The sequence below is a fragment of the Gordonia sp. KTR9 genome, from assembly GCF_000143885.2.
GTDB lineage: Bacteria > Actinomycetota > Actinomycetes > Mycobacteriales > Mycobacteriaceae > Gordonia.
In genome coordinates this window covers 5,274,502-5,389,844 of record NC_018581.1, presented here as the reverse complement: position 1 = coordinate 5,389,844, position 115,343 = coordinate 5,274,502, and the positions used below count along the sequence as shown (strand labels likewise).

Sequence of the window (115,343 nt, the reverse complement as noted above, 5' to 3'; positions counted from 1 at the left end):
ACACCTCGTCCGGGCCGATCTGGTTGCACGCCCGCGCTTTCAGCGGGTCTCGTCCCGGGGTGTCGCTCATCGCGCCCGAGATCGTGAACGCCCACCCGGCCAGACGCTCGCGCCCGGCCACACACGTGACGTCGGTGGCGAGTGCCTGATCGCGGTGGCCGAGGTCATCGAGGACGTCGGCGACATTCGCGACATCGACGGTGAGGAACCGGGAGCGGATGAGTGCGCGATCGGTGGTTGTGCGGGTGGGCATCAGCTGCAGACTTTCGGTGAGAACGGGTGGAACCGGGGGAACTGCCGTCGGATCACGTGTCCTGGCGCGTACGCATCCGTAGGCGGCGGAACGCGGTGAACAGGACCACGACGGCGAGAACGCCGTAGAGGACCCACGTGATCGCGCTGCCGATCAGTACGCTCGGATCACCGCCGCTCGACATCATCGCGTTGCGCAGGCTGGTCTCGGCGAGGGGGCCGAGGACGACGCCGATCATGACCGGAGCGAGCGGGAACCCGTAGCGGCGCAGTAGATATCCGACGAAGGCGATAGCGATGACCAGGATGAGATCGGTGATCGCGGCCGATGTGGCGTACACGCCGAGGACACAGAACACCGCGATACCCGCGTAGAGGTAGTGCCTGGGGATCAACAGCAACTTCGCCCAGATGGCCGCGAACGGCATGTTGAGGATCAGCAGCATGACCAGTCCGATGAACAGGCTGGCGATGAGCGTCCAGACGAGATCGGCGTTGCGTTCGAAGAGCAGGGGGCCGGGCTGCAGACCGTACTGCTGGAACGCGGCCAGCATGATCGCCGCGGTGGCGGAAGTGGGCAGGCCCATCGCGAGCAAGGCCCCCATCGCGGTGCCCGACGTCGCGTTGCCCGCCGCCTCCGGTCCGGCGACGCCGCGGATGGCGCCCTGTCCGAACTGGGGGTCGGGGCGCTTGCGGTCGAGACGCCGCTCGGTCCCGTAGGCGAGGAACGTGGGCACCTCCGCGCCACCGACCGGGATGACGCCGAAAGGAACACCGAAACCCGTGCCGCGCAACCACGCCGGGAGCGCCTCACGGAACTCGGCGCGCTTGAGGAAGGGCCGCCCGATGACGGCGTCCGTATCCGGGGCACGCGTGCGATGGATGCGAGACGCGACGTAGATGACCTCGCCCAGGGCCAGGGTGCCGACGGTGATCACGATGATGCTGATGCCGTCGAACAACTCGGGTGCGCCCATGGTGAAGCGCTGGGTGCCCGAGATCCCGTCGATCCCGATGACCGCGAGGATCAAGCCGATGAGCAGCCCGGTCAGGCCCTTGATGACGGAGTCGGAGACCACCGACGCGATCGCGATGAAGGCGAAGACGGCGAGTGCGAAGTACTCGGCGGGACCGAACTGGATCGCGAGGTCGGCGAGCTTGGGCGCGAAGAACACGACGATGGTCGTCGCGATCATGCCGCCGATGAAGGCGCCGATGGCGGCCGTGGCCAGCGCCTGCGCGGCCCTCCCGCGCTTGGCCATCCGGTGACCTTCGAATGATGTCGCGATAGCCGTGGACCCCCCGGGCGTGTTCATCAGGATGCCCATGGTCGAGTCGCCGAACAGGCCGCCGAAGTACACGCCGGCGAACATGATGAACGCGGCAGTGGGGTCGAGCGTGAAGGTCACCGGTAGCAACAGCGCGACGGCCATCGCCGAACCGAGACCGGGGAGCACCCCCACCGCGGTGCCGAGCAGCGCGCCGATGAAGACCCAGAGCAGGTTCATCGGGGTGAGCGCCTGGGAGAACCCCTCCAACAGGAGCGAGATGTTGTCCATCAGAACAGTCCTCCCAGGATGCCGGCGGGCAGATTCAGTCCCAGACCCGCCGAGAAGAACGCCTGCACCGCGCAGGAGACGACGAGGGACACCGCGATGTCGAGAACCGGGCGGGTGGAACCCATGGCGTGGGCGACGATCCAGAACAGCAGTGCGGCCGACAGGATCCAACCCAGGGGGATCAGCAGCACGGTGAAGGCGATCAGCCCGCCCAGGACGAGACCCATTGCACGCCAGTCACTCTGCGTGCGCCACTGCCCGGTCGCCGGCGGCACGATGTCGGGATCGGGCTCGTCCGGGTGACGTAGCGTCTGGACGGTCAGGAGACCGGCGATGAGGTAGGCGCAGATCGTCAAGATGATCGGGAAGAATGCCGGTCCGGGAGTTGCTGCGCTGCCTGGGATGTCCATCCCGATGATGCCGGCGGTCAGGTAGACGGCAAGCGCGAGCATCATTCCTGCGACGACCAGGCCGCTTCGTCCGGTGAGCGGTCGGCGTGCGCGGTCCGGCCGGTCGTCGAGCGGCGTGCCGGCGGGCTGGGCCGCCGCGTTGTCAGTCGTCATGATGGGCCGCCTTCACTGCCAGTACCGGGACCTCGGCATCGATGAGGATGCGTTGGGCATTCGAACCGAGCAGAAGCTTCCCGACGCGCGACCGTCGGCGCAGGCCGACGACGATGAGATCGGCGGACAACTCCTCGGAGACGTCGATGAGTTCGGCGGCCGGGTCGGAGTCCTCGCGACGATGGCCGAGCCAACGAATCGCGTTGCCGTCGACCGCGTTTCCGGCACGCGCGAAGTCGGGTTCGGTGATGCCGCCGTCGTCCTCGACAGCAGCGGTGTCCATGTCGAAGACGATGAGTGGAGTGTTCTCGCTGTTCGCGAGGCGCCGGCCGTGCTCGAGCGCAGCTCGACCTTCGGGGGTATGGGCGAAGGCGACAAGGATGGTCATGGGGTCTCCGTGATGTCGTGTGGGGCAGGGGTGATGCGGTCCGGGCCGGGTTCGAGGGTCAGTACCCGAGATCGGCCCAGATGCCGCGGACGAACTCCGATTGCTGGTCGATGACCTGGGTGAATCCGTTGCCGGGCGTGAACGTGTCGGACCAGTTGTTGCGCTGCAGCGCGTCGCGCCACTCCGGTGACTCGACGACCTCGGTGACGATCGCCTCGAGTTCGGTCCGCTCGTCGTCGGTGATCCCCGGCGGTGCGACCACGCCGCGCCAATTGGTGAGGGTGACGTCGAAACCCAACTCCGACAGCGTCGGCAGATCGATGGCCGGAACCGGATCGGGGGCCGAGATCGCCAGCGCGCGTAGATTTCCGGCGGCGATCTGGTCGACGAAGTCCTCGTAGCCGCTGACCGATGCCTTGATCGTCCCCGACATGAGCGAGGTCGCCAGTTCGCCGCCGCCGGAGTACGCGATGTAGTTGACCGCGGCAGGGTCGACGCCGTTTTCGCGAGCCATCTGGCTGATGATCATCTGATCCACGCTGCCCAGCGACCCGCCACCGAAGGTGAATCCCTTCGGGTCCTTCTTCCACGCGGCCATCAGCTCGTCGATGGTCGTGATCGGGGAATCGTCCGGTACGACGACCACGTCGTAGTCATCGGCAAGGCGCGCGATGGGGGTGACGTCACCGAGATCCACGTCGGATCCGTTGATGTTGATCGCGCCCAGCATCGTGATGCCCATGACCATGATCGTGGTGGCGTCGCCCGTCATGCCGGCGAACTGGCTGAGTCCGATGGTGCCCCCGGCGCCGGGGATGTTGACGACCTGCGAGTTGTTGACGATGTTCTGCGCTCGCATCGCCTGCTGCATCTCACGCGCCGCGCCGTCCCAACCTCCGCCGGCGGCGGCGGGCGCGATCAGGGTCAGTTGCGACCGAGCGTCCGCGCCGCCCTCACTCCCGGCCGCGTCGATGACACCGACGGCGATGATCGCCGCAGCCACCAAAGCGCCGAGTGCCTTGACGAACGTGGGCAGACGCCTCGGGGTGGAGGCTGCCGGTGGGGTCTCGGCCGGTTCGTCGGCACGGGGAGGTGGTGAGGTCATGCGTTCCTCGTTTCCATTCGGGGTCGGTCGCCGAGGCCGAGTGCTACCAACATCGTCTTCTCGCTTCTGGATCGGATGTGAGGACAATCACGTCGGTGGTCACATCAGGAGTGTTCGTGTAACCGGCATCACGATCACGCTTAGGCGCATAAGTATCGTTTTGCGCTTTTTGCGCGGTCAGGCGAGTGCTGGTTATAGATTATAACCTATGACCGTGACGCGGGCCACATCGCACAAAACGCTGATGTGGCTGTCAGGCGGTTGCGGAATCCTCGCCGAGCGCATCGATCGCGCGACGGCCCAGGCTGTTGCCGATGTGCTCGCGCATCACCGCATCCGCTCGACCGGCGTCGCCGTCGGCGACGGCCTCCATGATCGCCCGGTGCTCGGCGGTGACCCGCGACCGGTCGGCGGGTGAGTCGCCTCGGTGGGAGAGGCCGATGACGCGGTAGCGGTCCGCCTTGTCCCAGAGTCGTTCGAGGATGTCGATCAGGACGGGATTACCCGACGCGCGATACACGGTGCGGTGAAACTCCCGGTGGCGGACAAGGGCATCGAGATCGGATGCGCTGGCGATGGGCGACAGGCGGTCGAAGGCGTCGCTGATGGCCGCGATGTCGGAGGATGTGCGGGTTCGCGCGGCCAGCGCCGCCGCGAGCGGGTCGAGGTTCTCGCGCACCTGGTACAGGTGACGCGCCTCGTCGGCGGACACCGGGGTCACCCGGGCGTCTCGGTGGGCCTCGAGCTCGACCATGCCCTCGGCGGACAGCCGGCGGATCGCCTCGCGGAGAGGTGTGGTGCTGACACCGATCTCGGCGGCGAGCTTGGCCTGGGGGATCACCGCGCCGGCCGGCAGTACGCCGGTCAGGATTCGTCGCTGGAGTTCTGCGTATGCGTAATCATTCTTGGTGAACATCCCGCCCGGTGTCGTCATGGCGGGCCTCCCGGCAGTGGTCATGGGCGTCGAGATCCGGCGCGAGCGGACTCCGAGATGATAGCATCGGTGGTGCAAGTTATAGGTTATAACCTATGATGGGGGCATGAGCAGAACTGAGTACCACGGGCGATCCGATTTGCCGGTGGTCGACGTCGCGCGACGGGTCGGAGCCGACGTGTACCGGCAGTGGCCCACAGTCATTCGTCTGCTCGCCGAGAACGTGAGTCGCCATGCCGACGCCGAGACGCGGGATCGGGCCCTGGACGACATGACCCGGTGGCTTCGTACCGGCACGAGTGAGGCCGAGATCCCTTATGTACCAGGTCGGTTGTTGATGCACGACACGACCAGCACGCCCGCCCTGGTCGACATCGCCGCCATGCGTGACGCGGTTGCCGCTCGAGGTGGGGACCCGACGGCGTTGAGTCCGCGCCTACCGGTGGAGGTCTCGGTGGACCATTCCCTCGCGGTCGAGTCGTTCGCGCGCCGCGATGCCGCTGTCATCAACCTGGCCCATGACATGCGTCGCAACGCGGAGCGGTACCGCTTTCTGTCGTGGGCGTCGAAGACCATGGACACCGTGCACATCAACCCGCCGGGCACCGGGATCATGCACACGATCAACCTCGAACAGCTCGCCACCGTGGTGACGGTGGAGGCGATCGACGGCGTCGACCACGCGGTACCCGACATGATGCTCGGCACCGACAGCCATACGCCCATGATCAACGGACTCGGTGTATTGGGCTGGGGTATAGGTGGTTTGGAAGCTGAAACGGTGATGTTCGGCATGCCGACCACACTTCGAATCCCGGAGGTGGTCGGAGTGCGCCTCACCGGGACGCTCTCCGCGGGCGTGATGGCCACGGACCTCGCGCTGGTGGTCACCCACCGTCTGCGCGAGATCGGGGTCACGGGCGAGTTCGTCGAGTTCTTCGGACCGGGCGTATCGGGACTGTCGGTGGGTGAGCGGGCCGTGATCGCCAACATGGCCCCGGAATACGGTGCCACCACCGGGTTCTTCCCCGTCGACGCGCGGACCGTCGAATACCTTGCCGACACCGGGCGTTCGACAGAGCACTGTGATCTCGTCGAGTCGGTGACACGTCGTCTCGGCCTGTGGTTCGATCCCGACGCCGCACCGCGCTTCACGCGCACGATCGACATCGACCTGGACGCGGTGGTTCCTTCCGTGGCCGGTCCGCGCCGTCCGCAGGATCTGGTGCCGGTGACCGACCTCCCGGCGACCTTTCGCGCCGAGGGACCACCTCGGTGTGATGACGAGACCGAGATGCCTGCCTTCCCCGTCGCCATCGCGTCGATCACGAGCTGTACCAACACCTCTGACCCACGCCTCCTGATCGCCGCCGGCCTGGTTGCCCGCCGCGCGCGGGAGCGGGGGATGCAGGTGCCGCCGTATGTGAAGACCTCCCTCGCGCCGGGTTCGCCCTCTGCCGCCGGCGTACTGGAGCGAGCCGGTCTGGTCGACGACCTGTCCGCGGTCGGGTTCGATATCGTCGGATTCGGTTGTGCCACTTGTATCGGCAACTCGGGTCCGCTGCCGGCGGAGATCATCGCGGTGGCTGCGGCGCGCACGCGGAAGCCGGTGGCGGTCCTCAGCGGCAATCGCAACTTCCCCGGGCGCGTCCACCCGGACCTCGAACTGGGCCTGCTGATGTCACCGCCGATGGTGATCGTCTTCGCGCTCGCGGGTGATGCGGGCATCGACCCCATGTCCGAACCGATCGGCATCGACGCCGACGGACGGGACGTGATGCTCGCCGACCTGTGGCCCGCCCCGGAGGAGATCAATGCCCTCACGGATGCGGCGCGACGGCCGCGCGATGTCGTCGACGACTTCGCAGCGGCGTCCCGCAATCCGGCGTGGGACGCACTCGATGTGCCGGATGGGCCGCTGTTTCCGTGGGATCCGTCGTCGACGGCGCTGCGACGTCCGCCCTTCGCCGATGACGACTTCGCGCACAGCATGCTGGGCGATTACCACGCCCACCCGCTGCTCGTCCTCGCCGATGACATCACCACCGACCACATCTCGCCGGCCGGGGCCATCCACGTCGACAGTCCGACCGGTCGATACCTCGTGGAGCGGGGTGAGGCCTCGGGCGACCTCAATGTCTACGCGTCTCGGCGCGGCAACTGGGAAGCCATGCTGCGGGGCGGTTTCCAGAACAAGAACGTCCACAACGCACTCGCCCCGCACGCAGGACCCGCGCAGACCGTACATGCACCCACCGGCACGGTCTTGTCCCTCCCGGACGCCGCCCGGCGGTATGCCGACGACGGCGACGCGGTGGTGATCGTGGCCGGTGAACGGTACGGAATGGGCAGCTCGCGCGACTGGGCGGCAAAGCTGGTGCGTCTACTCGGAGTGCGGGCGGTGCTCGCGCGCAGTTTCGAACGTATCCACCGGTCCAACCTGATCGGGGTGGGCGTCCTGCCGTTGCTCATTCCCGCCGATGTCGACGGCGGGCTGCAGGACCTGCGGCCGGGAGACCTGCTGCACATCGTCGGCACCGCCGACGCCGTCGACCGCGGGACGGTGGCGGTCGTGGTCCGGCGGGTCGACGGGACCGAAGTGCGCTTCGACGCTCAGGTCGCCGTAGAGACCGACCTGGACCGCCGACTTCTTCGACGGGGCGGTGTCATCCCCAGCATTCTGGACGAGCAACTCGGGAGATGACGGACTACGAACCGGGGACGCTCGTGGATGCCGCGGTTCGCTCGGAACCACCCAGCTTCGGGCTCGCTTGCGCGCACAGTGCGCGGTGGCAAGCATGAGTCAGCGCCCGCCGGCTGCATCGTCCTCGGCGGTGTCGAATGCCGCCCGAGCACGTTCGATGTCAGGCATATGTGCCTTCGCCCATTCGAGGATCACATCGATCGGTGGACGAAGTGTCTTGCCCAGCGCTGTGATTCGGTACTCGACCGCAACCGGACGCGAGCTCAGCAGTACCCGTTCGACGATGCCGTTCCGCTCGAGCTTGCGCAATGTCGCGGTGAGCGATTTCTGGGTGACCGTTGGGATGGCGCGCCGCAAACCGTTGAAGCGGCAGGGTTGCTCGCAGAGTTCGTTCAAGACCGCCAACGACCATTTGTCGAGCACCTGATCGAGCAGTTCGCGATGTGGTGCGCTGATCGCGAGCTCGACGGACTGTCCACCGGTATCGGTCATGAAACCACGTCTCCTTGAAGTGTCCTGCAGCCACCAAGTATCAAAGATATACCGATTGGACGCCGCTAAGGAGAACACCATGACCGTTGACTACTCGACCCCGCGGGGCATGACCCAGCCGACGCCGTACCACCACGTCGCTGTGGGCACGGGGACGCGTCACGTGCACGTCAGTGGCCAGATCGCTCGAACGGCCGACGGATCGCCCGTGGCACCGGGTGACCTGGCGGGCCAGGTTGCTCAGGCGTTGCGAAACACCGCGACTGGACTTTCAGGGGCAGGAGCCACTTTCGGCGACGTCCTGCGGTTGACGTTCTACGTGACCGACTGGGCGCCCGAGAAGATCGCCGACTTCATGGCCGGTGTCGAGCGCGTCGCCGAGGACATCGGTTTGCCGTCTCCCATGCCACCGGCCTCGTTGATCGGCGTGGACTACCTCTTCGAACCCGATGTCCTCGTCGAAGTAGAGGCCACGGCGATCCTCGACTGACTGCCGCCGGCCCGTTGACCAGGGTGCGGGATGCGTAGAGGAAACCGCTACGCATCCCGCACTCTGCAGCGCGGGGGCCGGACGACCGCGACCGGTTACAGCAATCCCCGCGACTTGAGCAGCAGATAATGATCGGCGAGCTTCGCGGGCAGCTTGTCGGGGGCCGCGTCCACCACGTCGACGCCGAGCCGGCCCACCGCGGTGGCGGTCCGATCGCGCAGGGTGAGCGTGCGTGCCGCGGCCGCGGCGTCGTAGATCTGGGTGGCGTCGTCGCGCTCGGTCAGCATCGCGTCGAGTGCAGGGTCGGCGACGGAGCCGATGATGACCTTGTAGCGCTGCGCGAGTACTGCCAGTGGGGGGAGGAGCGACTCCTCGACGGCTGCGGGTTCGAGGGGTGTGAGCAGCACCAGCAACGCGCGCTGGCGACCGATCTTGGCGACCTCGGCACCGAGCAGCGGCCAATCCGCCTCCAGGAGAGCGGGTTGGAGGTCGGCCATGGCGGTGACGAGACTGTTGAGCAGCATGGTGCGGCCGACGCCGACCACCCGTCGATGGACTCGGCGGTCACCGGCGATGAGATCCACCCGGTCACCGGCGTGCGACGCGAGGGCGGCCAGCAGCAGGGCGGCGTCCATCGCGGCGTCGAGTCGAGGGGTGTCGCCCACGCGCCCGGCTGACGTCCGTGAGGTGTCCAAGACGATGACGATGTGGCGGTCCTTCTCCGGCTGCCAGGTACGGACCACCGTCGAACGGCGCCGGGCGGTGGCCCGCCAGTCGATGCTACGGACGTCGTCACCCTCGACATAGTCACGAAGGGAATCGAATTCGGTGCCCTGACCCCGTACCCGCACCGCGGATCTGCCGTCGAGCTGGCGGAGATGGGCCAGCCGAGAGGGCAGCAACCGTCTCGAGTCGAAGGGTGGGAGTGCGCGAACGCGGCCCGGCAGGGGTACCGACCGTTGGCGTCCGGCGACGCCCAGCGGTCCCAGTCGCCGCACGGCGACCCGGACGGCGAGCCGGTCACCGCGGCGCGTGGGGGCGAGAGTCGTTGTCACCGAACGTGCCTCCGCACGCGGGATCGTCACCCGATGGGTGTTCTCCGACGCACCGGCCGAAGGCTGCCAGCTGTCGCGAAGCACGCCACGGAAGGTCCCCGAGCCGTGGTTCGTGACCGTGATCGAACATGTCGTGCTCTGACCGAGCCGGATCGGGCCGGGCGCCGAACGCGACATGGTGATCGACTTCGTGGACCCCGCCAGCGCGATGTCGAGGCACATGAGCAGGACGCAGAACATCGTCCACAGAACGGGGACCGCGTAATTCGGCCAGATCAGGACGGGCACTGCGCCGAGCAGCACCAGGATCAGGAAGCGGCCGGTGAGGAACATCAGCGGGGGACGGGCACCGAGTTGATGGCGGCGTCGAGCACCGAGCCCACCGACACCCCCTCGAGTTCGGCCTCCGGGCGCAACGACAGGCGGTGCGCCAGCGTCGATTGGGCGAGCGCCTGCACGTCATCGGGGGTCACGAAGTCGCGGCCGTTCAACCACGCCCATGCGCGGCTCGTGCCCAGTAGGGCGGTGGCTCCTCGCGGGCTGACGCCGAGTGCCAGCGACGGTGAGAACCGGGTGGCCCGAGCGATGTCGACGATGTAGGCGGTGACCTGCGGAGCGACCGTCACCCGACGGACCTGCTCGGCGCCGGCCTCAACGTCGGCGGCCGTGGCGACCGGCCGGAGCCCTGCGGCGGACAGGTTGCGCGGATCGAATCCGGATGCGTGCCGCGTGAGCACGGTGATCTCGTCGTCGCGAGGCGGGAGCGGCAACGTGACCTTCAGCAGGAACCGATCGAGCTGCGCTTCGGGCAGAGGGTACGTGCCCTCGTACTCGACGGGGTTCTGGGTCGCGGCGACGAGGAACGGGCTGGGTAGCGGGCGCGGATCACCGTCGACGGTGACCTGACGTTCCTCCATCGCCTCCAGCAGCGATGCCTGCGTCTTCGGCGGGGTGCGGTTGATCTCGTCGGCCAGCAGGAGATTGGTGAACACCGGTCCCTCGCGGAACGTGAACTCAGAGCTGGCGGAATCGAACACGAGCGATCCGGTGACATCGCCGGGCATGAGGTCCGGAGTGAACTGCACACGCTTCGTCTCGACGTCGAGCGCGGCGGCCACCGACCGGACGAGCAGCGTCTTGGCAACGCCGGGAACGCCTTCGAGCAGGATGTGCCCGCGGCAGAGCAGCGCGATCAGGATGCCTGCCACTGCCGGGTCCTGACCGACGACGGCCTTGGCGACCTCACCGCGGACGGCCCCGAGCGCATCGCGTGCGCGGTTCGGCGCCCCGCCGGGCCGGTGGTGGGCGTTCTCCGGTGGCCGGCCGGGAGTTGCTTTCGTGAACGGGTCTGGGGTGAAAGGGTCTGGGGTGAACGGACCGGGGCCAGGGTCGCGGGACGGGTCGACGGTCATGGTGTGTGTCGGACTTCCTTCTCGAGGTTGGTCAGATCGGCGGTGAAGCGCACGAGCTGGGCGGTGGTGGTGGGCAGCGGACCGGCGAGCAGTGAACGGATCTCGCCGAGGTCGCGATGGGTCGCCCCGGCCACGGCGATGACGATCGCCGACACCGTCGGGTCCGCGGTCTCTTGTGGCGCGACGACGGCGTCCCAGTCTGGTTGCGACAGTGCATCGGTGGCCCGTGCCGCGTCGAACGGCAGGCCGAGATACGACGCCAGCGAGCCCAGCGTGTGGATGCGCAACGCCGCAGCGGCCCGTGCGTCGGCTCCGGCGCGGTGATACATCCGGCCCCGCGCACGGGTGGTCTCGACCGCCTTGACGACGGCGGGCAACGGCTCGGTGACCAGCGATCCGAATCGCCTGCCCCGCCAGAGCATCAAGGCGAGAACCGCGAAGACGGTCAACACGATGAGCGGCCCGACCGCCGCCGGGATGTCGGACTCTTCGTCGTCGGATGCCACCTGGTCGGTGAAGAACGGTACGTACCAGAGGATGTCATCGGAACCGGCGAACACGCGTATCGCCACGCCCGCGTTGTCCTGTTGCGCGAGTTGCTCGTTGGTGAGCATCCCGCCGCTGATCACGACGAACTCGGGTCGCTCGGCGGTTCGCGGTACGACGACGAGATCCGACGTCGTGCCGGCGGTGAAACAGGCGGTGGCCGAGGGCGAGGTGGACGAGTAGCCGAAGGGGGTGAAGCCGACGATGTCGGTCTCGTCGATCCCGGGTGTCCGGCATCCGGCGGCGACCGCGGAGGGGCCGTCGCCGTAGGAGGATGTGACCGGGAGGTCGAGCGCGGTCAGGACGGTGTTGTCCGGTGCGATCAGGATCACGCGGTCGGCGTCCTGCACGCGGTCGCGGAACTGCTCGGTGGTACCGGGATTCAACGACGACGTCGAGCTCACCACCACCGTGGTTTCCGCGTCGGGGCGCGGAGCGTCGGTGAACTCGTCGAGTCCGCGCACCAGCCGGAGGTCGGCACCGTGGTCGTCGAGGATCTGCGCGAGCGCCCGCGACCCGCCGGGTTGGGCGTTGTCGGGGTCGTTGCTCACCCCGGGCCCGGGCGTACCCCGCACCCCGGTGAGCGCGGTGACACCGAGGAGGCCGATGCCGGCGACAACGACGACGATCACCACGACGATGACCACCCAGACCCAGGCCGGTGTCCTGTTCTTCGCGGGCGGGGGACGCAGCGGCGGGGCGGCCTGCAGGGTGCCGGTCATCGGGGCACCGCCTGGCGGCGCGGTCGGTTGACATCCGGCTCGGCTGGTCGCGCGGACGAGACCGCGCGCTCGAGTTCGAGAACCTTACGCGCGTATTCGGCGGACGCGTGCCGGTCGCCGTAGGCGATGGCGTCGAAGAGGTCTGTGGCCCTGCGTAATCCGGCATCGTGTGCGGGGAAGCGGGGTCCGAGGTCGAGGGCCACCTCGTGGGCGGTGAGGGACGGCTCGTCGGCCAGCAGTCCGCGCTCGATTCCGCGGCGGGCCACGGCGCGCACGGCGGCAAGCACGCACGCGTCGTACTGTCCCGCCGCGAATGCGGTGTCGGCGTCGGACCGGAACTCGGCCGCTGACCGAGCCGGACCGGTCAGCACCGATTCGGATGGCGCGGCACCGGTGGGCCGGGGGATGCGCGGGTTGCGACGGAGATGACGGATGACCACGACGACGAGTCCGAGGACAAGCGCGATCGCCAGGACGATCACGATGGCGCGCAGCGTGTCGGAGCCGCCGAACCAGCCGAAGACGTTGTCGGCGATCCACTCCCAGAGGCGCTCACCGAAGCGGTCGAACCATGACGGCTCGGGCGGTTGGTAGTCGGGTTCGGAGAGCTCCTGTTCGGCCCACCGGCGTGCCTCGTCATTGGCGGGGTCCAGGGGCGCGGCGAGGATTCCGATCACCGGTCGCCCCGTCCCGGGACAGCCGGTGTCGCTGCCGACTCGGCGGCGCGCGCGTCGTCGTAGAGGACGGCCGGCACGACGGTCAGCACCGGTTGCACGACGATCGACGCGACGACTGAGCCGACCACCGAGACGACGGTCTCGTACGTGTCGGCGTCCGCGTCGTCGAACCATGTGCCGGCGAAGGATCCGAGGAGATCGAACGGATACATCATCGTGGTCATCGCGACCCACGCCAGCACGAGCATGACCGCCAGGACGCCGAAGGCCCGCCAGAATCGCTGCGCGGCCAACGAACCCGAGCGGGCGACCGCCTCTCGCACAGTGAGTCCGTCGAGCACGATCGCCGGTGCGGTGAACACCGCGCGGACCAGCAGCCAGGCCACCGGGACGACAGCGACGAGGGCGAGGAGCAGGCTCCCGGTGAGCAGCACGAATCCGCCGGACGCGGCGCCCAGACCGAAGAGCGCGACGGCGGGTGTGAAAGCCGCTGCGACTGCGAACCCCAGGAGCACGGTCCAGGCCAGGAGCCTGGGGAGGGCACGCCATGCGTACCGCAGCGTGTCGTCGAAGGCGGGCCGAGAGCCGGCACGAACGCGCGCCACGGGGTGTGCGGCGAGACCGGTGAGCGTCCCGGCCACCACGATCCACTGAACGAAGACGACGCAGACGATCGCAGCGAGAGGAGCGATGATCGATGCCCAGTCGCTCGGGTCGTCGACGGCCAGATCTGTGGTGTTCAACCAGAATGTGGCTCCGGCAAGGGGCGGTGCCGCCACCACCCACGTCATCGCGACGAGCCCGAGAAAGATACGGGGTGCAGTGACAACGGTCGAGAAGATGCGCTGCAACAGGGCGCTGGCCGTCGTGGGGTGGTGCGCGGGCATCCATTCCGACCACCCTTGCCGGCCAGTCGGCCACCCGCCGTGCTGCGCCGACCCCCACGCCGGCTGCGGCCCGGGCGCGATCGGGTGTGGCCGTGTCCCGGCCTCGGGGATCGGGCTCCATTCATCGGAGACGTCGGGCGGCCGCCACGGAGACGCGCCGGCAGGCGGCGTCGGTGCGTGCGGCGGCTCGGACATCGAGAAGGTGCACCGGCCTTTCCGCGCAGGGAGAACTGTGCGGCGAACGTATCAAACAACTCCGACGGTGCACCGGAATCATCCACCGGTTGACGGACGCCGTGCTACGGTGCCGAATTAGAACACGTTCTAATTTGTGGAGGATTCATGACCGTGGAACAAGCCGGGCTCGCCGAGAAGATCGAGGCGGCCGTCGACGCCTACATCGAACTGCTCAATTCGGGTACCGCCGAACAGATCGCCGACCTCTACGCGCCCGACGCGACCGTCGAGGACCCCATCGGCGCAGACATCCGCGACACCCGCGAGCAGCTCGTCGAGTTCTACTCGGTGATCACCGGTATGGACGAGCGCACCGCAACGCTCAAATGGAAGAAGATCGCCGGCGACACCGCCGTCTTCGAGTTCACCCTGGTCACCAAGACCGCCGGACTGGCCTTCGAGATCACCCCCGTCGACATCATGGTCTTCGATGCCGACGGCAAGGTGTCGACGATGCGCGCGGTGTGGCAGCAGTCGGATCTGAAGCAGCTCTGACGGAAGCGACGGCGTCGGAGGGCACAGCCGGGCTTCCTCGTCCTCGGCGGTAGCGGTGGCACTGCTGGGGGCCCGGTGGCTGCGAGGCCCGATCGCCGTCGGCCTCGGCTATGAACGCAAGGTGACGATGACGTGAGGCCGGCTGCGACAAGCCCACAGCACCGACGATCCTGAGCCGACAGCACGGTGATCGAAACTCCAGAGCGACGACGAGGCATTCTTTCTGTCTTCAAACTCGACAGCCGTGGAGACTGGTCTGATGACGTTCTCTGGGACTGTGGTGGTTGACCACCATCAGTTCGTCGTGGGGGCGCCCTCCGCTGAAACCTACAAGCCAGCCGTGACTGGCAGCGCGATGGAGATTGGCCCGAACTTCGTCACCATCAAGACCGGCGTCGCCTACGGTCCGGTGTCATTGACGGTGGAAGTGTTAGATGGACAGCCTGACGATATTGATGTCACCTCCAACGACTGGGAGGTGGTCGAGGAAGCCACCATCAGAGTCAGCAAACCCATCCGGGTCATCACGTTGGATGGTGAGCTGGCACCCGATTTTCCCACGCTCCCGATTCTCAAAGGCATCAATACGTTTCGTGTGTCTGCTCGAGGGCGCGATGCCAACTGGGACTTGAAGGTCGACGAACCCACCGAGTCGTACCTCGTGCAGATATGGAGGGCCACCCAGCCCGCTGCGATGCGCCGGCTTCACAAGTCCGATGCGGCATGGAACGACGACATCAACATCCATAAGACACGGAACTGGTGGGACCCCGATCCGGCAGCGGATGCAACCATGCACATCAAGTACGGCTACGAGCAAACGGCGATCTGGGCCAAACAAGAAGCGATCGATTGGGGCGGACGACCACCTACCGACAAGCTCCGTCGGGTGGCTTACGCCAGAGAATTCGCTGGTCACGACAGGATGCTTGTCGATGCAATGACCCGGGCCAGAGAACCAAAATTACGCAGGATCGCGGCATGGGCCGCTCGCCGCGCATACACAATCGCCGGCGTAGCCGATATCGAATGGATACGCGAGGCCCTCGACGCGTTGGACAACAGGACACCACTACCACCTCCCTTCGACGAACCGCACACAACGAACGCGTGGGATGCATTCAACGCCGACAGCAGAATCGAACTGCGGACCACTACCGATACCGGCGAGGTGACACCCCTAGCCAGCACCTATGCGGTTACAGCCATGGTCGAAGCCACCAGCGAGGAACCGCTCACCGCAGTGTTCAGGACACTACGGACCGCGGCCCTCACCGGGGACTCTGACTATGTGGAACTCATCGCCGACCTTCGGCGGGAGTTTTTCCCTAAGCCTGGATCTTTCATGGGCGTGTGGGGTTGTCGGCGTGTGAATACGCGAAAGTGCCTGTCTGCCAGTGGATTATTGAATCACCACAAGACAATGATCCTGGCGCAGAGAGGCACTTCGCACGTGAAGCATAACCGCTACCCACATCTGGTTGTCGATACCGACCGCAGTGAGTCACTGACCAGCACCACCGGCGCGGTCCTGCTACGCAAGACCATGCAGATCGCCGGTCTCGATACCGCCCTGAGCGCGGCATTGATGCCGTGGACAACCTCGCGCACCGTGCACCACCCCGCCAAAGTGCTGCTCGACCTCGCGACCGCGGTCGCCGTGGGCGGTGACTGTGTGTCTGATCTGGCGATCGTGCGCGCCCAACCCGCCCTGTTCGGCACCGTCGCCTCGGACCCGACAGCCTCTCGCCTGATCAACACACTCGCCGAGGACTCCACCGCAGCCGTGGCCGCCATCCGCCAGGCCCGCGCACACTGCCGAGAACGCGTGTGGGCGCGGCGACGGCCCCTGGAGGGACGACCGGTCAGCTTCGACGGCGGGCAGGTCATCATCGATCTCGACGCCACCACCGTGACCGCGCACTCGGACAAAGAACACGCCGAAATCAACTACAAACGCCAGTACGGCCACGCCCCGATGTGCGCACTGCTCGATCACGGCCAGTACGGCACCGGTGAACCACTCATCTGCGACCTCCGCCGCGGCGGCGCCTCACCCCAAGGCGCTGACCTGCACATCACCACGCTGAGCGCCGCGTTGGACCAGCTACCGGCCGGTGAACGCGGCCAGGTACTCGTCCGCACCGACGCCGCGGGATGTTCCAAAGAGTTCCTGGCCCACATCACCGACGCCGGATTGCAGTACTCGATCGGCTACATCGTCTCCGACACCATCAAAACCGCACTGGCCCGACTACCCGAACAGGCCTGGCAACCAGCCATCGACACCCACGGTGAACCTCGACTCGACGCCCACGTCGCCGAGCTGACCAGCACGATTCCCGCCCTGGCCAACGCTGATGCCCCCTCATGGCCGGCAGGGATGCGCGTCATCGTCCGCCGCGAGTACCCCCACTCCGGGGCCCAACTACGGTTGACCGATATCGATGGCCGCCGCTACACCGTGTTCGCCACCAACACCCGCGGCACCGGCTGGACGCTACCGCACCCTCGAACGTACGCCACCGCCAACGCGCCCGCGCCGAGGACCGCATCCGCAACCTCAAAGACACCGGACTGGCCAACCTGCCGTTCCAGGCGTTCACCAAGAACCAGATCTGGCTGGAAATAGTCTGTCTGGCAACAGAACTACTGGTATGGACCCAAACCCTATGTTGGGGCCCTCACGCCACAATCCGCCGATGGGAACCCAAACAACTACGCCTACGCATCCTCGCCGTGGCCGGGCGCATCATCCACTCCGGACGACGCCAACTCCTGCGACTACCGACCAACTGGCCCCACCTGGAGACCATCACCACCGGCTGGACCGCACTACACACCACCTGAGCACCCCAACGACCACGCACTCAGTCTCTGCAGCCCCACACCCGACAAACCCAGGACCCGAAGAACCGGCCACACGCCGGAACCCCCGCACGCCCACACCACAACCCCACCCGCCCCAACCTCACGTGAAAGATCCAGGCTAAGCTAGCGCCCGCCGATCATTACGAACGCTGGATCGGGCACACCGTCGACGACATACCGAGCGGATGACGACAGGTACTGTCATTTAGGCGATGGACTGGGACTGCATTACTGCTCGCCCTGGGAGTATCAGACTAACGGTGTAAGTGGCGTTTTCGGTTAGTTGTCTTCGCTGGCCGGCATGCGGTCGGCGAAGGTGATGGCGAATGCGTTGAGTGCTGGTTTCCACCGCATTGTCCATCGTTTCTGTCCGGTGCCGGTCGGATCGAGCGACCGGGTCACCAGGTACAGGCACTTTAGCGCCGACTGCTCGTTCGGGAAATGCCCACGAGCCCGCACTGCGCGCCGGTAGCGGGCGTTGAGTGACTCGATCGCATTCGTCGAGCAGATCACCTTACGGACCTCGATGTCGTAGTCGAGGAACGGTATGAATTCTTGCCATGCGTTGCGCCACAACCGGATAGCTGCCGGGTACCGGTGCCCCCACTCGGCGTCGAACGCATCCAGCGCCTCGGCCGCGGCTGCAGCGGTGGGGGCGGTGTAGATCGGTTTGATCGCCTTGGCGATAGCATCGCGGTGCTGGCGGCCGGCATAGCGGAATGTGCCCCGGATCAGATGGATGACACACGTCTGCACCACCGTGTCGGGAAAGACCGCCCCGACCGATTGCGGCAGGCCTTTTAGCCCGTCGCAGACGAGGAAGAAGATGTCGGCTACACCCCGGTTCTTCAGCTCGGTAAGCACCGCCAGCCAGTACTTTGCCGACTCACCATCGCCTTCACCTGCCCACATCCCGAGCACGTCACGATGCCCGGCCAGATCCACCCCGATCGCGGCGTAGATCGGCCGGGGCCCTACCTGCCCATCGCGGATTTTGACATGGATGGCGTCGATGAACACCGCGGCGTAGACGCGTTCGAGCGGACGGGCATGCCAGGTGGCCATCTCTTCGAGCACCCGGTCGGTGATCCGGCTGATCGTGTCTTTGGAGACCGCAGCACCGTAGATGTCGGCGAAATGGGCGCTGATTTCACCGGTGGTGAGCCCACGGGCATACAGCGACAACACCACCTCATCCACATCAGTCAAGCGGCGTTGGCGCTTCTTCACGATCTGCGGCTCGAAGGTGCCCGCCCGATCCCGCGGGACATCGATCTCGACCTGCCCACACGCATCAGTCAGCACGGTCTTCGACCGAGACCCGTTGCGCGAGTTGCCACTCCCGCGACCACGCTGGTCGTGCTTGTCGTAACCGAGATGCTCAGACATCTCTTCATCGAGCGCCGTCTCGAGCACCGTTTTGGTCATCGCTTTGAGCAACCCATCCGGACCGGTCAGGCGGACCCCGGCCTCCCGGGCCTGGCGGACCAGCTCGCGGGCTACCTCGAGTTCATCGACGCTGCGGTCCGCAGGCACCTCGACGATCCCGTCATCGTGTTCATCAGATGGCTCCACAGCCACCAGAGTGTCGGTCATGATGCGACCTTCCTGCCCCCGACACACCGAGGGCGGTAAGGCCACTTACACCGTTCTCACGACAGTCCCCTCGCCCTCAACAGAACGACCTTAGTGGTTCAGGCGAATGTCATTGAGTACCTACGAGAGCCGGGCACTGAGGCTACGCAACGTGCTAGTTAAGTGTTGCGTCGACACTGGAAGCGACTGAGGGAAAAGCATTCTGCGTGACATGTCGAGGGGAGGCGGCTCGGTTATGTCCCCGCGTACAGAACGAATAGCTGTGTGAGGGTCGGGGTGGGGTTGAGCACGACTGCATGGGTGCCGAGGTCCAGCGGTTGGCTACCGTGCAGTCGCCGGGTCCGGATGATCCGTGCACTACCGCCGGCGGGGCAGTGCAAACCCAGCTCGACGAGCTCTTCGCTGGTGCCAGGCGAGGGGATTCGCGCGCACGGCAGATGGCCGCGCGCCAGGTCTGTGTGGTAGCCGAAGTAGATTCGGCGAATCACATTGCACGGCAGAATAGTTCGCCACCAGTGACGAAAGTATGCAGAACCCAGGAAGGTCCGCCACCACATGCCTGCCCGCGGCCAGGCGGTTCTCAGTAGAGGTCTTGCTCAAGCTCGGCGGAGCGTTGCGCTCGTCGGATCAACGCCCCGACGAACGCAGCCAGCGTGAACCCGCCGGCTATCCACACGAGCCATGCAGGAGCTGACACAACAACATGTAGGACAAACAGCACGACTGTGACTGCGGCCAGAACAATGGTTGCTCGCGTCCCCAGGCTCCAGCCGGGACGTGCGACGCCTCCCTGAGAATGCGCGGCCGTTTCCTCGCTCGGCGTTTCATTTGTTGCCATTGCTGCTCCCCGAATAGCTGCGCTGTCAACACGATGCTTTGCAGAGCTAACTATATCAATTCAGGCCCAATAGTGGGGATATTTGCGGGCTTTCACAGAAACGGGAACTCCCGGCCCGGGCCCGGCGAGTTGTCCTCGAAACTGTGTCTATCCGTTTCGTTCCGGGTGTGAAAGCATGCGCGGAGGTTGGTGTCGGTTCGGGTGAAGTGGGTGGGCACGCGGTGTTGTGGGATCTGATGATGATCGGTAGTCCGGCGCTGCCCTACTCCTCGGTGATTGTTGGTCTGGTCCTGTTGGCGTGGGTGGTCGGATTGATCGATGTGTTGTGCCGCGACGACACCGGCGTGCGGTTGTTCCCGCGGTGGGGATGGCTGTTGATGGTCATCGCCGTGCCGATCGTCGGGACAGTGGTGTGGCTGATCTTCGGCCGTCCTCGTGCTCGCCGTCGGCGCCGAGCGCCACGTGGCCCGGGTGAGCGTCGAGCGTCGCGGGCAGTGGTGTCGGAGTTTCCGGAGTATGACCGGCCGGGCAGGTATGTGCCGCAGGACCCGGCCGCAGATGCGGAGTTCCTGCGACAGGTCCGCGCACGCGCTGAGGAGCAGCGCCGGCTAGGTGAACTCGAACGCCGACGCCGCCGGCAGGACGGCGACGTCGCCTGACCCCGGCCGCAACACTCGGGCCGACCTCACTCAGATGTCCACTTCGTCTCTGCGCCAACGACTGCGATCGCCTTGAAATGGACTCCGTCCTCGCTGGGGATGTTGCCGCTGGGTCATGATGGCTCGTCGAGGACCAAGGCGACGAACATGTTGTTGGTGATGTCCGACGTGGGGGTGCCGGCTGGTGCGCGCCGGTAGGCGATTATTCCGGCCGGGCCGGGGACAGCTTCGTCGATCTGGCGTATGACGCCGGTGACGAGTCCGCCGATGCCGGGAGGCCGGTTTCTGATCTGGGCCGCGGGATTGTCGAGGTCGACGGCGATCCGGTCCCCGCGGTCAGCAACGGTGGGCCCGAAATACGTCGGTGGTGCGGTGATGTGGAGTGTTCGCCTGGCGATTTCCAGTTCTGCCCGATAGTCGGTGATCTGCTGTGGGGTGGGTTCGGCGAGCACGAGGTCGGTGAGGGTCACGAGGGCGCCGCTCGGTTCGAACGCGCCGGCCGGGGTGATCAGGGGTTCGGGAAACCTCTCGACGCGCTCCGCCGGCCGGACGGTCTCGCCGGCTGGGTCGGCAGTCGTGCCGAGGTAGATCTGGCCGACGCGGGTGCTGGTTGCCGTGGCCTCGACGCCGGGTACGCCGTCGGAGTGCCAGGACAGCCAGATGCCGACGGGTTGGTCGAAGGGGTTGCCGCGGGTCGGTTCCCACCGCGCGATCCCTCCATCGACAGTGATCAGGTCGCGATCGCGGTCCCAGCTGGCCACGCGTACCGGCGACCGATCAGACGTGGTGGGATGGGCGAAGAGTGTGCCCGCGACGGTCTCCCCGACCGCAGGCGGTGTGCGACAGCATCCGTACTCGAACAACGCAATCCGAACCGTCAGCGACGGCGGGGGTGTGATCACCATGTTCACCGGGAGGTAGGCGGTCCGCAGCACGAAGGCGACGGGTCCCGATGCACCTGAGCACGAACTGTACGTCCCATTCCCCAGCGTCGTCCAGCTTCGGACACCTGGCTCGCCGGCGCCGCGCCGACTGCCGCAAAGGCCGTGTCGCTGCGCCGTGCTGATGCACACTGGCATGGTCGGCCGTGCCGGCGTTCTGGCAACCCACGTCGTCGCGCGTGCCGAAGTCCGGAGGTTCCTGTGAGTGCATTGCCGGGTCGATTGGGGCAGGTTCGCCGCGACGGCGAACTCCCGCACCGGGACGACCTACCCCTCGTGTTCGAAGAACTCGACTATCAGATGGCTTGTCAGGTCTACCTCTGGGCGCTGCCGTTGGTGTCGTATGCGCAGTGGCAGAAGGTCCACCGGGAGGTGTTCGGCGCCACGGAATCCGACATCGTCCACTATGTGACCTACCGGGATCGGCTCGGCCTGATCACCGCCAATGCCACCACCCCGTACATCCTGAACTTCTTCGACCTGGGTGAGACCGGTCCGCTGGTGATCGAGCTCCCACCGGGACCGACCGCAGGCGGCCTGTCGGACTTCTGGCAGCGAGAGATCGGGGTCATGGGGGAGATGGGGCCCGATGGTGGGATGGGGGGCAAGCACCTCGTCATCCCTCCGGGCGGGACTGTGCCCGATTCGGCTGACGGTGTCTACGTCCAGCACGCCAGCGGGATGAACATCATGTTCGGTTTTCGCACCCTTGACCCGGACCCAGCGCGAGCCCAGCACCTCGTCGAGCAGGTCCGGATCTACCCGTTCGCCGACCGGGCCGCTCCGCCGGCGACGAGGGTGGTGTCTCCCGAGGGACGGCCCTGGTCGGGGGATCAACCCCGGGGACTCGACTACTGGGTCCGGTTGCACGACATCTATCAACGCGAAGTCGTCGACGAGCGCGACCGGTTCTACATGGCCATGCTCGCCGCGCTGGGCATCGAGAAAGGCAAACCGTTCGAGCCCGACTCCCGGGTGACGTCGATCCTCGAGACCGCTGCTGCCGCCGGGGAACTGATGGCTCAGGCGAATACCTTCGCCAAACGGTTCCCGGGTTCGACGTACTGGCCGGATCGGCACTGGGACCTCGTGCTGGCACTGGACCAGTCGAGCCAGCGTGCCCGATTCCACGATCAGCTCCTCGAGAGGGCCGCGTGGTTCTACGAGGCGGTGAGCTTCTCCGCAGCGATGAAGAGCACGACCCCAGGGCTCGGGCAGGCGTATCTGAGTTGCTACACCGACAGTGACGACCAATGGCTCGACGGCGGACAGGACTACACCCTGCGCGTCCCCGCAGACCCGCCGGCGAAACTGTTCTGGTCGGCAACGGTGTACGACGCCGACACGCGATGTCTCGTCGACAACGAGCAGCAGCGCGGCGACCGCGGATCGCGAGACGCCGATCTCGACTACAACGACGACGGCTCCGTGGACCTCTGTTTCGGGCCGCACGCACCGGCCGGCCGGGAGAGCAACTGGATACAGACCGTCCCCGGTCAGCACTGGTTCTCGTACTTCCGCCTGTACGGTCCGCTGGAGAGCTACTTCGACCGGAGCTGGAAACTGGGTGACATCGTCCGGTCGTCCTAGACCGGTTCGGGCGAAGCCGGTTCGGACGGGTCAGCCCCGGCCCGTGGGCCTCAGCACGATCTCCTCCGGATGGGCGTCGGCCGGGGTGTGGACGGCCTGTACGACCGCACGGGCGACGGTCGCGGGACGCAAGAACTTCGACCCGTCGTACTCGTTTCCTTCGATGGCGACGATGTCGCGCTGCATGTCCGTGTCGATCCGCCCGGGGAAGACGGACGTCACCCGGAGGGCCGGTTCCTCGGCGCGTAAACCGTCGGCGAGAGCGCGGACCCCGAACTTGCTCGCGGCATACGGTGTCCATCCGGCGTTCACCCGGCGTCCCGCACCCGAGTTGATGAAGACCACGTGGCCGCCGGCCGCCCGCAGGGCGGGCAGGAGCAGCCGCGTGAGTTCGGCGACGGCGACGAGGTTCACCTCGAGGATGTGGTGCCATTCCTCGACCGGGGTCTCCGCGACCGGCTCGAGGCTGCTGGCCACCCCGGCGTTGTGGACGAGCACGTCGAGTTCGCTGATGGCCTCCACGGCGGCCTCGACCTCGTCGTATTCGGTGAGGTCGACGGCGAAGGTGCTCGCGCCGTCGAGTTCGGTGGCCAGTCGATCGAGTTCGGTGGAGGGGCGACCGCCCAGCAGGAGGTCGTGGGTCGGTGCGAGCTGGCGGGCGATCTCGGCTCCGAGGCCACGGCTCGCCCCGGTGATCAACGCGGTGGGCACACCCCGACCCTACTGGGGTTCGGTGACCGGGAGCCCCGTCGGGCTCGATGAGCAGAGGCCGACGGGGCGGTGCACAATCGTCGACGTGGCCAGGTACGGATTCACCCCAACGCAGTTGTCGGCACGTGCCGCGTACCTGCTCCGAGGCAATGACCTGGGCACGATGACAAGCGCTGCACCGAAGTTGTATCCGCACATGTGGAGCTGGGATGCGGCGTTCGTGACGGTCGGCCTCGCACCGTTGTCGGTCGAGCGGGCTGTCATCGAGATGGACACCCTGCTGTCGGCGCAGTGGCGCAACGGCATGATCCCGCACATCGTGTTCGCGAACGGTCGCGACGGCTACTTCCCCGGGCCGGGTCGCTGGGAGTGCGCCCGGCTGGCCGAGTGCGCGCCGGATTTCCCCGACACCTCCGGCATCACCCAGCCACCGGTACACGCGATCGCGGTACAGCGGATCCTCGATCACTCCCGGCGCCACGGTCGCACCACGCGTGCCGTCGCCAACGAGTTCATCGACCGGCGCTGGAGTTCCCTCGTCCGATGGCACCGCTGGCTCGCGCACGCACGGGATCCCAACGGGCGCGGCCGGATCACGATCTTCCACGGCTGGGAATCGGGTATGGACAATTCCCCCCGCTGGGATTCGGCATACGCCAATGTCGTTCCTGGGGCGGACCTTCCGCCGTACCAGCGCGCCGACCTCGACCATGTCGACGACTTCTCGATGCGTCCCACCGACCTCGAATACGACCGCTACATCTGGCTCGTCGAGCAGATGAAGCGCGCGAATTACGACGACGAGCTGCTCCCGAAGGCGATGAGCTTCGCCGTCGAGGACGTCTTCGTCAGCGCGATCTTCGCCGTCGCCTGCGACGTGCTCGCGACGATCGGCGAGGACTACTCCAAGCCGCGGTCGGATGTGCGGGACCTCCGCGCGTGGGCCGACCGCTTCCGGGCCGGTGTTGTCTCTGCCGCCAACGACCGCAACGGCGCCGCAAGGGATTTCGACCTGCGGGCCAACTCGTGGATCAACACCGAGACGATCGCGGTGTTCGCGCCGCTGCTGTGCGGCGGCCTCTCCCGGGAACGCGAACGCGCTCTGCTGCGCCTCTTCGACGGTCCGCGGTATTGCGGCCACCCGGACCTGCGCTACGCGGTCCCGCCGTCGACGTCACCGATCTCGGCGGACTTCCGCCCCCGCGAGTACTGGCGCGGTCCGGTCTGGCCGGTGATGACCTGGCTCTTCAGTTGGGCCTTCGCCCGACGCGGCTGGACCGAGCGGTCCGCGCGTCTGCGCGAGGAGGGACTCCGTCAGGCCACCGACGGTTCGTTCGCGGAGTACTACGAGCCGTTCACCGGTGAGCCGCTCGGCAGTATGCAGCAGAGCTGGACCGCGGCGTCGGTGCTGGATTGGCTTGACTGACAGTCGGACTCGCTACGCGCTGTTCGGCTTCGCCGTCGCGCGCTCCTCGAGCTTCTCGACCGGTGGCGGGGTCCACTCCTCGCGGAGCGCCGAGCGCGCGGGTTGGTAGATCCTCAGCACGAGGAAGAAGGGTTTCGCCGGGCACGGCAACCACTCCTGGTCCGCAGCTTGCGGTCGATCGGTGGAGACGACGATGTCGGGGAATCCGTCGTGCTCGTCAGTACGGTTGACCGCGGTACCGATGCTGTGACGTCCGCCGGGTGCGTCGTACAACAAGCCGGTGTCGGCGTCGTACAGGGTGATGCTCCAGAAGGCGTGCGCGGGTGGGGGTGTCGACAAACCGATTCGGTAGCTGGCCACACCACCGTCGAGAACGGTTGCGTTGGCGTCGACGTAGGTGTTGTACGAGCAGTTCTCCTCGACGACATTCGCGCCCAGCCCGACCAGGTTCATCACTGCCCTGGCGACGAAGTTGGTGCCGTGGGCGCCCTTGTCCAGCACCCGTGTCCAGCCGCTCGCGGTCTTGCGTCCCAAGAGCGGTCTGGACTCCTTCAACAGGCGCATGGCGTCGTGGAAACCGTCCCGGATGCCCTGCACGACATCCGGATCGGCCTCTGGTCTGGTGACCGCAGGCGAGGGGGACACGCCCAGGATGCGGAACTGGTCGACGTGTGCGGCGTCGGTGTGCGGCACGCCGTTGATCCGCAACGACGCGTTCAGTGCAACCAGGAACTCGTCTGGCGACGTCTCGACGGTGCCCTGATCGACGACAGGCCATCGACGTGTACCGGTCGCGGGTGCGTTGACTGCCACATCATCCTGGATCTGATGGACCACATGCAGGTCCTCATGGACGTCGAAGTACTGGATCCGCAACAGTAGCCACATCACGGGAGTCGCCACACGCAGTAGATCGACGGTCGCCGGGATGTCACCGGCCCAGGTGGTCGTGGCCACCATGAGTCGGCGCGGCTGCACGGGATGCGTCCGCGCGCTCACGTTGCTGGCGTTGCTGTAGGCGTCCAGGAAGTTCAGCGTGTAGTAGCGGTCGCCGAAGTCGGGAAGATCGATGATCACGGGCCCGGCAGTGAGGTCGAGCCATCCGTTCGAGTACAGGGTGTCGACATTGGGAACTCGGAAAGGTTGGTACCGGGCATCTGCGGGTCGGCGCGCGTGCTCGAGCTCGTTGAGTCGCCAAGGTGCCTCCTCGTCGTCCGGTGCACACTGCGCGCACATCGAGGCGTACTGATACACCGACGGCAGCCCGTAGATGACTGCCTGCTGGGCCACCGCTCGCGCCAGTGATCGTCGCGCCCAAGGCGATATCGGACGCACGTCATCTGCCGATGAGCACGTCAGCTGGTCGGCGGTTGCCGGGTCGTACGTGGTGTATCCCCGGTCGTTCTCGACACGCGTCACGATTCCGCTCCCTTGGAAATCGGGCTGTACCCACCCTCGGACAGCCGAGTGATTGACATCACTTACAGTAGCTGGTGAACTGATGTCAGTTCAACTAAGGAGGGAACGTGCGGGTCAGAACACTGGTCAAGCACCTCGCGTGCGCCACAGTTACCGCTGCCGTCGCGGTGACGACAGTGGCGTGTGGTGGCAGTTCGGGAACGACAACGGCCGTCGAGGGCAGTTGGGACGATGTGGTCGCGGCTGCAGAAGAAGAGGGCTCGGTGCTGCTGTACTCGAGCCAGAACTCCGTGATTCTCGAGAACGTGAAGAAGGCCTGGAGCAAGAAGTATCCGGGCATCACGATGGAGTTCGTCCGAGGTACGGACGCGGACCTGAATCCGAGGATCGAGACGGAGAATCGAACCGGTCGGGGCGCGGCTGACGTTCACGTCGTCACCGACACCTCCTGGATCTCGTCAGCGGGCGAATCCGGCGACTTCTCGCAGTCCGTGCGCGGACCGGCCTTCGACAATCCCGACTACGAGCCCGACACGAGTATTCGCAACGGTGACTTCTTCCTCACCGTGGCAGCGACCTTCGGCATGGGATGGAACACCGACGCCGTTCCCGCCGGCCTGACGAATCCGCAGGATGTACTGAAACCGGAGTTTCGAGGCCGGATCGGAATCGTGAACCCGAACGGGGTCGCCTCATTCGTCGACCTCTACGACTTCTACGGTCAGCACTTCGGTGCAGATTTCGAGGAGAAGCTGGCAGGTCTCGAACCGCGCATCTTCCCGAGTGCGATCGGTGTCGCACAGGCGCTGACGTCCGGCGAGGTCGTCGTCTCGCCGATGGTCCAACCGCTCGTGCAGGAGGCGGCCACCGGTGCGCCGGTGGACTGGGCGCTGCCCAACCCGTCCTGGGGCACACCGTTCTTCGGGCACATCACCGCGGTGGCGCCACATCCGAACGCGGCCCAGTTGCTCGCGGATTTTCTGGTCAGTCCGGAAGGGCAAGCAGCGCAGGCGATCGGCGTCGCCACTGCGCTACCGGGGATCCCGGGGTCGACAGCCGACGCGAAAGCCATCCGGTCGCCCGACCCCGGTCAACTGACGCCGGACTACGTCAAGCAACGTTCGCAGGCGTGGCAGCAGATGTTCACCGGGTAGTGCCAGGGGCGGAGGCCTCGGAGCCGAGGAGGACCGAGGCCTCTGCTCTGCTGCGCGATCAACGGCCGGCGAAAGCCATGGCGAGCACGCCGAGCAGCGCGGCGGCACCCATCGCGGCCACGACTGCACTCATGAGCAGGCCCCGGGTCGCGGCAGTGCTCCGCACGTACACCTGCCCGGTGTCGTTGTCGAGGGCAAGAGCCCGCCGGTCCGGCATGGTCTGGCGGATGATGGTCAGAACCGCAAGGGCCGCAACGAGACCCACCATGGATACCACTGTCGTGATCCACGCGGAATCGAGATGTGCGGCGAGACGTACGCCGACGCCCACGAGGACGACGATGGAACATCCTGTCCGCTGCCACGCGAGACTGGTGCGCTCGACTTGTAGTCCACCATCGGTGATCCGGGGTGGAGGCGCCCCCGCCGCGGTCATCCGAGAACCGCCCAGATCACGAGAGAGCCGATGACGGCGAGAAGCACCGAGAGCGGCACCGTCATGTGCGGTGCGGGAAGGGGGCGCTCCCGCCGCAACTGTCGTTCGGTGCGTGCCCAACTCCACCACGCCTGCACTGGCAACCAGATGGATGTGCCGAGGAGGAGCAACGACGCCACGACGCCCGCGACGGAACCGCCCCCGATCTCGAAGGCCTGCAACGCGACGCCGGCGGCCATGAGCGCCAGCGATGTCCGGATCCAGGCAAGGTACGTTCGCTCGTTCGCGAGGCTGAACCGGGCATCCGGTTCCCTTCCAGCGGCGTACACCCACCGGGGTCGGCGGCGGGCTGTGGGTGTCTGGTTCTGCGGCAACGTCACTCCCTCGTCGAACCCGCTCATCAAACCTACTTACTGAAGTGAACTTACTTCAACTACCCTGACGGGAGTCAATCATGACCACGTTTCACTCGTCTGCCGTGGTGGAGACGGCCCGGGATCTACAGATCTGGGGCTATCCGTTGGTCTTCGCGCAGCGACTGCGTCTTCGCTTCACGTGCCCGCTCGACCCGCTCGCGCCGCGGCCGCCGACCTCGGCAGGCGCGCCGCTCAACCAGCTCGGGCATCAGCGTCGCCTGTCCGACCACACCTTGACGGCGGGCGTCGCGCCCAACGTCGACACCCTCTACTCGCTGGCCTTTCTCGACCTCGACTCCGGGGACTTCGAACTGCGGCTGCCCGACTTCGGCAGTCGCTACTACAGCGTGCAGGTCGGGGAGGCGGACTCGTCGACGGCGGCCGTGATGGGGTTCCGGACGCACGGCGCGACGATGCCGCCCCTGCGGCTGACCCGAGGGTCGGGCCTCGCGCACGCCGGTCACCGTCTCGAATGCAGGTCGCGGTACGTCATGGTGGCGATCCGTGTGCTCGTCGACCCCGCCGTGCCGACGGACCTGATTGCAGCGCAACGACTTCAAGATCTGATCGAACTGGTCGGTCCGCCGTCGCCGCCGATTGAGTCGGACCAGGCGTTCGTCGCACTCGTGCACCGGAGTCGCGACGAGGAGGTACTCAGCCCCGAAGGGTTCCTCGACTCGCTCGACTCCGCGATGGCCGGGTTGCCGATGGCTGACATACCTCCGTGGGTCGTCGAGGCACGGCTACGTTTACGGAAGTCGCTGGCCGACGACGCGACAGGCGACGGGAGGGCGCTGGTCGCCCGTGGCCTCGCCGCGGGGCTCGACCGGATCGCGCAACACGTCTCGGCGCTCGGCCGCACCGTCAACGGTTGGGCGATCAACGAGTCGGGCACGGACTTCGGGGACGATCACCTCCTCCGAGCGGCGGTGGCCCATTCGCAGATCTACGTCAATCCGGCCGCCGAGGCGGTCTATCCGGTATGTGAGACGGACGATCTCGGTCGTTCCCTGACCGGAGCACATCGCTACTCGATCACGTTCGCGCCGGACGACCTGCCCCCTGCGGATCACTTCTGGTCGCTCACCATGTACCACCGGCGAGGACTCCTGTGCGAGAACGTCATCGGGCGACACGCGATCACCGACCGGACGCCCGGCCTCCGGACGAGCCGCGACGGGACGCTCGCCCTCCTCATCCAGAACGCGAGTCCGTCATTTGCGGCGAACTGGCTCCCGTGTCCGCCCGACGAGTTCCGAGTGATGCTTCGGTTGTACGGTCCGCGGGACGTGTCGTGGGCGCCGCCGGCGATCGTCCGGATCGGATAGCTCCTCGCCTCACAACTCCCGGATACGACGACAGACATCGTCGTAGACGTCCAGCAGTGAGGGGCCCTGGCCGGTTTCGTTCAACTCGACCCACTCCTCGAACGCGCACTGGACCTCGAGGTTGGCGATCTCGAGAATCATCCGGATCTGACTCTTGGTCCGCGCCGAGCTGCGGTCGCCGAGCGACTCGGGTCGTCGCCGACAGGTGTCGGCGTGTCGGCCGAGTGCCGCGCGGCTCAGGGTCGGGGTCGCCAGCACCAGCTTCTGCACTCGAAGGAAGTGTGCCGACACGTCGTCGCTGCGGTCGTCGAACCCCTCCAGGCGCGCCCGATAGACGCTCTCGATGTCGGCGAGCGCCAGGCTGTCGGGATCGATGTCGGCCAGACGCGCGTCCAGTGCCTGCTCGAAGCCGAAGCGGTCGAAGAGCACGCACTCTTCCTTGGTCGGAAAGTAGCGGAAGAAGGTCCGCGGCGAGACCCCTGCGGCGGTGGCGATCTCGTCGACCGTCGTCTCGTCGAAACCGTTGCGCTCGAACAAGTCCACCGCGGCCTCATGGATCTCCATGCGGGTCGCATCCCGACGGCGGGCGCGCAACCCACCGGTCTCGGAGGAATCTGGCATGCGTCGAGCCTAGCGCGCACCTCGTCGAGGTGTCATTTTCTGCCACTTTGGCAGACGCTGCCATGATCCGGTAGCTTCGTCGTGTGATCGACCGGACGACCGACGTGATGGAAGAACGACAGTGACCGAGAACGCCGCCCTGCAGGGCACCGACAATCGAACCGACACCGGCACGGATCGCAGCGCCGTGCTGCTCATCGGTGTGCTGCTCGTCGCAGCCTTCGTGGTGATCCTCAACGAGACGATCCTCAGCGTCGCGTTACCCACCCTGATGACCGACCTCGACATCACCGCCGCCACCGCGCAGTGGCTCACCAGCGGCTTCCTGCTGACCATGGCGATCGTCATCCCGATCACCGGCTATCTGATGCAGCGGTTCACCCTCCGGTCGATCTACATCGCGGCGATGACCCTGTTCACCGTCGGTACCCTCGTCGCCGCCCTCGCGCCGGGATTCGAGCTGCTGATCATCGCGCGCGTGGTCCAGGCATCCGGCACCGCGTTGATGGTTCCGCTGCTCATGACGACGATCCTCAACGTCGTCCCGGAGCAGAACCGCGGCCGGACGATGGGACTGGTCTCCATCGTCATCGCCGTCGCACCGGCCGTCGGACCGACGGTGTCCGGTCTGATCCTGCAGTCCCTCAGCTGGCGGGCCATGTTCTGGATCGTGCTGCCCATCGCGATCGGCGCGCTGGTCCTCGGCGGGGTGTTCGTCCGCAATGTCACCGAGCGGCGGCCCGCACAGCTCGACATCATCTCGGTCCCGCTGTCGGCACTGGGCTTCGGTGGAGTCGTCTACGGCCTGAGCAGCATCGGAGAGTCGGCGGGCGGTCACGCCCCGATCCCGGCCTGGGTGCCGCTGCTCGTCGGCGCCATCGCGCTGGCCCTCTTCGTCGTGCGACAGCTCAAGCTCGCCGACCGCGGCCTGGCGCTGCTCGATCTTCGGACCTTCGCGATCGCGCCGTTCCGCCTGGCCGTCGTGCTGATGGCCGGCTTCATGCTGACCCTCTTCGGCGCTCTCATCCTGCTGCCTCTGTATCTACAGAATGTGATGGGCAAGGACGTCCTGACCACCGGCCTCGTGTTGTTGCCCGGCGGTCTCGTGATGGGATTGCTCGCACCGTTCGTGGGAGCGCTGTTCGACAAGGTCGGCGCGCGACCGCTGGTTCTGCCCGGCACGGTGGCCGTCAGCGCGGGTACGTGGTTGCTCACCACGCTCGACGCCGGATCGTCGTTGGGCATGGTGATCGCGGCCCACGTGATCCTCAGTGCCGGAATCGCTTTCGGTCTGACCCCGCTGATGACCTCGGCGCTGGGATCGCTGAGCCCGGAACTGTACTCGCACGGGAGCGCGACGGTCAGCACGGTTCAGCAGGTCGCCGGGGCGGCCGGGACCGCCTTGTTCATCACGCTGATGTCGCGGGGTACGCAGTCGGCCGTCGACGACGGGGTGGACCCGCTGCAGGCGGGTGCCGACGGCATTCATCTCGCGTTTGTCGTCGCGGCCTGCCTGTCGCTCGTGCTCATCGCGGCGGCCGCGCTCGTCCGAGGCCGAACCGGTGCGCCGAAGGTCGGAGTACCCGAGCCGGCCTAGCGTTCCGGCTTCCGGGTCCGCCCGTTCACCGGGTTCGGTAGTCCAGCAGGCCGGACCAGAACTCGTCGGGTATCTCGTCGCCCGCGCGCAGCACCTGGGCGAGACCGGCGGCCATGAACGCGCCGAGCAGGCCGAGCCACAACCCGGACACCGAGATCGCCACCCAGGCGATGGCTACGGCGACCGGCCACGGGTCGAGAACCAGCAGGATCGGCGCGAAGAAGAACCCTGCTCCGATGAACCAGGACGACAGGGCCCGGTCGCACCGCATCACCGCAGTCAGCCAGCGTGGGCTCGAGGTCGTGGGTGCGACGAGCGTGGGCGGCCTCGTGCTCGCGATGGTCGGTGTGCTCGCAATGGTCGGTGCGGCGGTCATCGGACACCTTCTCCGGGAATCGTCCTGATCCCAGATTCGGCGCGGGGCGTCGTGAAAGCCACTACCTCTCAGGTAATCGCGACTCCCGCGGTCGGCGAGCGTGGGGCGTCGATCACCTGTTCCGGTTCACGCTGTGGTCCGGCGGTCCTCGTGCGGGTGCGTCTGCGGAAAGCCGATGGATTGCAGGCGGTTCAGCGCATGGGTGCGCGCCCGGTGCTGGTTCCCCGGCGGGGGAACGTAGACACCCGCCCAGATCCCGGTCAGATGGGTCGGATCGTCGAGGGCGAGTCGGGCGCAGCTGGAACGGATCGGACAGCGGACGCACCCGTCGAGGGCTTGACGGTTCGCCAGGCTCCGGGGTCCGGCGGCCTGTTCCGGGAACCACGCGTCCGGGTTCGAGGTACAGGTGGGACGCACGTCAGACGACCCACCGCGGTCGACGACGTCACTCGCACAAACTGTCGCGTCCGCTTCTCCGGCCGCGACGGCAACCGTCACCCACTGACGACGATGTCCCACAGAGCCCTCCGATCAAACTGAGAACGTATGTTGTCAGAGTCTGGTCGCAGACGCAACAAGGTCGCGGGATACGTTGCCGCGCTGGGCGAAAAGCGGGACCGAACGAGACGGTCGCAGGTTCGGAGAGAACGGGACGCCGGGGCGGTGCCCGGCTGGGTTCTCAACCGGGCACCTGGGCCGGATCGCTCGCGAGGGGCTGAACCGGCTTGCCGACCGCGGTACCCGGGGCGCTGGGGTCCGAAACGGACAGCGCTCGCCGGGGCGCGGCGGCCGGACATCATCGTGCGCGAGTGCCGTCGCTCGGGGAGGTGGGCGAGTCGCGTAGCACGCCATTACAGAGTCGTCACACTTCCGAAACACGACGCTTGTTTCATAACAGGGGACAAAGTCCACTGAGGGGAGTCGACCGCGTCGCGGGTGGTACGGCGACGTCATCGACGTATCACCTTCCGCGAGTACGCCCCGTGAAACATATGGAGGAGCAACGTGACCATCGAGAGTGCCAAGGCGTTGGAGTTCCGCGTGACGAGCGGCGGATATGAGGATCTGCCCAAGATGCCCGAGGCCGAGTACCCGGGCACCCAGGGCTTCATCGGCGACGTCTACGAGAACCCGGACGGAAGTCCCATGTGCAGCGGCTATTTCGAGCTGCGCCACACCGACGAACCGCTGTACTACGAATACGAGTACGACGAGATGAAGGTGGTCCTCGAAGGCGAGTTCCTCCTCGAGAACAAGGAGACCGGGCAGAAGACGGTGGCCAAGGCCAAGGACGCGATCTTCTTCCCGAAGGGCTCGAAGATCTACTTCAGCACCCCCGACTACGCGCTCGCCTTCTACACCGGGCTGCGCGACGCCACGCTCCTCTGAGCCGCGGCCATGTCGCAGATCGCCTTCTCCAGCGTGCCGACATGGGCACGCCCCGGTGATCCGAGCGAGGAAACGACGCCCGCGCCGACCGGCAGCTCCTACGTGCTGGTCGGTGTCGGGGACGTCGTCGAGACCCTCGCACGCTGGGAATCAGCGCTGCCTCCGCGTGCCACCACGCGTATCCACGCCGACGCCGACTCCGCTGCTGCCCAGCTCGCCGGCACCTTGGCCGAAGCCGTTGTCGGCGTGCGGGTGTGGATAACCGCGGATGCGGGATCGGCGCTGACCCTGCGGGCGGTCGCGCTCGGCGCCGGACTCGAGGACGACGAGATCTCGGTCGTACCGGTGACTTCTGCGCCGGAGGTCGTCGTGGAGGTCTTCTGCGCGCACTGCCGATCGGTCACCCGCGCGACCGCGTCTGTCGACGACGTCGTCCCGTGCGCCGGATGCCGGCGTGACCTGCTCGTGTACCACCACGTCTCGCGCCGAACCGGACATTATCTGGGGTTCATGGTCGACGCCGAGACCGCCCAGCCGGCCTGTCCGGACACCGAATCAGTCGAGGAACCCGTCTCATGAACACCGGAGTCGCCGAGATGAGCATGACCGAGTCCGTCCCGCGCCGGGCATCCGCCGCGACGACGATGGACCTCGTCGTGACCGCCGTCAGCGCGCCGTCGCGAGACATCCGCACGATCACCTTCGCCGACCCGGGCGGACGGCCGCTGCCCGGCTACGTCCCGGGCAGCCACCTGGTCGTGCACGCGGGCGCCGCCACCAACGCCTACAGCCTCACCGGCGACGGCACACATCCGTCGGAGTACTCGATCTCGGTGCTCCGCCTCCACGACGGGAACGGTGGATCACGGTGGCTTCACGACGAACTCGACGTCGGCGCGGTCGTGCCGGTGGGGCTGCCGCGCAGCGCGTTCGCACCGATCGCCCGGGCGCGCAAACACCTCCTGATCGCCGGTGGGATCGGGATCACGCCGATGGTGTCACACCTCCGCGCGGCGGCCCGTTGGCATCGTGATGTCCAGCTTCTCTACGTCTTTCGCGAGTCGGCGGCGGCGCATCTCGACGAGGTCACCGCACTCGCCGGGTCGCGTGCCGAATTGTTCACCGACCGTGTCTCTTTCACCGACCGCCTGTCACACGCACTTCGGCGGCAACCGATCGGGACGCACCTGTACGTCTGCGGACCGTCCGCGATGATCGATGCGGTGGTCGCCGCCGCCACGGATGCCGGCTGGCCCGGGTCGCGAGTGCATTTCGAGCGGTTCGGTGTCGGCGCCCTCGACGACGGCGACCCGTTCCGCGTGGCGCTGACGGCCTCGGGCCGAACGGTCGACGTGCCGTCGGGGACCAGCATGCTGGATGCCCTCGAGAGCGACGGCGTCGCCGTGCCGAACCTCTGCCGGCAGGGGGTGTGCGGGCAGTGCCGCATACCCGTTGTCGGTGGCGCCCCGATCCACCGTGACCTCTACCTGAGCACCGAGGAGAAGGACGCGGGCAACGCCATCATGCCGTGCGTCTCACGCGCGGCCGCCGCAACCACACTGGAGGTTCCGCTGTGACGACCCTGTTCGACCCGCCGACCGGAGCCGGCACGATGCCGGACCTCGTCGCCGGTTTCCCGTTCCCGTTCCCCGAAGACCGCTATCGGTACAGCACGAACGTCGAGCCGGCCCAGGTGCCGGTGACCACCGCCGCGGGCCGGTGGGGTGCTGCAGTCGTCGACGTCGATTCGGAGTACCGCGCCGAGCTCGACCGGCGTGCGATGATCCTCGCCACCGATCCGACCCGTCACGCGGTGTTGCCGCACATGGTCCCGGCCGCGTGGGATGCGATGTTGACCATGATGCGCGAGCTCGACGCGACCTACCCCGACCAGATGCGGCTCCGGTCGACCGGAGCCGACACCTGGTCGTGGTGCAACGACATCCTGGGGATCGAGCAGCACTTCCGCTACGGCGACCCCGCGACTCTCCCCGAGGAGCCGTTGCGGTACATCACCTCTCAGGTCCAGGAGGACATCGCACTCCTCGACCAGCGCAACGATCAGCTCTTCGTCGACGCCGGGGTCGTCACCTTCGCCGCCGACTGGAGCTTCGGATTCGACGTCGGGATGAGCTTTCTCGAGATCCACGGGCCGGTGCCGCGCGTACGCCAGGAGGGCGTCATCACGCGCGCGCACGAATTCCTCAAACGTCTCCAACCCCATGAGCCCTACCGACGGACCAACTGGACCCTGACGATCGACCGCCGACTCGACGTCTCGACCGAGATCTATCACGAGTGGGGACCCGACCGGGAGACGATCCAGCAGGTGCCCGACGACGAGTTCGGCAGGCGAGTGCATCTCCGCGTCGAGGTGCAACATCTCATCCGGCTCCCCGATTCGGGTGCGGTGATGTTCCTGATCCGGACCTACATGCTATCGCTCGAACAACTCGCGACCGTCGAGGCGTGGCGTCGACGATCCGCCGAGGTGCTGGCCGAATTGCCCGGCGACATGGCCGATTACAAGGGCATCATCAAGTTCCGCGATCGTGCGGCACAGTGGCTTCGTGCCGCCGCACCCGCGCCGACCGCGACACCCGGACCCGGCATGCCACGCTGGCCCGCCTCGCCGCCGGCCGTCGACACCACCGGCTCGGCCTTTCTCATCGTGGCGATCGGGGACGACGCCGAAGTCGCGCACGTGTCCCGGAACTGGGTCGGAGCGGCCGAGGCGGCCGGCCAGACGCGGTTGCTGGTCCTGGACACGCTCGTCGGGTCGCACGACCGTTCCGCCCTGCGCTCGGCCCTGGACGAGTGCCGCACCGGCACCCGGATCCTGGTGACCGGTGGGCAGTACGAGGTGCTGACCGCGCTGGCGATGGCGCGTGCCGCCGGCGCGGTGGCGGCGGAGTTGTCGTCGTACGTCACCCACACGCGCGACCTGCCGCTCTACTGCGCGCACTGTCGTGACACCTTCCGTGTCGACGCGGTCGTCGGCGGTACCGTCGCGTGTCCCGGTTGTGCTCGGGATCTCGAGGTGCACGAACATCATTCGCCCGTGATCGGTGGCTTCCTCGGTTCCGCCGTGGGAGACGACGCATGACCGCGGTCGTCGTGGGGGAGTACCCGGCCCACCTCCATCCCGCCTATGTGACGGGTCCGCGACCGATGCGGGTCCTCGCGGTACGACGGCTCACCGACGAGGTGACACACTTCCGGTTCGGGCCGGCCGACGACGCGGCGCCGTACCTCACCTCATACCAGCCGGGCAGTCATCTGATCGTGTCCGCCGGCGGGCAGCGGAATGCGTACTCGCTCGTCGACGACGGGATGTACCCGACGAGCTACGGCATCTCGGTGATGCGACGCGGTGCCGGCGGCGGCTCGGACTGGTTGCACGACAACCTCGTCGAGGACGCCGTCGTCGAGATCGAGGGCCCGCGTTCGATGTTCCCGCCGGTCCTCGACCAGCACGGTGCGCTGCTGGTGGCGGGCGGGATAGGGGTGACCCCGGTGTTGTCCCACGCCCGTGCGCTCGCTCGCGACGGACGTCGGGCGGACATCGTGTACTCCTATCGTCGGGGGTGCGGTGCGCACATCGACGACCTGCGTGCACTCGCGGCGCAACCCACCGTGACCCTGCACGAGGTGTCCGGTGCCGCGGCCACCGTGGAGGTCATCGCCGACCGGTTGCGTGCCCAGCCGCTCGGCACGCACGCCTACGCCTGCGGTCCCACGTCGCTGCTCGAGACCTACACACAGCTCGCGGAGGCCGCCGGGTGGCCGAGCGCGCGGGTCCATCTCGAGCGCTTCACGGCGCCGGAACAGGACCCCGGCGATCCGTTCACGGTGACCGTCGCGTCCTCCGGTGCCCGTGTCGACGTACCCGCGGGTGTGTCACTGTTGCAGCGGCTGCTCGACAACGGGGTCCCGGTGCCCAACCGGTGCCGTCAGGGCGTGTGCGGCGAATGCCGAATCCCCGTCCGACGCGGCCGGATCGAGCACCGCGACTTCGTATTGACCGACGACGAGAAGGCCATGGGCGACGCCTTGTTGTGCTGTGTGTCGCGCGGCCAGGACATCGAGGTGGACCTGTGAGCATCGATTCGTTTCCGACCCGGAAGGTGGATCACCTGGCGAACCTGCCCTGGCCCTTCCCGGACGACCTGGAAGAGTTCTCCTACAGCGTGAACGTCGAACCGGCGCGCATCCCCCACGCGACGCGTGCGGGCGAATGGGGCAGGCACCTGGTCGATCTGGGCGGTGCGGAGTATCTGGAGATCATGGCCGAGCGGCGTCGCATCCTCGACGCCGATCCGACACGGGTGCGGGTGCTCCCCGGTATGGAACTCGCGTGCTGGGACCTGCTGCTGTACTACCTCCGCGATCTCGGCCACGCCTATCCCGACGATATGACCTTGACCGAGCACGGCGACGGCCGATTGCATTGGCGCAACCGGCTTCTCGGCACAGACCAGGAGTTCGTCCTCGGCGACGCGGCCACTCTCCCGTGCGGACCGATGGAGTTCCTGGCGCGGGAGGTACCCGACGACCTGCTCCTCGTCACCGAACGCGACGGACACCTGTACTTCGATGCAGGCGTGGTCACGTTCGCCGCCGCCTGGTCGGTGTCGTTCGACGTCGGCATGGACATGTACCAGATCCACGCGCCCGTTCCCCGCATGCTCCGCGAAGGCATCGTCGCCCGCGCCGAGCAGTTCCTGCGCAGGCTACCCGCCGATCAGGTGTATCGCCGGGTGAACTGGACGCTGTCGGCGTCGGACTCGCACAAGCTCGACGTCAGCCTCGAGGAACTGCCGGAGTGGGCAGCCGACGTCCCGGGCATGGTCGCCGACGGCGATTTCGCCCGCGCACGACTGCGAATCGAGCTCGAACACTTCGTCCGGTTGCCGATGTCGGGTGCGGTGACGTTCAATATTCGGACATTCATGGCCTCACTCGAGGACGTGAAGCGAATACCCGAGTGGGCCGGTCAGCTGGCGACCGTCATCGAGACGCTCGGCGAGGACATCGCCGCCTACAAGGGATTCCTCGACTACCGCGACAGCGTCGTCGCATATCTACGCGGTCAATGATGCCCGTGAGCTCAGGTCCCGAACACCTCGACTTCTCGTAGAGTCCCTGAACCGAAAGATCGCTCATGGAACCCATACTCGCCGCCAATGCCGACCTGGCATGGATGCTGGCGGCCTTCGTCTTCGTCCTGCTGATGTTCCCCGGCCTGGCCTTCTTCTACGGTGGCATGGTCGGATCGAAGAACGTCCTCAACATCATGACGATGGTCATGTCCACCCTGGCGATCACGGCGGTTCTCTACGTCGTGATCGGACACGGGCTGGTGTCCGGTCCGTCGGTAGGCGGGTGGGGCATCATCGGCAACCCGACCGACTACATCGGACTGACCAACTGGCTCACCGACGACGCCTCCGGCGCCACCCAGACCCTGTACTTCGCAGCCTGGTTCATCCTGTTCGCGGCCATCACGATCGCGATCGTGGCCAGCGGCGCGGCCGGCCGGATGAAGTTCTCGTCCTGGCTCGTCTTCGCTCCGATCTGGCTTCTGGTGGTGTACTTCCCGGTGGCGCACTGGGTCTTCGCGGCCGACGTCGACGACAACTACAGCGGCGGCTTCCTGCTCAACGACCTCGAGATCGTCGACTACGCGGGCGGAACCGCGGTCCACATGAACGCCGGTGTCGCAGCACTCGCGCTGGCGGTGGTGCTCGGTGCCCGCAAGCGACGGATGGAACGTCCACACAACGTGCCGATGACCATCATGGGCGGCGGCATCCTGTTCTTCGGCTGGTTCGGGTTCAACGGCAGCTGTGCGCTCGGCGCTAACTTCCTGGCGCAGGCCGTCATCCTGAACACGCTGCTGGCCGGCTCGGCGGGCATGATCGGCTTCGCGATCATCGAGAAGTGGCGTGAGGGGCACGTCACCTCGCTCGGCATGATCACCGGCACCATCGCCGGCCTCGTCGGCATCACCCCCGCGGCCAGCAGCATGGCACCGCTCGGTGCGCTCCTCGTCGGCATCTTCGCCGCCGCGGTCGTCGCATTCCTGCTGAGCTTCAAGAACAGGCTCAAGATCGACGAGACGCTGGACGCCTTCGCCGTGCACGGTGTCGGCGGCATCGTCGGAACCCTCTGCATCGTGCTGTTCGCCACCGAGGCGGCGCCGGCCGGTGTCCAGGGAATCCTGTTCGGCGGGCCCGTCGACATCGTCTGGCGCGAACTCGCCGGCATCGTCATCACCTGCACCTACTCGTTCGTGATGACCTGGCTGATCGCCAAGGGACTGGACAAGCTGATGGGCCTGCGCGTCGACGAGGAGACCGAGATGACCGGTCTCGACGCCGTACTGCACGCCGAGACCGCCTACGAGATCCCCAGCGCTTCTGTCGGACACGCCGGCGGACTCTCGACGATGTCACCGGCTCGAGCGGCAGAACGGGTGGAGGAGGCGATGCCGGCGTCCTCGCCGGCCTCGGCACCACCGGCCGGGGTCTGATCGACGCCTGCACACGACGGCTCGGGGGTCCACCGTTCGACGGTGGGCCCCCGAGCCGTCTGCGTTGCTCCCGCGCGGACATCGTTGTCGGACAAACCGACACGTACCGCTCACGGAGCCGAAACAGGGTCGAAACAACCAGTAGGTCTACTAATAATAGACAAAGGTTCACAAGAGTGGACACGCGGACCGAAAGCCCCTAGAGTCGACCCCCGGAGCACATGATGACAACCACCGAGACGACGACCGGCGACCTCGCCGATCTCTGCGCGACGCACGGCACCAAGTTCATCCTCGCGATGTTCGTCGATCTCCGCGGCAAACCCTGCGCCAAGCTGGTGCCGGTGGAGGCCGTGGACGAATTGGCCACCGATGGAGTCGGTTTCGCCGGATACGCCGTCGGTGCCATCGGGCAGGAGCCGAAGGACCCCGACCTCATCGCCATCCCCGACGTCCGTTCCTTCCTGCCCATCCCGTTCATCAAAGAGGGCCTCGCCGTCGTCCAGTGCGATCCGCATGTCGAGGGCAAGCCCTGGCCCTTCGCGCCCCGCAACATCCTCAAGGCCCTCATCGCGCAGACCGCGGACGCAGGCTTCGAGCCGTGGGTCGGCGCGGAGGTCGAGTACTTCCTCCTCAAGCGGGCTGCCGACGGGTCGTTGGTGACCGCCGACGCCGCCGACGACTCGGATCAGCCGTGCTACGACGTCCGCGGGCTGACCCGCATGTACGAGCACCTGACCACCGTGTCCACCGCGATGAACCAGCTCGGCTGGAGCAACTACGCCAACGACCACGAAGACGGCAACGGTCAGTTCGAGCAGAACTTCGCCTACTCCGACGCTCTGACGACCGCCGACCGCGTCGTCACGCTCCGCTACCTGCTCTCGGCCCTGGCCGCGGAGCGGGGCATGATCGCGACCTTCATGCCGAAGCCCTTCGCCGAGCGCACCGGATCGGGATTGCACTTCCACCTGTCGCTGACGCGGGCGGGTGACCCGGTGTTCCCCGAGGTCACCGACGACGAACGCGGCCTGGGGCTGTCGGAGACGGCCTACGGATTCATCGGCGGAATCCTGGAGCACGCGCCCGCGCTCCAGGCCGTCATCGCACCGACGGTCAACTCGTACAAGCGAACCGGGGCGACCGCGACCCGCTCGGGGGCGTCCTGGGCTCCGCGGCGGGCCACCTACGGCGGCAACGACCGCACGCATTACATCCGGGTGCCCGACGAGCAACGCGTGGAACTGCGCGGTGGCGACGGTTCGGCGAATCCGTACCTGGCCGTCGCCGCCCTCCTGGGAGCGGGACTCGACGGCATCAAGCGGAGTCTCGATCCCGGTGCCGTCGGGAACTGTCCCGGCCACATCGCCGAACTCCCGCTCACCCTGCTGCACGCGGTGGAGGCGCTCGAGACCGACACGGTGGTCGCCGGCGCGCTCGACGCCGCACTCCCGGAGGACTGGCCGGACGATCAGCAGCGGGTCTCGGCGTACTTCGCCGGACTCAAGCGCGACGAGTTCTTCGACTGGCACGCGGCGGTCACGCCGTGGGAGGTCGACAAGTACCTGACGGCGTTCTGACCGTCGATCCCTGAGCGAAGCGTTTCTCCGACAGCAACATCCACCTCTCGACGTAAGGACCTGACCATGTGCGGAATCGTCGGGCTGCATCTGCGCAACCCGGACCTCCACCCCCGGCTCGGCGAGTTGCTCGCCGAGATGCTCGGCGAGATGCAGGACCGCGGCGCGGATTCGGCGGGTATCGCCGTCTACGGAAACCCCGCGTGGGCGCCGCCGGGGCACGGCTGCATCTCCCTCCTCGAACTCGACGTGATCCCCGAGGAGGTGTCCGCGACTCTGAGCGCGGCGCTCGGGGTGGCGGTCGCGGCGCAGGCGACAGACGTCACGCTCGTGATCTCCGCCCCGGTGACGGCCGACGAACTGCTCGCCGCCGCACGCGCCGCATATCCCCACGCACTCGTCGCGGGCTTCGGGTCGGACCTCACCGTCCTCAAGGGCGTCGGAGCGCCACGGGAACTGACCCGATCCTGGGGACTCGCAGCAGCGTCGGGGTGGCAGGGGGTCGGCCACACCAGGATGGCGACGGAATCAGCCGTCACCTCCTCGGGCGCGCACCCGTTCGCAGTCGGTCCCGAGCAGTGCCTGGTCCACAACGGCTCGTTCGCCAACCACGCCACGATCAGACGCGAACTCCGCGCCGCGGGAGTGGAATTCGACAGCGAGAACGACACCGAGGTGGGCGCGCGGTTCGTCGCGCACCAGCTGGCGGCGGGTAAGGACGTGGAGACAGCTCTGAAAGAGGTGTGCGCCAACTTCGACGGCTTCTACACCCTGCTGGTGTCCAACCGCGACTCGTTCGCCGTGGTCCGCGACGCCATCGCGTGCAAACCGGCGGTGATCGCCGAGACCGACGACTGGGTGGCCATGGCGAGTGAGTACCGCGCGCTGACCACACTGCCCGGCGTGGAGAACGCCCGCATCTGGGAGCCCGAGCCGGAGGTCGTGTACGCATGGACGCGATGACCGCCGAGTTGGCAACCACCCCTACCGTTCCCGCCTCCACCGACACGGCGAAAGCTGAGACGATGAGCCCCAACCACACCTTCGACCTCGCCGGCACCCCGCTGCGCGAGATCAATTCGGCGTTGCACGGCGACATCTCGGGAGAGGTCGTCATCGAGAACCCGGCCGGCGCCCACAGCGTCGCGGCCGGGGTCAACCTCCCGCTGAAGATCACCATCAACGGCCACGTCGGCTACTACGCGGCCGGGATGAACCAGCAGGCCGAGGTCACGATCAACGGCAACGCCGGTACCGGTGTCGCCGAGAACATGATGAGCGGCAGCGTCATCGTGAAGGGCAACGCCTCCCAGTCGGCGGGCGCCACCGCGCACGGCGGGTTCCTCGTCGTCGAGGGCGACGCCGCGGCACGGTGCGGCATCTCGATGAAGGGCGTCGACATCGTCGTCGGTGGAAACGTCGGGCACAACAGCGCTTTCATGGCACAGGCCGGCCGTCTGGTCGTCCGCGGAAACGCGGGTGACGGGCTCGGCGACTCGATCTACGAGACCCGCATCTATGTGCGCGGCGATGTCGCCTCGCTCGGTGCCGACTGCATCGCCAAGCCCATGCGCGCCGAACACCTCGAGGAGCTGACCGGACTGCTCAAGGCCGCCGGTTTCGGCGATGACGACCCCCGCGACTACACCCGCTACGGATCGGCCCGCGAGCTGTACCACTTCAAGGTCGACAACACGTCCGCGTACTGAGCCAACTGCTCCCTGAGGTGCGACCATCCCGTTCCCTGAGATGCGAGGAGCGCAAGCGCGCCGACCCACTGCTCCCTGAGGTGCGAGGAGCGCAAGCGCGCCGACCCACTGCTCCCTGAGGTGCGAGAAGCGTAAGCGCGCCGACCCACTGCTCCCTGAGGTGCGAGGAGCGATAGCGACGAGCCTCGAAGGGCCCCACCGTCGCCCACCACACGACGAAAGAGAACCGTCATGACCGACAACCTGAGCATCGAACAGCGTGGCCTGCGCGAGTCGGCCACATTCGACCGCACGACCATCGCCGCGATCCAGCGCGCCGCCGAGACCGGCATCTACGACATCCGCGGCTGGGGCGCCAAGCGCAAGCTGCCGCATTTCGACGATCTGCTGTTCCTCGGCGCGTCGATGTCCCGCTATCCACTGGAGGGTTACCGCGAGCGCTGCGACACCGACGTCGTCCTCGGTAGCCGAAATGCGAAGTACCCGTTGCATCTCGCCACCCCGGTGACGATCGCCGGGATGAGCTTCGGTGCATTGTCGGCCTCGGCTAAGGAAGCACTCGGTCGCGGCGCCTCGGAGGTCGGCACCTCCACGACCACCGGTGACGGCGGGATGACGCCCGAAGAGCGGGGGCAGTCGAAGCATCTTGTCTACCAGTATCTCCCGTCGCGGTACGGGATGAACCCCGACGACCTGCGTAAGGCCGACGCGATCGAGATCGTTCTGGGGCAGGGCGCCAAACCCGGCGGAGGGGGAATGCTGCTGGGACAGAAGATCTCCGAACGGGTCGCCGGGATGCGTACCCTGCCGCAGGGTATCGACCAGCGCAGCGCGTGCCGTCATCCGGATTGGACCGGGCCCGACGACCTCGCGATCAAGATCAACGAGTTGCGCGAGATCACCGACTGGGAGAAGCCGATCTACGTGAAGGTCGGCGCCACCCGCACCTACTACGACGTCAAGCTCGCGGTGCACTCCGGCGCCGACGTCGTCGTGGTCGACGGCATGCAGGGCGGAACGGCCGCCACCCAGGACGTTTTCATCGAACACGTGGGCATCCCGACCCTCGCCGCGATCCCTCAGGCAGTGCAGGCCCTGCAGGAGTTGGGAGTTCATCGAGAGGTGCAGCTGATCGTCTCGGGTGGGATCCGCAACGGAGCAGATGTCGCGAAGGCGATGGCGCTGGGCGCCGACGCCGTCGCCATCGGAACCGCCGCGCTGATCGCGTTGGGTGACAACGACCCCCGATACGCCGAAGAATACGAGGCGTTGGGCTCGGCCGCCGGCTTCTACGACGACTTCCAGGACGGGCGCGATCCCGCAGGCATCAGCACGCAGGACCCGGAACTGTCCGCCCGCTTCGACCCGGTCCTCGGCGGAAAGCGACTCGCGAACTTCCTGCGCGTGATGACGATGGAGGCCCAGACAATCGCGCGTGCGTGCGGGAAGGCACATCTGCAGCATCTGGAACCCGAAGACCTCGTGGCGATCTCGATCGAGGCGTCGGCGATGGCCCGCGTCCCGCTCGCCGGGACGAACTGGATTCCGGGGTCCGGGCTGTGAACCCGGAGTCCGCGTCGGTCGTCATCGTCGGCGGGGGTCTCGAGGGCGCGGCCGCCGCGTGGGCGTTGGGACAGCGCGGCGTCACCGATGTGATCGTCTGTGAGCGCGACACCGTCGGCGGTGGGATGACGGGGAAGTCGTCGGGAATCGTCCGCTGCCACTACGGTGTCGGCTCACTGGCAGCCATGGCCGCGATCGGGCTCGAGGTCTTCGAGAAGGCCGAGGAGATCTTCGGAACGGACATCGGTTTCCGGCAGACCGGGTACGTGGTGGGCGTGGGGGAGGCGAATGTCGAGAACATGCGCAAGAGCCTCGCGGCACAACGCGTGATGGGTGTGCAGACCGAGGAGATCGACGTCGCCGACGTCGCCGCGATGTGGCCGACCGCCGACCTCGAACCGTTCGCGGCCTTCGGATGGGAGGAACGGGGCGGGTACGGCGACGCGTATCAGACCGCGCAGGCCTTCGCGGCCTCCGCACGGGCGACGGGAATCCGAATCCGTCAGGGCACGAAGGTGACCGGCCTCGTCGTCGACAAGGACAGGGTGACCGGCGTCCGCCTCGCCGACGGCTCGACGATCTCCGCGGACACCGTCGTGGTCGCGACCGGCGTCTGGTCCAGGCCGTTCCTCGCCCCCTACGGGATCGACGTCCCGATCGAGGTGCATCGCGAACAGATCGTGATGATCGACCCGGGTGAGGACCTCGGCGAGGTGCCGGTCTTCTCGGACCTGGTGTCACTGCAGTACGTCCGTCCCGACGTCCGCGGTGAGATCTTGTTCGGCAACAGCGATCTGGCCGCCCTCGACATCGCGGATCCGGACGACTACCGCAATCGCGCGGATTCGGACTTCATCGACCTCACGGTCGACAAGGTCGGCACGCGATTCCCCGGTTTCTCCGCGCCGGCGATCACCACGAGCTATGCCGGGTGTTACGACGTCACGCCGGACTGGAACCCGATCATCTCCCGTGGACCGCTGGACGGGCTCGTGCTCGCAGCCGGATTCAGTGGGCACGGGTTCAAGATCTCACCGGCGGTCGGCCGGTTGATCGCCGATCTGGTCGTCGACGGGCGCAGCGCGGACCCTCGTATCCCCGAGTCGGACTTCCGTTTCTCTCGGTTCGCCGAGGGAGACCTGCTGACGACACGCTTCCCGTATGTCGGAGCCGGCGAGATGCGCTGACCCGGCCTTCCGATGACCTGATGCCCGACCGTCGACGGGAGCCGACTTCGTGTGTCAACTGTCAGGAAACGTTGTTTCTCACTATGCTGGCAGCGTGACGGACGACCCTTTGATCCGGAATCAATCCGGCACAGCGCGAGAGCGGCCCGTCGACCAGTCGGTCGAGGAGCTGGAGCTGGAGACGGCGATCGCGCACAACGTGCGGCGTCTGCGACGCCAGCAGGGACTGTCGGTGGGGGACATGGCGACTCGCGTCGGCATCTCCAAGGCGATGTTGTCGAAGATCGAGAACGCCCAGACCTCGTGCAGTCTCAGTACGCTGGCCCGCCTGGCCAACGGGTTCGACGTGTCGGTGACCTCGCTGTTCCGCGGCGCCGAGATGGAACGGTCGGCCGTGTTCGTCAAATCGGGTGAGGGCTCGGAGATCATCCGCGAGGGGTCTCGGGAGGGCCACGAGTACGAGCTGCTCGGTTCGTTGCGCGGTGAGCACAAACGGCTCGAGTGCCTACTCGTCACGCTGACCGAGAAGTCGGTCACCCAGCCGCTGTTCCAGCACGCGGGAACCGAATTCCTGTACGTCCTCGAGGGCGTGATGGACTACGCCCACAGCCGCTCGGTGTACCGGATGCATCCGGGCGACTCGCTTCAGCTCGACGGCGAGGGAGCGCACGGGCCTGTCGAACTCGTCGAGCTGCCGGTGCGTTTCCTGTCGGTGATCGCATTCCCGGACTCGGCCGTCTGAGACGAATGGCTCACGTGCGCGACCCGCTGAGATCGAAGTCGTGGCGCGACGTCGGCACCACGTCGAGATTCCGGTCCGCGCCGAACCGGGCCACGCTCTGGAGCATGAGGGTCATCCGGCGTTCGAGTTCCTGCTGGTCCCCGCCGCTTCCGTAGAAGGCGTGGATGTCGTTGACCGCCTCCATCGGGAACAGTTCTTCGACGATGGCCGCGACCGGCGGGGCGTTCTCGGTCAACGGTCGTTCGACGATGTTCTGGACATATCCGAACGTGGCCTGGGTGTCGATGGCGACCTGGGTGTGGTCGTCCAACCACCGACGGAGCCACTCGTCGCGGTCGAGTTCGTCGGGACGACGCAGGAACGCGATGTTGGACAGCGCGTCGATGCGCGTTCCGTCGGCGGGTAGTTCCGGATCCAGCGGCGCTCGATCGGTGACCGCCCAGGCATCGATCCGAACGCCGAGGTGGTCGTCGGCGGCCGCCAGGACAGGGCCGGGCTCGGGGGCCCAGAACGCCAGCACCGCAGCGATCGGCGGGTCGAGTTCGTCGATGCGCATGGCTCCCGACACCAGGTCGTCGCCGAGGTTGACCTGGACGCGCGTCGCGCCCGCGGCGGCACAACCCCGGACGAGGACATCGGCATCGGCGAGGGTCGGCGCATCGCCCCGGATGGCAACGATCACCTTCGAATCCGTCACCCCGCGGACGGTACCCGGCGATTCACGCGCTGGTCACCGATTGGCAGATCGGCGCCTAGAACTCCTCGGCGCCGATGAGTGCGGCGTCGTCGGCGACCTTGCGATCGTGGGCGACCTTGGCCAGCGACACCGCGACGAGGGCGACGACGCAGTACGCGGCGGCGAACCACCACGGGGTCGCCTCCGAGCCGGTCCACTTGGCGAGGTAGGCGACGAGTACGGCCGCGATCGCGGCACCCATCCAGCGGAGGAAGCTGAACCCGGCGCTCGAGACCGAGCGCGGGGTGTCGCCGCCGACCGCCGACATGGCGACGTCGGTGAAGAGGGTGTTGAGCACGCCCGACGGGAAGCCGGACAGGATCACGGCCAGACCGATCAGCCAGACCTGGTCGGTTGCGGTGCCGATCCCGGCCAGCACCATCACCAGCCCGTAGACCGAGACGGCTACGAGGACACCTGACTTCTCACCGATGAGCCGTGCGAGCAGCGGTGCGACGAAGACGCCCGCAATAGCGGTGAGCAGACCCCAGCCGAAGAACACCAGTCCCGCGTACATGGGACGCAGACCCATCGCGATCGGCGCCCAGGCGATCACGGTGAACAGCGCGCCCGTGTAGAACGCCGAGCCGACGGAGGTGACGAAGAGGGTGCGGTTGCGGAGGACCTTGAGCGGGTCGACGATCCGCACCTGGATGCGTTCGGATCGCGGGCCGTCGGCGGGGAGCATGACGGCGCAGAGGACGGCGCCGGCCAGCATGAGCAGCGCGGTACCGGCAAACGGTGCGCGCCAGGTCCATTCGCCGAGTGTGGCGCCCAGGAGCGGGCCGACCGCCAGGCCGATTCCCAGTGCGGCCTCGTACATCATGATGGCGCTGTTGCGGTTGCCGACCGCGGACTGGACGATGAAAGCCAGTGCGGTGGCGAGGAACAACGCGTTTCCGAGGCCCCAGATCACCCGCAACGCGATGAGCTGGTCGATGTTGTCGGCGAGGGCCGAGACGCCGGCGGCGACGACGATGAGGACCAAGCCGACGGTGAGAGTTCGTCGGGGACCGAAACGGTATGCGGCCCAGCCGGTCAGCAGCATCGCTACGCACTGCACGCCGACGTAGACACCGAACAGGAGCGTGAGCTTCTCGGGCGGGGCATTCAGCGCTTCGGCGATGCTGTGCAGGATCGGATCGACGAGGCCAATGCCCATGAAGGCGATGACGGCGGCGAATGCGGTGATCCACACCGCGCGCGGTTGCGCGCGCAGGGAGGCGAGCATCGACGGCTCGGCCTCGGTGCGGTCGGCTCCGCTCGCGACGGTGTCGCTCGGGGTGTGTTCGGTGACGGTCATGGGGTCCTTTGCCAGATCAAGGCGGGGTGGCCGGCGGCGACGCGCCGGCTCCCGCTCACACGCGTGCGGGGGACGCGGCGTGTGATGCCGGATGGTTGTCGAGTTGGTCGCGCAGGGCCAGCAGGGCGGGTCCGGCCGCGGCGATGGCTTCGCGTTGCTGATCGCTGAGTTCGGCGAGCGCGCCCGTCAGGACGACGTCGCGTTGCTCACGGATCCGCCCGACGAGAGTGCGCCCGTGGTCGGTGAGGCCGACGAGCACGGCTCGACGGTCAACCGGATCGGGTCTGCGTTCGACCATCTCGTGTTTCGTGAGTCCGTCGATCACCGACGTCGCTGTCGGCATGCGGATGGATTCGCGGTCGGCGAACTCACCCATGCGCATCGGCCCGTGGTCGGCGAGGACGCTCAGGGCGGACGATTGCGCCGCGGTCAACTCGACCGACGGTGCACGACGACGAAGAGCGAGGTAGAGCCTCGTGATCGTCGGCCGCAGGGCCTGGGCGAGTTGGGCGGGGTCGGAAGCGGACACGTTTAGCAAGTCTAATACTTAGAACTTCGAAGTAATGCATGCCAACGGTGTGACGCTCCTTACGGACGGGGCCACACGGTGCTCTCCCTGGATCCGTATGAGGTTGTGCCCGTGAACAGGGCACAACCTCATACGGAAGGTCGCGGCTTCCTCGTCGGAAGCGTGGGCTCTGCGGTCAGGCCCCGATCTCGGCACCGCCGTCGCGCCACACGGCGACGATGGAGGGACGCGGTTGAGAATCGCCGCCGTCCGGCCAATGGGAAGCCGGGTTGTCCGCGGAGTGATCGTCGAGCTCACCCGGGTGCTGGACGGCGATCAGGACGCGGTTGGTGTCGATGATCGGGCCGCAGGTCTCGCCACCCTTGGGGACGGTGAGGAACTGCTTGGTCTCCCCACGCCGGTCGCCGTCGAGGGCAACCGCGAACAGGCCGTCGTTGCTGTCGAGCGCGTTGCCGTCGGTCGAGATCCACAGGTTTCCGTGCGGATCGAAGGCGACGTTGTCCGGGCACGAGATGGGGCTGACCGCGGTCTTGTCGAACCCGCCGTAGTAGGTGTCGGCGGCGGCGGGGTCGCCGCACACCAGCAGCAGTTCCCAGGTGAACTCGGTCCCGGTGTGGTCGTCGGTCATCTCCAGAACCTGACCGTTCTTGTTCTCGGTACGCGGATTGACGGCGTCGGCAACAGCCTCTCCGACGGTGCCGCGGTCGTCGTTGTTCGTCAGTGCGCAGTACACCTTGCCGGTCTTCGGGTTCGGCTCGATGTCTTCGGGACGGTCCATCTTGGTCGCACCGACAGTGTCGGCGGCCTGCCGCGTGAACACCGCCACCTCGGCCGGGGTCATCCCCGGAATGTAGGAGCGAGCCGAGCCGTCGGCGTTGACCGTCAGCAGCGGTTTCCACGAACCCTTGCCGGTGAACTTCCCTGAGGCGGGCGGGGTTCCGGACCCGTCCACGGGGTCGGTCGAGTCTCCGGTGAAGGTGGCGACGTAGAGGGTGCCCTCGTCGAGGATGCCCATGTTGTGCTCGCGGGCGGTCCGTGACAGACCACTCTTCATCTTCCGGCTGGACACGAACTTGTAGATGTACTCGAACTTCTCGTCGTCACCGCTGTAGGCCACGACCGTGTCTTTGTCCGGGCCGCTGCCGACGACATAGATGTTCGCCGACTCGTGCTTGAACCGTCCCATCGAACTGTGTTTGACCGGAACGGAATTCGGGTCATGCGGGTCGACCTCGACGATGTAGCCGAAGCGATTGCCCTCGTTCGGTTCGACAGCGAGATCGAAGCGTTTGTCGAACCGTCCCCAGTGGTGCTCGTCCCCGTCGTCCTCGAAGGAGTAGCGCTCGAGTCGCTCCGCTGCCTTGGGATCGGTGATCGTGCTCGGGTTGGCGAAGTAGTTGTTGAAGTTCTCCTCACCGGAGAGCATGGTGCCCCACGGGGTCAGTCCGCCGGAACAGTTGGCGAAGGTCCCCAGGACGGTGGTCCCGGCCGGGTCGGCAGCGGTCTTGACGAACTCGCTGCCGGCGGCTGGTCCCGTCAGGCGAAACGGGCTGGACGCGGTGAGGCGCCGATTACGCGGTCCCACAACGGTTGTGAGTGCACCGCTCCCGGACTTCGAGGTGACCTCGACGATCGCTATGCCGACCGACGCCATGGCGATCCGGGCCTGCTGCTCGGTGGGCTCGCCGTCGGTGTACCCGGCGAACATGAACGGCTCGGTCGGATACTCGAGGTTGGCGACCAGATAGTGATGGTCGGAGACCCCGTCCACGGGGATGAGCCCCGCGAAGTCGTTGTTGAACCCGAACTGTCCGGCCTGCGCCTCCGGGGTCTGATTGGCGAAGTCGAACTCGGGAGCACCGGGCAGAATGGGATCACCCCATCTGATCACGACCTCTTGGCGGTATCCCGCCGGGATCACCACGGCGTCTTCGGTATTGGGTGCGACGGCATCGAACTTCATGCCGGGCAGTGCATCTCCGGACGATGCGCTGCTCGGGGATGCGGGGTCCGATGATCCGGAGTCCCCGCACGCCGCCAGCAGCGAGGTCGCGCCGACGGCCACCGCGGCACCGGCGGAGGTCTTGAGGACGCTGCGACGCGACACCGCGGTCCGGACGATCTCGCGGAAATAGGTGTTGTCGCTGGTGTTTCCCGGGTCGTGGCGGCACGCGTCGCCACACTTGTATCGGCAGGTCACGTAGGCGCGGGACGAGCGTCCGGCATCCTCACCGGTGGACATGAACAGCTGCAACGGAATACGCACACGGGCTCCTCTGGAAGCATGGTCGCGCCACGGGGCCGGCGCACGACGAAGAGCACGTTAGGAGGGCGAAGCGAACCGATGGCTACCCGTGTGTGAACGGCAACCCAACACCCCTGTTGGTTCCACGTGGAACAACGCCAGGCTTCGATTGGGTCCGCTCGCTACGCTCCCGGCGCCGGTGCCTCAGAAGCGGCCGCCGGTGCCGATCCGTCCCGAGGACCCGGAGCCGCCGAACGACCCGGGGCTGCGTCCGCCACTACCGAAGCCCCCGCCGAAGCCGCCCCCGGCGAAGCCTCCGCCGCGCCCACCGATGGTGCCGCGCAGGAAACTGTCGACGAGGATGCCGCCCAAGACCGCGCCGGCGGTCGATGAACCGGTCGGGTGTCGCTGTTGAGACTGCTGCCAGCTCACCACGTCGCCCTGGGCGGCCATCAGGGCCTGGTCGGCCAGAGATCCGGCGCGACGAGCGGTCTGGGTCGCCGCCGGCGGGTCGGTGGCAGCGGCGTCCGTCGCGGACTGCAGGAGGCGTTGCGCCTCGGCGAGCCGGGTGCGGGCGGTGGACTGGACGGCGCCGCGGCGGGTGCCGATGAAGTCGGCGGCGGCGGTCACCTTGGCGCCCGCTGATTCGAGTGCGGCCGTGAGGACCTGTGCGCGGCGGACGCGCTCGGCGGCGGCATCACGCGCTGCCGCAAGTGCGTCGTCGAGGTCGGCGTCGGCGTCGACCAGCGCGGTGAAGGTCCCCAAGGGATCGGTGTCGAAGCTGCTGCGCGCACCCGCGACCGCCGCACTCGCGGTCTCGATCGCGGTCACCAGCGACGTGCCGCCGGCCTCGGCCAGGGCATTCGCCTCGGCGAGTTCCTCCTCGACCTCGGCGACGAGCGCCGGCATCCGGGAGCGGGCGGCGGCAATGTTGGCATCCGCGTGGTCGATGGCGTCGAGGAGCACCGTCGCCAGCTCGATCGAACCCTCCGCCGACCGGATGGCGGCGACCGCCGGACCCTGCTGACCGACCGGTGCGGTGATCGCGGCCCGGCCCTGATCCGCGGTCGCCTCTGCGAAGTCGATCTGGGAGCGGGCCAGGTCGACGTTGTCGAGAATCGAGGTCAGTGTGCCCTCGCCGTGCTTGCCGACGAGATCGGTCAGCTGCTGCGAGGCAGTCTCCAGACGGGCGCGCAGGCCGATCAGCTGCTGGGTGATCGAGTCGAATCGAGCGTCCGCGTTGATCAGAAGGTTGCGCATCGCGTCGAAGTTGTCGACCTGATCGTCCAGCACACTGTCGATCTCGGTGCACATGGTGATGATCTGCACCAGGATCGATCGACGCTCGTCGTCGGTCTCGGCGACGTTGTCGTCGAGCCGTTGCCGAAGCGCAAATGCCCGAGCCAGCGCCTGCTCGGCCTGCCGGACGGAGTCGGTGAACGGTGCGGTCTCGACCTCTCCGAATTCGCCGACGGCCAGTTGCAGCTCTTCTTCGCTGGTGCGGATCGCGTTGTCGAGGTCGGTGAGCACCTCGCGCGACCACGGGTCGAGCACGTCGACGGGCTGGGCGGCCAACTGGTCGACGGTCAGTTCCTGCTCGCGGAGCGTCTCGACGCCCTCGGTGATTCGGCGTTGCCTCCGTCGTCGCGAGTAGAGGTACGCGCCGCCGCCGCCGAGGACGACCACCCCGCCGACGACACCGGCCGCGATGATGCCGGTGTGGCTCGGATCGAGTGCTCCGGACAGACCGTTGACCGCGGCCAGTCCGGCTCCCGCCCAGTTCTCCTCGCGCAGCTGCGGGACGACGTCGTCGTTGGCAACCTCTTCGAGCGTCGACTGATCCAGGCCGCCGGCGCTGTCGGGCGCGAACAACCGGTACGCCCGATCCTCGGTCGCGACGGCGAGCAGGGCGTCGTGATCACCCAGCTCACTGGCGACGGCGGTCTGATCTGCCCACTGCTCGCTGGTGAGACCGCCGAAGTCGCGGACGTACACGATCCACATCTGGACCGCGTGGTCGCTGTAGAGCGAGTCGATCGCGGCCTCGAGTTCGGTGCGTTGTGCCGGACTGATCGCGTCCGCGGAGTCGACGACGTAGTTCGGCAACCGGGTCGGCGGTTCGGCGGACGCCGCGCCGGGTGACGCGAGGGCCACGAGGACTCCCAGCAGTCCTACCAGCGCGGCCGCCGAAGCCACACGTGTCAGCAGTTCCCGAAGTGCCGGCACTCGATGCATGATCACAAACCTAGTCGTGCAGACGTGCGATGCCGACGAGGCATCGGGTCGGGTGTTGCATCCGGGCAATCGTCCGGCCGAGCGAATGACGGGCGGCGCCATACGGCGCCGCCCGCGACGCGGTCAGTTCCGCGAGTCGCGCCACCGGCACAGCGCCTCGAGGGCGGTGAGGTCATAGTCGGGCCCCGTGACGCCGACGGTCAACAGCGTGACGCCTTCGTCGGCCAGCGCATCCGCGTCGCGGAGCAGTGCGTCGGTGTCGCCGCTGAAGTTCACCCCGGACGACCGTTCGATGGTCTCCGGGTCACGACCCACGGCCGCGCAGTGCTCGGCCAGCACCTTGGACTTGTGCCGGTACTGCTCGACGTCGTTGAAGCCGTGCCAGACGTCGCCGTGCTCGGCGATGTAGCGCAGTGTCTTCTTCTCTCCGCTGCCACCGATCAGGATCGGGATGTTGCGGGTGGGAGCCGGATTGAGCTTGGCCAGACGCGATTTGATCCTCGGCAGCGCCGCGCCGAAATCGTTCAGACGGGACCCGACGGTGCCGAAGTCGTATCCGTACTCGTCGTAGTCCTTCTCGAACCAGCCGGCTCCGACGCCCAGGATCAGGCGGCCGCCACTGATGTGGTCGACCGTGCGGGCCATGTCGGCGAGCAATTCCGGATTGCGGTAGGAGTTGCAGGTCACGAGCGCGCCGATCTCCACGCGGGAGGTCTGCTCGGCCCACGCGCCGAGCATCGTCCAGCATTCGAAGTGTTCGCCTTCGGGTGCGCCGTAGAGCGGATAGAAGTGATCCCAGTTGAATGCGACGTCGACGCCCGTGTCCTCGGCGCGTCGAACCGCGTCGCGGATCAACGAGTACTCGGGTGCGTGCTGGGGCTGGATCTGGACACCGATGCGAATGGGGAATGCCATGCCGACCAGTCTGCCTGCTGTCGGCGCAATCGTCGACGAAGGCGACCGGCGAGACCGTGATGCCCCGACCCCGCCGGTGTCCGCCCTGACCCCGCGCCGGACTTCTTGCGGGTTCGGCAACGGTCCTGGCCACCCGCGACCGCGCGTGCCACAGTCGACTGCATGGCCACCGAGAACAGCCGTCCCGACACCATGACCGAGCCATCGAGACCCGACAACCCGGGTACCGCCGAGGGTTGGGATGCGCGGTACAGCAGCGCTGACCGGCTCTGGACTTCGGACGTCAACCCGGCACTGGTCGCCGAGGTGTCCGGGATCGATCCGGGCACCGCACTCGACGTCGGGTCGGGGGAGGGCGCCGACGCCCGCTGGCTCGCCGATCGTGGATGGCAGGTCACCGCCCTCGACATCTCCCAGGTCGCCGTCGACCGGGCTCAAGAGATCGATCCACGACCGTCGATCACCTGGTTGCGTGCCGACGTGATCGCCGATGACGTGCCGGCGACCGGCGTCGATCTCGTGACGGCGCACTACTTCCCGATCCCGAAGGAGAACGTCGACGCGGCTCGCCGACTGGTCGACGCCGTCGGGCCCGGCGGGTCCCTGCTGGTGGTCGCCCACGCCCCCGAGGGCGTGCGGGCCCATGGGTTCGACCCCGACGCGTACGTCCAGCCCGGGGATTTCGCGGATCTGCTCGGCGACGGATGGGACATCGTGACCGACGAGACGCGGGAACGCGGGAAGGCTGCCGGACGCGGCCACCACACGCACGACGTGGTGTTCCGGGCGCGGCGCCGGGCCGACTGAGATCGAGTTGCGTTCTGGCCCGGAACCGGGACAAATCGCACCCTGATCTCGACGAGGTGTACACGCACACGAGCACGCCGAACGCTTGCACCCCGGAATTGAGTGCACATCTGTACACTCGGGGCCATGACCGCCACGACCACGCGTGAGGCCGAGCTGCGGGCGCTCACCCACCTCGGGCTCTACGAAGCCGGCGCTGCCACGCGAGGCGTCGGAGCGATGCATCGTGTCATCGCCGGTGGTGTCTTCCGGATGCTCCGGCCGGTGTTGGGGAGTTCCGTCGACACGGCACAGATGGTGCACGACGCCGTCAGCGAGGGCACCTACAACTCCATCGCCGCGGCGCTCGACGCCGGTAGGTCGGCAGCGGACCACGTGCCGTGGCCGGAGGGCCGCGCACCGTCGCACACCCATCGTGGCGCCGTGCTCCTCGGCATCCTCAACGGCCTCATCGGCGATGAACTCGAGACCGCGGAATCGCCCCTGACGGCCGACATGTCGATCCGCGTCGACGGCCGTCCGGTCGCGCTCGACGCCGAGTCGTTGCGCGCGGGCTTTCCCCACGCGGGCGGACACATCGTCGTGTTCCTGCACGGACTGATGGAGTCGGAGTTCGCCTGGTCCTCAAGTGAGCGTGCGACCTACGGCGAGAAACTGGCCGGCGACATCGGCGCCACCGAGGTCCAGGTCCGGTACAACACCGGTCGCCACATCAGTGAGAACGGCCGCGCGCTCGCCGACCTCCTCGCCGACCTCGTACTGCTCTGGCCCGCACCGGTGACCCGGCTGACCCTCATCGGTCACTCGATGGGCGGGTTGGTCATCCGAAGTGCTTGTCACACAGCCGTTCAGCGCAGCGAGTACTGGACGGGTCTGGTGTCGGAGACGGTGTGCCTGGGCACGCCGCATCTGGGTGCGCCGCTGGCTCGTGGTGTCCATCTGGCCACGAATGCGCTGCGACGGACGCCGGTCACGCGTCCGATCGGTTCCCTGCTGCGTCGACGGAGTGCCGGGGTGCGAGACCTGTTCCACGGCAGCCTGACCGACGACGACTGGGTGGGCCAGGACCCCGACGCGTGGTCGCAGCCGCCCGGTGCTGACGTCCCGCTGCTGGCGGGCGCACGGCATCTCTTCGTCACCGCGACGATCACCCGCGATCCCGACAACCCGTTGGGGCGCCTGCTCGGTGACGGGCTCGTGCTCGCACCGAGTGGGCGCGGGCAGCACACACGCCGGCGTCGTGCTCTGAAGTTCCAGGAGGGTTTCCATATCGGTGGCGCGCACCACTTCACCCTGCTGAACAGCGACGTGATCTACGACTGGCTGCTGGGCCACCTCACTCCACGAAAGGCGCTGCCGGCCGGCCGGTCGTCGTAGGACCAGAACGGGGTCCGTTTACAGCCCGGGAACTCAGTGCGGCCGGCGCTGACGGTAGCGGCCGCGTGCGGCAAGCACACCCACGACCCAGCCGACGACGAAGACGACGGCCAGGATGAACCACAACGGCGACTCGACGCTCACCCAGAACAGCTCGATACGCACGGTGGTCCGGTTCTGGACGATGAAGACCACCGCCAGAATCGTCAGCCCGAGCGCAATCCATTGCGGCAGTGACACTCTCGACAACGTGGAGGGTCTGCCGGATGCCGGCGTCGGGGCGCCGCGGTCTTTCGCCATGTCTGGGACTCTAGGTGCTTCCAGCAGCGGCCGTCTGCGATCCGGCTGCGTCTTGTCCCGGAAACCGGGACAAAACGCAACCCGACGGTGGACCCTCACGCCGGCGGGCGGCACCGGAGGCCGTGCGCCGCCCGCCGGGTGTCGCTACTTCTTGCCGGGATCGTCGGCGGCTGCGATCTCGACCTCGGCGGTGGCCTGGATCAGCGCGAGTAGATCCTTGTCCAGTCCGGGTGCGAACTCCTCGCGCCGTTCGGGTGCGATGGTCATGGGGAATCCCTCGGGCATGATCTCGGTGCTCAGTTCGGTCCCGTCACCGCTGGGGGAGGCACCGCGGTACAGCTTTGCCGCGTCGCTCTGGTTGTCGGCGCTGAAGGTGAACTGAACGCTCTGCAATCCCTGGTCGACCAGCTTCTTGACCTCCGGGTACCGCTCGGCATTGGTCTTCGGGATCGGCAGGATCGATCCCCAGTTGACCCCGAGGCTCTCCAGAGCCTTCGCGAAGGCGTTCTCGTGCGCCTGATCACGGACGATCAGGTAGGCGATCGTGGAGCGGGCTGTCTTGTTGTCGGTCATCTCGTAGATCCGACATTTCTGCAGTCGCCCGGTGGATTCGAGCATCAGGTTGTAGAGCAGATCCAGAACGAGGTTCCCGCTGTTGTACACGTACGACCCCGACCAGGGATTGCCGGCGGCGTCGACCGGCAGTGCACCCTGTGCACCGACGAGGTAGTGATGGATGTTGCTGGTGTCCAGCGCGATCTTGAGGGGTGTGGACCCCTTCTCACCCGGCTTGTCGACCGGATCGGTCTTCTTGCCCTTGTACTCCGGCGAACCGTCGAGCAAGCGCGAGATGGTGGTGCCGATGAGTTCGACGTGGCTGATCTCTTCGGTCCCGACACCCTGCAGCAGATCCCGGTACGGCTTCGACGCCGGATCGCCACGGAAGTTCATGGACTGGAACAGGTACTGCATCATGGTGCGCATCTCGCCGAACTGCCCGCCCAGCCCCTCCTGCAGGGCATTCGCGGCGGCCGGATCGGGCTCGTCGACGGCGATCTCGTTGATCAATTGCTGAGTGTGTAGGTACACAGGCTCTCCTCGAACTCGTTGGGAGGCGGACCGGCGGTGCCGGAGTTCGCATATGGAGTGATCGGTTGGCCCCGGACCGGTTGCGGCAGAGGATGAGCAATCCGACTCGCAGACACCCACGCCTCGCCGACGCCGGTCGAGGGGGCCACATCATCAACAGAGGCCACGTTTCTGGAGCAACTGGTACGCCGAGCAATACCCACGCCGCGATCACACAAACACCTCGGCCGGCCCCAGCTTCGTCCGGGGAAGGCCAAATTCAGCCTTCACGGCTCCGTCCGCGCCGCCCCACCTCGCGAGGGAGGCCAGCTCGATGTCGACGACGCCATCGGTGCCACGGAGCCGGCCGTCACCCGGATTTGGTGGCGGGGGCCTCTGCGTCGTCGGAGTGCCGGGTTGCGAGAGGCGTCGCGGGCGACGCGATGATCACAGCTGACCATCCTGGCCGTCGCCGGTCTGATTCCGCGCGGCCAGCAGCATGTCATGTGTGTCGGTGAGCTTGACACGGGGCCGGTTCTGCGCGTGGCCCGCCGACGTTTCGTGGTCGTCGATGCGTTGCCATTGCAAGCGATCGACGTTCTGGGGTCGACGCGCCCGGATGAGGTCGGCGAGATCTGAGTCGGTGGTCGCCGGCGCCACCAGAAGACCTCGGCGGTAGTCGTCGAGGAGAGCGTCGACTGTGTCCAAGGCGTCGGCACGATTGGTGCCGATGACTCCGGAGGGCCCGCGTTTGATCCAACCGGCTGCGTAGGTGCCCTTGAGCCGGGTGCCGGTGGTCGGGTCGATCACCCGCCCTTCCTCGTTGGGTAGCGTCCCCGAGCGGTCGTCGAAAGGCAGATCGGCGACCGCACGACCGCGGTAGCCGATGGACCGCAAGACCAGGCCCGTTTCGATGGTCCCGACCTCCGCGGTCTGTTCGGCGATCATGCTGCCGTGGTCGTCGGCGATCATGCGATTGCGGGCCACGGTCACCGACTCGACTCGCTCGGTTCCCACGATCGCCACCGGGGACGCCAGGAATCGCAAGACGATGCGTTTGCCCGACGAGCGGGACCGACCTGCCTGTGCAAGCACCACGTCGGTGAGTGCCTGCGCCTTCGCCCGCACCGTGGAGTCCGTGGCCTGCGATGCGCCCTGCAGATCGTGGTCATCGAGCACGATGTCGATGTCCTCGAGCGCAGCGAGGCCCAACAGCTCGGGCGTGGTGAATGCGGCATGGGCGTGGTCGCGCCGTCCGAGCAGGACGACCTCGCGAATATTGCTCATCTCCAACGATCGGAGCGCGTGGTCGGCGATGTCGGTTCTGGCCAATGTTTCTCGATCCATCAGCAGAATCCGGGCCACGTCCAGTGCGACGTTGCCGTTGCCCACGATGACCGCCCGATGGCCGGAGAGGTCGAAAGCGGTGTCGGCGTAGTCGGGGTGCCCGTTGTACCAAGCGACGAAGTCCGTCGCCGAACTGCTCCCGGGCAGATCCTCACCGGGAATCCCGAGTCGGCGAGAGTGCGCGGCTCCGTTGGTGTACACGACGGCGTGATGGTGGTCGCTGAGTTCACCGTGGGTCACATGCGTGCCGATCTCGACGTTGTAGAAAGTGGCGAAGTCGCGGTGCGCTGCCACTCGTCGGAACAACTGTGAGACCTCTTTGGTGTGTTGATGGTCGGGAGCCACACCGTGCCGGACCAGTCCGAAGGGCACCGGCAGGCGTTCGAACATGGAGACCTTGACGCGGCCCGCGCCGTGGTCGAGCAGTTCGGCCGCGGCATAGAAGCCGCTCGGTCCAGCACCGACAATGGCCACGCGTAGTGGCTCCTCCGACTCCGGCAAGGACCGTAGGTCGGGTATCGGCACGGGTCGATGGTCGACCGCATGTGACTGGTAGTACTCGGCATTGATGGCGGCGTAGGCGCGAAGATCAACGGGCAGTTCGTCTTCGGCGTACACGGCATTCACCGGGCAGGCATCGACGCACGCTGCGCAGTCGATGCATGCGCCGGGATCGATGTACAGCATCTCGGTGGTGAGATACCCCGGTTCCGACGGTGTGGGATGGATGCACCCGACCGGGCACGCCTGCACACAGCTGGCGTCGTTGCAGCAGCTCTGGGTGATCACATACGTCATCGGACGCTCGCATTCTCGACCCGGACGGGGATCCCGTTGAGGAACGCATTCCCCGATGGCTGATCGATGAACCGCGGATCGTCGGGAGTCAGCATGTTGTAGTTCGCGCCGCCGGCAGCGACCGCTCGTCGCCATCCGCCGGAGTGGCCGAATCCGTGGGTGAGGCCGACCGTCCCGTCCATGACCTCATCGCTGACGACCACCGGTACCCTGATCTCACCCCACTGCGAGCTGATGGTCAGCGAATCGCGGTCGTACACTCCAGCCGCCGCCGCATCGGAGCGAGACATGATCGCGTGGCAATCACGCTCACCACCCGTCATCAGCCTGGGCACGTTGTGCAGCCAGGTGTTGTGTGACCGCAGCGTGCGAACGCTGAACAATCGCAACGGGTACCGCGCATCATCGGTCGAAGCCACCAGCCTTTCGGTCTCTGTCTTCATGTCGGGCTGGTCCAGGTGCACTCGGTGATCGGGGTGGAATATCTTCTTGTCGAGTACGCCCACGGCGCAGTCGTCGGCCAGCTTCACCGCGCCCTGAACGGCCATCAGCTTCTTGCGGCTCAGCCCCTTCGGTCGGAGTCCGAACCAGTCGCCGTACTTGCCGATTCGCATCGTGAGATCGATGACGGTGTGTGGCTGAATGCGCAGGCCGAGCTTTGCCAGCAGCTGACCGCCGGGCACTGCCAACGCCAGGATGCCGAGACGGCGAGCAATCTGGTCGACGATCCACGCATCGCTGCGAGCCTCTCCGCGGGGTGCGACGACCGGCCCGACCCACTGCGCATTCGGTATCAGCGACTGGCCCTGGGTGAAGATCGGCATTCCCTCGCGTTCCAGCCAGAGCGCCGGCGGCAGGATCCAGTGCGCATGGCGGCTGGTCTCGGTGACGTACGGGTCCAACCACACCATCAAGTCCAGCTGATCCAACGCGGCAGCGGTACGGGCAGAGCCCGGGGAACTCGTCACGATGTTGCTCGACAACCCGATCAGAGCGCGCAGCCTTCCCTCGCCCGGCGTGGTGATCTCGTCTGCCAGACATGCCAGTGGCGCGGTGCCGTTGACCTCACCGATGCCATGCACGCGGGTGTGCCACCGATTGCGTCCGAAGGCACCGCTTTTGGCGCCGATGCCGTCGAGGTCGACCATCGGATCGCCGAACACCATCCCGCCACGCCGGTCGAGATTGCCGGTGACGATCGCGAGCGCATCGAGCAGGAACTTGGTCAGCGTCGAGAACTGCCCCAGCGACGCGCCGCACCGACCGTGCACGCTGGCGCGTCGGGCGGCGGCCAGGTCTCGTGCGAGCGACTCGATGATCGCAACCGGCACACCGGATTCACGCGCGGCCCGGCCGAGGTCGAAGGACTGGGCCAGGGTACGCAACCCGTCGATGCCGACGGTCTGTCGAGCTATCGCTGCCTCATCGACGAGGTCCTCGTCGAAGAGCACCCGTAGCATCGCGCCGAGCAGCCAGGGATCAGCATTCGGCCGGATGGGCACGTGCTCGAACAATCGAGCGGTTTCGGTGCGCCGCGGGTCCAGAACGATGACGCGTCCACCCCGACGAGGGATGTCCACCAGAGTGTCTCGGATGCGTCCGGTGGTGACCAGGCTGCCCTTCGATACGACAGGATTGGTGCCGACCAGCAACACGAAGTCGGTGTGGGCGTAGTCGGGTAGCGGGTTGACCATCGTGCTGCCATAGAGCATGTCGGCTGCGGCGAAGTAGTTGTTGACGTCGACCGAGGCGGACGAGAATCGATGTTTGGTGCCGAGCACTTCGGCGAAGCCCGCAATGGCCGTGCTGCCGTTGAAGTTCCACGCCACCGGGTTGCCATAGGAAACGCCGATCGACTGCGCCCCGTGGCTGCGACGAATTGCGCGCAATCGGGCTCCTATGTCGTCGAGCGCCTGGTCCCACGTCCGCGGGACGAACGATCCGTCGGGCATGCGCTGCATGGGATGCACGACCCGATCGGGGTCGGCGACGACCTCGTGAAACTGCACGCCCTTCGAACAGGCGAAGCCTTGGGAGGACGGATGGTCGGGGTCGGGAGCCAGTGAGATGACCCGGTCGTTGTGAACTGTTGCGATCAACCCGCAGGACGCTTCGCAGATGCAGCAGAAAGTCTTCTTCTGCGTTGTGTTCTGCCGACCAGACGCCGGAGCCTCGTCGGCGGGCTGATGGTGCGAATCAATCATGACAACGATCCTCAATCCAGTTGCGACATAGATATTGTTCGCCCCGAAGGTGGCCTGGCTCCCAAGCCCCACGCAGCGCGTGCCGGCAAGCTCGGGCTTGATACGGCGGTGTCCGACGTCGTAGCCGTGTCGCACATCACCGCACACCTGACACGAAGTGGACTTTGACGAAGTCGGTGGCGCCCTGTTTCAGCGCGGTGAAAGTGGCAGCCGCTTCCTCGAGCGGTACAGATGTCACCCAGCTCCAGTTCCAATCCGCCGAAAGTTCTACGGCAGTGGCGAATTCGTCGTCATCGTAGGCGAACGACCCGATCACGTCTCGTTCACCCACAACGATGCTGTAGGAACCAAACGGGATCACGACGTTGTCGCCGTGAATTCCCACCCATACCGCCCGGCCACCGGGGCGCAATGCGGCGATCGACATGGCCTGCGTGGCCTGTTCTCCGGCCGCATCGATGCATACATCGACACTGTTGGGCTCGAGTGCATTGACCACCGAGGCGATTCCCAATGATTCGAGCACCGCTCGTCGACTGGCCGAGACCTCGGAGATCACGACGATGCCCGCGCCGGCGCGCTGTGCGCAGAGGGCTGCGGCGATGCCGATCGGGCCGCCACCGATGATGCCCACCGTCATGCCCGCTACATCGCCGGCGCGGTTGATGGCGTGCAGTGCAGTCGCAGTCACCTCCGACATCGCGGCCGCCGTCCATGACGCGTGGTCGGGCAGCATGACCAGGCGCCCCTCCGGAACAGCAACTCGCTCAGCGATTCCTCCCGCGCGAGAGATTCCGATGATGGTGTTGTGCCCGCACAGGTGTGGCCGTCCGGCTGAGCAGCACTCACAATTGCCGCAGGGCAATTGGGGATTCACCGCTACGCGCCTGCCGTCCTCGGTCACGCCTGCGAACTCATGGCCGATGATGAGCGGGGACGGATATAGTTCGTCCCCCACACCGTGCAGATCGGATCCGCAGACGCCTGCAGCGCGGACGCTGACCGCCACCTCTCCGGGAGCGAGAGAGGGTTCCTCGGCATCCACAAGCGCCACTCGACCCGAACCGACGTTCTGTAGGGCTTTCACGCGCTCACGCTCCTGTTGTGGTCGAACCGTCCTGGGCGCTGGTCGTCGCCTATTGTGCCGAATCATGCTGTGGGACTTGATGACGTGGGCATGGTCGGTCGTTCCTGTGCTGCATTTGCCGCCTCTGCTCCGGCCCGGGGCCTACTCAGGATGCGATTCTCGGTAGGACCCGAGCCCGCCGCCTCAGGATCTCCTCTACCACCCGTCCGGGCGTGTGCTCCGGTATCCAGTGGGATACCCCCGCCAGTTCGACGAGGCGGTAGTCGCCTGCGACGAACTCGGCCGACCGCTCCACACCCGCCCGCGCGACCGCCTCGTCGGCGTCACCCCACAGCAACGTCGTCGGCACCGAGATCGAACCCGTCAGAGGGTTCTCGGTGGCGGCCCGGTACCAGTTGATGGCGGCGTCGAGAGCGCCTGGCTGCAGGAGTACCTGTAGATGGCGTTGCACCATGGGCTCATCGATGACCTCGCCGTAGCCGGCGCGAAGTCCGGCTCCGTCGTCACCAGCCAGGGCTGGCACTGCAGATGGGTCGTTCTTCAAGAAGTCCACGTACCATGACCGCTCGATCTGCTCGCGGTCGTGCGCGGCCGCCCATGCGAATGCGGCCGGGTGCGGTACCGACAGAGCGATCAACGACTCCACGAGCTCGGGATGCCGTGCGGCGACTTCCCATGCGACCGTTGCACCCCAGTCGTGGCCTACGAGTTGCACGCGGTCATACCCGGACAGCCGACACACATCGACGACGTCGGAGACAAGGTGTTCGATGCGGTACGCCTCGATACCCGGGGGGCGCGCTCCAGGCGAGTAGCCGCGTTGGTCGAACGACAGCGCAGGTATGCCGACCTCGTCGAGGTCGCGCATGATGCCATCCCACGAAGCCTGCGACTGGGGAAACCCATGCAGCAACACCACGGGGGTCTGCTCTGATCCACGCTGCGCCGTCGAGTTGCGAGTCGCGCGGAACAGCAGAGTGCCGACACGAATCTCGTGAGAGAAAGGCTCGTGATCGTCGGACATGATGCTCCTCCAGACCCGCTAAGTGTGACCTACGTCAAACTAGACAACTGTCCAGACAAATGTCAAGGAATGGCGGCATGGGTCGTCCGGGTAGGTGGGGACGGCGTGAGTTCGACTACGGCGCCGTCACGCCCGCGCCTTGGTGGACACCGGACCGAGCGGGCGTACGACGGCGACCGGAGGCGCCTCATCCCGGGATGAGGCGCCTCCGGATACGCGTACGGTCAGGCGCCCGGCACCTTGTCGTCGTCCCGATGCGACGCCATGAACGCTCGATGGGGACTCGGGCCGTGCGTACCCAGTGCTCCGCGCGCGAGAGGTCGCAGTACCGCGCCTGCGTTCGTGGTCAACCGACGTACCGGCGGTACCGCAAGTGCCGTCTCAGCGGCAGACGGCCCCCTGCGACGCGGAGGTGACGAGCTTGGAGTACTTGGCCAGCACCCCGCGGGTGTAGCGCGGCGGTAGGGGAGTGAATTCCTGTGCACGTGATGCGAGTTCGTCGTCGTCGACCAGGAGGTCGAGGAGTCCGCGGCCGACGTCGAGTCGGATGCGGTCGCCGTCGCGGACCAGCGCGATCGGTCCACCGTCGACCGCTTCCGGTGCGACGTGACCCACGCACAGGCCGGTGGTGCCGCCCGAGAACCGTCCGTCGGTCATCAGCAGCACGTCCTTGCCGAGGCCCGCGCCCTTGATGGCGCCGGTGATCGCGAGCATCTCGCGCATCCCCGGTCCGCCCTTGGGCCCTTCGTACCGGATGACCACGACGTCCCCGGCGGTGATCGTGCCATCTTCCAACGCGTCCATCGCGGCGCGTTCCCGATCGAATACCCGTGCCGTTCCCTCGAAGACATCGGAGTCGAAGCCTGCGGACTTCACCACGGCGCCTTCGGGAGCCAGCGAACCCTTGAGGATCGTGATGCCGCCGGTGGGATGGATGGGCGACTTCGTGGCGCGCAGGACCTGACCGTCCGGATCCGGCGGCGCGATGTGCGCCAGGTTCTCGGCCACCGTCGATCCGGTCACCGTCAGGCAGTCGCCGTGCAGGAGCCCCGCGTCGAGGAGCGCCTTCATCACCACCGGCACACCGCCGATGCGATCGACGTCGGTCATCACGTGCCGGCCGAAGGGTTTGACGTCGGCGAGGTGCGGGACGCGGCTGCCCACGCGGATGAAGTCGTCGAGGGACAGTTCGACCTCGGCCTCGTTGGCGATGGCGAGAAGGTGGAGCACCGCGTTGGTCGAGCCGCCGAACGCCATCACCACCGCGATCGCGTTCTCGAAGGCCTCGCGCGTCATGATGTCGCGCGCGGTGATCCCGCGGCGCAGCATCTCGACGACGGCCACACCGCTGCGCCGGGCGAACTGGTCGCGGCGTTTGTCCGGGGCCGGGGGCGCGGCACTGCCGGGCAGGGACATGCCGAGGGCCTCGGCGGCGCTGGCCATCGTGTTGGCGGTGTACATGCCGCCGCACGCACCCTCACCCGGGCAGATGGCGCGTTCGATGGTGTCCACGTCCTCGCGGCTCATCAGTCCGCGGGCGCACGCGCCGACCGCCTCGAAGGCGTCGATGATGGTGACCTGGCGCTCTGTGCCGTCGGACAGCGTCGCGTAACCGGGCAGTGTGGAACCGGCGTAGAGGAACACCGACGCGAGGTCGAGGCGCGCCGCGGCCATGAGCATTCCGGGCAAGGACTTGTCGCACCCGGCCAGCAGGACCGAGCCGTCGAGTCGTTCGGCGCTCATCACGGTTTCCACGCTGTCGGCGATCACCTCGCGGGAGACCAGCGAGAAGTGCATGCCCTCGTGGCCCATCGAGATGCCGTCGGAAACCGAGATGGTGCCGAACTCGAGCGGATATCCACCGCCTTCGTGCACGCCTTCCTTCACGGCCTTGGCCAGCCGATCGAGCGACAGGTTGCACGGGGTGATCTCATTCCACGACGACCCGACCCCGATCTGCGGTTTCACCCAGTCGTCGTCACCCATCCCCACCGCGCGGAGCATGCCGCGGGCCGCGGTCTTCTCCAAGCCGTCCGTGACGTCGCGACTACGCGGCTTGATGTCGATCTCGGCGTCCGGTTCGGTTCGCTTGGTCATGAGGGCAAGAGTAGTGGTGATCGTCGGGACGCGGTCGGAGTCGGTACCGGCGCCGCGAGATCGGGCCGTGCGCGGTCAGCACAGAACCGTGCGCTCGTGACCAGATGCGTGGCAGCGGGAGTGGTTAAGGTCCACCTCGACCCCCGTTGACTCGTGGAAAGGCCGCCGACATGAACCCCAGGACCGCGCTTCGAAAACTGGCCGGACGGGCACTGCTCGTCTCGACATTGGTGGCCACGGCCGCCGGCCTGTCGGTGGTTCCGGCCGAGGCCCAGCCGACCGCACCGACAGTGGTCCTGGTGCACGGGGCGTTCGCGGATTCGTCGGGCTGGCGTGACGTCGCGCAGGACCTGCGCGGCCGCGGACTCGCGGTGCAGACCTTCGACAACCCCCTCCGGTCTCCGGCGTACGACTCCGCGCAACTCGAGAAGAAGCTCGCGACGATCGACGGGCCCATCGTGCTCGTCGGACACTCCTACGGCGGCTTCGTCATCACCAACACCCAGGACCCCGACGTCCGCGCCAATGTCTACATCGCCGCCTTCGCACCCACCACCGGCGAGTTCGTCCAAGGGCTGCTGAACCCGATCACCTACCCGGGCAGCCGGTTGTTGCCCCCCGCTCTGCAACTCAAGGTCGTCGAGAACGACCCCACCGGACTGGCCGGACGCAACGTCGACGGCTACATCGCACGCCCGTACTTCCGGGACATCTTCGCCCAGGACGTGACGCCCGCGGTCGCCGCCGACATGTTCGCGCACCAGAAGTCGGCGGCTCTCCGCGCCAACCTTGAACCGTCGGGACCGCCGTCGTGGTCGCGGGTGCCCAGCTGGTACCTGGTCTCCCAGCAGGATCGGGTGATCCCCCCGGCGCTGCAGCGATTCATGGCCGGACGGGCCGCGCCCGGTCGCACCTCCGAGGTCAACGCATCCCACGCCTCGCTGGTCTCGCGACCCGACGCCGTCTCGCGGATCGTCCTCCGAGCGGTCGACGCGACGTAGCCGGACTGACCGTCGGTGTGATCGTCCTGGCGTCAACCCGCTCCGACAGAGCGGGTTGACGCCGCGGCCTTACCGTCTGTGGCCCTGACGGCCTGGGAGGCACTCTTCGACGAGAGCCAACTGGAGAAGGGGCAGCGAGTGCTCATCGTCGGCGCCGGCGGGGTTGTCGGGAAGTATGCGATACAGCCGGCGAAACGATCCGGTGTGCACGTCGTTGCCACCGCGAGCCCGCGCAGCATCGACGCCGTCCGTGCCGCCGGAGCCGACCAGAGCATCGACCACTCGGCGACTGATGTGCTGGACGCACTCGATGGCCAGGTCGACGTGTTGCTGAACCTTGCCCCGATCGCTCCCGAGCAGTTCGCGGTCTATGTGACTGCTGTTCGAGACGGAGGGGTGGTCGTCAGCACCACGGCGTTCATGGCCACTCCCGATGACACGTCCCGAGGTGTTCGGGCGGCGACCGTCTTCGTCCAGCCCAACCGGCAACGTCTGGCCGAACTTGTCGACCTCGTCGGCGCCGGCGCACTCGGCGTCGAAGTCGCCAGGCGGATACGGCTGGCAGAGCTGCCAGAACTTCACCGAGAGGCCGCCGCCGGCAGGATCGCCGGCAAGGTCATCGTGACTCCCTGACAGGTGAGGCGTAATTGTGCCGTGACCGGCGGCAACCCCGCCGTCGCGCCGTGTTCGCCGGTATTCTTCGTGTTCGATCACCCGTCGTCGCACGGCGAACATTCGGAGCTGAGGGGGTCCGGGCATGGCCATCGTCTTCGCCTCGCACGAAGTGACGGAGAAGGACCGGCGTGAGGCGACCTACTCGGCGTTTCTCGACCAGATCTGGCCGACCTCGGTGGAGTTCGACGACCCTCTTCGTACGGACGCGACGTTGGAGCGCATCCCATATGGCGACACCAGTATCTTTCGTTCGTACCTCACCGGACTCCGGCTGTCGCGCAGTCCGGCGCAGATCCGCAGCGGCCCGTCGGAGGTGCTGGCGCTGGCGGTCCAGGAGCGCAGCGTCGGTGGATTCGATCAATACGGAAGTCAGCAGTTACTGCAGGCCGGTGACATGATGCTGTGCGACCTGAACACCCCCTACGACTATTACTGGCCGGGAAGGGGCTCATCGCAGGCCCTGTACATCCCGCTCGAACAACTCGATCTCCCTCACGAGGTGATCCGCGGCGCGGCCGGCCGGCTGACGTCGAGTCCGCTCTGTTCGCTGATGACCGACCGGATCGGGGCGATGGCGAACAACGGTGATGTGCTGGCAACTAATCCGATTGCGGCAGAGGCCATCGGGTCGTCCACGATCGACATCGCCCGAGCGTTGCTGGCGTCGGCCTACGACCCGGACTACGCGCGCCACGCGATGGCAGCCGTTCTCCTGCCACGTATCCGTGGTTACGTGCGGCGGCATCTCGGCGATCCTCAGCTCTCGGCCGGGATGATCGCCGACGCGCACGGGATCTCGGTCCGAAAGCTGTTCCGGCTCTGCGCGGACGCGGGTTTCGGACTCGAACAGTGGATCATCGCGTGCCGCCTGGAGGGTATTCGCGACGACCTCGCCCGACCGGAGACCCGACATCAATCGGTTGCGCTCATCGGACGCCGGTGGGGGGTGACCAACCCGTCCTTCCTCGGCCGCCGGTTCCGTGAGATGTACGGCATGACACCGAGAGCATGGCGGGTGATTTCGCTGGCGCCGGAGAACAGCCCATGATCACCGGTCAGGCGCAGGCCGGTCCGGAGGGTTCCCGATGCGGGCCGTGGCGCGACGTCAGGGGCGTCGAGGCGGTGGTCGCACCCGAACGTCACCCGGACGTGCCGATGGCCACGCACTGGCCGATGGGTGAGGGCATGTGGTTGACAGTTGCCGATCATCAAGGGATCACTCTGTCCCGCAACCGATCCCGTCGTGGCCGAGCCGAAGTGGCACTCGTCGTCGCGGTGCCCGGAGGCGATGCCTGGACGCTTCGTCGCGGCCCCGGCGAGGAGGCGAGTCCACGCGGACTCGCCGTCGTCGATGTGTTGTCGCCCTTCGATTTCCGTGCTCACGGCCCGGGTTCGATCGTGGCGTTGCAGGTGCCGCAGGGATGGCTGGGACTTGCTCCCGAGACAGTCCGGCTCGGTCTCGATCGTCTGCGCGACGCCAACCCGTTGCTCGGCTTCGTCCGTGATCACGTCCTGCATCTGGGGCGCCTGGCAGCGGACCGTCCCGAGTTGCTCCCGGATCTTGCCGCGCCGACCAGTGCCGTGGTCAGGTCCCTGATCCTCACGGCGCTCGACGCCGGTGACCAGTCGCGACCGTCGGAGCTGGTCATCTCGGTGAAGAACCACATCGATGCTCATCTCACCGACCCCGGGCTGTGCGCGGACACAATCGCAGCCGCCCACCACGTGTCGACCCGGAAGCTGTACTCCGAGTGGCCTTCTGCAGAGGGCCGGCTGAACGACTACATCATCCGCCGGCGACTGGACCGCGCCCGGGACGCACTCGTGGTCCGTCGACACCTGACCATCCCGGCGGTCGCCCGAGCCCACGGCTTCAGCGACGCTACCCATTTCGCCAAGCGATTCCGGGCCGCGTACGGGATCTCGCCGTCGCAGTGGCGCCGCGACAACGCGGTGTCCTGAATCTGCGGTGCCTTTCGACCCCGGGCTGCCCGGCCACCCATCCGGCGCCGCGTCGGAGGTGGCCGGCGCCACATTGCGTGCGGAGTGATTCTAAAGCGGCCGCGGGCGGCGAGGGTGGCGCAATGCCCCGCGCCCGAGCGCGGCTCGCAGGTCAGCGCGCATCACCGGTGGCGCATTGCGGTGGGGCCGCGAGCAGCGTCGACGACACTGATCCCAGAGTCGACGTGATCGCGTTATCGTCCATCCATGCAGCTCAGGACCACAGCAGCCGGACGGCTTCGGGCGGACAACGCCCGTATGGTCGCCGATGTCCTCCGGCGCCAGATCCACGACGGCGACCTCGCCGACTCGCTGGACGAACGCGCACTCATCGCCGACTTCAACGTCTCCCGCAACACCATCCGGGATGCGCTCGCGATCCTCACCGAGGAGCGACTGATCGAGCGCGCGCCCCGGGTCGGCACCCATGTGGTGGCCCGAAAGCTCGACCACGGGCTCGATGCGCTGCAGGGATTGAAGGAGACGTTCCGCATGCACGGCGAGGTACGCAACACGGTCAAGATCGCCACCCTCGTCGACGCCCCGCGCGCGGTGGCGAGGCGGTTGCAACTCGACGATGCGCAGGTCGTCTACATCGAACGGCTCCGCTACCTCGACGACGAGCCGATCAGCCTGGACATCACCTACCTCGTGCCGGACCTCGGGATCCCGCTGCTCGAGCACGACCTCGAGAACAACGACGTGTTCACGCTGCTCGAGCAGATCTCCGGCGGACCGCTCGGACACGCGACGATGACGGTCGAGGCGGTCGACGCCGATCCGCATTCGGCCGCACACCTGGAGATCGGTTCGGGGACTTCGCTTCTGCTCCTCGAACGACTGACCCACCTCGCTCACGAGAGCCGGCCCGTCGACCTCGAGTACATCCGGATGCGTAGCGACCGTGTCTGCCTGCGGAGCACCGCCCGGCGTGAGGTGGCCGGATCATGAGCCAGGTCAACAACCGGGTCGACGTACCGGTCACCATCGACGAATCCCTGTGCATCGAGGGTTGCACCCTCTGCGTCGAGGTCTGTCCACTGGACTCGCTGGCCATCAACCCGGAATCGGGCAAGGCCTTCATGCATGTCGACGAGTGCTGGTACTGCGGCCCGTGTGCGGTCCGGTGCCCGACGGGTGCGGTCACCGTCAACATGCCCTACCTCCTCCGCTGAGTTCTCCCGCCCACACCGCCGGCGCCACAACGCAACCGGCGGCAATGGCCCATGCCGTCATCTGTCCCGCACTTCCTCCATCCCCGGTCCCAGTCCGAAGGACACCCGATGAGAACACGTCTCCGATCCCGACAATTGGCGGCGATCACCGTCACCCTCGCTGTTGCTCTTGGCAGTGCGGCCTGTTCGCTGGAGGACACCGGTGATTCCGACGCGGTCCGGGTCGTCGTCGGCTACCAGTCGAAGACGATCAACACCGTGACGGCGGGCACCCTCCTCCGCGCGGAGGGCCAGTTCGAGAAGCGACTCGCCGAGGTCACCGAGCGGACCGGCCAGAAGTACACGGTCGAGTGGCAGGACTACGACACCGGCGCGCCGATCACGACCGGGATGGTCGCGGGCAAGATCGACATCGGATCGATGGGTGATTATCCGTTGCTGATCAACGGGTCCCGGGCCGGTGCCGAGGAGGCGACCCGAACCGAGATGTTGTCGGTCACGGGGTCCAGCGCGCGGGGTTCGTTGAACATGGTTGTGGTGCCGCCGAATTCGCCGGCCACGACGATCGCCGATCTGCGCGGGAAGTCGATCTCGGCCAGCGTCGGATCGGCGGGTCACGGGACTCTCGTGCAGGCTCTCGACCGTGCGGGAATCGACCCCACGACCGGCGTGCAGGTGCAGAACCAGCAACCACAGGTCGGGGCGTCGGCGCTGGAGTCGGGCAAGGTGGATGCCGTCGCCCAGTTCGTGGCCTGGCCCGGTCTGCTGGTCTTCCAGGACAAGGCCCGCTTGCTCTACGACGGTGCTCAGCTCGGTGTCCCGACGCTGCACGGAGTGGTCGCGAGATCTGCCTACGCGCGGGAGAATCCCGATGTGGTCGCGGCATTCCTGCGGGCGCAGCTCGATTCGACCGAGTCCCTGACCCGCGACCCGCTCGCCGCGGCCCAGCTCGTCGCGGAGAACAGTGGGCTGCCGGCCGAGGTCGTCTACCTGTACAACGGCCCGGGCGGAACGGATTTCAACCCCGGTATCAAGCCGAACCTCGTCGAGGCACTGCGAAACGATGTTCCCTACCTGAAATCGATCGGCAGCTTCCCCCACGAGATCGACCTGGACACCTTCGTCGAACCCGGGCCGTTGCAGGAGACCTTCTCCGCGGCCGGCGCGGACTACTCGGAAGCGGTGAATCGCACCGGCAACGCCTCCGTCATCCGTGGCGACGACCCGGTCTGCGAGGTGGAGGTCGACCCGGCCACCGCCGGTGAGATCTGGCTGCGCGGGCAGGAGCGGACCCAGCCCGCCGCCGACCCGACCTGCTTGCTGCGTGCGGTCGATCGGGCTCGGCGACAAGGGCAGGAACTCAGGGCCGCCTACATCTCCGACCCGCAGCTGGGGACCCGCTGGTTCGCCGACAAGGCGGTCTGGCTGCGGGAGGGCAACCGGTACGTCGCGTTCACCACCCTGGACAGCGCGCGGCAGTATCGGGCGACGCATCCCGGTGCCGTCGACGTGACCTATGAGCAGGCACTCGCCCAGGTCGCGTCATGACCACCGCGACGGTCGCCCGGCTTCCCGCCGACGACGTGGTTTCCGACGAGGCGACAGCACGGTCCCGGGACGGATCGAATCGACTCTGGCAGTGGGGAGTACGACTACTGGTCCTGGTGACGGCCGGGGTTCTCTGGCAGCTGCTGACGACCCACGATGTGGTCCTGTGGGCCAGGTTCGACACCATTCCCTCACTCACCGATGTCGCCCACGCGTTCTGGGGCGCTCTCGGCACCGGCCAGTACTACCTGGATCTCGGGCAGTCACTGATCAGGATCGGTACGGGATTCGCGCTGGCGGTGCTCGTCGGCATCCCGGTGGGCGTCGCTCTCGGACGCTCCAGGGCGGCCAGACTCACGGCGGGCACACTCACCGAGGTTCTCCGCCCGATCCCGGCGATCGCGCTGGTTCCGGTCGCGATACTGGTGTTGCCGACCGACGAGGCCGGCATGGTCTTCATCACCTTCGCAGCGGCGTTCTTCCCCATCCTCGTCGCGACCCGGCATGCCGTCCGGGCGCTGCCCACGATCTGGGAGGACTCGGTCCGGACGATGGGCGGCACGCGTCGAGACGTGGTGATCCGGGTGATCCTGCCCGGCATCGCCCCGGGCGTGTTCAGCGGACTGTCCGTCGGCGTCGGCGTCGCCTGGATCTGCCTCATCTCCGCCGAGATGATCTCGGGCCGGTTCGGCGTCGGATACCGCACCTGGCAGGCGTACACAGTGGTCGACTACCCGCAGGTGTTCGTCGGGATGCTGACCATCGGGGTGCTCGGCGCCCTGACGTCCGGTCTGATCGAGCTGTTCGGCCGGCGGGTCACCCGCTGGCTGCCGCGAGGGCAGGAGCAACGATGAGCACTGCGACGACGCGACGGGACTCGGCCAGCGCGATGCGGCTCGACCTCGCCGACATCCGCATCGGGTACGGCGAGTCGACGGTGATCGAGTGCCTCGACCTCGTCGTGGGCGCCGGCGAGATCGTCGTCCTGACCGGGCCGTCAGGGTGCGGAAAGTCCACGCTCCTGCGTGCGATCGCGGGCCTGCTACCGGTTCGGGGTGGACGCATCCTGGCCGACGGCGATCCGGTTTCGACCACGTCGCGGGATCGGGCCATGGTGTTCCAGGACGACGCCCTGCATCCCTGGCGGACCGTTCGAGGGAACATCATGCTGGCGTTGACGTTACGCGGAGTTCCGCGGCAGCAGCGCCGGGAGCAGGCCGAGCAGTGGATCGCCGAGATCGGCCTGGACGGCTTCGGCGACCACCTGCCGAAGTCGTTGTCCGGCGGGATGCGTCAGCGCGTGCAGCTCGCCCGCGGACTCGCCGGGTCGCCGAGAGCGGTTCTGATGGACGAGCCCTTCGGCGCTCTCGACGCGCAGACACGGACCTCCATGCAGGAACTGCTGCTGCACACCCTGTCCGGTCACCCCTCGACCGTCGTGTTCGTGACCCACGACGTGGACGAAGCGCTGCTCCTGGGTGACCGGGTGGTCGTGCTCGGCCGCGCAGGCGAAGCTGTCCGCGCTCTCGTCGACATCCCGCACCCACGCGACCCGCGGCGGCGGGGCGACGACGTGACACTGCGGTTACGCCGCACCATCCTCGACGCATTGGAGAAGTGAACCAGCCGTGGACATCCCAGACATCGACGATCGCACTCGACTCGACTGCGACGTGCTGGTCATCGGCGGCGGCACGGCCGGGACGATGGCCGCCCTCACCGCCGCCGAGAACGGCGCAACCGTTCTGCTGCTGGACAAGGCGCACGTCCGCCACTCCGGGGCGCTCGCGATGGGAATGGACGGGGTGAACAACGCCGTCATCCCCGGTAAGGCGACGCCTGAGGATTACGTCGCCGAGATCACCCGGGCGAACGACGGCATCGTGAACCAGAAGACGGTGTATCAGACGGCCACTCGCGGTTTCGCGATGATCGGGCGGCTGGAACGCTATGGCGTGAAGTTCGAGAAGGACGAGTACGGGGAGTACGCGGTCCGGCGGGTACACCGGTCAGGGGCGTACGTGTTGCCGATGCCCGAAGGCAAGGACGTGAAGAAGGCGCTCTACCGGGTCCTGCGCAAGCGCGACATGCGCGAGAAGATCACCATCGAGAACCGGCTGATGCCGGTGCGGGTCCTGACGGCGAACGGCCGTGCGGTGGGCGCGGCCGCATTGCACACGCGCACCGGTGAATTCGTGGAGATCGGCGCGAAGACGGTGATCCTCGCGACGGGACCGTGCGGCCGGTTGGGCCTGCCCGCGTCCGGCTACCTCTATGGCACCTACGAGAACCCGACGAACGCCGGGGACGGATACTCGATGGCCTACCATGCCGGCGCCGAGCTCAGTGGTATCGAGTGCTTCCAGATCAACCCGCTGATCAAGGATTACAACGGTCCCGCATGTGCCTACGTGGCGAACCCGTTCGGCGGATACCAGGTGAACGCCGAGGGTGAGCGTTTCGTCGACTCCGACTACTGGTCCGGCGACATGATGGCGGAGGTGAAATCGGAGATCGAATCCGCCCGGGGTCCCATCTACCTCAAGGTGAGTCACCTTCCCGACGAGACGCTGGACTCCCTCGAGTCGATCCTGCACACCACCGAGCGGCCCACGCGGGGAACGTTCCACAGCAACCGCGGACACGACTACCGGACCCACGACATCGAGATGCACATCTCCGAGATCGGCCTGTGCAGCGGACACTCCGCATCGGGGGTCTGGGTGGACGAACACGGGCGCACCACCGTCGACGGCCTGTACGCGGCGGGTGACCTCGCCTGCGTGCCACACAATTACATGATCGGCGCGTTCGTGTACGGCGAACTCACCGGTCAACACGCCAGTGACACCGCTCGCGACCTGACAGCGCCCGCGGAACTGCCGATGGACCAGCTGCGAGAGGCCCACGAGCTCATCTACCGGCCGCTCACCCATCCGGATGGGCCTCCGCAACCGCAAGTGGAGTACAAGCTGCGCCGCTTCGTCAACGACTATGTGGCGCCGCCGAAGACGTCGAACAAGCTGGCCATCGCCATCGAGACCTTCGAGCGCATGCGCACCGAGATCGAGGAGATGGGCGGGCGGACCCCGCACGAGCTGATGCGATGCGCGGAGGTGTCGTTCATCCGCGATTGCGCCGAACTGGCCGCGCGGAGTTCGTTGACGCGCACCGAGAGTCGCTGGGGCCTCTATCACGAGCGCGCCGATCTACCCGAGCGCCGGGACGACGAGTGGGGTTACCACCTGAACGTCCGCAAGGCGGCAGACGGCACGATGGAGTTCCTCGGACGGCCGGTGGAGCCGTTCCTGGTCGGGGTCGAGGGCCTGGACCACATCCCGCCCACCGACCGTAGGGTGATCGCGATCGAACAGCCGGTCGTGTCGACGGGGCCGGGGTACCGCGGTGTCGAGAGCCCGGTCCGTGTTTCTCCGCGGGACGCAGAACCGGCCGCACCGGGTTCGCCTCGGATCGTCGAGCTGCTCGGGACGTCGGTGACACACGCGTCGGACCTCGATCCCTACCTGGAAGACCCGGACCCGACCGTCCGCCGGACCGCGATCGCGATGCTGACCGAGAACACACCGGACGGATTCGAGATGGCCGTCGTCGGGGCGCTGTCGGATTCCGTGGGGTCCGTCCGGGGCGCGGCCACGCAGGGTCTGCGGGAACTGGTGGAGATCATCGATCCGACGGTGGAGTTCGTGTCGGCCCTCGCCGGTCACGTGGAATCGACCGACCCGGTCGTCCGGGCGACCGTCATCGACCTGCTCCGCGCCGTGCGCGCCGACCGTGTCGACCTGTTCGTCACCGCAACCGGAGATCCCCACCACCGAGTCCGCATCGAGGCCATCCGGGCGCTGGTGTCGCGCGACGAGTCCGGCCTGATCGCCGGCCTGGCATCGGATCCCGATCGTGAGGTCCGCATCGCGGTGGCCGAGGGACTGGCGACGGTCGGTGCCGGTGGTGCGGAGGCCGTGCGTCGGCTCGGTGCCGACCGCGATCCGCTCGTGCGGGCTGCGGCCTTCTCGGCGATGGCGGTGGTCGGTGACGGCGCCGCCGACGGCCCGATCCTGGTCCGGGCGTTGCGGGAGACCGCGTGGCAGGTGCGCGTCGGCGCGGCGCGCGGGTTGTCGGTCGCGAGGGACGAGACGACGGTCCAGGCCCTGGAAGCAGCTCTCGCGGACGTTCACAACGACGTCCGGCGTGCCACTGCCCTCACCCTCGCGGACTGGAGTGACGATCCCAACGTCCGGCGAATCCTAGAATCCGCCGCGGACGATCCCGACGCCGACGTGCGCGCCGCGGTACGGCGGAGCCTCGCGAGTTCGTTCGTCCCACACTGAGTTACTGCCCGCCCGGACTGAGTTCACAAACGTGAGGTCATGCTCGTCGGTCCTGAACTCACGGTCGTGAGTTCACGGGTGATAGCCGTGAGCGCAGTCAACAGGGCGACATCGCGAGGGCTACTGCGGGCTGCCGGCAGGTCGGACGACGATCGAGTTCACGTCGACCTCCGGTGGTTGCGAGATCGCGTAGGCGATGGCGTCTGCGATTGCCGACGCCGGTAGCGCCACGGCGCGGTAGGCCTTCATCGACTCGCGTGCGTCAGCGTCCGAGATCGACTCGGCCAATTCCGATTCGGTGACACCGGGAGACACCAGGCTGACGCGTATGGTGCCGTCGGTCTCGACTCGCAGACCATCGGTGATCGCCCGCACAGCGAACTTGGTGGCGCTGTAGACCGCCGATGTCGGAGGCACCTCCCAGGCGCCGACGGAGGCGATGTTGACGATGTGCCCGCCGCCCTGCTCCTGCATCACCGGTAGCGCTGCGGCGATCCCATGGAGGACGCCGCGGATGTTGACGTCGATCATGCGATCCCACTCATCGATCTTCAACGCGGCGAGTGGGGACAGGGGCATGACCCCCGCGTTGTTGATCAAGGCATCGATCCTCCCGAACTCGGCTCCCGCCGTGTCGACGAAGCCCTGCACATCCGACGCGTCGGTGACGTCGAGTTCCCGAAAGGACGCGACACCTCCCTGCGCAGCAATCGATTTCACCAGTTGCTCCAATCGGTCGGTGCGCCGGGCGCCCAGGAACACCCGATGGCCATCGGCGGCAAGTCGTGCTGCGGTGGCTGCGCCGATGCCGCTGCTGGCGCCGGTGATCACAATGTTCTTCGGATCTGTCATACGTTCTCTCCTTCGAATTCCGGATGTGGTTGTCACCGTAGGAACATCCGGGCGGTGCGTGCCTGGGTGTGCTGCACCCACGCAGGCGACCTGCAGCAACGGCGCCGGTGGCCCGTGCACGGCTCGCTAGAATGGCGTGTATGGCTGATGACGATCTCGGAGCCTTCTTGCGCGCTCGACGTACTGCCGCGGCCCCGCAGGATTACGCCTTGCCCACCCACACCACGCGTCGGGTACCTGGTCTGCGGCGTGAAGAAGTCGCCGAGATGGCGGGGATGAGCACCGACTACTACACGCGGTTGGAACAGGGACGTGAGCAGCATCCCTCCGAGCAGGTGGTGACCGCGCTGACACGGGCGCTGAGATTGACCGGACATCAAGGCAATCACCTGCGGCTACTCGCAGGACTCGCTCCACTCCCGGTGTCGACGACGACCCATCTCGATCAGGCGCTCACGCGCATGATGGATTCGTGGGATGACTCCGCAGCTTTCATACTCGATCCGCTGCTGAACATGACACGGCTCAACCCGCTGGCCGAGGCGCTCTTCAGTTCGTTCCGCGACAACCGGAACTATGCCCGAAACGTCTTCCTCGATCCGGCCGGACGACGCTTCTTCGCGGACTGGGACCGGTCGGCGCAGTCGAGTGTCGCATCGCTCCGGGCGACGATGCACCAGCACCCGTCACCCCAGGAGCGGGCCGCGCTCATCGAAGAACTGCGGACGGACGACGAGTTCGACCGGTTGTGGGAGCAGTACGACGTTGCGCCCAAGACCGCCGAGGTCAAGACCCTCAGGCACGAGAGGGTCGGCGACATCACCGTGAGCTTCCACGCCTTTGCCGTGATGAGCGCGCCGGGCCGGCAACTCATCGTCTACCAGCCAGAACCAGGATCGGTGAGCGAGAGCAGATTGTTGACGCTGCGGATCGGAGCCCTGCATCCGAGGCCGACCGGCGTCGGAGCCGCGTCCGACTAGCGCATCGCCGGCCACCTCCACGACCGTGCCGCGTCACGGACAGCACAGAACAGTGCACCCTCGACACGTTTCGCGAACCGGTTTGCTCCTACGGTGATCCCACATCGACACCGGAGGACTCGGAGGAGCCATGCCGTACGTCACCACACTCGACGGAACCGAGATCTACTACAAAGACTGGGGTGCCGGACGCCCGGTCGTTCTCAGCCACGGGTGGCCGCTGAACTCCGACAGCTGGGAGTCGCAACAGCTCTTCCTGGCGCAGAACGGATATCGGGCCATCGCACACGATCGACGCGGGCACGGACGGTCGTCACAGACCTGGTCCGGCAACGAGATGGACACGTATGCCGATGATCTCGCGGAACTGATCCGGCACCTCGATCTGGAGGAGCTCACGCTCGTCGGATTCTCCACCGGTGGTGGCGAGGTCACGCGCTACATCGGGCGGCACGGGACCGATCGGGTGGCGCAACTGGTGCTGGTCTCCGCGGTGCCCCCGTTCATGCTGAAGACCGACGACAATCCCGGCGGGGTTCCGATCGAGGTGTTCGACGGCATCCGTTCGGCGTCGACCGCCGATCGTTCGCAGACGTACCGGGATCTCGCCGACGGGCCGTTCTTCGGCAACAACCGCCCCGGTCAGAATCCGTCACAGGGGATGCGCGATGCCTTCTGGCGGCAGGGCCTGCAGGCCGGCGCCCACAACGCCTACGAGAGCATCGCCGCGTTCTCGGCCACCGACTTCCGCGCCGACCTCGACAACGTGGACGTGCCTGCCCTCGTCATCCATGGTGACGACGATCAGGTGGTGCCGTTCGAGGTGGGCGGCAAGGCGTCCGCCGCCCAGATCGCGGGCGCCGAACTGAAGGTCTACCCCGGTGCGCCACACGGGATCACCGACACGCACAAGGACGAGCTCAACGACGATCTGCTCGCCTTCCTCAACACCTACACCGCCCGCTGAGCCCACACCCCGAGCCCACGCCCCGAGCACCGACAAACGGAGACAACACATGACCACACCGTCCCCCGACACCATCGTCCTCATCCACGGCCTGTGGGTCACGCCCCGGTCCTGGGAGGAGTGGATCACCTACTACCAGGACAAGGGGTATCGGGTCATCGCGCCCGCCTATCCCGGCTTCGAGGTGGAGGTCGAGGCGCTGCGCGAGAACTCCGATGTGATCGCGAACCTCACCGTGCCCGCGACCGTCGACCATCTCACCGAGATCATCCGTGCGCTGCCGACGCCGCCGATCATCATGGGCCACTCCTTCGGAGGCGTCCTCACGCAGCTGCTGGTCGCGCGCGGTCTGGGCGCGGCCGCCGTGGTGATCGACTCGGCGCCGACCGAAGGTGTACGCGCGCAACCGCTCTCACAAGTGCGATCGCTGCTCCCGATCCTCAAGCGCTTCTCGAACCGGCACAAGGCCGCCGGCTTCACACCCGCAGAGTGGCACTACGCGTTCACCAACACACTGAGCGACGAGGATTCGCGCGCGGTGTACGACCGGTACGCGATAGCCGCGCCCGGATCGTGGGTGTGGAAGTACGGCGTCTTCGCGAACCTCACACCGGGACATCAGGAGACCTGGGTGGACTACCGGCGCGACGACCGTGCACCGCTGCTGTTCATCGCCGGCGGGGCCGACCACATCATGCCGCCGGCGGTGAACAAGTCGAACGCGAAGAAGTACCGTCGGTCGAAGGCGGTGACGGAGTATCACGAGTTCCCCGGAAGATCCCATTGGACCTGCGGTGAGCCGGGGTGGGAGAAGGTCGCCGACCATGCGCTCCGGTGGGCCGAGGAGCACTCCGGGCGGGCGGCGTTGCCGAGTTGAGTGGTTCCGGGCCCGGCCGGGCGACCATGCTCGGCTCACCTGTGATGGTCGCCGACCGCATGTAGCGTGGATCCCGTGCCACGCGCGACGTCCGCAGACAGCGAACCCATGAGGGCTCACCGGTATGACTGAGCCACCCCTGACGGGCCCGACCTTCGAGTGCCCCGCCGGGACGATCATGGCTCGCGTGGACGGACAGGTCCTCCGCGCCACGGGTATTCGCTACGCGCATGCGGCGCGCTTCGAGCAACCGTCCCCGCAACCACCGGCCGCCGCGCCGATCGACGCGACGTCGTGGTCTCCGGCATGCCCGCAGCGCGACGGCGAGGGGATCGTCCACAACACCTTCGGCGACGCCGCGTTGGGCGAGATGGTCGGCGATGAGCACGCGCAGTACGTGTCGGTCACGGTGCCGGTGGATCGGGGACCTGACGAGCTGCTCCCGGTGATGGTCTGGATACACGGCGGGTCCTACATCATCGGCGCCGCCGACGCTCCCTGCCACGACCCGGCGGCGCTGGTCGCCGAGCAGCGGGTGATCGTGGTGTCGGTGACCTATCGCCTCGGCCTGTTCGGCTTCCTCGGCGACGGCGTCACGCGCCCTGCGAATCTCGGCGTGCTCGACATGATCGAGGCGCTGCGTTGGGTGCAGCGGAACATCTCGTCGTTCGGCGGAAATCCCGACGCGGTCACCGTGTTCGGCGAATCGGCGGGCGGGGACGCGATCGCGCAGCTGATGGCGGCCGACGGTGTGCCGGGTCTGTTCCACCGCGCCATCATCCAGAGCGCGCCGCTCGGCATCACCCGCCGGCGCGAGCGGTTGCATGCCGACATGTTCGCAGCGTCGCACACGGTGTCGGAATCCGCCACGGTCGAGGAGGTCCTAGCCGTTCAGGATTCGATGATGGCTCCGAAAGCGATTTTGCGACACGGACTACCGGCGTTCATGTCCTTCGGGCCGCAGTACGGTCATCATCCGCTGCCGTCTGAGAGCGAGGTGGACGCGGTGTGGGCGGAGCGTGCCCGGGATGTCGAGGTCTTGATCGGTTGGAACAGCCGTGAGGCCGGGTTCTTCACCGCTGCCATCGGTGGGGTGTCGTCGTTGCCCGCGGTGCCGGTGGTCGGTTCCCGCCTGTACGAGTGCCTCGTTCATCGACTGACGAGTGCCATCTACACGTCTGCGGCCGATCGCTTCGCTCGGCGACACCGGCGGGCCGGTGGTGAGGCCGCCCAGTACGTCATCGACTGGGGAGCCGACGATCACCCGCTCCGCGCGGTGCACACCGTCGACATCCCGTTGCTGTTCGGAAGTCCGGAGATCTGGGCAGGGGCTCCCATCCTGGCCGGACATGACGCCGACCGGGCTGAGCGAGACGGTCGGCAGCTCCGCCGGATCTGGGCCGATTTCGCCCGGAACGGGTGGACCTCACCGGGCGACGTGCCCGGTCTGATCCGGTTCCCGTGACCTGCGGCATCTCGGAGCGACGTCGTCAACACCACCGACACCCCGGCGACCGGGAGTTCTTCACCCTCCTGGGTTTCGAGATCATCGGCCGGCCGGTTCGATCCTCGCTCACCCCCTGGTGACCGGCACGAGTAGCCGGGACGGGGCGTCCGGTCCCCAGTGCACGGTGGCCCGCCCACGGGAACCGCTTTCATAAGCCGCGGGTGCATTGCCGGTGAGCGGGTTTCGCGGCCACAACCAACGGCCGGCGATGACCAACCGTAATTGTTCGCCGTGCCGGAATGCAGTGGCGGACGGGCCGAGCGGGACGTCGACCTGCACGATCTCGCCCGGCTCGAGGGGTTGGCGGCGTTCGTAGGTGGGGACGGGTGCGTGGGGCGTGGACAGGGCGGGGTCGAGCTCGCGCAGGGAAGCGCGCAGCCAGCCGGTGGTGATCCGGTCACGGCCGAAGCCGTAGGAACCCTCGAACGGAACGTACTCTGTGCCACGCCACTTCTCGAGTCCGACGAACAGGTCGACGTCGTCGGCGTCGGTGACGGAGACGAACAGGCGCAGCGCCGCCGGCCCGCAGATCTCGGTGTCGGCGCCGAACGTGATACCGAAGCGCACAGCGGTTTTTGCTGGATCGAAGGAGATCGAACCGGCGTCGGGCTCATCGGATGTGAGCCCTTCGGAGCCGACGAACAGCGAGGTCCACTGCGTCGAGGCCGGCGGCCACCGGCTCTCGTCGCGGACGTCGACCACCGCGTCCCGGCTCTCGCGCACCTCGAGTCGGACCGCCGGCAATTGCGGCGCGGTGGAGTCCTCTCCCAGATGTCGTGCGAGGAAGTCGATCTGGGCTCGCTGCGATTCCGCGGAGTAGAACGTCGCCCACTTGCCGCCGCGGTGGGTGTAGAGATGCTTCTCGATCGACGAGATCTTCTCGAAGCCGCGCATCGATCCGCGGCTGTGCAGGTTGTTGTCGGAGAAGCTACCGCAGACCAGGGCGGGTACCTCGATGGCGGCGAGGTCGGGCACGAGCGAACGCCAGTAGTCGTCACGCAGGGGATGTTCGGCGGTCTCGGTGCTGATGTCGTACGCGAGACGGTTGGTCTTCACCCCCCGACTCCACATCTTGATGAAGCCTGTTTCCCGGATGCCGCCGGGGCGCATCAGATCCCGGTACGCGTCGGTGAAGCCCTCCCAGGGCACGATCGCGACGAGATGTGGTGGTCGGGTCGCTGCCGCTTCCCACTGGGTGATCGCCAGGTAGGAGACACCCAGCATGGCGACCCGCCCGGCGCTCCACGGCTGCACGGCCGCCCACTCGACCAGGTCGTGGACGTCCTCGCCCTCTTGACCGGCAAAGCGGCTGCCGATGCCGTCAGAGTGGCCGCAGCCACGCAGATCCGCGTTCACGACGACGTAGCCCTGCGCGGTCCAGAACGCCGGATCGGGGGACTCCCAACTGGTCAGCGAGGAGAAGCGCACGGGCGCGGTCTGTCGCAGGGCGCGGTACTGGAACGGCAGGGTGTAACCCGTGCCGAACCGCTTCGGGGTCGGAAGATTGTCCTTGCCGTACGGGTGAGCACTGAGAATCACCGGAAACGGGCCGTCGCCCACGGGACGGTGGACGTTGACCCGCAGGACGGTGCCGTCGCGAGTGAGCACCTCGGAGTCCCGCTCGATGACCATCGAGTCCGGATCGGGCGTGTACACCTCGACCGGCGGACGGAGGGCTCCTCGAATACGCGTCAACGCGTACCGCGCCGCACCGGGGCGGCGCCATGGGCGGTCGAGCGCGGCGGCATCCGACGGTGTGTGAGGCAAGAACGGCGGTGTCGGGACCATGGATTCTCCTGGCATTCTCTGCGCGCGAAACGTCCCTCACCGTACGGGGGTTTCGGTTGCCGGGGGCGGGTCCGCGCAGAGGGGATCGGGTCCTGGTGTATGTCCTACCCGCATGCGAACATGTGTTCTATGCACATCGAGCGTCGGGAGCGGCGAGACGCGTCGATCCTGCACGCCGATCTCGACTCGTTCTACGCGTCGGTCGAGCAGCGGGACGACCCGGCACTGCGGGGGCGACCCGTCCTCGTCGGCGGGGGAGTCGTCCTCGCGGCGAGCTATGAGGCCAAGGCGCGCGGCGTGCGATCGCCGATGCCCGGCCACGAGGCGCGCGCACTGTGCCCCGACGCAGTGGTGGTGTCCCCGCGATTCGAGGCCTACATGGAGGCCAGTCGCGAGGTCTTCGACATCTTCCACGACACGACTCCGGTGGTGGAGGGGATCTCGGTCGACGAGGCATTCCTCGATGTCGGCGGTCTCGGTCGCATCAGCGGAACGCCGCACGAGGTGGCGGCGACGATCCGGCGGCGCGTCCGGGAGGAGGTGGGACTGCCGATCACGGTCGGCGGTGCGCGCAGCAAGTTCCTCGCCAAGGTCGCCAGCGCCGTCGGCAAGCCCGACGGCCTCCTCATCGTCGAACCGGGTACCGAGCTCGACTTCCTGCATCCGCTCCCGGTCCGCCGGCTGTGGGGCGTCGGACCGGTCACCGAGGCCAAACTGCACGATGCGGGCGTCGAGACGGTGGGTCAACTGGCCGCCCTCGGGGAGCGATCGTTGCGCGGCATCGTCGGTTCAGGTTCCGGTAGACACCTCTTCGCGTTGTCGCTCGCGCAAGACCCGCGGCGGGTCGAGACCGGCAAGAGGCGCAGCTCGATCGGTTCGCAGCGCGCGCTCGGCCGGCGCCCGAAATCCGAGGCCGACCTCGAGGCGACGATCACCGCGATCGTCGAGCGGCTGGGCAAACGACTCCGAACGGCCGAGCGGGTCTGCCGGACGGTGGTGCTGCGGTTGCGCTTCGACGACTTCACCCGGGCCACCCGGTCCCGCACGTTGCTCGAGTCCACCGACCGCACCGACCTCATCATGGCGTCGGCGCGCGGTCTCCTCGCCGATGCCATGCCGATCATCCGCGACCGGGGGTGCACCCTCGTCGGACTGTCGCTGACCAACCTGGACGACCACGACAACATCCAGTTGACCCTGCCCTTCGACACCGACCACGCCGAAGAGCTCGACGCGACGATGGATCTGCTGAAGGAGCGGTTCGGTCGCGACTCCGTCACCCGCGCGGTGCTCATCGGACGGACCCACGGCGACGACGCACCGATGTTGCCCGACTGACGAATTTCCCGGAAATCCCGCGGGTGCGCGAAAAGCGCAAAACGATACTTATGCGCTCAAGCGTGACTGTGATGCCGGTAACGCCAACACTTCTGATGTGACCACCGATGTGGTCGTCCTCACATCCGCTTGAAGAATCGAGTAAGACAATGTTGGTAGCACTCGGCCTCGGGATGGTCGCCACCTTCATGGTGCTGATCATCACCAAGCGGGCGACGCCCGTGGTGGCGCTGATCCTCGTCCCCGTCGCCTTCGGCCTCTTCGCCGGTGCCGGCCTCGGCATCAGCGACATGATCACCGACGGCATCAAAGACCTCGCCCCGACGGCCGCGATGCTGTTCTTCGCGATCATCTTCTTCGGGATCATGATCGACGTCGGCCTCTTCGACCCGGTGGTCCGGGCGGTCGTCCGCGCCGTGCACGACGACCCGGCGCGTCTGGTGGTCGGCACCGCGGTGCTCGCCGGTGTCGTATCCCTCGACGGCGACGGTTCGACGACCTTCATCATCACGACGGCCGCACTGCTGCCGCTGTACCTCAAGCTCGGTGTCAGCCCGGTCGTCCTCACCGTCGTGGCCGGACTCACCAACGGCACGATGAACATCCTCCCGTGGGGCGGACCCACCGCCCGCGCCGCGAGTGCGCTGAACATCGACACCAACGACGTCTTCGTCCCGATGGTCCCCGCGCTGGTGGCCGCTCTGGTCGTCGTGCTGCTCTTCGCCTATCACCTCGGTGTGCTGGAACGCCGCCGCATCGGCAAGCTGCAGATCAGGGACTCGATCCTCGCACCGAAGGAGGAGGTGCTCGTCGCCGCCGGCGGTGGGACCGGCTTGCCGCCCCGGAGTCGTCGTGCACGCGGTTCGGGTTCGGCCGGGACCGGCTCAGCCGCTTACGACGACGCCCCCACCGGCGATCGCGACCTGAGCGCCACCGTCGCGAACCCGAGTGACGACGACCGCGATGCGTCCTTCTCGGGCGTCCTCGATCCCAACCGGGAAACCCTGCGCCCCAAGCTCTTCTGGGTGAACGCGGGCCTCACCGTGGCTCTGCTGGCCATCCTCGGCGCCGACATCATCGCCATCCCCGTGCTGTTCATGATCTTCGCCGGGATCGCCCTGGCCATCAACTTCCCGCACGTCAAGCAGCAGCAGGAGGCCATCACCCGGCACAGTTCCAGCATCGTGTCGGTGGTCGCCATGGTCCTCGCCGCCGCCGTGCTCACCGGGGTCTTCAACGGCACCGGAATGGTCGACGCCATCGCGCACTGGCTCGCCGACGGCATCCCCGACTGGATGGGCCCCCACATGGCCATCGTGATCGGCGTGCTCTCGATCCCGCTCACCTTCCTGATGAGCAACGACGCCTTCTACTACGGAGTGCTGCCGGTGCTGTCGGAGACCGCGACCCGCTACGGCATCGACCCCACGGAGATGGCTCGCGCCTCGATCACCGGCCAGACCGTGCACATGCAGAGCCCGCTCGTCCCGGCCATCCTGCTGCTGGTCGCGCTGGCCGGGGTCTCCCTTGCCGACCACCACAAGAAGGTCCTGTGGCGCGCCACGGTCGTCTCCCTGGTGATGCTCGCAGTCGGCGTCCTGGTCGGGGCCATCCCGTTCTGATCGACGTCGCGGCGACGCCGGTCCCTCTCGAAGCCGACGCGGCGATCCGTTCCCCACGGATCGCCGCGCCGGCACGGCACTAGGCTGACGTCATGCGTTTGCGGACGCAGGTGCTGCTCCTGCAGCTGGCGGTGATCGCCGTCAGCCTCGTCGTCGGGTTCGGTCTGGTCATCGCCGGCGCCGACGACCGCGTGCGGGAGGAATACGCACAGCGGGCTCTCGCGATCGCCCAGTCGGTCGCCGCCGATGCCGAGGTCCGCAGCGAGGTGGCCGCCCATCCGGGCACCCGAGTGAAGGCGTCCGACCTGCTCGACGGCCCGCTCCAGCGTCAGGCCGCGGCTGTGCGGGCGCGCACCGGAGCCCTGTTCGTCGTCATCGGCAACGATCGCGGCATTCGTCTCGCTCACCCGGAGGCGTCGGAGCTCGCCAGGATGGTGTCCACCGACCCGTCGAAGGTGCTGTCCGGGTCGGACGACGTCACCACCGACCGGGGCACGCTCGGGGAATCGGTACGGGCGAAGGTTCCGGTCCTGAGCGCGGACGGCACGGTGGTCGGGTTCATCAGCGTCGGCGTCTCCACCGAACGGCTGGCGTCGGAGACCCGCAGCGACATCATCGCGACCTCGCTCCTCGCGCTCACGGCACTGGGCATCGGCGCGGTGGGCTCGGCGCTGCTGGCTCGCCGCTGGCGTCGGCTCACGCTCGGATTGGAGTCCGACGAACTGGCCGAACTCGTCCGGGAACAGGGTGCGGTGCTGCACTCGATGGCCGACGGCGTGCTCGCCGTCGACGCCGACGGCATCGTCCGCGTCGTCAACGACAGGGCGCGTGCACTGCTCGCCGTCGACGCACCCGTCGGCACGCCGGCCGCCGACCTCGGCCTCAGCCCGCGGGTGGCCGCCGTCCTGGCCACGCCGACCGCCGAGCCACTCGCCGCGAGTGTCGGTGAGCGGGTCGTCTTGGTGAGCTCGCATCGGGTGCGCGCCGACGGCCGCGATCTCGGCATGGTCCTGTCGGTGATCGACCGCACCGACGTCGAGGCGCTGAGCCGCGAGGTGGACTCGATCCGATCGATGAGCACCGCCCTACGCGCGCAGCGTCACGAGACGGCCAACCGGATGCACGTGCTCGCCGGCCTCCTCCGGCACGGACACGCCGACGAAGCGCTGGCCTACCTGGACGAGGTCACCGGCACCGGACCGGGCGGAGCGCTCCTCACCGGACTCGACAATGTGCGCGAGCCGCATCTGCACGCATTTCTCGATGCGAAGGCGGCCCAGGCACGGGAGCGCCGCGTCGTGTTGCGACTGGGCGACCAGACCTGGCTCCAGGGTGCGCTCACCGAACCCGTCGTCGTCACCACCGTGCTCGGCAACCTCGTCGACAACGCCATCGATGCCGCCGGCTCGGGCGATGGCACGGGAGCCGAATCCGGCACGGGGGAGACCGGGGAGGTCGAGGTCGAGGTGATCGCCGACGACGACACCATCCTGGTCACCGTCGGGGACTCGGGTCCGGGCATCTCCTTCGACGATCCCGACGACGTCTTCGCCGAGGGCGCCACGACGAAGTCGGGCGCGCACGTGCCCGGCGGCCGCGGCATGGGCCTCGCTCTGGCCCGGCAGATCGCGCGTCGAATCGGTGGGGACGTCTGGGTCGCCGACGCGGGTGGGCAGGCTCCCGGCGAGCAAGAACTCGGCGGAGCCGTGTTCGTCGCCCGCCTGCCGGGGGTGCTCGCGCCGACGGAGGGCACCGAGAGCAGCAACGCCGGGGAACTCGGCGACACCGACGAGCCGGGAGGCCACTGATGACCGACGACCTCGGCGTCCTGATAGTCGACGACGACTTCCGGGTCGCCGCACTGCATTCCACGATCGTCGATGCCGTGCGGGGGTTCACCGTCCGTGCGCGTGCGGGGAGCATCGGTGCCGCGCGGCAGGCGGTGGCCGAGCACCCCGACATCGACCTAGCGCTGCTGGACGTCTACCTGCCGGACGGCTCAGGCATCGATCTGGTCGCCGAACTCGACTGCGACTGCTTCATCGTCGGCGCCGAGACCGATGCATCGGCGGTGCGTGCCGCGATGCGTGCCGGTGCGCTCGCCTACCTGATCAAGCCTTTCGACGACGCCGACCTCGCACGTCGGCTGGCCGGTTACGCCCAGTACCGGCGGGTGCTGGCGGGCGAGAACGTCGACCAGCATGCCGTCGACGCCGCCCTCTCGGCACTGCGCTTCGGTACTCGCGCCGCGGACCGGGCAGAGGGTGGGTCACCGACCGAACAGCGCATCCTGGCACTGTTCACCGCCGGTACGCCGCTGTTCGCCGACGACGTCTCCCGCGAGATCGGTGTCGCGGCACCGACCGCGCGCCGGCACCTCGCGAACCTCGTCGCCGCCGGCCGCCTCAAAATGTCGCTGCAATACGGCACCACCGGCCGGCCGCGGCAGGAGTATCGGCTGCCCGAGGCGTGAGTCCGGGATCGCCCGGCACCGGTCGCCGACGCCTGCCGAGGATTAGAGTGGTGACCCATGACGACGCGTGTTGAACCCGGCGCCGGGAGCGGAGCGAGCGGGCCGAGTGTTGCGGGTGCGGGCAGTCCGGATCTGATCACGGTGGATGTGCCGACGCATTGGTACAACCTCGCCGCCGAGCTCGACTCCCCGATCCCGCCGCACCTGCATCCCGGCACCAGGGAGCCGGTCGGCCCGGACGATCTCGCCGCACTGTTCCCGAGTGGGCTCATCGCGCAGGAGGTGTCCACCGAGCCCTACATCGAGATCCCGGATCCGGTACGCGAGATCTACCGCATGTGGCGGCCGTCGCCGTTGATCCGCGCGCGCCGTTTCGAACAGGCGCTGAACACCAAGGCGCGGATCTACGTGAAATACGAGGGCGTGAGTCCGGTCGGCAGTCACAAGACCAATTCCGCTGTCGCGCAGGCTTACTACAACAGCATCGATGGTGTCACCAAACTGACCACGGAGACCGGGGCCGGGCAATGGGGCAGCGCGCTCGCATTCGCCGGCGCGCAGTTCGGTATCGACGTCGAGGTGTGGCAGGTGCGTGCGTCGTACAGCTCGAAGCCGTACCGCGGGTTCCTGATCCGCACCTACGGCGGCACCATCCACCCGAGTCCCTCGGAGCTGACCGAGTCGGGCCGTGCGATGCTCGCCAAGGACCCCGACACCACCGGGAGCCTGGGCATGGCGGTCAGCGAGGCCGTCGAGGTCGCCGCCGCCGATCCCGATACCCGGTACGCACTGGGCAGCGTGCTCAATCACGTGGTCCTGCACCAGAGCGTCATCGGGCAGGAGGCCGTCGAGCAGCTGAACGCAGTGGAGCCCGGCGGTGCCGACATCGTGTTCGGTTGCGCCGGAGGCGGTTCGAATCTGGCCGGGTTGTCGTTCCCGTTCCTGCGGGAGAAGCTGCACGGTCGCTCGGACCCGCGGGTCGTCGCCGCGGAGCCCGCCGCGTGCCCGTCGATCACGCAGGGGGAGTACCGCTACGATCACGGTGACGTCGCCGGACTCACGCCGCTGCTCAAGATGCACACTCTCGGAATGGATTTCGTGCCCGATCCGATCCACGCCGGTGGTCTGCGCTACCACGGCATGGCACCGGCGTTGAGCCACACGGTGGAGCTCGGTCTGGTCCAGGGCGTCGCCATCTCCCAGCATGATGCGTTCGCCGCGGGCGTGCAGTTCGCCCGGACCCAGGGCATCGTCCCGGCCCCTGAATCGACCCACGCGATCGCGGCCTGCGCCGCGCACGTCGCCGACAGCGACAAGGAGGAGGTCGTGGTGATCGGATTGTCGGGCCACGGCCAACTCGATCTGCCGGCCTACGCCGAGTTCCTCGAGGGCAACTTCTGAATCGAACCCGCACAGTGTTGCCGGCGATGCGGACCGTCGGTGTCGACCTGTCCGCATCGCCGGTGAAAACAGCTGTGGCATGCGTGGATTGGCGTGCTGACCGGGCGGAGCTGACCGAGCTCGTCGTCGGCGCGGACGACGCCGCCATCCGGCGGCTGGCCGACGGTGCCACCCGGATCGGGATCGACTCTCCCTTCGGCTGGCCCGACGAGTTCGTCGACTTCGTCGTCGCGCACCACCGCAACGAGCTGCCGAGGGGCCGCGAACTCGACGACATCACTCGTCGACGACCACTTGCGCTGCGTTGCACCGATCTCCGGATCGTCGAAACCGGAGTGGGCCGCCCGCTCAGTGTGTCAGCCGACCAGATCGCGCACGTCGCGTTCCGATGCGCGGGGTTGCTCGCGGACCTGGGCGTCGACGACCGCGTCGACGGATGGGCGGTCGAGGCGTACCCCGCGGGGGCGCTCAAGCGGTGGGGACTGACCTCGCGCGGATACAAGCGTGCCGCGAACGTGCCGGTTCTCGCCGCACTGGCCGACGCTCTGCAAGCGGCTGCGCCATGGCTGGATCTCGGCGATCACGCCGAGACGATGGCGCGTGACGACGACGCGTTCGACGCCGTGATCACCGCGCTGATCGCGCGCGCCGCGCAGCTCGGCCGGACCACGTCGCCCGACACGGCCGATCGGCCGGTCGCCACCCGCGAGGGATGGATCCACGTACCCACCGGCGAACTGGCGGAACTGATCTGATCTGTATTGCGCGGGCGCGACGCGAGCACGCTCAGACCAGTGCCAGGCGCATGAGCACACGCGGGAACCCGGCGAGGACCGACGAGGTGTCGGCGGCCTTGACGAATCCGGCCTTCTCGAACAGGCCGCGGGTCCCGACGTAGGCCATCGTCAGATCGACCTTGGCGCCCTTGTTGTCCACGGGGTAACCCTCGATCGCCGGCGCACCGTTCGACCGCGCGTAGTCGACGGCCCCGGCGAGGAGCGCATGCGAGATCCCCTGCTTGCGATGACCGGGACGGACGCGGATGCACCAGACCGACCACACCGGGAGGTCGTCCACATGGGGGATTCGCCGGTTCCGCGCGAAGCTCGTGTCCGCGCGCGGCGACACGGCCGCCCAGCCGACGACCTCACCCGCGTCGTCGTAGGCGAGCACGCCCAGCGGAATGCCGCTGTCGCACAGCTCTTTCACGAACTCGCCACGCTGTTCGCGGACCAGCTCCTGGTTCTGCTTGCTCGGTATGCGGTAACTCAGACACCAGCAGACGTTCGAGGTCGGCTTCTTCGGGCCGACCATCGTCGCGATGTCGTCGAAGATCACCGCGGGACGGACCTCGATGGGCATGTCCCCCAGCATCGCCGCTGCGGTCCGAGACAGCAAGGGGGACACATCCGGCCGCCGTGGTGATCGGATGTCCTGGCTCCTGGCTCCTGGCTCCTGGCTCCCGGATCAGGGAGCCGGGCTCGCGGGCCCCGATCCGAACACGGTGCGGTACCAGATGGCGGTGAGGATCTCGATGGCCGTGTCGTCGTCGGGGACGGGACCGGCTGCGTCGTTGCGGACCGCGAGCCAGGTCCAGCAGTTGGATTCGAGGGTTGCGACCAATGCGGACGCCAGCGGTTCGAGCGGCAGCCCCACGGCGTAGCCCGCGCGTTCGGCCGCGTGCAGCCCGGACAGCACCTGCTTGATCCCGGACACGCGGTTGGCGTGCCATCGAGCGCGGAAGTCGTCGTCGAGCATCGACATCTGGAACAGGCCGATGATCTCGGGCAGGTACTTCTTGTAGGTCGTCCAGTAGGCCGTCACGGCCGCGCGGACACCCGCCTCCGGGTCGGTGTGCCTCGTCGCGAGCGACTGTTCCACCACTTCTTCGGAGAACCGGTCCAGCAACGCTTCGAGCAACCGGTCCTTGCTGTCGTAGTAGTTGTAGAACGAACCCGTCGAGCGGCCCGCAGCTGCCGAGATGTCGGCGATCTTGGTGTTCAGATAGCCCTTCTCGGCGAATGTCCGACGCGCCGCGTCGAGAAAAGCGGCCTCGGTCTGGCGTCCCTTGTTCGTCGGCGGCACCGTGAGCTCCTTCCACGCACCGATCACTCATCGAACCACGTGATCGTCGAGCCGGTGCACGTGGATCGAGACTGAGTGTGACCCTTGTCATCTCCTGAACCTGAATCTAGCATCAGAAAATCGCAGAGAACAGGAGTTCGGCATGGAATCGTTCATCCAGCACCGCTCAGGGCGCACGCCTCGGCAGGTGCACCGAGATGTCGGCGACCTGAAGGACGATGAGCTCGGGCGGTACGGATTCACCGGTCGCACCGCCCATCTGTACCGACGCAACGATCCGACACAGTTCCGGGCGGTGGGCACCCATACGGGGGTCGATCGGATCGTCACCGATCTCACGCCCACCGACCAGACCGATCCCGCGGGCGAACCCCTCGTGATGTTCCACAACGAGGACTGCCGCATCTCCTTGAGCCGTCGAATCGAGACCGCTCCCTTCTGGTCTCGTCCGGTCGACGGCGACGAACTCGTCTTCGTCCACGAGGGTGCCGGTTACTTCGAGACCGAGTTCGGCCGATTGCCCTATCGCCCCGGCGATTACGTGTACATCCCGAAGGGGTGTACGCATCGCCATGTACCGGACGGTCCGTCGCTGCTGCTCATCATCGAGGCGGTCGACGAGTTCCGGGTTCCCGAGCCCGGAGTGCTCGGCAGGTTCTTTCCCTTCGATTCGTCGCTCGTCGTCGTTCCCGAGGCGGAGGCGTTCGATGGTGACGGCCGAGACGAGTACGAGGTGCGGTTCCGGCAGCGCGACGGGCAGACGTCGTTGTTCTACCCGTTCCATCCGCTCGACGTAGAAGGCTGGCGCGGAGACAATTTCCCCTTCGCGTTCAACATCGAGGACTACGACGTCATCACGTCCGAGACCGTGCACCTGCCGCCGACGGTCCACCTGTTCATGCAGGCGACCGGGGTGTACGTGATGAATTTCCTCCCGCGCCCGGCCGAGGCACGCAAGGGCGCCGAACGTCTGCCCTGGTATCACCGCAACACCGATTTCGACGAGATCGCATTCTTCCACGGCGGCAGCATGTTCGGGGTCGGCATGCCGCCGGGGTTGATCTCCCACGCACCCCAGGGCATGCATCACGGCATTCCCGAGCGGGCACGGGAACGGTCCCGTCGCAAGTTCGACGAGTTCGATCGAGTGGAATGGCAGGTGATCTCGATCGACACGCGTCGTCGGCTCGTCGCCGCACCGGCGATGCTCGAATCGGACCTGTCCGACGCCGCGCCGGCCGACGGAGAGTCGCGAGTATGACCGCCACGACCGATCCGGCTCGTCACGACTACGACCGCATTCCCTATCTCGTTGTCTTCGACGACCTCTCGGCCTACCAGGACACCTACGGCGGGGTCACCGAGAGCGTCGTTCTCGAGAGCTACCTGCTGCGGCCCAGGGGCGTGCCGTCGAAGAACGTCATCGTCTTCATGCATCCGATCGGAGGCGGTGCGTACCTGCCGATGACCAACGCGCTCGCTCGCGCCGGTCACCATGTCATCTACTGCAACAGCCGGTATCGCGGCGTCGACAGTGCGTTGATCATGGAGAAGGTCGTGCAGGATCTCGGTGCGTGCGTGAAGGATGCACGCGAACGTCTGGGCTACGAGAAGGTGATCCTCGCCGGTTGGAGCGGCGGGGGTGCCCTCTCGCTGTACTACCAGCAGCAGGCGCAGCACGCGACCGTCACCGCGACCCCCGCCGGTGAACCACCCGACCTGACAGCCCTCGACCTGCCCGCCGCGGACGGCATGATGCTGCTCGCCGCGCACGTGTCGCGACACGGGACACTGACCGAGTGGATGGACCCGTCGATCCTCGACGAGTCCGATCCCGATCGCCGCGATCCGGAGCTGGATCTCTACAACCCGTCGAACCCCAACCAGCCGCCGTACTCCGCGGACTTCCTCGACCGGTACCGCGCGGCGCAGATCGACCGGAACAGACGGATCACCGCATGGGTCAAGGAACGACTCGACGAGCTGCGCCGGCGCGGTGAGCCGTTGCTGGAGCACGGATTCGTCGTCCACGGGACGATGGCCGATCCGCGTTGGCTGGACCTCACCGTCGACCCCAGCGATCGCTCACCCGGTTGTTATCTGGGAGATCCACGGATCGTCAACATGGGTCCGGTCGGGCTTGCCCGGTTCACCACCCTGCGTAGCTGGCTGTCCCAGTGGAGCTTCGACGAGGCGAACGGAGACGGCCCGCGGTGCGCCGCCGATCTCGCGGTTCCGGCCCTGGTCATCGGCAACTCCGCGGACAACGCGTGCACGCCGAGCCACACGCACCGCCTCTTCGACGCGGTGGGTCATCCCGACAAGACCCTGCACACGATCACCGGAGCGACCCACTACTACTCGGGGCGTGACCAGATCCCGCGCCTGAAGGAAGCGGTCGGGACGATCACCGAGTGGATGGCCGAACGGGGATGGGCCGACTGAGTCCTTGGGCTGGCGAAAACCGCCCCCCGGACGCGACGGGGCGCCTTATTGTCGACTGTCCGTTTCTGACGGGCGGTTTTGCGCAGGGTGGCGCCCGCGCACCGTGCGACTGCGGTGGTACCCCTGCGCGACGATGTCCGCGATGTCGGTGTAAGTGGCGTCCCAATCGCCGAACACTTGCGCGTAGGTCAGTCGCAATGGGCCCCGAGCCACCAGCTTCCGGTCCCGGATCCGATCCTCCTCGTATCGTTCGACACCGGTGTGGTGTTCGACGCTGTCCAGCTCTAGGGCAAGTCGGTCTCCCACCAGCAGATCGATCCACCCGACACCGGGCACCTGATGTTGGACGGCGACGCGCAGTCCTGCGCTTCTCAGACGAAGGCGAGCGGCTGTCTCCGTTCCGGATGCGGCGAGGCGCTCGGTCTTTGCGACAGCTCTCTTGATGAACAGCGGAGCGTCGTCGAAGTGGGCGCGGAGGCACTCCGGTGTGATCTTGCCGGTGTTGAGTGCGGAGTCGCAGAGGATGATGAAACCCTCGACATCGAAGCAGCGGGCGGCGTACTGCAGTGCAGTGGGGACGTCGTCGACGGCGCCGAGGACTGGGCTCGGCCGGCCGTACCGTCGGCATCGATCGTGCGACTGCCGACGCTCGTGGCGTGTGACTCTGGAATGAAGTTCTCTGGGGTGCTCGGGTACCCACAGACCATGACGTCGAAGCGCGGAGGCGCACGACACGACGCCCCGGTCGGCAACCGCCCGGGCCACTTCCTCATCGGCCGCACCGGTGCGGTACCACCCGTGCCGGATGGGAGTGATCGTGCCGGAACGGTGGGCATTCCGGATCGACGCAGTGGTCTCGCCCGCGGCCAGGAGTTGATGGGTGGCGACCACACCCCCGAACCGATCGATGAGCTCATCGAAATCCATGCGAGACAGTGTGATCGTGATGTCGGTTGTCCGGCCGGAGTCATGGACACCTGTGGACAACCGGGTGCACTTCCTGAGAACCGCCCGTAGAAAATGACAGCCGACACTATGACGACGGGTCAGGTCCACCGGGCGGTTTTCAGACAACCCCAGGTCAACCGAGCAGTTTTTTCTGCACCTTGCCCATGGCGTTGCGCGGGAGGGACTCGACGAAGCGGATCTCCCGGGGCCGTTTGTGATTCGACAGTTCGCCGGCGACGAACTCGATGAGTTCGGTGTCGGCGACCTCGTCGCCCACGACATAGGCGACGATGCGCTGCCCCAGGTAGTCGTCGGGTACGCCGATCACGGCCACCTCGCGGACCGCCGGGTGGGCCAGCAGGACGGTCTCGATCTCGCCGGCCCCGATCCGGAAGCCACCGGACTTGATGAGGTCGGTCGCGCGTCGGCCGACGATCCGGTGCATCCCGTCGGCGCCGATGACCGCGACGTCACCGGTCGCGAAAAAGCCGTCCGGAAGCCATGATTCGGCGGTGGCGTCGGGTCGGTTGAGGTACCCGGCCGTCAGCATCGGTCCGCGGACGTGGAGATCGCCGACGGTCTGACCGTCGTGCGGCAGTGGCTCGCCGTTCTCCACGAGGCGGGTTTCCACGTGGGCGAGAGGCAATCCCACCCACCCGGGTCGGCGTTCCCCGTCGACCCGCGTACTGACCGTGATCAACGTTTCGGTCATGCCGTACCGCTCGACGATCTGGTGTCCGGTGAGTTCGTGAACGCGATCGAAGACCGGAACGGGTAACGGGGCGCTTCCGGAGACGAGGACCCGCGCCGACGACAGTGTCTGTGCGGCAGACGGTTCGGCGGCAACACGACTCCAGACCGTCGGCACGCCGAAGAACATGCTCGCGCCGGCCTCCGCGGCGGCGGCGTATGCGTCGGCTGTCGGTGTGACGGTGTGGATCAGTCGTCCGCCGCGGCGCAGCGGGCCGAGGACACCCAGGATCAACCCGTGGACGTGGAACAGCGGAAGACCGTGCGCCAGAGTGTCGTCGGCGGTCCAGAGCCAGGCGTCGGCGAGTGCGTCGAGTCCCTCGGCGATGCTCTGCCGACTGACCGGCACACCTTTGGGGAGGCCGGTCGTGCCGGACGTGTAGAGGATCAGCGCCGTCGAGTCGGCGTGCGGTTCGGGATGGCGGTGCCACGATTTCGCGTACCGCCGGACCGGGATGACCGGCAGCGTCGGTTCGGCCGGGGACTGCCCCAACCAGGCCTGTGCCCCCGAATCGGCGAGGATGTGCTCGAACTCCCGGGGGCCCGAGTCGGGCGGGACGGGAACCACCGGGACGCCGGCGATCAGCCCGCCCACCACCGCGAGCACCGTCTCGACCGTCGGGGTGGCCAGCACTGCGACTGTTCGCGCGCCGGCGATCCGTTCCGCGACCGCGGTCGCCGCACCGACCAGGTCCTCGCGCGACAACTTGTCGTCGCCGACACGGATCACGGCGGGGTCGTCCGGTGCGGTGGGGGTCAGGGTGGGCAGCAGCACGCCTTCACTGTGCCACGCGGAGACCCTTCCACCGATCACCTGCGCGGATCGCCGAGGTCATGCGGCGTGCGGCAGCCACCACCGCCCTGGTGGCATGATCTCGTGCACCAGGATCGACCGATCGGGGGGATTGGCAACGATGTCCACACGCTTGCACCTGAGCACCATGCGCCCACGGGACCCGGACGAGCCGGGTCGGACAGCCAGCACTCTCGAGCTCTTCTTCGATCTCGTGTTCGTGGTGGCGGTGAGCATCGCGGCGGTCCAGTTGCACCATGCGCTCACCGAGAACCACATCGTCGACGGCGTGGTGTCGTACGCGTTCGTGTTCTTCGCCATCTGGTGGGCGTGGATGAACTTCACCTGGTTCGCGACATCGTTCGGCACCGACGACTGGCTCTACCGGGTCCTCACCTTCGTCCAGATGGCCGGGGTGCTGGTGCTCGCGGCGGGGATCGAATCCGCATTCGTCGACCACGAGTTCTGGCTGGTCGTCGTCGGCTACGTGATCATGCGCGTCGCGATGGTCGCCCAGTGGCTGCGTGCGTCCGGCTCCGCCGGGGACCGCCGCCGGACCACCCGGCTCTACGCCGCCGGGATCGCAGTCGTCCAGGTCCTGTGGCTGCTGTGGCTGCTCGTCCCGTCGGGTACCGCCGCGACCATCGGCTTCGTGGTGCTCGTCGGCGCCGAACTCGCGGTGCCGGTCATCGCCGAACGCCAGGGAAACACCCCTTGGCATCCGCACCACATCACCGAGAGGTACGGCCTCTTCACGCTCATCCTGCTCGGCGAGAGTCTGCTGGCGTCGTCGAACGCCATCATCGAGGCGTTGCACAGCGAGCAGGAACTCGCGCCGCTGATCTCGATCGCGATCCTGACCTTCGTCGCGACCGCCGCCCTGTGGTGGATCTACTTCTGGCCGCCGCACCACCGGGCGATCGGATCGCTGGCGGATTCACTCCGGTACGGATACGTGCACTACTTCGTCTTCGCGGCGGCCGGCGCGTTCTCGGCAGGCATCGAGGTCGAGATCGATGTGCTGACCCATCACAGCGAGCTGACGGAAACCCAGGCGTCGTTCACGGTCACGATCCCGATCGCGGTCTTCATCCTCGGGATCTGGTGGATTGCCATCCGCGCCAACGCCGACCGCGTGGTGAACACCGTGGTTCCGGTCGGGGCCCTGCTCGTCCTCCTCGATCCCGTCATCCCGGTCCCGTTCGCGCTGACCGCCGTGTTCCTCATCGCGATCGTGACCGTGCTGGTCCTGCGACCCCAACTGACCACGGACGCCGGCGTCCACGGGTGATCTGTCGCGGGATGTAACGCTCGTCGTGCGGGCGCGACGCTGACGGGGACCCGCTCGTGTTTGGGACCGATAGCCACGGGTAAGGGTGTACTCAGGTCGCGAGGATGAGGATTGAATGCGGCCCCCGATGACGCAGATCGGCGGGGGTTGAGCAGCCAGCCCCCACCGATCTGGCCGGAGGCGTGGTGGTGGGATCGACCGCACGCGGGACCCCACCACCACGCTTCGACGGCCCCCGACGGTCTGCGACGAGGCTGGGGAACGACCACGAGTGACTTGTCGTCATTCCGGGTACACCGGGCACATGGCTGACAACGACCCCGCCCGGAAACCGTTCAATCCGCAGAACCCCGACCCGGCGAGCACGGCGGGACTCGAACCCGGAGGCGGAGTCGCGCCTGGTGACACCCCGCCGGCCGAGTCCGCGGTCGGAGGGGACGAGCACGAGCCGCCGCAGCGCAGGCGAGTCGGCGGTGTGATCGTGATCGCCGTCGCGGCGATCATCTTCCTGCTGGTCGCATTGGGTCTCATCGGTCGTGCGGTGGGTCTGTTCTAGGTCGTCGACCCGTTCCTCATCTCGACGCCGGGATCCCGACCCCGCGGCGATCAGCGAGCCTCATGGCCGCACCCACCCGTCGGTGATGAACTCGACGAGGAGCTGGGCCTTGTTCCCGATCGGCCGGCCGGCTTCCTCATATCGTCGTGCGACTCGCCGATAATGTTCGCGCACCGTGCTTTCCGCGATCTCGTGGACGCGCGAGGTCTGGCGCAGCGTGGCACCCAGCGTGTAGGTCCTGAGGATCTCCAGCTCCCGCTCGGTGAGTCGTACCCGGTTCGCGAGTTCGGGGGCGGACTGCGGCGTCGGTGGGCCCGCCGCGGTCGCCAGCGCGCGATGTAGTGCCTCCTCCGCTCCCGGGGCGCGGGGGGAGACGCGGATGTGTTCGAAGCCCGCGACACCGTTGCCCACGAAGATGATCTTGACCGAGCGCAACGCCGGCACGCGCCGGACGAATCCGAGCATGGCCGCGGACCGCACGAGGATCGCGGCCGCATTCCGCAGGCCGGTGAGCTGGGCGGGTTCGACGACGGTTGCGTCGTACCCGGCACTCTCGATCAGCGCGGCCAGGGCGGCGTCGAAGATGTCGCCCTCGGCGACAACGGCAGCCATACGCGCGGTCTGCTCGCCGCCCTTCCCCGGCTGCGTCGCACGCGGGTGTGGCGGTCGGGGGTCGTTCGACGATGCGGACAAGCTCTCGGTTCTCCTGGGTCGGTGCGCAAGCGGAGATTGCTCACGGGTTCCCGTTTCGCCCATTCCGCACGCGATTGTTTCAGCCTTTCGAATATCGACTCCGATATCAGCGGCTTCGACGACCGGATGTGACCTTGGCCGAGTATTTAGACGCACGAACCGATCAAATGAATGCGTGATTACGCATCGAGCATGCACTTCAGGCAAAATCGTGCGTGTGCCGGACAGTTTGAGAGTGTTGCTCGTTTCTCCGCTCGGGCATGTCGGTGCGGCACCCCTGTCACAGGCATTGGACGACGCGACCGTCACCGTGGCGACGGGGCATGACGAATTCATCCGCAGCATCGTGAACAACGTGCGTTTCGACGTCGTGGTGGCCGACCTGATCTGGAACGGGCCCACCCTGGAATGGACCTTCGACGGACTCGACATCGTCGACGCGCTGGATTCTCACGGACGCCGGGCGCCGGTGATTCTCGCGTCGGATGGATCGGCGATGGATCGCGACCATCTCGACGAAGCGCGGTTGCGGGACGGGGTCGCCGGCGTGATCGCGAAGCCCGACGGATACGCCGTCCTGACGGAATTCGTCAATGCGGTCGCGCTCGGCCGGCGGCCACCCGGCATGCAGCGCGACGTCCGGCATCCGACCTTGTACGGCCTGCTAACCGGTCAGCGCGGTCATACCGCTGGTCGTCTCGCCGGTGCGATCGCGTCTGGCAACGCGTCCGACAACGCGACGCTCGCACGTGCGGCGAAGGTGTCGCCGAACACGGCGAACAAGATGACGAGTCACTACCTGGGCCCGATCATCACGGAGCTGGGAGAACATGACGCCACCCTGCCGATGACGCAGGCGGCCGTCTACCGCTGGTGCGGCCTGCATGCGCGATACCTGATCAGCTGGTGCCGACGCCACGGGCACTCGGATGTCCTCGGATCGATGCCGGCGTGATCAGCCCGCGTGGACACCGGCGGTGGCGCCCCGACCGGTGGGGTCGCTCGGCTCTACCGGGTCCAGGCCGGTTCGTTCGCCGAACCACCTCAGGATCTCGACACCGGCGAGAGCTCCGGTGTGCGCGGTGACCCTCAGCCCCGGCGACGACCATCCGAGCGACTCGAGCTCACCGTGCCGGGGGCGGATCGCGTGATCCGCGGCGAGCAACAGGTCGGTGTCGAGCCAGCCGTCACCGACCGCGTAGAGCTCTGCCGAGTCGTCGAGGGTCCCGTCGGCGACCAGCCGTCGCCGAACCTCGGCGATCGCCGCCGATTTGGTCACCGGTTGCGGAGTCGCGTAGATCTTGCGGCCCTGTTGGGACGCAGTCCAGCCGCGCGCGTCGCACCACTCTTGCCACTGCTCGAGAAACTCCGGCGGCTGGGCCGACGGGTCGACGACGAGGTAGCAGAAGAGGTCGTCGGCGGTCCGCAACGCCGTCACCCACGAGTCGTCGATGCGGGTCCTGAGCTCGTTCCGGACCTCGTCGAGCGTGGCGCCCGCGCGGGTCACCTCGTTCTCGATGTGCGCGCGCCAGACCGGGTCGTCGGCGCCGTCGACGAGGATCCGGCCGCCGTTGCTGACCACGGCAAATCGGAATGGGCTGCCCGGTAATGTGATTCGCTCATACTGAGCCGGGGTGCGGGTGGTTGTCGGGACGACGACGACCTCGCGTGCCAATCGGGTCATCAGTTCGACGGCGGCCTCGGCCATGTACGACAGCGGTGCATCGCGGTAGATCTCGACGCACACGGTCGTCAGGGTCGCGAACTGTTCCTCACCCATCGCCGCCCGGGAGTAGATCATGGTCCGGTCTAGATCGGTGGCGATGATCGCGTTCACGAGTCCTCCTTGATCAGCCCGACACACGAATACGCGAGATCGGGCGAGACCTCCACGGGCACATCTCGTTCGGCGGCGAGCAACCGGATGTGGCGATGCTCCGGCAGGTCGTCGGCGCGCACCAGGATGCGCCACGGCACGCGACGCAACAGCACTCTGGTGGTTTCCCCGACCCCGGGTTTGACCAGGTTGATCGACGACAGGCCGTACTCGGCCTGGATGCGCTCCACGGATCGCCAGCCGGACCAGTCCGGCCGGCGGGTTGGCGGCGTCATCGAGGCCACCGTCGCCCGGACCCGGTCGGCGACCGCGTCGAACTCCGCACTGACGGTGTCCAGGAACACTCCCGACACATCGAAGTCGCTCAGGTGGCGGTAGAACTTGGCGCCGTGGAACTCTCCCGGACCGATGTGGTCGGCGTTCAGCACGGTACGTGAGACCAGCCCGGACACAGTGGAATTCAAGCAGGCCGACGCGATGAGGAAGTCGTCCCGGGTGCCGAAGAGTGTCGTGGCCGAACCCGGGTCGGCCAGTACCGCCAGTTCGTCGTGCAGCTGCGGACGGCCGGCGCGTGCGTACTCGCCGACGGCTGCGGTGAGCTCCCGCTGGATGGCACCCTTCCCGGTCCAGCCGTCGATGAAGACGACCGACTCGGCAGGGTGGCGTTCCACGATGTGATCGAGTGCGACGGTGTCGATCCCACGACCGCGCACGATCGAGATCGTGTAGTGGCGGGGGTCGACTCCGTGGACCGCGAGCATCCACCGACGGATCAGGATGCCGACCGGCGTTCCGGCGCGCGCCAGTGAGACCAGTGTCGGTGCGGAGTGGCGCTCGGCCAGGATGAGTTCGGATACGACACCGACCGCTTCGGCGAGGCGCCGAGCCGAGGATCGCAGCGTCGCGTGGAACAGTTCCTGATATTCACGGCCCGGTTGATACTCGATCGGCAGGGACTCGGCATAGTGCGCCTGTCCGGACTGGATGCGACGTTCCCGTTCGCGCAGTTCACCTTCCAGTGCCACATCGGACAGGTCCTTGAGCAACCAGGTGACCTCTTCGGCCGCATACGAACCGAACTCCGGGCCGCGCAACGGTGGAGTGGTGGTGGCGATCCCGTGCATCAGCGCACCGCCTCTCGTGCCTGGGCCAGTGAACGCTGGTCCGTTGCGGGCAAGACGGTCAGGACGACCGGGTGCCCGGCGGCGGTGAGGACGTCGACCAGGCCGCCGGCCGCGCGCAGCTCGTCGGTGTCGGCCGGCGAGTCGATCACCAGCACGGCCTGGGGATCGGGGTGCTCGACGGATGAGACGTTGTAGACGTAGCGAGGCGTGTCCGGGTCGGGTTCCGGTGCGATGAACCGGAACCCGCGTCGGAGTGGATACCCCGGGACGTCGTGCACCTGGGCCGGGGACCTCGTGGTGGTCTGGTACGCGGTGGCGAAACCACGACGCTCCAGGGCCTCCGCGACACACAGCGGCGCGTACATCAGCTCCTCGTGTCCGATCACGACCACCGGACGCCCCGGGTCGAGATGTGCCGCCACGGTGTCCGCGGCGTCGTCTGCGGCACGATGGAAGTCCGGAGAGTCGGCGCGAAGGATTCCGTGCCTGCCTCCGTCGGGAACCGCCGCGGGCCAGTCGGGCGAGACCTCGACCAGGTCGCCGCGTCGCGGTGCCACCGGATTGAGGTCACCGGATTCGAGCTTCCACACGTCCTCGAGGAGCGTCGGCGGAAGTGTGATCGAGCTGTGGGCGAGCGTCACATAGGTGACCTCGACGCCGAGTTGCGCTGCGAAGTGCTCACATTCGGCCTCCTGATCGGGTGTCCGCATGTCCACCAGGGACGCCACGACGAACCGCGTGCGGGGACGTTCCGCGACAATGGCCTCGATGGCGCCGAGCGCGGTCTTGCCGGTGGAGACCTCGTCGTCGACCATGATCAGCACCTCGTTCGGCGACGCCGCGTCGAGGAAGGTGGGGTCGCTCGGCTGCAACAGGTGGGTGGTGGCGTGTGAATGCCCTTCCTCGAAGGTGCTCGACACCGTCACACCCGGTCTCCTGCGCCGCGTCGAATGCAGGTACCGGGATGCGGAGATCCGTTCGGCCACGCAGTGTCCGAGGCCGGTGGCGGTCTCGGCGAAACCGAAGACGACGGCGTCGCGCGCCGAGTTCGCGCCGATCGCGGCGATGATCGCGGCGCCGAGATCGTCGGCGGCGCCACGGACGATCGACGGTGGCGTCGGGATGTGTTTGCCCAGCACCGTCGAGACCAGGAGATGCGCGCGGCGCCGATTGTGGCGCAGTCCGAGTGAGACGAGGTCGTGCACCGTGTGACCCGTTCGGGCGTCGTCGGCGGCGGAGATCTCGACGCCGAAACGTTCGGTCACCCAGTCGATGCCGACGGTGTCCGGGTCGCTCACGATGCGCCCGGCCCGGGCGAGGCCAGCGCGGTGAGCAGGTCGACGAAGGAGACCCCCTGTCGTGTCACCCCGAAAGCGGCCGCGCGATCGATGACACGCAGTGCCCAATTACGGTGCGGCTTCAGCTCGTTCATCTTGTTTCGATACGACGACGCGCGTACCCCGCCGGACTCCCCGGCCAGGATGTCGTGTGCGTCGTGATATTCCTCGTGGGTCACCGCCGACAGCGCATGCACCGCGGCGACGTGCGCGGGGTGGATGACCGTCTTTCCGTGCAGGCCGTTGGCGCGGTCGAGGGTGATCTCGCGCAGGAGGCCGTCCATGTCGCGGCTGACCAGTTGCTGCCGGAAATAGACGGCGTCGTTCTCCCGGAACGGCGTGTGCCGCAACATGGGCTGGAACATGCGCTCGTGGTCGGCGAAGTACTCCCAGACCGGGCCGGTCACGACGAAACCGGTCTCGTCGCTGCGCCCGAGATGATTGACGATGCCGGCGATCACATCGGCGGCAACCCGGACATCGTAGATGGTCAGGTCCCGATCCCGGCGGATGCCGAAGAAACCGCAGATGTCGGTGGCCCCGATGCGAACCGCCAGCACACGGTCCCGGTGCTCGCCGAGCAGCGATGCCAGAGCGGTCAACTCGTCGTCCCGGGTCTCACGGTGCACGACCGACGCCGACTCGAGGACCGGCATCACCCAGAGGTGCTTGTCGAGGATCTCGCCCGCGCGGGCGACGGCGTCGAGGGCTGCGGGAGCAGTGTCCGAGGCGAACTTCGGGATGACGAACCCGGTCAGCACCGACGGCGTACTCAGCGCCTCTGCGAACGGCACGATCCGGTCGGCCGAACGCGGACGGACGAACAGCAGCATCGGTGGACCCGGGTTCTCGGCGATTCTGCGGAGCGCGGCCACTGCATGGTCGATCGCCTCGGCCTCCTCGTGGTCGGCGACCGCGTCCTCGAGGTCGATGACCATCGAGATCACGCCCTCGGCGCGTCGTCGTCGGATGACGTCGGCGAGGTCGGGGCGGGTTGCCGGGACGTACAGGGTGGCACCGAGGGCGACCGCGAGTCGCTGGGCGGGCCAGGTCGGCTCGATCGGCTCGGGCTGCCGGTAGAACAGATGCTCCGAGACCGACGGCTCCAGATGATCGAAGTGTCGGATCGTCCCGGGCTCGAGGCCGGTGTCGTCGTGCCGTGCAGTGGTGGTCATCCTGCGGCCACCTGTCCTCTCATCCGCGAAACGATCTCGGTGATCCGGTCGTCCACCGCGCGGAGCTGGGTCAGGTAGCTCCAGTAGTCGGGGTGGATGCGGTCCAGCTCTCCCTTGGCGCGCTCGATCCGGTCGGCCTGAGCATCGAGGACCGAACCCCATTCGTCAACCAGGGCGTGATCGACCGCGAACAGCTGGGCGTCGCGGAGCCGGAACCGCACACGCTGCTCGGCACCCTTCGGGTCGGACCGGACCTCGCGCAGGAGGCGCAAGCGGTCGAGCACGGCGTTGACGGCCTTCTCGGCCACGGCCAGGTCGTCACGCGCGGCGTCGGCGCGGTCAATGGCCTGGTCAGGGTCGTCGGCGAGCATGGAGCGGGCTGCCACGAGCTCGGCGTCGGCATGTGCGAGCCGCTCGTCGACGACCGTGCCGTTGCGTTGGAGATCGAGAGAGCAGTCGGCACTGAACTCCCGGCGCAGTGCCGACAGGGTGTCAGGGAGCTGCGCGCTGCGTGTCGACACCGCGCTCCGGCGGGTTTCCACTGAACGGATGACCTGCTGTGCCCGCTCGGCGAAGGCGGGCGCCTCGGCGAGGAGCCGGTCGAGCTGCCGCGCCGCGCTGAGCACGGCCGCCGCGGCGGTCTGCCGTTCGCGCAGGCCCGTGGCCTGGTCGAATGTCGTGAGCGCCCGTGCGAGGTCGTCGGTGGCGCCTGATACCGATTGCAACCGTGTCACCGCCGGAGCCGCGTTCTCCAGGGCGGTCATCGCCCGGTTGGCGGCCACCCGGGCCTGGTGATCCTGGGCGTCGGCGGCACGCACCGTGGCGCGAGCCCGCTCGAGGGTCCCGGCGTGGGTCTCGGCGAAGTCGCGCATCGAGGCGGTGACCGCCCGCAACGCCTGCGTCGAGCGCTCGAGATCCTGCGGGGCGACACGCGTGCCGGCGGGCGGCGAGGCCAGTCGCAGATAGTCCGACGTCGCCTGGGCGTGCTGCTCGCGGATGCTCGACCACGCGGCGCGCAGCTGCGACCGCGGCTCGAGGGTGGAACTCACACCGACCGCCGGATCGATCTCGGCCAGGACGGATTCGGACTCCAGGAACGCCGCTGTCATTTGTTCCGATGATGCAGGTGGTGCGGAATTCGTGCGTGAATCGTTCCCGAACCATCGACGTACGAAGTTTCCGGGCACCACACGATGCTATCGGCTATTTTCATCTCCGTATGAGGCCGGATTCCCCGGCTCACGACGGGCTGGAACGGCCGGTCGACGGCGGGTGCCGTGGTGCGGGGATGGCGTCGGGAGACGAACGAGGGACGGTCGGTCGGCGACCTCCCCGCGGCGCGAGAGAGGCACGTCGAATGCAGTTGGTACAAAGGTCCAAACGCGTGGTGGAAGCCAGGCTCAACAATTCCGCGGTGCGCGCGATCAGCGGGTCGATGGTCGCCTACGAAGGGCAGGTCACCTTCAAGTCGGCGGGCTTCGGCGGCGGCGACGGCGTGCTCGCGGGCCTCAAGCAGCGGGCCACCGGAGAGGCGTTGTCGCTCATGGAGGCGTCGGGCAGCGGCATCGTCTACTTCGCCCACAACGCCGCCGAGACGACGGTCATCGAGCTGAACAACGAGACGCTGCAGGTGGAGTCCGAGCAACTGATGGTGCTCAACGGCAACCTGCAGACCAACGTCACCTTCGCCGGTCTGCGCGGCGCATCGTCGGGTCAGGGGCTGTTCACCACGACGGTGAGCGGCCACGGTCAGATCGCGCTGCTGTCCAACGGCGGTCCGCTCATCCATCTGGAGGTGTCCCCGCAGTATCCGCTCGTGGTCGATCCGGACGCCTTTGTCTGTGCCCGTGGGCAGTTGAGTCAGTCGTTCGTCACCGACGTCTCCTGGCGATCGGCGCTGGGACAAGGTGGCGGTGAGGCGTTCTCGTTGCGCTGGGATGGCAGCGGCGTCGTGTCGATCCAGCCGGCCGAGCGGTGAGGGTGAGGTAGCGAGAATGTTCACCAAGGTCAACAGCAAGGTCGTCTCCGTCGACATCGGTCGGACCGGGCCCGTCATCGCACGACGCGGGGCGATGCTCTTCTACAAGGGAGACGTGCACTTCCAACCCCACCAGATCGCGGGTGCGGGCGGAATGGGCGGCGGGATGCCGGGTCTGGGCGGCATGGGCGGCATGGCCGGTCGGATGCTCGCCGGCGAACACGAGTCGACGATGATCGCCCAGGGGCACGGCGAGGTGCACTACGGGTTCCTCGGCATCGAGGTGCACGTCGTGGATCTCGGAGCGGTCGGCGGAACGATCCGCGTCGAGGCCTCGCGTCTGCTCGCCTACGGGGCCAACCTGCAGGCGTCCGTCGTCTCGGTCGCTTCCCAGGGCGGTGGCGGTGGTGGCGGCGGCGGTGGCGGTCTGTTCGGGGCGCTCCGGAACGCGGCGGCCGGGGCCGTCACGGGCCAGGGCATGTTCACGACGCAGCTGTCGGGTCCCGGCTCGGCGGTCCTGCTCGGGCACGGCGGGGTCTTCGAGCTCGAGGTGTCGCCGCAGAAGCCGCCGGTGACTGTCGATCCGCAGGCGTTCGTCGGGTCGGCGGGGCAGGTCAACACCAGCCTGCGATCGGCGATGAGCTGGCGGAACGTGGGCCGATCCGGCGGCGAGGCAATGCAATTGGAGTGTTCCGGACAGGGCGTCGTGTACGTGCAGGCATCGGAGGAGAAGCTGTGAGCCAACTCAACACCGTGTGGAGTCCGATGAATCTGCCGTCGGACGACAATGTTCCGGACAACAACTACTCGTTCTGCATCGACCTCAATCAGCCCTGGTTCATGTCCAAGGGCGCGATGATCGCCTACTACGGACAGATGCAGTTCACCGCGCTCACGCAGGGACTACAGGGCAACATGCTCCAGATGGTGGCGCAGCAGTTCTCCGCCCCGCTGTACCTCGGTGACTACGTCGTCGCCGAGGGCCACGGCAAGCTGATCATCGGTGACCGCGGCTACGACATCAACGCCTACGACCTCGAAGACGGCAACCTCACCATCCGGGCCGCCAATCTTCTTGCCTTCCAGCCGAACCTGTCGCTGAACCAGTCCATCGTGCCGGGTTTCCTCACGCTCATCGGCACCGGCAAGTTCCTCGCGTCGTCGAACGGACCGGTGATGTTCGTCGAACCGCCGGTGCGCGTCGACCCGGAAGCCCTTGTCGGATGGTCGGACTGCCCGTCGCCGAGCCACCACTACGACGAGGCGTGGGTCAACGGCTTCATCGCTGCGGCGGGCCGGCGGATGGGGCTGAACTCCGGTGAGGAGCGTCAGTTCGACTTCACCGGCGCCGGAACGGTGTTGGTGCAGTCGAGCGAGAAGGTGCGCGACGACTCGGCGATCCTGCGCACGATCCAGGGCCACCTCCCCGGCATGTCGGCACCGAGCCTGCACCAGATCAATCAGCAGGTCACCCAGCAACTCGGCCAGCAGCAGGGCTGAGCCCCCACCCAGCAGAAACAACTGCGCCGCAGATCCTTTCGGACCTGCGGCGCAGTTGTCTGTCGCGCTCCCGCCCTCCGCTCCCTGAGGAGCGCCCGGAGCTTGCGGAGGGCGCGTCACGAAGGGTCAGATGTTGACCTTCTCCTCTTCCTCGCCTCGCGCGGCGATGCGATTCCGCCGGACGATGCTCGAGATGAGCGCGGCGACGATCAGCGCGACGCCGATCAGGCCGGTGATGACCTCCGGCACGTGGGTGCCGATCGAGTACAGCAGGATGAATGCCAGTGCACCGATGGCCCAGTGGGCACCGTGCTCGAGGTACACGTACTCCGACAGCGTGCCCTTGCGGACGAGGTAGACGGTGAGCGAACGGACGAACATCGCACCGATGAGGCCGAGGCCGAGCGCGATGATGATCGGGTCGGCGGTGATGGCGAACGCACCGATGACTCCGTCGAACGAGAACGACGCGTCGAGCACCTCGAGGTAGAGGAACAGGAAGAACCCTGCCTTGCCGGTGGCCTTCGCGAGGGTCGTCGGTCCGGACCGCCCGTTCGAGTTCTCGACGGCTTCCTTCTCCGCGGCATCGGTGCCCGGCTCGGCAGCCTCGTCGGTCTCTTCGGTCTCTACGTTGAAGTACTCGCCGAGGCCGTTGACCAGGATGTAGGTGATCATGCCGAGCGCACCCGCGATCATCACCGTCGACCGTTCTTCGGCCGGGGCGATGTAGGTGGCGGTGAGCACCAGGAGCGTCATCGCGATGACGACCTCGAGCATCTCCAGCTTGCCGATCTTCTCGAGCGGGCGCTCGATCCACGACAGCCAGGTGATCTCCTTCTGCTCGAAGAAGAAGCCCAGGAACAGCATCAGCAGGAACATGCCACCGAACGCGGCGATCTGCGGATGGGCGTCGGTGATGATCGTCTCGTAGCTCGGGTCGCCGTTCGCGAAGTACGCCGCGTCGTTCGGCGGCGGATTCAGGGCGAGGTCGAGCGCGTCGGCGGGGTTGAGGCCGGACGCAAGCCACACGATGACCAGCGGGAACACCAGGCGCATACCGAAGACGGCGATCAGGATGCCGATGGTGAGGAACATCTTCTGCCAGAACTCACTCATCCGGCGGAGGATCGTGGCGTTGATGACCGCGTTGTCGAAGGAGAGCGAGATCTCGAAGACGCCGAGGATCGCCGTCAGGATCAGCGCTTCGACACCGCCATAGAGGAACGCGATGATCAGCGACACGATCGTCACGACGACCGAGAGGCCGAAGATTCTTACTACCACTGGTTTGTGGCCTTTCTAGGGTGCGTGTGGACCAGCCGACCGCATTGTCGGAGAGGAGTGGTGACGCGCGGATGCCGCACCCGTTCTCACAACGGGTGCGGCATCCACGGCACGTTCAGGCGGACAGCCGAAGTCTACGGAGACTCAGACGTTCACACCGAAATCGCGGGCGATGCCCGCAAGACCCGAGGCGTAGCCCTGGCCGACCGCGCGGAACTTCCACTCCGACCCATGACGGTACAGCTCGCCGAAGACCATCGCGGTTTCGGTGGAGGCATCCTCGCTGAGGTCGTAGCGGGCGATCTCGGCGCCGCCGGCCTGGTTCACGACGCGGATGAACGCATTGCGGACCTGGCCGAAGGACTGCGAGCGAGCGTCGGCGTCGTAGATCGACACGGGGAAGATGATGGAGTCGATCTCCGGCGGCACGCCCGCGAGGTCGACCTTGATGACCTCGTCGTCGCCCTCGCCCTCACCGGTCAGGTTGTCACCGAGATGCTCGATGGAACCGTCGGGGGAGCGGAGGTTGTTGAAGAAGATGAAGTGCTGATCGGACAGGACCTTCTTGCTGGAGTTCAGCGCGATGGCGCTCGCATCCAGATCGAAGTCGGTGCCGGTCGTGGTACGGATGTCCCAGCCGAGGCCGACGGAGACCGCAGTCAGGCCCGGAGCCTCCTTGCTGAGGGAAACGTTTCCGCCCTTGCTCAGGCTCACGCCCATGGTTTGCGCCTTTCTGTTGGTACGAGGTCTCGTGATGTCCGATGTGCCCGATACCGGGCCACTCGGAGCAATCGACAACACTCTATGTGAAGGGTCTGGCGTGGTCACTGATTTGGTCGGATGACCTGCGGTTTCCGTCGAGCGGGGGTTGCGCGGGCGGACGGCGCCCCGCATCTGAGGGGCACCGGCGACGATCACACGGTGGTGGCGCCCAGTGCCCTCATGTCGGCGACCATCGGCTGGTGCGAGAGCAGCCCGGCGTCGACCTTGATCTCTTGCCCGTTGATTCCGGCGGCGTCGTCGGAGGCGAGGAAGACGAAGACCTTGGCCTGCTGCTCGGGCGTCGGCATCTCGGGGTTGAGGTTCTGCCGGCGGAAGATGTCCTTGATCTGATCGGGCAGCTGCTGCGCGGGAGGCGAACTCGTCGTCCCCGGGCTGACGGCGTTGCAGCGCACGCCTTCTCGGCCGTACTGGGTGGCGAGGAACTTGGTGAGCGCGATGACGCCCGCCTTGGAGGCGCCGTATCCGCTGAGGCTGGTGTCGCCCGCGGACCCATGGGTGGACGCGGTGCTGACGATCGCTCCGCCGGCCTTACGCAGGTACGGCAGGGTGTGCTTGCTCAGGAGCATGACGCTGCGGAGGTTGACCGCCATGACGTTGTCCCACGCCTCCACCGTCATCTCGGCGACCTCGGTGTCGTCCGGGGGGAAGATCCCGGCGATGTTCATGACGATCGTCGGTTCGCCGAGTTCCGCGACGGTGGTCCTCACGAGTTGCTCGATCTGCTCCTCGGATCGGACGTCGGTCTCGACCGCGATCGCCACGGTGGACCCGGCGCTCTCGTTCAGCCGGTCGGCGAGCCGCTTCGCGCCGTCGATGTTGGTGTCGGCAAGCGCGACCTTCGCTCCGCTGGCGACGAGTTCGGTCGCGGTGGCTCCACCGATGTTGAGGCCGCCCGGTTCGACGAACGTCGCACCCGTCACGATCGCTGTCTTGCCTTCGAGATTCGGCATGTTGCTACCTTCCTTCTTTGGATGGGGTCTCGTTCGTTCCGGCCGTCAGCCACGCGGGGAAACACAGCACGAGCTGACCGATCACCTGCGCCTGCGACATTCGGGGCTGCGCATCGTCGAGCCAGCGCTCGATGACTCCGAGTACGCCACGAGCCAGGAAGCGGGCCAGTACCGCGGTGTCGACCTCGGCGGGTCGGGTGGTCATCCGCGTGATCGCCGCGGCGGTGAGGTCCTCGAACGCTGCCGCGATCTGCCGACCGGCCCCGGCCGGTGCGTGCGGTCCGAGTAGTGGGGCGTAGACCGACCGGCGCGCACCGAGGAATCGCACCAACTCCGTCATGGCACTGCGGCTCGCCTCGAGACCGTCGACCGCGAACCGGCCGCGCATCACCCCATCGGCGTCGCTGAGGGCGGCGAACAGGTCCCGCAGCATGTACACCGCGAGGTCGTCGGGCGACTCGAAATGCTTGTAGAACACCGACCGGTGCACCCCGGCGGCCTCGGTCAGGGCCGCGACCGTGACCGGGCCCGAGCCGGCGATCCGGGCGAACGCGTCGACCAGCTTCTCTCTCGTGCGTACGGCACGCGGGTCGTCGCTGTTGACGACAGTGCGATCACCGGCGGCTGGCTGCGACGAGGTGGACATCACCTTCCGAAAGTAGCACTGAGCGACATGTGTCGACGAAGTCTTCGGTGTACTGGGCGCAGTGCGGATGTGGAACAGCACAGAAAACAGCAGCGGCGCTTCCTGATCAGATCAGGAAGCGCCGCTGGGATGCGTTCTACGAGGCTCAGGCCTCGATGATGAACTCCTCGAGCTGGGTGCGCGCGACGTCGTCGGCGAGCTGCTTGGGCGGGGACTTCATCAGGTAGGCCGAGGCCGGGATGACGGGTCCGCCGATGCCGCGGTCCTTGGCGATCTTGGCGGCGCGGACGGCGTCGATGATGATGCCGGCCGAGTTGGGGGAGTCCCAGACCTCGAGCTTGTACTCGAGGTTGAGCGGCACGTCACCGAAGGCGCGGCCTTCGAGGCGGACGTAGGCCCACTTGCGGTCGTCGAGCCACGCGACGTGGTCCGACGGTCCGATGTGGACGTTCTTGTCCTCGACCTTGCCGGCGAGCGAGCCGGTCAGGTTGGAGGTCACGGCCTGGGTCTTGGAGACCTTCTTCGACTCCAGGCGCTCGCGCTCGAGCATGTTCTTGAAGTCCATGTTGCCGCCGACGTTGAGCTGGTAGGTGCGGTCGAGAGTGACGCCGCGATCCTCGAACAGCTTCGCCATCACGCGGTGAGTGATGGTGGCGCCGACCTGGCTCTTGATGTCGTCGCCGACGATCGGGACACCGGCGTCGGCGAACTTCTGGGCCCACTCGGGGTCGGAGGCGATGAACACCGGCAGTGCGTTGACGAAGGCGACGCCCGCGTCGATGCAGCACTGTGCGTAGAACTTGTCGGCCTGCTCCGAGCCGACCGGGAGGTAGCTGACGAGGACGTCGACCTCGTTGTCCTTCAGCGTCTGGACGATGTCGACGCCGGAGCCGTCCGCCTCGGTGATGGTCTCGAGGTAGTACTTGCCGAGACCATCGAGGGTGTGACCGCGCTGAACGGTGACGCCGGTCGGCGGCACGTCGGCGATCTTGATGGTGTTGTTCTCGCTGGCGAAGATCGCGTCGGAGAGGTCGAAGCCGACCTTCTTGGCGTCGACGTCGAACGCGGCGACGAACTCGACGTCGCGGACGTGGTAGGGGCCGAACTTCACGTGCATGAGGCCGGGAACGGTGGCGTTCTCGTCGGCGTCCTTGTAGTACTGCACGCCCTGCACCAGGGATGAAGCGCAGTTTCCTACGCCCACAATGGCAACGCGCACCTTATTGGGCTCACCCATGGTCGGGTTCTCCTTCTTCTCGCGGCATCGCAGTCGTTCGCTGCGCAACCGGTGTTTTCAGTTGCTCGGGTTCGTCCCGGCTCGGCGTCGAGTCCGGGTCTTGATA

At 67.2% G+C, this 115,343-nt stretch carries 105 protein-coding genes and 2 pseudogenes (2 of these 107 only partly in view); 53 read left to right on the top strand and 54 right to left on the bottom strand.

Annotation, left to right across the window (positions count from 1 at the left end; genetic code table 11):
* From KTR9_RS24860 to KTR9_RS24835, 6 genes are all read right to left on the bottom strand, one after another.
* Positions 1-253, bottom strand: partial view of an RraA family protein gene (locus tag KTR9_RS24860; protein ID WP_014928695.1) — the 5' portion only. It extends 425 nt beyond the left edge of the window; 253 of the gene's 678 nt are visible here — the first part of the coding sequence; it begins with the start codon at positions 251-253; its stop codon lies beyond the left edge, outside the window.
* Between the two features lie 52 nt (positions 254-305).
* Positions 306-1,811: a tripartite tricarboxylate transporter permease gene (locus KTR9_RS24855; RefSeq protein WP_014928694.1), complete on the bottom strand. Its 1,506-nt coding sequence runs from the start codon at positions 1,809-1,811 to the stop codon at positions 306-308.
* Positions 1,811-2,374, bottom strand: coding sequence for a tripartite tricarboxylate transporter TctB family protein (locus KTR9_RS24850; RefSeq protein WP_014928693.1), 564 nt, complete (start codon positions 2,372-2,374; stop codon positions 1,811-1,813). Before KTR9_RS24850 ends, KTR9_RS24855 begins: the two co-directional genes overlap by 1 nt.
* On the bottom strand, positions 2,364-2,762 hold the full coding sequence (locus tag KTR9_RS24845; RefSeq protein ID WP_014928692.1) for a universal stress protein: 399 nt from the start codon (positions 2,760-2,762) through the stop codon (positions 2,364-2,366). Before KTR9_RS24845 ends, KTR9_RS24850 begins: the two co-directional genes overlap by 11 nt.
* Positions 2,763-2,820: 58 nt before the next feature.
* Positions 2,821-3,867 (bottom strand): Bug family tripartite tricarboxylate transporter substrate binding protein, encoded by a 1,047-nt coding sequence (locus KTR9_RS24840; RefSeq protein WP_014928691.1) that lies wholly within the window; start codon positions 3,865-3,867, stop codon positions 2,821-2,823.
* A 253-nt stretch (positions 3,868-4,120) separates the two neighbouring features.
* Positions 4,121-4,801, bottom strand: coding sequence for a GntR family transcriptional regulator (locus KTR9_RS24835; RefSeq protein ID WP_014928690.1), 681 nt, complete (start codon positions 4,799-4,801; stop codon positions 4,121-4,123).
* Positions 4,802-4,907: 106 nt separating this feature from the next.
* Between KTR9_RS24835 and acnA the strand changes: the two genes are divergently transcribed.
* Positions 4,908-7,505, top strand: a complete 2,598-nt coding sequence (gene acnA, locus KTR9_RS24830) for an aconitate hydratase AcnA (protein WP_014928689.1) — start codon at positions 4,908-4,910, stop codon at positions 7,503-7,505.
* A 99-nt stretch (positions 7,506-7,604) separates the two neighbouring features.
* Here the strand turns inward: acnA and KTR9_RS24825 are convergent, their stop codons facing one another.
* A complete protein-coding gene (locus KTR9_RS24825) occupies positions 7,605-7,997 on the bottom strand; it encodes a winged helix-turn-helix transcriptional regulator (protein WP_014928688.1) in 393 nt (130 codons plus the stop codon).
* Positions 7,998-8,076: 79 nt separating this feature from the next.
* Here KTR9_RS24825 and KTR9_RS24820 point away from each other — a divergent pair, with 79 nt between their 5' ends.
* A complete protein-coding gene (locus KTR9_RS24820) occupies positions 8,077-8,487 on the top strand; it encodes a RidA family protein (RefSeq protein WP_014928687.1) in 411 nt (136 codons plus the stop codon).
* Positions 8,488-8,582: 95 nt separating this feature from the next.
* On the opposite strand, the gene KTR9_RS24815 is transcribed toward KTR9_RS24820, so the two are convergent.
* The 5 genes from KTR9_RS24815 to KTR9_RS24795 are packed head-to-tail and all read right to left on the bottom strand — an operon-like array spanning position 8,583 to position 13,981.
* Positions 8,583-9,875: a DUF58 domain-containing protein gene (locus tag KTR9_RS24815; protein WP_014928686.1), complete on the bottom strand. Its 1,293-nt coding sequence runs from the start codon at positions 9,873-9,875 to the stop codon at positions 8,583-8,585.
* Positions 9,875-10,954 (bottom strand): AAA family ATPase, encoded by a 1,080-nt coding sequence (locus KTR9_RS24810; RefSeq protein ID WP_014928685.1) that lies wholly within the window; start codon positions 10,952-10,954, stop codon positions 9,875-9,877. Before KTR9_RS24810 ends, KTR9_RS24815 begins: the two co-directional genes overlap by 1 nt.
* Complete coding sequence (locus KTR9_RS24805) at positions 10,951-12,222, bottom strand: DUF4350 domain-containing protein (protein WP_193363211.1); 1,272 nt, start codon at positions 12,220-12,222, stop codon at positions 10,951-10,953. Before KTR9_RS24805 ends, KTR9_RS24810 begins: the two co-directional genes overlap by 4 nt.
* A complete protein-coding gene (locus KTR9_RS24800) occupies positions 12,219-12,899 on the bottom strand; it encodes a DUF4129 domain-containing protein (RefSeq protein WP_014928683.1) in 681 nt (226 codons plus the stop codon). Before KTR9_RS24800 ends, KTR9_RS24805 begins: the two co-directional genes overlap by 4 nt.
* Positions 12,896-13,981, bottom strand: coding sequence for a glycerophosphoryl diester phosphodiesterase membrane domain-containing protein (locus tag KTR9_RS24795; protein WP_238553997.1), 1,086 nt, complete (start codon positions 13,979-13,981; stop codon positions 12,896-12,898). Before KTR9_RS24795 ends, KTR9_RS24800 begins: the two co-directional genes overlap by 4 nt.
* Before the next feature lie 147 nt (positions 13,982-14,128).
* On the opposite strand from KTR9_RS24795, the gene KTR9_RS24790 reads away from it, so the two are divergent.
* Positions 14,129-14,518, top strand: a complete 390-nt coding sequence (locus KTR9_RS24790) for a nuclear transport factor 2 family protein (protein WP_014928681.1) — start codon at positions 14,129-14,131, stop codon at positions 14,516-14,518.
* 1,453 nt (positions 14,519-15,971) lie between these two features.
* Positions 15,972-17,368: pseudogene (locus KTR9_RS24785) on the top strand (IS1380 family transposase).
* 300 nt (positions 17,369-17,668) lie between these two features.
* Here the strand turns inward: KTR9_RS24785 and KTR9_RS24780 are convergent.
* On the bottom strand, positions 17,669-18,985 hold the full coding sequence (locus KTR9_RS24780; protein ID WP_014928678.1) for an IS256 family transposase: 1,317 nt from the start codon (positions 18,983-18,985) through the stop codon (positions 17,669-17,671).
* A 580-nt stretch (positions 18,986-19,565) separates the two neighbouring features.
* Entirely contained in the window at positions 19,566-19,823 is a 258-nt protein-coding gene (locus tag KTR9_RS27490) for a hypothetical protein (protein WP_014928676.1), read from the bottom strand.
* 236 nt (positions 19,824-20,059) lie between these two features.
* Between KTR9_RS27490 and KTR9_RS24770 the strand changes: the two genes are divergently transcribed.
* Positions 20,060-20,482 (top strand): PLD nuclease N-terminal domain-containing protein, encoded by a 423-nt coding sequence (locus KTR9_RS24770; protein ID WP_238553996.1) that lies wholly within the window; start codon positions 20,060-20,062, stop codon positions 20,480-20,482.
* Between the two features lie 113 nt (positions 20,483-20,595).
* Here the strand turns inward: KTR9_RS24770 and KTR9_RS24765 are convergent, their stop codons facing one another.
* Complete coding sequence (locus tag KTR9_RS24765) at positions 20,596-21,387, bottom strand: hypothetical protein (protein ID WP_148281232.1); 792 nt, start codon at positions 21,385-21,387, stop codon at positions 20,596-20,598.
* A gap of 237 nt (positions 21,388-21,624) precedes the next feature.
* On the opposite strand from KTR9_RS24765, the gene KTR9_RS24760 reads away from it, so the two are divergent.
* Positions 21,625-23,013, top strand: coding sequence for a DUF1254 domain-containing protein (locus KTR9_RS24760; RefSeq protein ID WP_014928673.1), 1,389 nt, complete (start codon positions 21,625-21,627; stop codon positions 23,011-23,013).
* Positions 23,014-23,043: 30 nt separating this feature from the next.
* On the opposite strand, the gene KTR9_RS24755 is transcribed toward KTR9_RS24760, so the two are convergent.
* On the bottom strand, positions 23,044-23,724 hold the full coding sequence (locus tag KTR9_RS24755) for an SDR family oxidoreductase (protein WP_014928672.1): 681 nt from the start codon (positions 23,722-23,724) through the stop codon (positions 23,044-23,046).
* A gap of 85 nt (positions 23,725-23,809) precedes the next feature.
* On the opposite strand from KTR9_RS24755, the gene ggh reads away from it, so the two are divergent.
* Entirely contained in the window at positions 23,810-25,150 is a 1,341-nt protein-coding gene (ggh, locus tag KTR9_RS24750) for a glucosylglycerate hydrolase (protein WP_014928671.1), read from the top strand.
* Between the two features lie 12 nt (positions 25,151-25,162).
* Here the strand turns inward: ggh and KTR9_RS24745 are convergent, their stop codons facing one another.
* Positions 25,163-26,569 carry a DUF1254 domain-containing protein gene (locus tag KTR9_RS24745; RefSeq protein WP_014928670.1) on the bottom strand — a complete coding sequence of 469 codons (1,407 nt, stop codon included), beginning with the start codon at positions 26,567-26,569 and terminating at the stop codon, positions 25,163-25,165.
* A 107-nt stretch (positions 26,570-26,676) separates the two neighbouring features.
* On the opposite strand from KTR9_RS24745, the gene KTR9_RS24740 reads away from it, so the two are divergent.
* Positions 26,677-27,723 (top strand): ABC transporter substrate-binding protein, encoded by a 1,047-nt coding sequence (locus KTR9_RS24740; protein WP_014928669.1) that lies wholly within the window; start codon positions 26,677-26,679, stop codon positions 27,721-27,723.
* Between the two features lie 58 nt (positions 27,724-27,781).
* On the opposite strand, the gene KTR9_RS24735 is transcribed toward KTR9_RS24740, so the two are convergent.
* On the bottom strand, positions 27,782-28,159 hold the full coding sequence (locus tag KTR9_RS24735) for a DUF202 domain-containing protein (RefSeq protein ID WP_014928668.1): 378 nt from the start codon (positions 28,157-28,159) through the stop codon (positions 27,782-27,784).
* Entirely contained in the window at positions 28,156-28,560 is a 405-nt protein-coding gene (locus KTR9_RS24730; RefSeq protein ID WP_014928667.1) for a YidH family protein, read from the bottom strand. The genes KTR9_RS24735 and KTR9_RS24730 overlap by 4 nt, the downstream gene beginning before the upstream one ends.
* Before the next feature lie 53 nt (positions 28,561-28,613).
* Here KTR9_RS24730 and KTR9_RS24725 point away from each other — a divergent pair, with 53 nt between their 5' ends.
* Positions 28,614-29,903: a DUF1214 domain-containing protein gene (locus tag KTR9_RS24725; protein WP_014928666.1), complete on the top strand. Its 1,290-nt coding sequence runs from the start codon at positions 28,614-28,616 to the stop codon at positions 29,901-29,903.
* Between the two features lie 9 nt (positions 29,904-29,912).
* Here the strand turns inward: KTR9_RS24725 and KTR9_RS24720 are convergent, their stop codons facing one another.
* The gene (locus tag KTR9_RS24720) at positions 29,913-30,524 is read right to left on the bottom strand and encodes a TetR family transcriptional regulator (protein ID WP_010843847.1); all 612 of its coding nucleotides are present in this window, start codon (positions 30,522-30,524) and stop codon (positions 29,913-29,915) included.
* Between the two features lie 121 nt (positions 30,525-30,645).
* Here KTR9_RS24720 and KTR9_RS24715 point away from each other — a divergent pair, with 121 nt between their 5' ends.
* Positions 30,646-32,121 carry an MDR family MFS transporter gene (locus tag KTR9_RS24715; protein ID WP_049942618.1) on the top strand — a complete coding sequence of 492 codons (1,476 nt, stop codon included), beginning with the start codon at positions 30,646-30,648 and terminating at the stop codon, positions 32,119-32,121.
* Between the two features lie 25 nt (positions 32,122-32,146).
* Here the strand turns inward: KTR9_RS24715 and KTR9_RS24710 are convergent, their stop codons facing one another.
* Both KTR9_RS24710 and KTR9_RS24705 read right to left on the bottom strand, forming a co-directional pair.
* Entirely contained in the window at positions 32,147-32,497 is a 351-nt protein-coding gene (locus KTR9_RS24710; protein ID WP_014928664.1) for a hypothetical protein, read from the bottom strand.
* 126 nt (positions 32,498-32,623) lie between these two features.
* Positions 32,624-32,914, bottom strand: coding sequence for a WhiB family transcriptional regulator (locus KTR9_RS24705; protein WP_044507446.1), 291 nt, complete (start codon positions 32,912-32,914; stop codon positions 32,624-32,626).
* A 588-nt stretch (positions 32,915-33,502) separates the two neighbouring features.
* On the opposite strand from KTR9_RS24705, the gene KTR9_RS24700 reads away from it, so the two are divergent.
* The 13 genes from KTR9_RS24700 (at position 33,503) to KTR9_RS24640 (ending at position 47,202) form a co-directional block, all read left to right on the top strand.
* Positions 33,503-33,886 (top strand): cupin domain-containing protein, encoded by a 384-nt coding sequence (locus KTR9_RS24700; protein ID WP_014928662.1) that lies wholly within the window; start codon positions 33,503-33,505, stop codon positions 33,884-33,886.
* Between the two features lie 9 nt (positions 33,887-33,895).
* Positions 33,896-34,465 carry a dimethylamine monooxygenase subunit DmmA family protein gene (locus KTR9_RS24695; RefSeq protein WP_014928661.1) on the top strand — a complete coding sequence of 190 codons (570 nt, stop codon included), beginning with the start codon at positions 33,896-33,898 and terminating at the stop codon, positions 34,463-34,465.
* Positions 34,462-35,463: a PDR/VanB family oxidoreductase gene (locus KTR9_RS24690; protein ID WP_014928660.1), complete on the top strand. Its 1,002-nt coding sequence runs from the start codon at positions 34,462-34,464 to the stop codon at positions 35,461-35,463. Before KTR9_RS24695 ends, KTR9_RS24690 begins: the two co-directional genes overlap by 4 nt.
* 35 nt (positions 35,464-35,498) lie before the next feature.
* On the top strand, positions 35,499-36,992 hold the full coding sequence (locus tag KTR9_RS24685; RefSeq protein ID WP_044508279.1) for a heme-dependent oxidative N-demethylase family protein: 1,494 nt from the start codon (positions 35,499-35,501) through the stop codon (positions 36,990-36,992).
* On the top strand, positions 36,989-37,987 hold the full coding sequence (locus KTR9_RS24680) for a PDR/VanB family oxidoreductase (RefSeq protein WP_014928658.1): 999 nt from the start codon (positions 36,989-36,991) through the stop codon (positions 37,985-37,987). The genes KTR9_RS24685 and KTR9_RS24680 overlap by 4 nt, the downstream gene beginning before the upstream one ends.
* The gene (locus tag KTR9_RS24675; protein ID WP_014928657.1) at positions 37,984-38,985 is read left to right on the top strand and encodes a heme-dependent oxidative N-demethylase family protein; all 1,002 of its coding nucleotides are present in this window, start codon (positions 37,984-37,986) and stop codon (positions 38,983-38,985) included. Before KTR9_RS24680 ends, KTR9_RS24675 begins: the two co-directional genes overlap by 4 nt.
* Before the next feature lie 65 nt (positions 38,986-39,050).
* Positions 39,051-40,421, top strand: a complete 1,371-nt coding sequence (locus KTR9_RS24670; RefSeq protein ID WP_014928656.1) for an ammonium transporter — start codon at positions 39,051-39,053, stop codon at positions 40,419-40,421.
* A 221-nt stretch (positions 40,422-40,642) separates the two neighbouring features.
* A complete protein-coding gene (glnT, locus tag KTR9_RS24665) occupies positions 40,643-42,001 on the top strand; it encodes a type III glutamate--ammonia ligase (RefSeq protein WP_010843857.1) in 1,359 nt (452 codons plus the stop codon).
* A gap of 66 nt (positions 42,002-42,067) precedes the next feature.
* Positions 42,068-42,964 (top strand): glutamine amidotransferase, encoded by an 897-nt coding sequence (locus tag KTR9_RS24660; protein WP_014928655.1) that lies wholly within the window; start codon positions 42,068-42,070, stop codon positions 42,962-42,964.
* Complete coding sequence (locus KTR9_RS24655; protein ID WP_010843859.1) at positions 42,952-43,710, top strand: protein glxC; 759 nt, start codon at positions 42,952-42,954, stop codon at positions 43,708-43,710. The genes KTR9_RS24660 and KTR9_RS24655 overlap by 13 nt, the downstream gene beginning before the upstream one ends.
* Positions 43,711-43,941: 231 nt before the next feature.
* Positions 43,942-45,273 (top strand): FMN-binding glutamate synthase family protein, encoded by a 1,332-nt coding sequence (locus tag KTR9_RS24650; protein WP_010843860.1) that lies wholly within the window; start codon positions 43,942-43,944, stop codon positions 45,271-45,273.
* On the top strand, positions 45,270-46,460 hold the full coding sequence (locus KTR9_RS24645) for an NAD(P)/FAD-dependent oxidoreductase (protein ID WP_014928654.1): 1,191 nt from the start codon (positions 45,270-45,272) through the stop codon (positions 46,458-46,460). The genes KTR9_RS24650 and KTR9_RS24645 overlap by 4 nt, the downstream gene beginning before the upstream one ends.
* Positions 46,461-46,554: 94 nt before the next feature.
* The gene (locus KTR9_RS24640; RefSeq protein ID WP_425307037.1) at positions 46,555-47,202 is read left to right on the top strand and encodes a helix-turn-helix domain-containing protein; all 648 of its coding nucleotides are present in this window, start codon (positions 46,555-46,557) and stop codon (positions 47,200-47,202) included.
* Positions 47,203-47,212: 10 nt separating this feature from the next.
* Here the strand turns inward: KTR9_RS24640 and KTR9_RS24635 are convergent, their stop codons facing one another.
* The 6 genes from KTR9_RS24635 to KTR9_RS24610 all read right to left on the bottom strand — a co-directional run bounded on the left by KTR9_RS24635 (position 47,213) and on the right by KTR9_RS24610 (position 55,165).
* Positions 47,213-47,899 carry an EthD domain-containing protein gene (locus KTR9_RS24635; protein WP_044507443.1) on the bottom strand — a complete coding sequence of 229 codons (687 nt, stop codon included), beginning with the start codon at positions 47,897-47,899 and terminating at the stop codon, positions 47,213-47,215.
* Between the two features lie 55 nt (positions 47,900-47,954).
* The gene (locus tag KTR9_RS24630; protein ID WP_014928651.1) at positions 47,955-49,241 is read right to left on the bottom strand and encodes an MFS transporter; all 1,287 of its coding nucleotides are present in this window, start codon (positions 49,239-49,241) and stop codon (positions 47,955-47,957) included.
* A gap of 55 nt (positions 49,242-49,296) precedes the next feature.
* Complete coding sequence (locus tag KTR9_RS24625) at positions 49,297-49,770, bottom strand: MarR family winged helix-turn-helix transcriptional regulator (protein WP_014928650.1); 474 nt, start codon at positions 49,768-49,770, stop codon at positions 49,297-49,299.
* Between the two features lie 175 nt (positions 49,771-49,945).
* A complete protein-coding gene (locus KTR9_RS24620) occupies positions 49,946-52,036 on the bottom strand; it encodes a PhoX family protein (protein WP_014928649.1) in 2,091 nt (696 codons plus the stop codon).
* Positions 52,037-52,219: 183 nt separating this feature from the next.
* Positions 52,220-54,250 carry a TPM domain-containing protein gene (locus KTR9_RS24615; RefSeq protein WP_044508276.1) on the bottom strand — a complete coding sequence of 677 codons (2,031 nt, stop codon included), beginning with the start codon at positions 54,248-54,250 and terminating at the stop codon, positions 52,220-52,222.
* A 123-nt stretch (positions 54,251-54,373) separates the two neighbouring features.
* On the bottom strand, positions 54,374-55,165 hold the full coding sequence (locus tag KTR9_RS24610; RefSeq protein ID WP_014928647.1) for an LLM class F420-dependent oxidoreductase: 792 nt from the start codon (positions 55,163-55,165) through the stop codon (positions 54,374-54,376).
* 162 nt (positions 55,166-55,327) lie between these two features.
* On the opposite strand from KTR9_RS24610, the gene KTR9_RS24605 reads away from it, so the two are divergent.
* Together KTR9_RS24605 and KTR9_RS24600 are read left to right on the top strand one after the other, a co-directional pair.
* Complete coding sequence (locus KTR9_RS24605; RefSeq protein ID WP_083889009.1) at positions 55,328-55,972, top strand: class I SAM-dependent methyltransferase; 645 nt, start codon at positions 55,328-55,330, stop codon at positions 55,970-55,972.
* 126 nt (positions 55,973-56,098) lie between these two features.
* Complete coding sequence (locus KTR9_RS24600) at positions 56,099-57,349, top strand: esterase/lipase family protein (protein WP_044507441.1); 1,251 nt, start codon at positions 56,099-56,101, stop codon at positions 57,347-57,349.
* Positions 57,350-57,382: 33 nt separating this feature from the next.
* On the opposite strand, the gene KTR9_RS24595 is transcribed toward KTR9_RS24600, so the two are convergent.
* The 8 genes and pseudogenes from KTR9_RS24595 to ilvD all read right to left on the bottom strand — a co-directional run bounded on the left by KTR9_RS24595 (position 57,383) and on the right by ilvD (position 67,274).
* On the bottom strand, positions 57,383-57,649 hold the full coding sequence (locus KTR9_RS24595; RefSeq protein ID WP_014928644.1) for a lipopolysaccharide assembly protein LapA domain-containing protein: 267 nt from the start codon (positions 57,647-57,649) through the stop codon (positions 57,383-57,385).
* Positions 57,650-57,793: 144 nt separating this feature from the next.
* The gene (locus KTR9_RS24590; RefSeq protein ID WP_010843872.1) at positions 57,794-58,738 is read right to left on the bottom strand and encodes a manganese catalase family protein; all 945 of its coding nucleotides are present in this window, start codon (positions 58,736-58,738) and stop codon (positions 57,794-57,796) included.
* Positions 58,739-59,164: 426 nt separating this feature from the next.
* Positions 59,165-60,862 (bottom strand): FAD-dependent oxidoreductase, encoded by a 1,698-nt coding sequence (locus KTR9_RS24585; protein ID WP_014928643.1) that lies wholly within the window; start codon positions 60,860-60,862, stop codon positions 59,165-59,167.
* Positions 60,859-63,066 carry a molybdopterin-containing oxidoreductase family protein gene (locus tag KTR9_RS24580; RefSeq protein ID WP_083889008.1) on the bottom strand — a complete coding sequence of 736 codons (2,208 nt, stop codon included), beginning with the start codon at positions 63,064-63,066 and terminating at the stop codon, positions 60,859-60,861. The genes KTR9_RS24585 and KTR9_RS24580 overlap by 4 nt, the downstream gene beginning before the upstream one ends.
* A 136-nt stretch (positions 63,067-63,202) precedes the next feature.
* Complete coding sequence (locus KTR9_RS27130) at positions 63,203-63,802, bottom strand: zinc-binding dehydrogenase (RefSeq protein WP_044507439.1); 600 nt, start codon at positions 63,800-63,802, stop codon at positions 63,203-63,205.
* Positions 63,803-64,219: pseudogene (locus KTR9_RS28315) on the bottom strand (alcohol dehydrogenase catalytic domain-containing protein); the annotation flags it as partial.
* Between the two features lie 79 nt (positions 64,220-64,298).
* The gene (locus KTR9_RS24570; RefSeq protein ID WP_014928640.1) at positions 64,299-65,177 is read right to left on the bottom strand and encodes an alpha/beta fold hydrolase; all 879 of its coding nucleotides are present in this window, start codon (positions 65,175-65,177) and stop codon (positions 64,299-64,301) included.
* 381 nt (positions 65,178-65,558) lie between these two features.
* Positions 65,559-67,274 carry a dihydroxy-acid dehydratase gene (gene ilvD, locus KTR9_RS24565; RefSeq protein ID WP_010843873.1) on the bottom strand — a complete coding sequence of 572 codons (1,716 nt, stop codon included), beginning with the start codon at positions 67,272-67,274 and terminating at the stop codon, positions 65,559-65,561.
* A 170-nt stretch (positions 67,275-67,444) separates the two neighbouring features.
* On the opposite strand from ilvD, the gene KTR9_RS24560 reads away from it, so the two are divergent.
* From KTR9_RS24560 to KTR9_RS24515, 10 genes are all read left to right on the top strand, one after another.
* Complete coding sequence (locus KTR9_RS24560) at positions 67,445-68,275, top strand: alpha/beta fold hydrolase (protein ID WP_014928638.1); 831 nt, start codon at positions 67,445-67,447, stop codon at positions 68,273-68,275.
* A 78-nt stretch (positions 68,276-68,353) separates the two neighbouring features.
* Positions 68,354-68,908 (top strand): zinc-binding dehydrogenase, encoded by a 555-nt coding sequence (locus tag KTR9_RS24555; RefSeq protein ID WP_014928637.1) that lies wholly within the window; start codon positions 68,354-68,356, stop codon positions 68,906-68,908.
* A 124-nt stretch (positions 68,909-69,032) separates the two neighbouring features.
* Positions 69,033-69,998, top strand: a complete 966-nt coding sequence (locus tag KTR9_RS24550) for a helix-turn-helix domain-containing protein (RefSeq protein WP_014928636.1) — start codon at positions 69,033-69,035, stop codon at positions 69,996-69,998.
* Positions 69,995-70,912 (top strand): helix-turn-helix transcriptional regulator, encoded by a 918-nt coding sequence (locus KTR9_RS24545; RefSeq protein WP_014928635.1) that lies wholly within the window; start codon positions 69,995-69,997, stop codon positions 70,910-70,912. Before KTR9_RS24550 ends, KTR9_RS24545 begins: the two co-directional genes overlap by 4 nt.
* Positions 70,913-71,209: 297 nt before the next feature.
* Positions 71,210-71,902: a GntR family transcriptional regulator gene (locus tag KTR9_RS24540; protein ID WP_014928634.1), complete on the top strand. Its 693-nt coding sequence runs from the start codon at positions 71,210-71,212 to the stop codon at positions 71,900-71,902.
* Positions 71,899-72,126 carry a 4Fe-4S dicluster domain-containing protein gene (locus KTR9_RS24535; RefSeq protein WP_010843879.1) on the top strand — a complete coding sequence of 76 codons (228 nt, stop codon included), beginning with the start codon at positions 71,899-71,901 and terminating at the stop codon, positions 72,124-72,126. Before KTR9_RS24540 ends, KTR9_RS24535 begins: the two co-directional genes overlap by 4 nt.
* Before the next feature lie 108 nt (positions 72,127-72,234).
* A complete protein-coding gene (locus tag KTR9_RS24530) occupies positions 72,235-73,674 on the top strand; it encodes an ABC transporter substrate-binding protein (RefSeq protein WP_044507431.1) in 1,440 nt (479 codons plus the stop codon).
* A complete protein-coding gene (locus KTR9_RS24525) occupies positions 73,671-74,528 on the top strand; it encodes an ABC transporter permease (protein WP_014928632.1) in 858 nt (285 codons plus the stop codon). The genes KTR9_RS24530 and KTR9_RS24525 overlap by 4 nt, the downstream gene beginning before the upstream one ends.
* Entirely contained in the window at positions 74,525-75,295 is a 771-nt protein-coding gene (locus tag KTR9_RS24520) for an ABC transporter ATP-binding protein (protein ID WP_044507429.1), read from the top strand. The genes KTR9_RS24525 and KTR9_RS24520 overlap by 4 nt, the downstream gene beginning before the upstream one ends.
* Before the next feature lie 7 nt (positions 75,296-75,302).
* Entirely contained in the window at positions 75,303-78,020 is a 2,718-nt protein-coding gene (locus tag KTR9_RS24515) for a fumarate reductase/succinate dehydrogenase flavoprotein subunit (protein ID WP_044507427.1), read from the top strand.
* A 120-nt stretch (positions 78,021-78,140) separates the two neighbouring features.
* On the opposite strand, the gene KTR9_RS24510 is transcribed toward KTR9_RS24515, so the two are convergent.
* Complete coding sequence (locus tag KTR9_RS24510; protein WP_014928629.1) at positions 78,141-78,872, bottom strand: SDR family oxidoreductase; 732 nt, start codon at positions 78,870-78,872, stop codon at positions 78,141-78,143.
* A 140-nt stretch (positions 78,873-79,012) separates the two neighbouring features.
* On the opposite strand from KTR9_RS24510, the gene KTR9_RS24505 reads away from it, so the two are divergent.
* The 4 genes from KTR9_RS24505 to KTR9_RS24490 all read left to right on the top strand — a co-directional run bounded on the left by KTR9_RS24505 (position 79,013) and on the right by KTR9_RS24490 (position 83,161).
* On the top strand, positions 79,013-79,852 hold the full coding sequence (locus KTR9_RS24505) for a helix-turn-helix transcriptional regulator (RefSeq protein ID WP_035717910.1): 840 nt from the start codon (positions 79,013-79,015) through the stop codon (positions 79,850-79,852).
* A 130-nt stretch (positions 79,853-79,982) separates the two neighbouring features.
* On the top strand, positions 79,983-80,819 hold the full coding sequence (locus KTR9_RS24500; RefSeq protein ID WP_014928627.1) for an alpha/beta fold hydrolase: 837 nt from the start codon (positions 79,983-79,985) through the stop codon (positions 80,817-80,819).
* Positions 80,820-80,868: 49 nt separating this feature from the next.
* Positions 80,869-81,696, top strand: coding sequence for an alpha/beta hydrolase (locus tag KTR9_RS24495; protein WP_014928626.1), 828 nt, complete (start codon positions 80,869-80,871; stop codon positions 81,694-81,696).
* A gap of 124 nt (positions 81,697-81,820) precedes the next feature.
* Positions 81,821-83,161 (top strand): carboxylesterase family protein, encoded by a 1,341-nt coding sequence (locus tag KTR9_RS24490; protein WP_014928625.1) that lies wholly within the window; start codon positions 81,821-81,823, stop codon positions 83,159-83,161.
* A 108-nt stretch (positions 83,162-83,269) separates the two neighbouring features.
* On the opposite strand, the gene KTR9_RS24485 is transcribed toward KTR9_RS24490, so the two are convergent.
* Complete coding sequence (locus KTR9_RS24485; protein WP_044507425.1) at positions 83,270-84,991, bottom strand: CocE/NonD family hydrolase; 1,722 nt, start codon at positions 84,989-84,991, stop codon at positions 83,270-83,272.
* A 129-nt stretch (positions 84,992-85,120) separates the two neighbouring features.
* On the opposite strand from KTR9_RS24485, the gene dinB reads away from it, so the two are divergent.
* The 6 genes from dinB to KTR9_RS24455 all read left to right on the top strand — a co-directional run bounded on the left by dinB (position 85,121) and on the right by KTR9_RS24455 (position 92,580).
* Complete coding sequence (gene dinB / locus KTR9_RS24480) at positions 85,121-86,329, top strand: DNA polymerase IV (RefSeq protein WP_044507423.1); 1,209 nt, start codon at positions 85,121-85,123, stop codon at positions 86,327-86,329.
* A 149-nt stretch (positions 86,330-86,478) separates the two neighbouring features.
* Complete coding sequence (locus KTR9_RS24475; RefSeq protein WP_014928622.1) at positions 86,479-87,951, top strand: CitMHS family transporter; 1,473 nt, start codon at positions 86,479-86,481, stop codon at positions 87,949-87,951.
* Positions 87,952-88,043: 92 nt separating this feature from the next.
* Positions 88,044-89,759, top strand: a complete 1,716-nt coding sequence (locus KTR9_RS24470; RefSeq protein WP_014928621.1) for a sensor histidine kinase — start codon at positions 88,044-88,046, stop codon at positions 89,757-89,759.
* Positions 89,759-90,424 carry a response regulator gene (locus tag KTR9_RS24465; protein ID WP_010843893.1) on the top strand — a complete coding sequence of 222 codons (666 nt, stop codon included), beginning with the start codon at positions 89,759-89,761 and terminating at the stop codon, positions 90,422-90,424. Before KTR9_RS24470 ends, KTR9_RS24465 begins: the two co-directional genes overlap by 1 nt.
* A 57-nt stretch (positions 90,425-90,481) precedes the next feature.
* Entirely contained in the window at positions 90,482-91,825 is a 1,344-nt protein-coding gene (locus KTR9_RS24460) for a TrpB-like pyridoxal phosphate-dependent enzyme (protein ID WP_044507421.1), read from the top strand.
* Positions 91,826-91,851: 26 nt separating this feature from the next.
* Positions 91,852-92,580: a DUF429 domain-containing protein gene (locus KTR9_RS24455; RefSeq protein WP_044507419.1), complete on the top strand. Its 729-nt coding sequence runs from the start codon at positions 91,852-91,854 to the stop codon at positions 92,578-92,580.
* A 31-nt stretch (positions 92,581-92,611) separates the two neighbouring features.
* Here KTR9_RS24455 and KTR9_RS24450 read toward each other — a convergent pair whose 3' ends face one another.
* Positions 92,612-93,187 (bottom strand): GNAT family N-acetyltransferase, encoded by a 576-nt coding sequence (locus KTR9_RS24450; RefSeq protein WP_010843896.1) that lies wholly within the window; start codon positions 93,185-93,187, stop codon positions 92,612-92,614.
* Between the two features lie 105 nt (positions 93,188-93,292).
* Positions 93,293-93,910, bottom strand: coding sequence for a TetR/AcrR family transcriptional regulator (locus KTR9_RS24445; RefSeq protein ID WP_014928618.1), 618 nt, complete (start codon positions 93,908-93,910; stop codon positions 93,293-93,295).
* 142 nt (positions 93,911-94,052) lie between these two features.
* Between KTR9_RS24445 and KTR9_RS24440 the strand changes: the two genes are divergently transcribed.
* Together KTR9_RS24440 and KTR9_RS24435 are read left to right on the top strand one after the other, a co-directional pair.
* Positions 94,053-95,171, top strand: a complete 1,119-nt coding sequence (locus tag KTR9_RS24440; protein WP_014928617.1) for a homogentisate 1,2-dioxygenase — start codon at positions 94,053-94,055, stop codon at positions 95,169-95,171.
* Positions 95,168-96,355: an alpha/beta hydrolase gene (locus KTR9_RS24435; RefSeq protein ID WP_014928616.1), complete on the top strand. Its 1,188-nt coding sequence runs from the start codon at positions 95,168-95,170 to the stop codon at positions 96,353-96,355. The genes KTR9_RS24440 and KTR9_RS24435 overlap by 4 nt, the downstream gene beginning before the upstream one ends.
* Before the next feature lie 45 nt (positions 96,356-96,400).
* On the opposite strand, the gene KTR9_RS24430 is transcribed toward KTR9_RS24435, so the two are convergent.
* Complete coding sequence (locus KTR9_RS24430) at positions 96,401-97,282, bottom strand: hypothetical protein (protein WP_044507417.1); 882 nt, start codon at positions 97,280-97,282, stop codon at positions 96,401-96,403.
* A gap of 154 nt (positions 97,283-97,436) precedes the next feature.
* The gene (locus KTR9_RS24425) at positions 97,437-98,828 is read right to left on the bottom strand and encodes an acyl-CoA synthetase (RefSeq protein WP_014928614.1); all 1,392 of its coding nucleotides are present in this window, start codon (positions 98,826-98,828) and stop codon (positions 97,437-97,439) included.
* Between the two features lie 139 nt (positions 98,829-98,967).
* On the opposite strand from KTR9_RS24425, the gene KTR9_RS24420 reads away from it, so the two are divergent.
* Together KTR9_RS24420 and KTR9_RS24415 are read left to right on the top strand one after the other, a co-directional pair.
* Positions 98,968-100,137 carry a low temperature requirement protein A gene (locus KTR9_RS24420; protein WP_014928613.1) on the top strand — a complete coding sequence of 390 codons (1,170 nt, stop codon included), beginning with the start codon at positions 98,968-98,970 and terminating at the stop codon, positions 100,135-100,137.
* Between the two features lie 304 nt (positions 100,138-100,441).
* Positions 100,442-100,693: a DUF6480 family protein gene (locus KTR9_RS24415; protein ID WP_010844872.1), complete on the top strand. Its 252-nt coding sequence runs from the start codon at positions 100,442-100,444 to the stop codon at positions 100,691-100,693.
* 60 nt (positions 100,694-100,753) lie between these two features.
* Here KTR9_RS24415 and KTR9_RS24410 read toward each other — a convergent pair whose 3' ends face one another.
* Complete coding sequence (locus KTR9_RS24410; RefSeq protein ID WP_014928611.1) at positions 100,754-101,305, bottom strand: helix-turn-helix transcriptional regulator; 552 nt, start codon at positions 101,303-101,305, stop codon at positions 100,754-100,756.
* Between the two features lie 292 nt (positions 101,306-101,597).
* On the opposite strand from KTR9_RS24410, the gene KTR9_RS24405 reads away from it, so the two are divergent.
* Positions 101,598-102,341 carry a response regulator gene (locus tag KTR9_RS24405; RefSeq protein WP_044507414.1) on the top strand — a complete coding sequence of 248 codons (744 nt, stop codon included), beginning with the start codon at positions 101,598-101,600 and terminating at the stop codon, positions 102,339-102,341.
* On the opposite strand, the gene KTR9_RS24400 is transcribed toward KTR9_RS24405, so the two are convergent.
* The 5 genes from KTR9_RS24400 to KTR9_RS24380 are packed head-to-tail and all read right to left on the bottom strand — an operon-like array spanning position 102,342 to position 107,968.
* Positions 102,342-103,223, bottom strand: coding sequence for a hypothetical protein (locus tag KTR9_RS24400; RefSeq protein WP_014928609.1), 882 nt, complete (start codon positions 103,221-103,223; stop codon positions 102,342-102,344).
* Positions 103,220-104,347 (bottom strand): cysteine protease StiP family protein, encoded by a 1,128-nt coding sequence (locus KTR9_RS24395; RefSeq protein WP_014928608.1) that lies wholly within the window; start codon positions 104,345-104,347, stop codon positions 103,220-103,222. The genes KTR9_RS24400 and KTR9_RS24395 overlap by 4 nt, the downstream gene beginning before the upstream one ends.
* Entirely contained in the window at positions 104,347-105,645 is a 1,299-nt protein-coding gene (locus KTR9_RS24390; RefSeq protein WP_014928607.1) for a phosphoribosyltransferase family protein, read from the bottom strand. Before KTR9_RS24390 ends, KTR9_RS24395 begins: the two co-directional genes overlap by 1 nt.
* Positions 105,642-106,859, bottom strand: coding sequence for an HpcH/HpaI aldolase/citrate lyase family protein (locus tag KTR9_RS24385; RefSeq protein ID WP_014928606.1), 1,218 nt, complete (start codon positions 106,857-106,859; stop codon positions 105,642-105,644). Before KTR9_RS24385 ends, KTR9_RS24390 begins: the two co-directional genes overlap by 4 nt.
* Entirely contained in the window at positions 106,856-107,968 is a 1,113-nt protein-coding gene (locus KTR9_RS24380) for a hypothetical protein (protein ID WP_014928605.1), read from the bottom strand. Before KTR9_RS24380 ends, KTR9_RS24385 begins: the two co-directional genes overlap by 4 nt.
* 248 nt (positions 107,969-108,216) lie before the next feature.
* Here KTR9_RS24380 and KTR9_RS24375 point away from each other — a divergent pair, with 248 nt between their 5' ends.
* Genes KTR9_RS24375 through KTR9_RS24365 form a run of 3 tightly spaced genes read left to right on the top strand, consistent with a single transcriptional unit; the run spans position 108,217 to position 110,337 of the window.
* Complete coding sequence (locus KTR9_RS24375) at positions 108,217-108,837, top strand: AIM24 family protein (protein ID WP_014928604.1); 621 nt, start codon at positions 108,217-108,219, stop codon at positions 108,835-108,837.
* A gap of 16 nt (positions 108,838-108,853) precedes the next feature.
* A complete protein-coding gene (locus tag KTR9_RS24370; RefSeq protein ID WP_014928603.1) occupies positions 108,854-109,576 on the top strand; it encodes an AIM24 family protein in 723 nt (240 codons plus the stop codon).
* The gene (locus KTR9_RS24365) at positions 109,573-110,337 is read left to right on the top strand and encodes an AIM24 family protein (RefSeq protein WP_014928602.1); all 765 of its coding nucleotides are present in this window, start codon (positions 109,573-109,575) and stop codon (positions 110,335-110,337) included. The genes KTR9_RS24370 and KTR9_RS24365 overlap by 4 nt, the downstream gene beginning before the upstream one ends.
* Positions 110,338-110,463: 126 nt before the next feature.
* On the opposite strand, the gene KTR9_RS24360 is transcribed toward KTR9_RS24365, so the two are convergent.
* The 6 genes from KTR9_RS24360 to KTR9_RS24335 all read right to left on the bottom strand — a co-directional run.
* Positions 110,464-111,621 carry a DUF475 domain-containing protein gene (locus KTR9_RS24360; protein WP_014928601.1) on the bottom strand — a complete coding sequence of 386 codons (1,158 nt, stop codon included), beginning with the start codon at positions 111,619-111,621 and terminating at the stop codon, positions 110,464-110,466.
* 144 nt (positions 111,622-111,765) lie between these two features.
* Positions 111,766-112,341, bottom strand: coding sequence for a TerD family protein (locus KTR9_RS24355; RefSeq protein WP_010844583.1), 576 nt, complete (start codon positions 112,339-112,341; stop codon positions 111,766-111,768).
* Positions 112,342-112,535: 194 nt separating this feature from the next.
* A complete protein-coding gene (locus tag KTR9_RS24350; protein ID WP_014928600.1) occupies positions 112,536-113,354 on the bottom strand; it encodes an SDR family NAD(P)-dependent oxidoreductase in 819 nt (272 codons plus the stop codon).
* A gap of 4 nt (positions 113,355-113,358) precedes the next feature.
* The gene (locus KTR9_RS24345; protein ID WP_010844585.1) at positions 113,359-114,000 is read right to left on the bottom strand and encodes a TetR/AcrR family transcriptional regulator; all 642 of its coding nucleotides are present in this window, start codon (positions 113,998-114,000) and stop codon (positions 113,359-113,361) included.
* Positions 114,001-114,145: 145 nt separating this feature from the next.
* Positions 114,146-115,237: an inositol-3-phosphate synthase gene (locus KTR9_RS24340; protein WP_014928599.1), complete on the bottom strand. Its 1,092-nt coding sequence runs from the start codon at positions 115,235-115,237 to the stop codon at positions 114,146-114,148.
* Positions 115,230-115,343: the 3' end of a PadR family transcriptional regulator gene (locus KTR9_RS24335; RefSeq protein WP_014928598.1), read on the bottom strand. The gene runs 636 nt beyond the window's last position; the window shows 114 of its 750 coding nt (coding positions 637-750); the start codon falls outside the window, past its right edge; its stop codon occupies positions 115,230-115,232. Before KTR9_RS24335 ends, KTR9_RS24340 begins: the two co-directional genes overlap by 8 nt.

Bases quoted from the DNA above. Each gene is read 5' to 3' on its own strand.
- KTR9_RS24855 (WP_014928694.1), bottom strand. From the start codon at position 1,811: ATGGACAACATCTCGCTCCTGTTGGAGGGGTTCTCCCAGGCGCTCACC.
- KTR9_RS24850 (WP_014928693.1), bottom strand. From the start codon at position 2,374: ATGACGACTGACAACGCGGCGGCCCAGCCCGCCGGCACGCCGCTCGAC.
- KTR9_RS24845 (WP_014928692.1), bottom strand. From the start codon at position 2,762: ATGACCATCCTTGTCGCCTTCGCCCATACCCCCGAAGGTCGAGCTGCG.
- KTR9_RS24840 (WP_014928691.1), bottom strand. From the start codon at position 3,867: ATGACCTCACCACCTCCCCGTGCCGACGAACCGGCCGAGACCCCACCG.
- KTR9_RS24835 (WP_014928690.1), bottom strand. From the start codon at position 4,801: ATGACGACACCGGGCGGGATGTTCACCAAGAATGATTACGCATACGCA.
- acnA (WP_014928689.1), top strand. From the start codon at position 4,908: ATGAGCAGAACTGAGTACCACGGGCGATCCGATTTGCCGGTGGTCGAC.
- KTR9_RS24825 (WP_014928688.1), bottom strand. From the start codon at position 7,997: ATGACCGATACCGGTGGACAGTCCGTCGAGCTCGCGATCAGCGCACCA.
- KTR9_RS24820 (WP_014928687.1), top strand. From the start codon at position 8,077: ATGACCGTTGACTACTCGACCCCGCGGGGCATGACCCAGCCGACGCCG.
- KTR9_RS24815 (WP_014928686.1), bottom strand. From the start codon at position 9,875: ATGTTCCTCACCGGCCGCTTCCTGATCCTGGTGCTGCTCGGCGCAGTG.
- KTR9_RS24810 (WP_014928685.1), bottom strand. From the start codon at position 10,954: ATGACCGTCGACCCGTCCCGCGACCCTGGCCCCGGTCCGTTCACCCCA.
- KTR9_RS24805 (WP_193363211.1), bottom strand. From the start codon at position 12,222: ATGACCGGCACCCTGCAGGCCGCCCCGCCGCTGCGTCCCCCGCCCGCG.
- KTR9_RS24795 (WP_238553997.1), bottom strand. From the start codon at position 13,981: ATGTCCGAGCCGCCGCACGCACCGACGCCGCCTGCCGGCGCGTCTCCG.
- KTR9_RS24790 (WP_014928681.1), top strand. From the start codon at position 14,129: ATGACCGTGGAACAAGCCGGGCTCGCCGAGAAGATCGAGGCGGCCGTC.
- KTR9_RS24780 (WP_014928678.1), bottom strand. From the start codon at position 18,985: ATGACCGACACTCTGGTGGCTGTGGAGCCATCTGATGAACACGATGAC.
- KTR9_RS27490 (WP_014928676.1), bottom strand. From the start codon at position 19,823: ATGGCAACAAATGAAACGCCGAGCGAGGAAACGGCCGCGCATTCTCAG.
- KTR9_RS24770 (WP_238553996.1), top strand. From the start codon at position 20,060: ATGATGATCGGTAGTCCGGCGCTGCCCTACTCCTCGGTGATTGTTGGT.
- KTR9_RS24765 (WP_148281232.1), bottom strand. From the start codon at position 21,387: ATGGTGATCACACCCCCGCCGTCGCTGACGGTTCGGATTGCGTTGTTC.
- KTR9_RS24735 (WP_014928668.1), bottom strand. From the start codon at position 28,159: ATGACCGCGGCGGGGGCGCCTCCACCCCGGATCACCGATGGTGGACTA.
- KTR9_RS24730 (WP_014928667.1), bottom strand. From the start codon at position 28,560: ATGAGCGGGTTCGACGAGGGAGTGACGTTGCCGCAGAACCAGACACCC.
- KTR9_RS24725 (WP_014928666.1), top strand. From the start codon at position 28,614: ATGACCACGTTTCACTCGTCTGCCGTGGTGGAGACGGCCCGGGATCTA.
- KTR9_RS24720 (WP_010843847.1), bottom strand. From the start codon at position 30,524: ATGCCAGATTCCTCCGAGACCGGTGGGTTGCGCGCCCGCCGTCGGGAT.
- KTR9_RS24710 (WP_014928664.1), bottom strand. From the start codon at position 32,497: ATGACCGCCGCACCGACCATTGCGAGCACACCGACCATCGCGAGCACG.
- KTR9_RS24695 (WP_014928661.1), top strand. From the start codon at position 33,896: ATGTCGCAGATCGCCTTCTCCAGCGTGCCGACATGGGCACGCCCCGGT.
- KTR9_RS24690 (WP_014928660.1), top strand. From the start codon at position 34,462: ATGAACACCGGAGTCGCCGAGATGAGCATGACCGAGTCCGTCCCGCGC.
- KTR9_RS24685 (WP_044508279.1), top strand. From the start codon at position 35,499: ATGCCGGACCTCGTCGCCGGTTTCCCGTTCCCGTTCCCCGAAGACCGC.
- KTR9_RS24680 (WP_014928658.1), top strand. From the start codon at position 36,989: ATGACCGCGGTCGTCGTGGGGGAGTACCCGGCCCACCTCCATCCCGCC.
- KTR9_RS24670 (WP_014928656.1), top strand. From the start codon at position 39,051: ATGGAACCCATACTCGCCGCCAATGCCGACCTGGCATGGATGCTGGCG.
- glnT (WP_010843857.1), top strand. From the start codon at position 40,643: ATGATGACAACCACCGAGACGACGACCGGCGACCTCGCCGATCTCTGC.
- KTR9_RS24660 (WP_014928655.1), top strand. From the start codon at position 42,068: ATGTGCGGAATCGTCGGGCTGCATCTGCGCAACCCGGACCTCCACCCC.
- KTR9_RS24655 (WP_010843859.1), top strand. From the start codon at position 42,952: ATGGACGCGATGACCGCCGAGTTGGCAACCACCCCTACCGTTCCCGCC.
- KTR9_RS24650 (WP_010843860.1), top strand. From the start codon at position 43,942: ATGACCGACAACCTGAGCATCGAACAGCGTGGCCTGCGCGAGTCGGCC.
- KTR9_RS24630 (WP_014928651.1), bottom strand. From the start codon at position 49,241: ATGACCGTCACCGAACACACCCCGAGCGACACCGTCGCGAGCGGAGCC.
- KTR9_RS24615 (WP_044508276.1), bottom strand. From the start codon at position 54,250: ATGCATCGAGTGCCGGCACTTCGGGAACTGCTGACACGTGTGGCTTCG.
- KTR9_RS24610 (WP_014928647.1), bottom strand. From the start codon at position 55,165: ATGGCATTCCCCATTCGCATCGGTGTCCAGATCCAGCCCCAGCACGCA.
- KTR9_RS24605 (WP_083889009.1), top strand. From the start codon at position 55,328: ATGGCCACCGAGAACAGCCGTCCCGACACCATGACCGAGCCATCGAGA.
- KTR9_RS24600 (WP_044507441.1), top strand. From the start codon at position 56,099: ATGACCGCCACGACCACGCGTGAGGCCGAGCTGCGGGCGCTCACCCAC.
- KTR9_RS24595 (WP_014928644.1), bottom strand. From the start codon at position 57,649: ATGGCGAAAGACCGCGGCGCCCCGACGCCGGCATCCGGCAGACCCTCC.
- KTR9_RS24585 (WP_014928643.1), bottom strand. From the start codon at position 60,862: ATGACGTATGTGATCACCCAGAGCTGCTGCAACGACGCCAGCTGTGTG.
- KTR9_RS24580 (WP_083889008.1), bottom strand. From the start codon at position 63,066: ATGATTGATTCGCACCATCAGCCCGCCGACGAGGCTCCGGCGTCTGGT.
- KTR9_RS27130 (WP_044507439.1), bottom strand. From the start codon at position 63,802: ATGCTGCCCGACCACGCGTCATGGACGGCGGCCGCGATGTCGGAGGTG.
- KTR9_RS24570 (WP_014928640.1), bottom strand. From the start codon at position 65,177: ATGTCCGACGATCACGAGCCTTTCTCTCACGAGATTCGTGTCGGCACT.
- ilvD (WP_010843873.1), bottom strand. From the start codon at position 67,274: ATGACCAAGCGAACCGAACCGGACGCCGAGATCGACATCAAGCCGCGT.
- KTR9_RS24560 (WP_014928638.1), top strand. From the start codon at position 67,445: ATGAACCCCAGGACCGCGCTTCGAAAACTGGCCGGACGGGCACTGCTC.
- KTR9_RS24550 (WP_014928636.1), top strand. From the start codon at position 69,033: ATGGCCATCGTCTTCGCCTCGCACGAAGTGACGGAGAAGGACCGGCGT.
- KTR9_RS24545 (WP_014928635.1), top strand. From the start codon at position 69,995: ATGATCACCGGTCAGGCGCAGGCCGGTCCGGAGGGTTCCCGATGCGGG.
- KTR9_RS24540 (WP_014928634.1), top strand. From the start codon at position 71,210: ATGGTCGCCGATGTCCTCCGGCGCCAGATCCACGACGGCGACCTCGCC.
- KTR9_RS24535 (WP_010843879.1), top strand. From the start codon at position 71,899: ATGAGCCAGGTCAACAACCGGGTCGACGTACCGGTCACCATCGACGAA.
- KTR9_RS24530 (WP_044507431.1), top strand. From the start codon at position 72,235: ATGAGAACACGTCTCCGATCCCGACAATTGGCGGCGATCACCGTCACC.
- KTR9_RS24525 (WP_014928632.1), top strand. From the start codon at position 73,671: ATGACCACCGCGACGGTCGCCCGGCTTCCCGCCGACGACGTGGTTTCC.
- KTR9_RS24520 (WP_044507429.1), top strand. From the start codon at position 74,525: ATGAGCACTGCGACGACGCGACGGGACTCGGCCAGCGCGATGCGGCTC.
- KTR9_RS24510 (WP_014928629.1), bottom strand. From the start codon at position 78,872: ATGACAGATCCGAAGAACATTGTGATCACCGGCGCCAGCAGCGGCATC.
- KTR9_RS24505 (WP_035717910.1), top strand. From the start codon at position 79,013: ATGGCTGATGACGATCTCGGAGCCTTCTTGCGCGCTCGACGTACTGCC.
- KTR9_RS24500 (WP_014928627.1), top strand. From the start codon at position 79,983: ATGCCGTACGTCACCACACTCGACGGAACCGAGATCTACTACAAAGAC.
- KTR9_RS24495 (WP_014928626.1), top strand. From the start codon at position 80,869: ATGACCACACCGTCCCCCGACACCATCGTCCTCATCCACGGCCTGTGG.
- KTR9_RS24490 (WP_014928625.1), top strand. From the start codon at position 81,821: ATGACTGAGCCACCCCTGACGGGCCCGACCTTCGAGTGCCCCGCCGGG.
- KTR9_RS24485 (WP_044507425.1), bottom strand. From the start codon at position 84,991: ATGGTCCCGACACCGCCGTTCTTGCCTCACACACCGTCGGATGCCGCC.
- dinB (WP_044507423.1), top strand. From the start codon at position 85,121: ATGCACATCGAGCGTCGGGAGCGGCGAGACGCGTCGATCCTGCACGCC.
- KTR9_RS24475 (WP_014928622.1), top strand. From the start codon at position 86,479: ATGTTGGTAGCACTCGGCCTCGGGATGGTCGCCACCTTCATGGTGCTG.
- KTR9_RS24470 (WP_014928621.1), top strand. From the start codon at position 88,044: ATGCGTTTGCGGACGCAGGTGCTGCTCCTGCAGCTGGCGGTGATCGCC.
- KTR9_RS24465 (WP_010843893.1), top strand. From the start codon at position 89,759: ATGACCGACGACCTCGGCGTCCTGATAGTCGACGACGACTTCCGGGTC.
- KTR9_RS24460 (WP_044507421.1), top strand. From the start codon at position 90,482: ATGACGACGCGTGTTGAACCCGGCGCCGGGAGCGGAGCGAGCGGGCCG.
- KTR9_RS24455 (WP_044507419.1), top strand. From the start codon at position 91,852: ATGCGGACCGTCGGTGTCGACCTGTCCGCATCGCCGGTGAAAACAGCT.
- KTR9_RS24450 (WP_010843896.1), bottom strand. From the start codon at position 93,187: ATGCCCATCGAGGTCCGTCCCGCGGTGATCTTCGACGACATCGCGACG.
- KTR9_RS24440 (WP_014928617.1), top strand. From the start codon at position 94,053: ATGGAATCGTTCATCCAGCACCGCTCAGGGCGCACGCCTCGGCAGGTG.
- KTR9_RS24435 (WP_014928616.1), top strand. From the start codon at position 95,168: ATGACCGCCACGACCGATCCGGCTCGTCACGACTACGACCGCATTCCC.
- KTR9_RS24430 (WP_044507417.1), bottom strand. From the start codon at position 97,282: ATGGATTTCGATGAGCTCATCGATCGGTTCGGGGGTGTGGTCGCCACC.
- KTR9_RS24420 (WP_014928613.1), top strand. From the start codon at position 98,968: ATGTCCACACGCTTGCACCTGAGCACCATGCGCCCACGGGACCCGGAC.
- KTR9_RS24415 (WP_010844872.1), top strand. From the start codon at position 100,442: ATGGCTGACAACGACCCCGCCCGGAAACCGTTCAATCCGCAGAACCCC.
- KTR9_RS24410 (WP_014928611.1), bottom strand. From the start codon at position 101,305: ATGGCTGCCGTTGTCGCCGAGGGCGACATCTTCGACGCCGCCCTGGCC.
- KTR9_RS24395 (WP_014928608.1), bottom strand. From the start codon at position 104,347: ATGCACGGGATCGCCACCACCACTCCACCGTTGCGCGGCCCGGAGTTC.
- KTR9_RS24385 (WP_014928606.1), bottom strand. From the start codon at position 106,859: ATGACCACCACTGCACGGCACGACGACACCGGCCTCGAGCCCGGGACG.
- KTR9_RS24380 (WP_014928605.1), bottom strand. From the start codon at position 107,968: ATGACAGCGGCGTTCCTGGAGTCCGAATCCGTCCTGGCCGAGATCGAT.
- KTR9_RS24375 (WP_014928604.1), top strand. From the start codon at position 108,217: ATGCAGTTGGTACAAAGGTCCAAACGCGTGGTGGAAGCCAGGCTCAAC.
- KTR9_RS24370 (WP_014928603.1), top strand. From the start codon at position 108,854: ATGTTCACCAAGGTCAACAGCAAGGTCGTCTCCGTCGACATCGGTCGG.
- KTR9_RS24355 (WP_010844583.1), bottom strand. From the start codon at position 112,341: ATGGGCGTGAGCCTGAGCAAGGGCGGAAACGTTTCCCTCAGCAAGGAG.
- KTR9_RS24350 (WP_014928600.1), bottom strand. From the start codon at position 113,354: ATGCCGAATCTCGAAGGCAAGACAGCGATCGTGACGGGTGCGACGTTC.
- KTR9_RS24345 (WP_010844585.1), bottom strand. From the start codon at position 114,000: ATGTCCACCTCGTCGCAGCCAGCCGCCGGTGATCGCACTGTCGTCAAC.
- KTR9_RS24340 (WP_014928599.1), bottom strand. From the start codon at position 115,237: ATGGGTGAGCCCAATAAGGTGCGCGTTGCCATTGTGGGCGTAGGAAAC.